We start from the raw sequence: 101122 nt of genomic DNA, 5'->3' as shown, positions 1-101122 counted from the left end.
CGGCCTCGAGCAGACGCTTGGCGGCGCCTGAATCCTTGCCGTCCCCGCCACGCTTCGTTCCGCCGAGCGAGGAGAAGAAGACCGACAAGGCCGATGCCGCGAAAACCGGCGGCGACAAGGCCGACAAGAACCACGATGTGAAGGATACGAAGGAGAACGACCGATGAGATTCCGTTTCGTCCTGTCGGAGACATGGACCAGCATCAAGCGCAACGGTTCCATGATCCTTTCGGTGATGCTCGTCACCTTCATCTCGTTCCTGTTCATCGGCGCATCCGGCCTCATGCAGGCGCAGATCACCAAGGCCAAGGGCGACTGGTACGACAAGGTCGAGGTAGTGGTGTGGCTCTGCCCGGACGGCACCAGCCAGTCGGCCAACTGCGCCACCGGCAAGGCGCCGACCACCGATGAGATCATCGACATCCAGAACACCATCAAGGACGAGCTGCACAGCGACGTCTCCAAGATCACGTACGTGAGCAAGGACCAGTTCTACAAGGACACGTTCGTCAAGCAGTATCCGGGCGGCGTGTATCAGGGCCGTACGCTCACAGCGGACGACATGCAGGCGTCATTGCGCTTGAAGCTTACGAATCCGGAGAAATACCAGCAGGTCTCCGAGGTGCTTTCCGGCAAGAAGGGCGTCGAGGAGGTGCAGGACCAGCGGCAGATCTTCGACCCCGTGTTCGCCGTGCTCAACCGCGGCACCGTGGTGACGGTCGTGCTCGCCGCCGTGATGGTGCTTGTGGCCATCATGCTTACGGGAACCACGATTCGCATGTCCGCCGCGTCGCGCAAGAACGAGACGGAGATTATGCGCCTCGTCGGCGCCTCGAACTGGATCATCCAGCTGCCGTTCATTCTCGAGGGCGTCATCGCCTCGCTGCTTGGGTCCATCCTCTCATGCGTGGCGCTCGGCGGCATCGTGGAGGTGTTCGTCACCGGTTGGCTGGCGAAGACGGTCACGTGGATGCCGTTCGTCAACCTGACGACGGTGCTCATGGTCTCGCCGGCGCTGATCGGCGGCGCCGTGCTCCTGTCCATCGTCGCCTCGCTCATCTCGCTGCGCCGCTACCTCAAGGCCTAGCGAAAGTCAAGCCGGACGTTAGAATCGAACAAAGGGCTTTCAGGCGAATGCAGTACGATGGGGTGCCTGAAGCGTAAGGAGACGATATGACTATGTTGCGTACGAGCACCAAAGCCATCGGCATCATGGCGTGCCTCGGACTGACGCTGTCGATGGCCGTGGTGAACATCGCGGCGCCGGCACCGCAGGCCGCCGCGGCAACGCCGTCGTATAGCCAGCTGGCGCAGAGCAAGGCGAAGAAGCAGTCGCTGCAGAGCAAGCTCAGCGGCGTGAACTCCGCCTTGGCGCAGAAGATCATCGAACTCGACGATCTGACCAACAATCAGATCCCGGCCGCGCAGAAGGCCGCGAACGAGGCCGCCGACGCGGCCGAATCCGCGCAGGAGGAGGCCAACGCCGCGTCCGCCCGCCTCGAGGCCGCGCAGAAGGACAAGTCGGATCTCGAGAAGAAGATCAAGGAGACCGGCGAGGACTACGACGACGCGCACGCCGCCGTCGCCGAACTGGCCCGAGACAGCTTCCACGGCTCCGCGGCCTCCGACACGATGAGCATGGTCACCGGCGCGAAGAACACCGACGACTTCATCAAGTCGATGCAGTCGTCCGCGGCCGTCACCCGCTCCGAGTCGAACGCCGCGAACGACGCCGCCAACGCGCAGAGCACGCAGATGAACCGCAAGGACCGTCTCGCCGCCATCGAAAAGCAGATCACCGAGCTCAAGACGCAGGCCGAGTCCGACGCCGCCGCCGCGCAGAAGGCCGCCGCCAACGCGCAGGCCAAGACCGAGCAGCTCAACGCCCTGCGTGACAAGGGCACCTCGCAGCGCACCTACCTGGAGTCGCAGCAGAGCCAGCTCAAGTCCGCCACGGCCAAGGAAGCCGCGCAGATCGTGCTCCTGCAGTCGCAGATCGACTCCTACAACCGTCAGCTCGCCGCCCAGAAGCCGAGCGCCCAGCAGCAGATCACCGCGAACAGCGGCGCCCAGGGCAGCACGCGTCCGTCCGGCAGCAGCTCCAGCAGCTCGAGCCGTCCCTCCACCAGCACGAACACGAGCCGTCCGTCGAACAGCAACAGCAGTCATTCATCGTCCTCGTCCAGCCGTCCGTCGAACAGCGGCTCGTCGTCGAACAGCAGCTCCAGGCCCTCCGGCATGAACTATTCCGTGCCCGGCAACTGCCCGCAGGGTTCGACCTACTGCTACGGCCACGCCACCGGCAACGTCGGCAACGCCTACCCGTGGAGCCAGTGCACCTGGTGGTCCTACATCCGTCGCGGTCAGCTCAGGCTGCCGGTCGGCTCCTACCTCGGCAACGGCCAGGACTGGGGCAACTCGGCCAGGCGCCTCGGCTACTACGTGAACAACACGCCGCACGTGGGCGCCGTCATGGTGTTCCGTGCCGGCCAGGACGGCCACAGCCCCATCTACGGCCATGTGGCGATCGTCGAACGCATCAACTCCGACGGTTCGGTGTTCGTCTCCGAAGGTGGCTCCATCTGGCAGGGCAACGTCCACTACGACACCCTGTACGATCCCTACGACCACCAGTACGTCCACTACTGATCCAATAGGGTCGTGATGCAGGACGCAAGTCCGCACCAGCGTTCGCCGATGGCGGGAATCCACGCAGGATTCCCGCCATCGTTGCGTTCACGCTACTATGGACCGATAGCACCGACGCAGCCGTAGGGCTCGAAGACGCAGGGAAGACGATACAACAGAGGGAAGGAGGACCGTATGGCGGCAAAGCAGACCAAGCAGGACAAGAGGGAACAGGGCGCCAAGCCGATCGCCGTGAACCGCAGGGCGCGGCACGACTACGAGATCGAGGACAGGCTCGAGGCAGGCATCGTGCTCTCGGGCACGGAGGTGAAGTCGCTGCGCGAGGGGCGCGCATCGCTCGCCGAGGCGTTCGTGAGCATCGACCGCCGGGGTGAGATCTGGCTGGAGAACGCGAACATCCCCGAGTACCTCAACGGCACGTGGACCAACCACGCGCCCAAGCGCAAGCGCAAGCTGCTGCTGCACGCCCAGCAGATCGAGAAGCTCGCCCGCCAGATTCAGGCGAAGGGCTACACCATCGTGCCGCTGAGCCTGTATTTCAAGGACGGCCGTGTGAAGGTCGAGATCGCGCTGGCGCGGGGCAAGCGCGAGTTCGACAAGCGCCAGGCGTTGCGCGAGGCACAGGACAAGCGCGAGGCGCAGCGCGAGATGCGCCTCCGTAACATGCGCCATTAGATTTGGCGTTACCGACCGTTTACTATGGCAGTATGCGAAGACTGAAGATGATGCTTGCGGCCGTCGTGGCCGCGACGATGATGGTGCCGCTCGCGGCGTGCGGCACCAGCGACGCCACCGATTCCGACCCCGACATCGCGCGCAGCTACGACGTCGGCCATATCCAGAAGGACGAGAAGATCGCCGCGATGCTGCCGGAATCCATCACCAAGGACGGCAAGCTCTCCGTCGGCGTCAACGTCACCTATGCGCCTGCCGAATTCCTGGCCTCCGACGGCAAGACGTCCGTCGGCTACGAAATCGATTTGGACAAGGCGCTTGCCAAGGTGTTCGGGCTCGACCTCGACATCGAGAACGCCACCTTCGACACCATCATCCCCTCGGTCGGCTCGAAATACGACCTGGGCATCTCCGGCTTCACCGTGAACAAAGACCGTATGGACGCGGTCGACTTCGTCACCTACGCCAAGGCCGGCCTCACCTTCGCCGTGCGCAAGGGCAACCCCACGCATGCGGACCCGAAGCAGCTGTGCGGCACACGCGTCTCCGTGCAGGTGGGCGTCGTCGCCGAAACCGAGATGTACAAGGCGCAGGACGCCTGCAAGGCCGCCGGCAAGGAACGCATCGAGATCCTGCCGTACCGCAACCAGACCGACGTGACCACGGCGCTGATCGCCGGCCGCGTGGACCTCATGTACGCCGATACGCCAGTCTCCGGCTATGCCGTCGCCCAGACCGACGGCCAGCTGCAGACGCTCGGCGAGAACGAGGGCGTGCAGCCGATGGGCATCGCCGTGCAGAAGGGCGACGAGCGGACCGTGAAGGCGGTGAAGGCGGCGCTCGAGAAGCTCATGGCCGACGGCACATACAAGGCCATCATGAAGACGTGGGGCGTGGAGAACGTCATGATCGACAGGCCCGAGGTCAATCCCAAGGTCGACGCGTAAGGCATCGGCTCCCCTTGGCCATGAGGGGAGCCGACGGGATGGCGCGGTTCGAGTTTGGCTGGTGTCCATAAAAGTTTGGTTGGTAACCTGCTCGTGACATTGCGAACTTACTTTCGGTAATCGGTTAGGAAATGAACTTTCCGAGAGGAAGAAACAATGTCACTCACCACTCGAATCAAGGCCATCGCCGCGGCCACGCTCGCCGCGGCCACGCTGTTCTCCATGGCCGCGTGCGGCACGTCGGACTCCTCGTCCGACTCGTCGTCCGACAGCTCGTCCAAGTCCTCGACGCAGGGCTTCGACACCAGCTCCATCAAGAAGGACGACGAGCTCGCCGCCATGCTGCCCGACTCCATCAAGGGCGACGGCGTGCTCAAGGTCGGCACCGACACCTCGTACGCCCCGGCCGAGTTCCTCGCCGAGGACGGCAAGACGCCCGTCGGGTTCGATGTGGACCTGACCAAGGCGCTGGCCGCCGAGTTCGGCCTCAAGCCCGAGACCACCACCGCCACCTTCGACTCCATCATCCCGTCCGTCGGCTCCAAGTACGACATCGGCATCTCCTCGTTCACCGTCACCAAGGAACGTCTCCAGGCCGTCGACTTCGTCACCTACTTCAAGGCCGGCTCCACGTTCGTCGTGAAGAAGGGCAACCCCTCGAAGATCGACAGTTCCGACCTGTGCGGCAAGAAGGTGGCCGTCCAGACCGGCACCACGCAGGAGGAGGAGATCAACAAGGCCAACGACGCATGCAAGGCCGCCGGCAAGAGCGGCATCGACATCCAGTCGTCCAAGCTGCAGACCGACGTGACCACGGCCGTCGCCTCCGGCAAGGCCGACATCTTCTACGCCGACACCCCCGTCGCCGGCTACGCCATCAAGCAGACCGGCGACACGCTCGAGGCCCTCGGCGAGGACGTCGGCGTGACCCCCGAGGCCATCGCCATCAAGAAGGGCGACACCAAGACCGCCGAGGCCATGCAGAAGGCCGTGCAGAAGCTCATGGACGACGGCACCTACAAGAAGATCCTCGACACGTGGGGAGTCTCCTCCGGCGCCATCGACAAGGCCGAAATCAACCCCGCCGCCGAATAACGCGGCGGCCGACCGGCGGCGAACGCCGTCGGACTCCCGTTTGCCCGAATCCCGGTGATTTTCCGAGCGGATTCGTGAAAACGGAATCATCGTCATCCAAGATGCCACCCATCGGGTAGTGTCTTGGATGACTCCGTTGTATTAGTGGAAAGAGAAGAAAGCCGTAATCATGGCAGCGAAGAACACAGAATCAGACGGGCTGAACATCCCCAACCGGATCAACGCCCTGCCCGTGCGACGCATCGGACCCGTCGTCGCCGGCGTCATCGTGGCGCTCCTTGCGGCCATGCTGGTGTACGGCATGGTCACCAACGAGCGGTTCGAATGGGACGTCGTGTGGAAGTACCTCTTCAATGAGAACGTGCTGGCCGGCATCGGCTGGACGCTGTGGATCACCGTGCTCTCCATGGTCATCGCCACCGTGCTCGCCGTGATCCTCGCCATCATGCGCAAGTCCATCAACCCAGTGCTGCGCGGCGTGAGCTGGTTCTTCATCTGGTTCTTCCGCGGAACCCCTGTGTACACCCAGCTGGTGTTCTGGGGCCTGTTCTCCGTGCTCGTGCCCAAGCTCGGTCTCGGCATTCCGTTCACGTCCATCGAATTCTGGTCCATCGACTCGCAGAACGTCGTCACCGCGTTCCGTGCGGCCGTCATCGGCCTGGCGCTCAACGAAGCCGCCTATCTTTCCGAGATCGTGCGCGCCGGCCTCGAGGCCGTCGACCCCGGCCAGGCCGAGGCCGCCGAGGCGCTCGGCATGCGCCGTTCGCTCATCATGCGCCGCATCATCCTGCCGCAGGCCATGCGCATCATCATCCCGCCGACCGGCAACGAGACCATCGGCATGCTCAAGACCACGTCCCTCGTGCTGGCCGTGCCGTTCACGCTCGACCTGCAGTTCGCCACGAACGCCATCGCCAACCGCATATACAAGCCTATCCCGCTGCTCATCGTGGCCTGCTTCTGGTACCTGCTCATCACCTCCGTGCTGATGGTCATCCAGTCCAGGCTCGAAAAGTACTTCGGCAAGGGCTTCGAGGCCCGCCCGATCGGCACCAAGGGCAAGCAGACGCCGCTGCCCGGCAAGACCGACGGCGAACCCAAGGACGACGTGCACAAGACGAATCAGGCCACCATGGTCGGATTGAACGCGTGAGTGGAGGCAACGAAATGACGACAACGAACATCGCGGTCAAGGCCACGCAGGTGCACAAGGCCTTCGGATCCCTCCACGTGCTCAAGGGCGTGGACCTCACCGTCGAAACCGGCACCGTCACCGTGATTCTCGGCCCCTCCGGCTCCGGCAAGTCCACGCTGCTGCGTCTCATCAACCAGCTCGAGACGCTCACCGGCGGCCGCATCGAGGTCGACGGCGAGATGATCGGCTACAAGGAGGTCACGAGGAACGGCCAGACCGTGCTCCAGACCCTCGACGACAAGGACATCGCACGCCAGCGCGCCAAGCTCGGCATGGTGTTCCAGAAGTTCAACCTGTTCCCGCACATGACCGCCCTCGAAAACGTGATGGAGGCGCCTGTTCACGTGGCGCACATGCCGAAGGACAAGGCGCGCAACGAGGCCATCGAGGAGCTCAACCGCGTGGGCATGGGCGAACGCCTCAACTACTATCCGATGCAGCTTTCCGGCGGCCAGCAGCAGCGCGTGGCCATCGCACGCGCCCTCGCCATGCATCCCGACATCATGCTCTTCGACGAGCCGACCTCGGCGCTCGACCCCGAACTCGTGGGCGAGGTGCTGAACGTCATGCGTTCGCTCGCCCAGGCCGGCATGACCATGATCTGCGTGACCCATGAGATCGGCTTCGCCCGCGAGGTCGCCGACCAGATCGTGTTCATGGACGGCGGCGTGGTCGTGGAGAAGGGCGGCCCTGAAATCATCGACAACCCCAAGGAACCCCGTTTCAAGGACTTCCTCAACCACGTGCTCTAGCCCTCGTGGCCCGCTGCATAGGGCTCCGGCATGCATTTCGCGACACACTCAAGGCCGTTCGGCCGGGAGGCTCCGCCTCCCAAGCCTACGGTCGCGAAACGCATGCCGGAGCCCTTGGTGTCTGCACCACCCAGCAGCGGCCGTCGCGGTCGTGGCAGATGCGGGAAGCCAGAAGCGCGGGCATAGCCGGGGTCGGGAAGAGACGAGATGATTTCGGGCGGGCGCGGGAGCGTGGGGGCGCCTTGTATAGGTTCGGCCAAGGTGGCGTTTTGCTTGGGGCGTATGCAACATTCATTGCATACACTGGTTTTTCATGTGTGGAATCGTAGGATATGCAGGAAACATCGAAACCGCGTGCGGCAAGCCGTTGGAGGTCTGCCTTCAGGGTCTGAAGCGCCTGGAATACCGCGGATATGATTCTGCCGGCGTGGCATTGACGGCACCCGGCATGGATCACGTCGAGGTGCGCAAGAAGGCGGGACGTCTCGCGAACCTCGTCGAGGACATCGAACGCAAGCCCATGCCGCTGGCGACCGTCGGCATCGGCCACACCCGCTGGGCCACCAACGGCGTGCCAAGCGACGTGAACGCCCACCCGCATACCAGCATGGACGGCAAGGTCGCCATCATCCACAACGGCATCATCGAGAACGCATCCCAGCTGCGGCTCGATTTGCAGGCCGAGGGCTACCGCTTCTCGTCAAACACCGACACCGAGGTGGCCGCCAAGCTGCTCGGCAAGATCGTCGACACCATCATCGCCGACGAGGGCAAGCCGAACCTGTTCCGTGCCGTTCGCCGGCTGGCCCGCATGCTCGAGGGCGCGTTCACCATCCTGGCGACCGACTGCCGCCAGCCCGACATCATCGTCGGCGCCCGCCATGACTCGCCGCTGGTCGTCGGCCTCGGCGACGGCGAGAACTTCCTCGGCTCCGACGTGGCCGCGTTCGTCGCCTACACGAAGCGTGCGCTGGAGGTCGACCAGGACCAGGCCGTCTGCGTCTCCGCCGACAAGGTCATCGTCACCGACTTCAACGGCAACGTCGTGGAGAATCCGAAGACCTACACCGTCGACTGGGACGCCTCGGCCGCCGAAAAGGGCGGATGGGATTCGTTCATGGACAAGGAGATCCACGAGGACCCGGCCGCCGTGCAGCGCACGCTGCTCGGACGATTCGACAAGAACGGCGACCTCAACCTCGACGAGGTGCATATCGACGAGCACGACTTCAAGGCCATCGACAAGATCATCGTCATCGCCTGCGGCACGGCCAGCTATGCCGGCCTCGTCGCCAAGTACGCCATCGAGCACTGGGTGCGCATCCCCGTGGAGGTGGAGCTCGCCCACGAGTTCCGCTACCGCGACCCGATTCTGACCCCGCGCACGCTTGTGGTGGCCATCTCGCAGTCCGGCGAGACCATGGACACGCTCATGGCGCTGCGCCACGCCCGCGAGCAGGGCTCGAAGGTGCTGGCCATCTGCAACACGCAGGGCGCCTCCATCCCGCGCGAATCCGACGCCGTGCTCTACACGCACGCCGGCCCCGAGGTGGCCGTGGCCTCCACGAAGGCGTTCGTCGCGCAGATCACCGCCGCCTACGTGCTCGGCCTGTATCTCGCCCAGATCAAGGGCACGATGTTCCGCGACGAGATCCATCAGATCCTCGGCGGCCTCAAGGACATGCCGCGCAAGATCCAGTGGGTGCTCGACACGCAGACCGAAACCATCCGCAAGGCCGCCGAAAGCATGGTGAACGCGAACTCGTTCCTGTTCCTCGGCCGTCATGTGGGCTATCCGGTCGCGCTCGAGGGCGCGCTGAAGCTCAAGGAAATCGCCTACACGTTCACCGAGGGCTTCGCCGCCGGCGAGCTCAAGCACGGCCCGATCGCGCTGGTGGACGAGGGCGAGCCGGTCGTGTTCATCGTGCCGCCGGAACGCGGACGCAATGTGCTGCACGCCAAGGTCATCTCCGGCATCGAGGAGGTCAAGGCCCGCGGCGCCTACATCATCGCCGTGGCCGAGGAGGGCGACAAGGACGTGGAGAACTACGCCGACGTCGTGTTCTGGCGTCCCAAGTGCCCCACGCTCATGAGCCCGCTCGTGGACGTCGTGCCGCTGCAGCTGTTCGCCATGGACATGGCCAAGCTCAAGAACTACGACGTCGACAAGCCGCGCAACCTCGCCAAGTCCGTCACCGTCGAGTAACGGCCGGGCAGCGTTTGTACGTCATCCGCATTTTCCTCGCGCAAGTTGTCGTGAAACGGTCCTGTTTTCGATGATTTGCGCGGGGAGAATGCGGATTTCGAATATTTGGGGGAGTGATCATGCCGCAACGACACCGCTGGGTGACGGACGAGCCGGATATTCCGTTCGACTTCGACGTGCTGTATGAGGACGAGCACATCATCGTCATCGACAAGCCGCATTTCCTGCCCACCACGCCGCGTGGCATGTGGTATCGGTCCACGGCGCTGATACGGCTGCGGGAGCGTCTGGGGGAGCCGCAGATCACGCCTGCACACCGATTGGACCGCGACACCGCCGGCGTGGTGGTGTTCGTGCGCGAGCTCTCCGCCCGTGGCGCCTACCAGATGCTGTTCCAGGAACATCGGACGACGAAGACCTACGAATGCCTGGCTCCGGCGCGGCCGATTGTGCGGCCTCGATACGGTACCGTCGAACGATTGGAGCCGCCGCGCGTGTTTCCGCTGCGGAGGCGCTCGCGCATCGTCAAGGACCGCGGCATCCTGCAGGCATACGAGGAGCCGGGGCGGGTCAACGCGGAGACGACGATCGAACTGGGTGCTTCAGGGGAGTGCGGCATTCGGAATGATGAGGGGACCGGGTGCCGTCATCGCTCGATTCGCGCCTATGCCCTGCATCCGCGTACCGGCAAGACGCATCAGCTGCGCGTGCATATGAACTCGCTGGGCCTGCCCATCCTCGGCGACCCCATGTACCCGCGTGTCATCGACCGCGCCTACGACGATTTCTCGAACCCGCTGCAGCTCGTGGCCCGCACGCTCGAGTTCACCGACCCCTACACCGGGGAGCCTCGCCGATTCGATTCGCGCATGCCGTTGGCGCTCGCCGAATGAACGGTCGGAAAACTCTGGACGTAAAAAGTACTACGTTTAATCGCAATGGTATACTTTTACCAGCGCGATAACCGTGCCCATGGCGGCTGCGAGGCCGCCCGAACGTTCTATCGAAAGGCAATGATGAGCGAAGCACAAGCCAATATCGGTGTTGTAGGTCTTGCGGCGATGGGAGCGAGCCTGGCTCGCAACCTGGCGCACAAGGGCAACACGGTCGCCGTCTACAACCGTCACTACTCCCGTACCGAAACGCTGATTGACAAGCATGGCGACGAGGGCAAGTTCGTTCCCGCGAAGACGCTGGAGGAGTTCGTCGCATCGCTGACCAAGCCGCGTACGGCCATCATCATGGTCAAGGCCGGCGAGCCCACCGACGACATGATCAACGCCCTCGCCGACCTCATGGAGCCGGGCGACATCATCGTCGACTGCGGCAACGCCTACTACAAGGACACCATGCGCCGTGAGAAGGCCATCCGCGCCCGCGGCCTGCACTTCGTCGGCTGCGGCGTCTCCGGCGGCGAGGAAGGCGCCCTCAAGGGCCCGTCCATGATGCCCGGCGGCACCAAGGAATCCTGGAAGACCCTTGGTCCGATCCTCGAGAGCATCTCCGCCAAGGCCGAAGGCGAGCCGTGCGTCACGCACATCGGCTCCGACGGCGCCGGCCACTTCGTGAAAATGGTGCACAACGGCATCGAGTACTCCGACATGCAGCTCATCGCCGAAAGCTACGACCTCATGCGCCGTGGCCTGGGCATGGAGCCGTCCGAGATCGGCGACCTGTTCGAGGAGTGGAACAAGACCGAGCTGAACTCCTACCTCATCGAGATCACCGCCGAAGTGCTCCACCACGTGGACAAGAAGACCGGCAAGCCGTTCATCGACGTGGTGCTCGACCACGCCGGCATGAAGGGCACCGGCACCTGGACCGTGCAGACCGCCCTGTCGCTGGGCGTGCCGGTGACGGGCATCGCCGAGGCCGTGTTCGCCCGCGGCCTGTCCTCCCAGACCGAGCTGCGCGCCGAGGCCGCCAAGCAGGGGCTTGAGGGTCCGTCCGAGGTCGTACCGATGCCGCTTGAGGAGCGTCAGGCGTTCATCAACGACATCCGCGAGGCGCTGTACGCCTCCAAGATCGTGGCCTACGCGCAGGGCTTCAACGAGATCTCCGAGGCAGCCAAGGAGTACGGCTGGGACATCGACCTCGCCGCCGTGGCCCGCATCTGGCGTGGCGGCTGCATCATCCGCGCCCAGTTCCTCAACCGCATCTCCGAGGCGTTCGAATCCGGCGAGGCCAACGTGTCGCTGCTGTTCGCCCCGTACTTCAAGGATGCCGTCGAGACCGTGCAGCGTTCGTGGCGCCGCGTGATCTCCCGCGCCATCAGCTTCGGCATCCCGATGCCGGTGTTCTCCAGCTCCCTGGCCTACTACGACGGCCTGCGCTCCAAGCGCCTGCCCGCCGCCCTGATCCAGGGCCAGCGCGACCTCTTCGGCGCCCACACCTACCAGCGCGTCGACGAGCCCGGCGTCTTCCACACCTTGTGGACTGAGGAAGGCCAGGAGGAGATCAAGCAGTCCTGATGCTGATTTCCGATTGCCGCTGATACGGAAAAAGGAGGTGCATCCCCGACGTGGGGATGCACCTCCTTTGTGTTTGCGACGTTATGCCCAGTCCGTTGCGAACGGCGTCTTACAGGTTCGCGGCGGCGTCCTTGTCGAGCAGCCACAGCGTCTCCTTGTCGCCGCCGGCGAAGGAGCTCGGCACGTGCGGGTTGTTGTATCCGGACAGTGCCTTGCCCACGGCCTCGGCCTTGCGCGGCGTGGAGGCGAACACCCATACGCGGCGGCAGCGGCGGATGAACGGCACGGTGAGGCTGATGCGCATCGGCGGCAGCTTGGGGGAGTCGGTGATGCCGATCACACGGGTCTTCTTGTCGTGGTTGCGCAGCACCGGATGGTTCGGGAACAGCGAGGCGAAATGGCCGTCGGGCCCCACTCCGAACAGGGCGATGTCGAACGCCTGCTTCTTGCCCAGCGCCTTGACGATCTCGTGCTCGTACGCCTTGGCCGCCTTGTTCACGGCGTCGTAGTTCTCCACGTCGGTGGCGTTGGCGCGTTCCTCCTCGGAGCGGGTGTCGGCCGGCATCTCGTGGATATGCGATTCGGGCATCTGTCCGCTTTCCACGAGCTTGCCGAACCATGCCTCGCGGGCCTGCAGCGCGTTGCGGTCGGGGTCGTCGGCGGGAACGAACCGCTCGTCGCCCCACCACAGGTGCACGCGGCTCCAGTCCACGGCGGTCGCCAGCGGGCTTTCGGCCACGGTGCGCAGCATGGCGATGCCGTCGGTGCCGCCGGTAAGCGCCACGTCCACGCGCTGGCGCTTGGCCAGACGGTCCGATATCTTCAGCAGGAACCGCGATGCCAGCGCTTCGCGCAGTACATCGGCGGTCGGGTAGATGATGACTTTCCTATCGATCATTGCCATGATGGTTTCCTCCAAAATCCGCCGCGCCATTGTCATATCGTTCGTCCATTTGGCGGCAGGCATATTCAATCGATGTCAGACTAGCGCACCTTCATTGCGTGCGCGGTGGATTTTCTTGTTCTGTGACACGACATCCACGCGGATGTCATGTGGATTTCAGATTGGATGCGGAACGGACGGACGTCGTCCGTCGCGTCATCCGAATGTGAAAAGGGGCGGCGCCGCGTCGGAATCCGACGTCGCGCCGCCCCTTTTCGTTGATTTGATTCGAATCGTTCGTCCGAGGACTATTCGTGCTCGACGAGCTCCCAGCCGTGCTGGATGACCTCGGCGTAGATCTCGTCGGGGTCGAGGCGGCGCAGCTCCTCGCTCAGGCAGTCGCCGAGCGTGCGGATCGGCACGGTCACGTTCTGCGGCGACTGGCCGGGCTGGGAGATGACGGCCGCGTCCTCGGCGGCGCGCTCGATGCTCAGCACGCCGTCCTCGCGGGTGAAGTACACGCCGGAGATGGCGTTGAGGTCGTCGGAACGCTCGACGGTGACGGGAACGTCATGCAGGCTCCAGGCGAGCCAGGAGGCCAGCAGCTCCAGCGGCAGGTCGTGCGTCGGACCGGTGAGCTTCACTGCGGTGATGGGCAGATGCGGAGGCTGGTCGAGCATGGAGACGAGCAGGGCGCGCCAGATCGTCAGGCGGGTCCACGACATGTCGACGTCCTGCGCGCTGTAGTGGGCGCGCAGCGCGATGAACGCGGCCTCGGGGTTCGGGGCGCGGGTGGCGTCGGTGATACGGCTGCGGGCCATGCGGCCGATGGCGTTGACGGACGGGTTCTCCGGCGCCTTGGTCGGCCACCAGGCCACGACGGGCGCGTCGGGCACCAGCAGCGGGATGACGAGGGTGTCGAGATGGCGGATGAGCTCGTCGGCCGGCTTGAGCACGATGATCTCGCCGGCGCCGGCGTCCGCACCGAAACGAATCTGCGCGTCGAGCGTGGAGCCGTCCTCGGCGTCGGCCGGACGGGCGTGCTTGACGATCACGATGACGCGGCACGGATGCTCGCGGCTTGCGGCGTTGGCCGTCTCCAGCGAGTTCTCCAGCTCCTCGGTGTAGGTCTCCACGAGCAGGGTGAGCACGCGGCTCTGCGCGGCCTCGCCGCGTTCCTCGTGCAGCTCCTCGATCTTGCGGGAGATCGCCGATGTAGTGGTGTTGGGCAGGTCGAAAATCATGGCATCCTCCAATGGTGTCCGTCGCGGGCAAGCATGTCGTCGGCTTCCTTCGGTCCCCAGGTGCCGGCACGGTAGGGGGCGGGCTGGCCGAGCGTGCTCCAGAACTCCTCGATCGGGTCGAGGATCTCCCAGGAGAGCTCGACCTCCTTGGTGGTCGGGAACAGCGGCGGGTCGCCGAGCAGCACGTCGAGGATCAGTCGCTCGTAGGCCTCGGGGGAGGCCTCGGTGAAGGAGCTGCCGTAGCTGAAGTCCATGCTCACGTCGCGCACCTCCATGGCGGTGCCCGGCACCTTCGCGCCGAAGCGCAGGGTCACGCCCTCGTCGGGCTGCACGCGGATGACCACGGCGTTGGCGCCGAGTTCGCGGGTGGCTGTGGTTTCGAACGGCAGGTGCGGGGCGCGCTTGAACTGCACGGCGATCTCGGTCACGCGCTTGCCGAGGCGCTTGCCGGTGCGCAGGTAGAACGGCACGCCGGCCCAGCGGCGGGTGTCGACGTCGAGACGGATGGCGGCATAGGTCTCCGTGGTGGAGTCCGGGCTGATGCCGTGCTCGTCGAGGTAGCCGATGACCTTTTCGGAGCCCTGCCAGCCTTCGGCGTACTGGCCGCGGGCGGTGTGCAGGGAGAGGTCCTTCGGCAGATGCACGGCGGAGAGCACCTTGGTCTTCTCGGCGCGCAGGTCGCTGGCGGCGAAGGAGACCGGCTCCTCCATGGCGGTGAGGGCCATGAGCTGCAGAAGGTGGTTCTGGATCACGTCTCGCGCGGCGCCGATGCCGTCGTAGTAGCCGGCGCGGCCGCCGATGCCAAGGTCCTCGGCCATGGTGATCTGCACGTGGCTCACGTAGTTGGCGTTCCAGACCGGCTCGAACATCATGTTGGCGAAGCGGAGGGCCAGCAGGTTCTGCACGGTCTCCTTGCCGAGGTAGTGGTCGATGCGGAACACGGATTCGGGGCTGAACACCTCGCCGACCACGCGGTCGAGCTCCTTGGCGCTTTCGAGGTCATGGCCGAACGGCTTCTCGATGATCACGCGGCGCCAGGCGCCTTCGGAGGAGTGGGAGAGGCCGGACGCGGCCAGCTGCTTGGAGACGACGGGGAAGTCGCGCGGCGGCACGGCCATGTAGAACGCGTGGTTGCCGCGGGTGCCGCGGTCACGGTCGAGTTCGGAGACGGTGTCGCTCAGGCGGGTGAACGCCTCGGAATCGTGGAATTCGCCCTGTACGAAGCGGATGGAATCGCGCAGGTGTCCCCAGGTGTTTTCGTTGAACGGGGTGCGGCAGTGGGCGCGCACCTGCTCCTCGGCGTAGTTGGCGAACTCCTCGTTGCTCCACGGGCGGCGGCCGAATCCGACCAGACCGAATCCGGCGGGCAGCAGGCCTCGGTTGGCGAGGTCGTAGACGGCGGGCAGCAGCTTGCGCTTCGCAAGATCGCCGGTGACGCCGAAGATCACCAGCGAGCATGGTCCGGCGACGCGTGGCAGGCGCAGGTCGCGCGAATCACGCAACGGATTGGAATACGCTGCCGTATTCCCCACAGTATTCCCCATGTGCAGCTCCTTTGGTGTTGATAGTGCGCATCAGTCTACAGATACGATATCGGTTTGCGTCATCCCTTGCCCGCGTTTTCCTGAAAGGAAAACTTATGACGGGTTATCGAATCCCTTGCGTTTCGGTGCCTCGTCGGTATGCAGACATTATGGTAAGCGCTTACCGTTTTCTTTCATCATAGAGTCCGACGATATGGATGGCAAGCCGATGACGGTGTGATGTGTGGATTGCGGATTATGGATGTGAAGAGGACTTCCCCTTGGTCCGCTGTCGCGGATGGCTCCCCTCGAGGAGGGGAGCCAGGGGGATTGCACGGGGTCCTAGGCGATCTGGCCGTGCTTCTCGTAATTGGTCACGCGCGTGGCGTGGTTCTTCCCGTCGACGAACACGACCTTCGGCTTGTGCGTCCTGGCCTCCTCGGCGTCCATCTGGCAATAGCACATGATGATGGCGGTGTCGCCGGGGTCGAAGAAGTGGGCTGCGGCGCCGTTGAGGCAGATGATGCCGCTGCCGGGCTCTCCGGCGATCGTGTAGGTTTCGAGGCGCTGGCCGTTGTTCACGTTCACGACGGCGACTTTCTCGTATTCGAGGATGCCGGCGGCGTCGAGCAGTTCGGAGTCGACGGTGATGGAGCCGACGTAGTCGAGACGCGCCTCGGTGACGGTGACGCGATGGATCTTGCCCTTGAGCATATTGAGCTGCATGATTGTTTCCTTGATTGAAGTTGTGGAATTGATGGGCTCCCCTCATCCCGCTTCGCGGACGGCTGGTCTCGGTTGCGAGGGGAGCCGAATATGGCGGGGAGCCGAAGGGGGCGAATCGTCCGATGGCCTCAGTGGAAGACCATCGGGGACTCAGTGGAGTTCGGGGTAGAAGAAGTTGTCGATCAGGCGGGTCTTGCCGATGCGTACGGCGATGGCGACGAGCACGGGCTGGTCGAGCGTGGCGACGGGGTGCACGTTCTCGAGGTCCACCACCTCAACATACTCCGGGTCGGCGAGCGGTTCGGTGGCCAGCACCTCGCGCACCTTGGCCTTGATGGCCTCGGCGCTCTTCTCGCCCGACTCGGCCAGCTCGCGGCCGGCCTCCAGCGCCTTGTGCAGGATCGGTGCGGCGGCGCGCTGCTCGGCGTTCAGGTACGTGTTGCGCGAGCTCTTGGCCAGGCCGTCGGCCTCGCGGATGATCGGGCAGCCGATGATCTCGATGTCGAAGTTGAGGTCGCGTACCATGCGCTTGATGACCAGCAGCTGCTGCGCGTCCTTCTGGCCGAAGTAGGCGCGGTTCGGCGTCACGATGTTGAACAGCTTGGCGACCACCGTGCACACGCCGCCGAAGTGCACCGGACGGCTCTTGCCGCACAGCTCCTCGGTGATCGTGGCCATGGTGATGGCGGTGGTGCGGTTCGGGTAGTACATCTCCTCGGGGGACGGGTTGAACAGCAGGTTCGCGCCGGCGCCGGAGACGAGCTTGGAATCGCGGTCGAGGTCGCGCGGGTAGGCCTCGAGGTCCTCGTTCGGTCCGAACTGCACGGGGTTGACGAAGTCGGAGACGACCACACGGTCGTTGTCGGCCACGGCACGCTCGATAAGGCTCCTGTGGCCCTCGTGCAGGAAGCCCATGGTCGGCACGAGGCCGACGGACAGGCCCTGGGCCTTCCAGGCCTTGACCTGCTCGCGCACCTCGGCGATGGTGTGGACGACGGCGAATTCACTGGTTTCAGTCATGATGATTACCTCTTATGGTGTGAATATTGCGTTATATACGTTGATTTCATTACCTCCTCCGACAGGAGGAGGCGGTATGGCGGTCGATGCCGGGCTCGCTACTTGAGTTCGGCGAGGATCTCCTCGTTCATCGCGAAGCCCTCCTTGGCGTTGTCGGGGAAGGCACCGGACTTGACGTCCTTGATGTAGCTGCCGAACGCCTCTCGCATCTGCGTGCCGATCTCGGCATAGTGGCGCACGAACTTCGTCTTCATCTCTCCGTACATGTTGAGCAGATCCTGGTAGACGAGGATCTGGCCGTCGGTCACATCGCCCGCGCCGATGCCGATCGTCGGGATGGAAAGCTCCTCGGTGATCTTCTTGGCGAGCAACGTGGGAATGCCCTCAAGCACCACGGCGAAGGCGCCGGCGTCCTCGATGGCGCGCGCGTCGTCGAGGATCTGCTGCGCTGTCTTGACGTTCTTGCCCTGCACTTTGAAGCCGCCGAACGCGTTCACCGACTGCGGGGTGAGGCCCAGATGCGCCATCACGGGGATGGACGCGGTCACGATGGCCCTGATCTGGTCGTGGAACGCCACGCCGCCCTCGAGCTTGACGGCCTGGGCGCCGCCCTCCTTGACGAGGCGTCCCGCGTTCTCCACGGCCTGGTCCACGGTGTGGTAGGCCATGAACGGCAGGTCCACCACCACGAGCGCGTTCTTCGCGCCGCGCGTCACGCACTTGGCGTGATGGATCATGTCCTCCATCGTCACCGGCAGCGTGGAGTCGTAGCCGAGCATGACCATGCCCAGCGAATCGCCGACGAGGATGCCGTCGATGCCGGATTCGTCAAGCAGCTTGGCCGTCGTGTAGTCGTAGGCGGTGAGCATCGAAAGCTTCTCGCCGCTCTCCTTGGCCGCACGGAACGTTACCGCAGTGTGCTTCATTGTTGGTTATCCTTTCGTTGGTCGCGGTCGGCCGGGCCGATCCACGCCTGTTTTACTTGTTATTCGGTTATGGGTGAAAGTATCGTTCGCAGCCCGTCGTAGTCGCGATTGGGGTTCTTCGCGGCGGCGATGTCGATCAGCGCCTGCGAAAGCGGCCGGTATACGGCCAGCGCATCGTCCGGAAGCGCCTTGAGATGCGCCTCGACGGTGCCGGCGTCCGCACGCTCGACGGGGCCTGTAAGCGCCGCCTTCGCGCCGCGCTCGCAGAAGGAGTCCGCGTTGTGGCGAATCATCGCCGACAACGCCTCGCGGGCGTCGGATTCGCCGAATCCGCACGACCGCAGCGTCTCCACCGCCTGATTCCACAAGGCGATGGGCAGGTTGCTCGCCATGACCGCCGCCGCATGGTAACGCGTCTTGCTGTCGGCCTCCATCGTCCGGTTTGGGTTGCCGAGCGATGCAAGCAGCTGTGACATCGCCTCGGTGACCCGCGCATCGCCCTCCAGTGCGAAGAACGCGCCGGCGAGCTGGTCTCGGCCGTCGGTCGGGAAGCGCTCGCTCACCGCCTGCATCGGATGCATCGAGAACGCGGAGACTCCGGCCTCGTCACTGCCGTCGAACACCCGGGACGACAGGCATCCGCTGCAGTGGCCGATGGCCATGCCGCTGACCGCATCTTCGGGCAGGTCGCGCAGGTCATGCCATACGCCGGCGATGGCGTCGTCCGGCGTGGTGACGATGAGCATGTCGCTCAGTTCCACGGCCGACATCAGCGACGGGAACGCGACGGCGGCCGTCGTCGCGTCAAAATCGGCCGCCTGGCGCGCGGCCGCATTCAACGCGTCCGCCGCGGCCTGCGATGACGTCATCGAACGACTGCAGTAGCCGCTGACGGTGACGGACGCCGACCCGCGAAGATGCGCGCCGAGTGCGCATCCCACCTTGCCCGCGCCGACGAATCCGATCCTCATGACCGGCGTCCCTTTCCTCGCGCGCCCTGCTTCTGAAGACGGGCGTAGATGATGGCCAGGCCCTTGAAGATGAGCTGACGGTCGTAGACGTCGATGGAGTCGGTGGCGTTGTACAGCACGCGTCCGAGACCACCGGTCGCCACGACCTTGAAATCATGGCCGATCTCCTTGCGGAACTGGGCGATCGTGTACTCCACGCCGCCGAGATACTGGTAGTAGATGCCGGCCTGCATGGCCGTCTTCGTGTTCGTCGCCAGGATCGTCTCCGGCTGCTCGATCTCGATTTCCGGCAGCTGGGCCGTATGGCTCCACAGCGAGTTCGCGCTGGTCTCCAGTCCGACGCCGATCACGCCGGCGCTGAACGTGCCGTTCTCGTCCACGTAGTCGTAGGTCGTGGCCGTGCCGAAATCGATGACCAGCACCGGGCCGCCATACAGGTAGTAGGCGCCGGCGCAGTCCGCGATGCGGTCCGCGCCCACGGTCTTCGGGTCGTCCAGCCGCAGATTGATGCCGCAGCGGATGCCCGGCCCGATGATGATGGGATCGAGGTCGAGGAACTTCTTGATGCTCGAACGGAACGCGTACATGACCTTCGGCACCACGGAGGAGATGATGACGTCATCGACCTCCTCGGGGCGGATATGCGACATCGTCATGAACGTCGAAAGCATCATCGCGTATTCGTCGCTCGTGCGACGGGTCTTCGTCGTCAGACGATACGTGCCGATGATGTCGTCGCCGTCGATGAATCCGATGACGATGTTCGTGTTGCCGATGTCCACGGCGATCAGCATGGTCTTCCTCTCTCTTCCCAGTGCCTGTCTCAGGTTCTTCTCTTCGTATGAATTCGTATGATTCCGTGCTTTCGCGCGTCTGTCAGGCCGCCTGCGGCACGCCCGCCTTGCGCAGCGCGGCGAGCCGGCCGAGGATCAGCCTCGCCAGGTCGGTCTTGGGCATCTGGCCGATGCGTTCGATGTCGGCGATGCTGTGGTCGTGCTCCACGTCGTCGGGCGGGGTGAGAATCGTCACCACGTTCGTATCGGTGGCGAATCCGGCGCCGGGGTCGCGCAGGTTGTTGGCCACCAGCATGTCGCAGTGCTTCTCGGCGAGCTTCTTCGCCGCGTTCTCCACCAGATGCTCGGTCTCCATGGCGAACCCGCACAGCACCTGCGAGCCGTCGTCGCGCTTGTGCTCGCCGGCCCATGCGAGGATGTCCGGGTTCGAGACGAGCTCCAGCGTAAGGGTGGTGCGCCCATGCTTCTTGATCTTCTGCGGGCTGGCGGTCTCGGCGCGGAAGTCGCCGACCGCGGCGGCCATCACCGTCACGTCGGTGGCGTCAAAGCGCTCGCTGACGGCGGCGAACATGTCACGTGCGGTCGTCACATCCACCACGTCCACGCCTTCGGGGGCCTCGAGGCTCACGGGGCCGGAGACCAGCGTCACATGCGCGCCCATATCGCGGGCGGCGGCGGCGAGGGCGTAGCCCATCTTGCCGGTGGAATGGTTGGTCAGGTATCGCACCGGGTCGAGCGGCTCCTGCGTGGGGCCGGCGGTCACCAGCACGTTCAGGCCCTTGAGCGGCTGATCGGCGTGGCCATCACCGGTCGCGGCCGGAGCGGGCGTCGTCGCATCGGTGGCGGCGTCGTTTTCGGCGAGCAGCGCGTCGATGGCCTTCTCGATGTCCTCCGGCTCGGCGAGACGTCCCTTGCCGACGTCCTGGCAGGCCAGCAGACCCGACGTGGGGTCGACGAAACGGAAGCCGAGCTCACGGCATTCGGCGATGTTGCGCTGCGTGGCCGGGTTCTCGTACATATGCACGTTCATCGCCGGGCACACCAGCTTCGGGCAGGTGGCGGCGAGCGTCGTGCTCGTCAGATAGTCGTCGGCGATGCCGGACGCGAACTTCGCGATGACGTTCGCCGTGGCCGGCGCGATGACCACGACATCGGCCCACTTGGCGTCCTCGATATGGCTGACGCCCACGCGCGCCTCGCCGAACTCGTCGGTGTAGGTGGCGTATTCGGCGGCCGGGAACATGGCCGTGCGCGTGGCGGTGTGCGTGAGGGAGTCGAAGGTGACGGGGCCCACGAACTTCGTGGCCGAGGCCGTCATCATCACACGGACCTCATGGCCGTGCTTGGTGAGGTTCGATGCCAGCTGGCACGCCTTGAACGCGGCTATGGAGCCGGTGACGCCCAGAAGAATATGACGCGGACGGGTGCCGCTGCTGTGATTGGCGCTCATTACGCTGCCTCCATACGATACGGCGAAATCACCCTACGGTGGGCCGCCAGTTCGTCAGTCTCTGCGGGAAGTCCCCGTCAAAGCCGATACAAGTCTAATGATCGCGGGGCCGATGCCGCCACTTCATGCCAACAATTGCCGATGTAATCTTCCTCACACCCGGCGTCCGCGTCATTCCTGCGATGCGCGACTGCATGTGACCGTGAACAACTTTCCCGCAAACGCTGGCAACCGATGACGCCTTCCAACCGCAACGATATACAGTGATGATTACCTTCCGGCAGAGGCGCTTTCGGAGGGGAAAGTAACATTATTCGGTTTCGTTTATCGGTATTCACAATGATGGTGGCGGATTCGGAATCGGTGAAAGGACGGAAACATGGGCGTTTATGTCATCACAGGCGCGTCAAGCGGCATCGGTGCCAAGACCGCGGAGATTCTGAGGAAGCACGGCCATGAGGTCGTCAACATCGATTTGAAGGACGGCGACATCAGCGCGAACCTCGCCACCAAGGAAGGCCGCCAGTTCGCGCTCAACGCGCTGCACGAGCAGTACCCCGACGGCATCGACGGCATGATCTGCAACGCCGGCGTCGCCGGAGGCCGTGCGCCGATTCCGCTGATCGTATCCCTGAACTACTTCGGCGCCACCGTGATGGCCGAAGGCGTGTTCGACCTGCTGAAGAAGAAGCACGGCAGCTGCACCGTGACCTCCTCCAACTCCATCGCACACGGCGACGCCCGCATGGACGTCGTCGGTATGCTCAACAACAACCCCGACGAGGCGCGCATCGTCAACCTGGTCAAGGACTACGACCCCGCCGGCGGCCACGCCTTCTACGCGGCCACCAAGTACGCGCTCGCCCGCTGGGCCCGTCGCATGAGCGCCCAGTGGGGCGCCTCCGGCGTGCGCCTCAACGCGGTGGCCCCCGGCAACGTGCGCACCGCCATGACCGACAATCTCCTGCCCGAGCAGCGCGTGGCCATGGAGGCCATCCAGGTTCCCACCCACTACGGCGACGAACCGCTCATGGACCCGGAGGAGGTCGCCAACGTGATCGCCTTCGTCGCATCCCCCGAGGCGCGCGGCCTCAACGGCGTGGTGCTCTTCGCCGACGGCGGCACCGACGCCCTGCTGCATTCCGAGAAGGTCTACTAAAGACCGGTCCCGCGCGTTCGCGCATTACGATTCGCTAAGCTTTCCAGACAGGAGCACACACCGTTATGATTATCGACGATTACATCAAGGCGCTGCAGAACAAGGACTACGAGGCGCTTTCCGCCTGCTTCGCCGAACGCAGCCGCATGTTCGACTACTGCCCGTCGCTGGTGGGGCGCGAGAACACGTTCCTCTTTGGCGACAAGGCCATCGACATGTACTTCCACAACCAGTTCGTCATCGGCGGATTCTCCGTGGAGGACCCCCATGTGGTGAACAGCCGCACCGTCAACTTCTACGCCAACTACGCCGGCACCATCATCCACGCGCTGGCGCAGATCGAGAACGTGGACGACGCCGGCAAGATCCAGGAGCTCGTCATCCGCCCCGCATAGCACTCCGAGGGCCGATATGCGTTTCGTGACACACTCAAGGCCGTTCGGCCGGGAGGCTTCGCCTCCCAAGCTTACGGTTGCGAAACGCATATCGGCCCTTTCTCGTTAGGGTGTGCAATTGCAAGACGCACTCCATCCTCCGGTTTTCGTTTAAGGGTTGCATTCCCGTTCGTTGTGGAAACTACAACGGATGGGAATCAGGTGACCATTACGGTTCCTGTTCGTCGCGCCTCATCGAACGAATGGGAACCGAACGTTGGGCGGGATTCCTGTTTGTCGTGAAGTATTTGACGGACGGGAACCGGGTGGTCGTTACGGTTCCTGTTCGTTCATGATTCCGTGCGTTATACTCGTTTAGTAAATTGTTTACTAAACGATATGCATTGGAGCTGCGGCATGGTCACCATCAAGGAAATCGCCAGGAAGGCGGGATACTCCCAGGCCACGGTCTCGCGTCTGCTCAACGGCGACCCGACGCTGTCCATCAAGGAGGAGACGCGACGCCGCATCATCCAGGTGAGCGAGGAACTCGGCTATGCCACGCAATCCAAGCGCATCGCGTTGCCCCGCGAAGTGGCCGTGCTCGACGTCATCGACCCCGGCGACCACTTGCAGGACGCCTACTTCAACGAGCTGCGTGAGGTGCTGCGGTCCAGCGCCGAACGGCACCATATGAACGTGACGTTCATCACCGATGTGGAGCGGCTCATCGCCGAGGGCGGGCATTATGACGGGTTCATCGCCATAGGCGCCGAGGTCGTCGACAACGGCGCCCTGCGCCGTCTGCACGACGTGCTGCCCTATGGCGTGTTCATCGACACGAACCCCGCGCCCAATCTGTTCGACTCCGTCCGGCCGGATCTTTCCCAGACGATTCTTGACGCCTTGGACGAATGCGTCGCCGCCGGCATGACTCGTATCGGCTATATCGGCGGAACCGGCCGCATCATGGGCATGCATGAATATCCCGAGGACCTGCGGTTGCTGGCGTTCCGTAATTGGGCGACACGTTTGGGCCTCGACACCGAGGGACTCGTCTACATCGACGGGCCGTTCAATGTGTCGAGCGGGCAGCGGCTCGGCGAACGCATCGTCGAGGAGCGCCATGGAGCCATGCCCGACGTGTTCATCGTGGCGGCGGACGTCATCGCCGTCGGCGTGCTGCAGGCGTTCAACGCGGCCGGCGTGCTGGTGCCGCGTGACGTGAGCCTCATCAGCATCAACAACCAGCCGATTTCTCAATACACGTCACCGGCATTGAGCACCTACGCCATCGACCAGGGCGAACTTGTGCGCGCCGCCATTGATACGCTCGCCGACGCCATCGCCAGCAAACGCACGGTACGGCATCATATGCTGCTCTCCACCACGCTCGTCGAACGCGGCAGCTTCATACGCGGCGGAAAGTGAGGGTGTTCGGCTCCCCTTGTCGAGGGGAGCCGTCTGCGTAGTCGGCTGAGGAGAGGCTGGCTACGGGGTCGTGCTCAGCCCCCCTCGGATCGCCTGCTACAGCAGCTCGATGGCCACGTCGAGCGTGAGCGGCTTGGCGGCGTCGAGCTGGAACCGGTCGTGCACGGGCGCGCCCCACGAGTCGTCACCGCCGACGCCCATCTGGGCGGCGAGCAGACGTAGGAACGTGTGGCGCGGCGCGGGCAGCTCGTCCTGATGACGCGCCTCCTCGAGCATCAGCGTGGAGTAGGGGAGCAGGCTGGCGCAGAACGTGTCGGAGCCCGACCGGCTCACCTTCATGCCGTGGCCGTACTCATCGGTGACCTCCAACCAACGCACGTCCTCATGGTTGCCGGTCTCCTGCGGCACCAGATACGGCGCCGCGGAATCGGGCGCCGTGGTCTCATAGACGCCCAGCTTGCCGCCGATCTTGCGGTCGAGATACGTCTCGTCCGGTCCAAGGCCGTAGAACCGCAGGTTCGTGTACTGTGCGGGCAGCATCCACTCCAGGCCGAACGCCGGCAGGGTCGGCGCATCCACGCCGCCGGGGTAGGAGGCGGTCAGATGCACGCGGCCGTTGGCGTCCGCCTCGTAGCGCACGGTCACGCGGGTGCGGTTCGGCTCCGCCAGCTCGTATGCGTATTCGGCGGCGATGCCATGCTCCGAGGTCTCGAACCTCGTATCGGCCACACGGGCGTAACGCCCCGCGCCGAACCACTGCGCCCGGTCGAATCCGCTGCCATTGCCACGGTCGTTGTCGGTCAACGGGCGGAACGTGACGATATCCGGTCGACGGATGACCATTTCGCGGCCGCCCCGACGCAACGACACCATGCCGCCCTGCGTGCGAGAAAGCAGCACCTCGAAGTCGGCGCCCCCTGCCGCGCCGGTGCCGGTGCCGTGAATGCCGAGATTCCAGCGGCCGTCGACGACCACGGCCTTGCCGCCGGCCTTCGTTGCGCCCGCGTCCGCGATGCCATCGCCGCCAGTCGTGCCGTCTGACGCCACTGCCGCCGTATGCTGGCCGAACGTCAGCTCATAGCCGGCGTCCGCCCATGGGGTCGCATGGCGCAGTCGCTGGTCGACCTCATACGTCACCTCCACGCTTCCGCCGGCCGCGTTCGCATATTCCGCAGCGTCGGGAAACGCGACGTCGAATCGGCGGGTTTCGCCGGCCGGCACGACGAAATCGTAATCCGCACTCCAGCGCTCGACGCCGTCCACCAGCAGGCGGGCCGTGAACACGGAATCGGAAGTGTCGATAAACAGGTTCCCGTTCGTGATCGTCACGCCCGAATCATCCGGCACAATCTTCACGTTCGCATACAGCTGCCTGACCTCCTGCGCCTTGGGAGAGACGGTGCGGTCGGCGAACACGATGCCGTCGCCGGAGAACTCGTAGTCGTGCGGCCGGTCATCCCAATCGCCGCCGTAGGTGAGACGCTCCGTTCCGTCGCCGAGCCGCTGCCACAGGGCCTGGTCGATATAATCCCAGATGAATCCGCCCTGATAATGCGGATAACGCTCCAAATCCGTGTACAGCTGCATGCCGCCGACGGAATTGCCCATCGCATGCATGTATTCGCAGGAGATATACGGCTTCTTCGGGTCGTTCGCAAGATATTCCTCGATTTCGGCCGGCTTGGCATACATGCGGCTTTCGATGTCGGAGGCCGCATCGAATTCACGGTTCCAATACACGCCCTCGTAATGCACCGGTCGCACGCCGTCGAGTTCATGCACCAGGTCGTGCATGGCCTGGAACACCTCGCCGGCATACGATTCGTTGCCCAGCGACCAGATGACCACGCTCGGATGGTTGAAGTCACGGCGGATCATCGAGTTCACGCGATCGAGGCAGGCTCCTTCCCATTCCGGCTTGCTGCCCGGAACATTGGTCTCGGGCGTCACCTGATCGCCGGGGGCTGACCAGGTGCCATGCGTCTCGATGTTCGTCTCGTCGATGAGATAGATGCCGTATTCGTCGCACAGCTCGTACCAGCGGCTCTGATTCGGATAGTGCGATGTGCGCACGGCGTTGAGATTATGCCGCTTGAGGAAGCGGACGTCCCATAGCATGTCCTCCTCGGTGACGGCGCGGCCACGGCGGGCGTCGAACTCGTGACGGTCCACGCCCTTGAACACGATGCGTTTGCCATTGAGCTTCATGAGGCCGTCTTCGATGGCGAACCGGCGGAATCCGATGCGGGTCCGCGACACTTCGATGATGTCGTCGACCGTATCGTTCAACGGACCGTTGAGCGTGAGGGAAAGCGTATACAACCTCGGATCCTCGGCGCTCCACGGGGCGACCTTGCCCACGCCGTCCCTGATGTGCAGTGTGCCGTCGATGATGTCCGCGGCGGTGAACTCCTGCCTCCGGATGACGGTGCCGTTGCCGTCGAAGATTTCGGCGAGGCCGTCCCCGACCGCTGCGGCGTTGGCGATCCGCGCGGCGACGTCGATCGAGCCCGTCCCGGTCGTGTGGTCGTAGTCGGCGACGGCACGCAGGTCCATGACGTGGGCCTCGGGCCATGCGGTGAGCTCAACGCTGCGGAACAGGCCGTGCAGACGCCAATAGTCCTGATCCTCCAGCCAGCTGGCGCTCGCGTATTCGTAGCAGGCCACCGCCAGCACGTTGCGGCCTTCTCGGATCATGTCGGAGACGTCGAACTCGCTGGGGGTGAAGGAGTCCTCGGCGTAGCCGACGAACGTGCCGTTCAGCCATACGTAGATTGCGGTCTGCGCGCCCTGGAACGTAAGCGTCACCGTGCGGTGCCCGCGGATCGCCGCGGCGGTCTCGGGACCTGTCATGAATTCGCGACGATACAGCGCCACATGGTTATGTTCCGGCACGGCAGGCGCTGTCGGGTTCTCGTGGCCGTCCCACGGGTACTGGATGTTCACGTACTTCGGCGGCAGATATCCGGCCGTCTCCAGATGTCCCGGCACGGCGATGGCGCCGAAGGCCTCGTCATTGAAGTCGACGGCGGCGAAGGCGGGGGAGTCGGCAACGTCGAACCGCTCCGTCGCGGCGTCGATGACGTTCACGTGCCATTCGCCGTCAAGGCTCTGCTTCAGAGTCATCGACTCGTTCGGCAGCGGCGCGTGGTCGAAGAAACGATGGTCGGAGTGGGCGGGCATGCGATTGACCGCAAACACCTGCGGATCGGTGAGCCAGTCGGCCGACGCCTCCGCGGCCTTGCCGATGACGATATGTTGCTGTAATTCGGTGCCGGACTTGGTGGTGGATTCCGTGGTGCTCATGATTTCGCCTTCCTGATGCTCATCGCGTCATTGCCAATGATAATCGCATTAAGTAATGCAATAGGTAAGAGTTAGTAAAACTCTTTACTAAAACCATAGCGTAGATTTCATGATGCTGCAACTGCGGTGCGGGTGTATTGAAGCTTGCGGCGGCTTGGAGATTGATGCTTTGGTGGTGGCGACGTTGTATGTGTGTTGAAATTCTTCGTATTTGACGCGTTGGAATCGCTGATTTCGATTGTTTCCGACACGCCGTTATTTACTGAAATAAGTAATGAATTTTACTTTTTATCAGTAATGAAATACACTTCATGACTGTCGGGTCAACGAATGACCTCCTCGTCACCTTTCCCCACAACAACCAGCATGACGTCATCGCCATGGCCTCCAACGAAAAGAGCAATCATGGAACAGGCAACGCAATCCCAAACGGCCCAATCCAAGTCGACGCAACCCGATTCGCCGCAACCCAAGACCCGAAACATCGGCCGACGCATCTGCTACGCGGTCGGCAACCTCGGTCAGGCCGCGTTCTACAACGCCCTGAGCACCTACTTCGTCGTCTACGTGACCAGCACCATGTTCGCCGGCGTCGACAAGGCGCTCGCCGCCAAGCTCATCGGCATCATCACCGGTCTCATCGTCATCATCCGCATCGCCGAGATCTTCCTCGACCCGCTGCTCGGCAACCTCATCGACAACACCACCACACGGTTCGGCCGCTTCCGCCCATGGCAGGTCATCGGCGGCTGCGTCTCCGCGCTGCTGCTCGCCCTCGTCTACACCGGCCTGTTCGACCTCGTCAACGTGAGCGAGACGTGGTTCATCGTGCTGTTCGTCGTCGTGTTCGTGGTCCTCGACGTGCTTTACTCGCTGCGTGACATCTCCTACTGGGGCATGATCCCCGCCCTGTCCGAGGATTCACACGAGCGCAGCGTCTACGCCGCGCTCGGTTCGTTCACCGGTTCCATCGGCTACAACGGCATCACCGTCGTCGTCATCCCCATCGTCACCTACTTCAGCTACGTGTTCACCGGCTCCCACGCCGAAAGCCAGGCCGGCTGGACCGCCTTCGGCGTCATCGTGGCCCTGCTCGGCATCATCACCGCGCTCACCGTGGCGTTCGGCACCAAGGAGAACGAAAGCGCGCTGCGTTCCAAGGCCCAGAAGAACGGCAGCCCGCTGCAGGCATTCGCCGCGCTCGCCAGGAACGACCAGCTGCTGTGGGTGGCGCTGAGCTACCTGCTGTACGCCATCGCCAACGTGGCCACCACCGGCGTGCTGCTCTACCTGTTCAAATTCGTGCTCGGCCAGCCGGCCGCATTCTCCATCGCCGGCGTCATCCCCATCATCACCGGACTCGTCGCCGCGCCGCTCTACCCGGTCCTCAACCGCTACATTCCGCGCCGCTACCTGTATCTTGCAGGCATGGTGTTCATGATCGCCGGCTACGTCATGTTCATCATCGGCGCACAGAGCCTCACGATGGTCATCATCGCGCTCGTGCTGTTCTACATCCCCGGCACGTTCATCCAGATGACCGCCATCCTCTCGCTCACCGACTCCATCGAATACGGCCAGCTCAAGACAGGCCGCCGCAACGAGGCCGTGACCCTCTCCGTGCGCCCGATGCTCGACAAGATCGCCGGTGCGTTCTCCAACGGCATCGTCGGATTCATCGCCGTGGCCGCCGGCATGGTCGGCACCGCCACCGCGGCCGACATGACCGCCGCCAACATCCGCACCTTCAAGATGTTCGCCTTCTATACGCCGCTCGCGCTCATCGTCGCCAGCCTGCTCGTCTTCATGTTCACCGTGAAGATTGACGAAAAAATGCACGCGCGGATCGTCGAGGAACTCGAAGCCAAGCTCGCCAGCGGCGAGATCGCGGAGGACGACGCCTCGCCGATGAACGACGCCGCATAATCCACCAAAACGCATCGCCGTCCATGAATCCCGCCGATGTTGATGGACGACGATGCAAAACCCACGAAACTGTGTCGTCGTCCACGGGAATCCCGTCGTTTCCGATGGACGACGCCGCAAAACCACGAAAATGCATCGTCGTCCATCATGATTCGGAATTCGATTCCCTGAAAACCGCATGATTCCAACGATGATGATTTCCGATTCATGAATTTCCGATGGACGGCGGTGTATTTTCCCGAAAAATCGCCGTCGTCCATGAAAAACCATCCGATTCTCATGGACGATGCCGCATTTTCGTCGATATGCGCCGCCGTCCATCGACGTGCCGACGACTATCGGTCATGTGTGGTGCAAGTCCCACGCAAAAGACGGCGAAGACAGCGGACGAACCGCGCCGGCGGGGTTGAAACGTGATGTTTCGACACGCCGGCGCGATTGCGTGTGCTACTGTTTGAGCCATGACGTTCATTTCCTGTTGTTGTCGCTAGCCGCCGCCCCGAGGCACGAGGCATCCGCGCATTGGTCGCGCGAATCGTGCGGGCGCTGGTCAGTGACGCATAACTGGAAATAGGACGATTCTTCTTCCTGGAATCCCAAACGAAAATCCTCACGGTCCTGTCATATCCGATTGACGAAAGTTTCCCGTGAAACGGCGAAAACCATACGGATTCGGCAATCTCGAACAGGCTAGCGGATTTATCTATAACGACACCACGGGATTCACGGGAAATCTCAACCGAACGGAAACCGGCATCCGGTATCGTCTCATTCCAGTACCGCATTGCACCAGCGCCGAAGGGGCGGCGGCTGGCCACGAACGCAACGCAACGAACGCAAGCAGTACTTGGAACCCAGCACTTCGAAGGGATATGAGACATGACCATCGCCAACTCCATCACCGAACTCGTCGGTAACACCCCGCTCGTCAAGCTCAACCGCGTGACCGAAGGCATCGACGCCACCATCGCGGTCAAGGTGGAATACATGAACCCCGGCGGCTCATCCAAGGACCGCATAGCCGCGCGCATCATCGACGCGGCCGAGAAATCCGGCCAGCTCAAGCCCGGCGGCACCATCGTCGAGCCCACCAGCGGCAACACCGGCGTCGGCCTCGCGCTCGTCGCCCAGCAGCGCGGCTACCACGCGATTTTCACCCTGCCCGACAAGGTCTCCGAAGACAAGCGCGCAGTGCTGCGTGCCTACGGCGCCGAAGTCATCGTCACGCCCACCGACGCCGGCCCCGGCGACCCAAGGTCGTATTACGACGTCTCCGACCGTCTCGCCCGCGAGATCCCCGGCGCGTTCAAGCCCAACCAGTACGACAACCCCAACGGACCCTTGAGCCACTACTACACCACCGGTCCCGAGATCTGGGAGCAGACCGACCATACGGTCACGCACTACGTGGCCGGCATCGGCACCGGCGGCACCATCTCCGGCGCCGGCAAGTACCTCAAGGAGGTCTCCGACGGCGCCGTGACCGTGGTCGGCTCCGACCCGGAAGGCTCCATCTACTCGGCCTCCAGCCCCGACGAGGTCCACCAGTACAAGATCGAAGGCGTGGGCGAGGACTTCTATCCCAAGGCATACGACCCGAGCGTCGTCGACGAGGTCGTGCAGGTCAACGACGCCGAGGCATTCGAGATGACCCGCCGCCTCGCCGCCGAAGAGGGGCTGCTCGTCGGCGGTTCCTCCGGTATGGCGGTCGTCTCCGCAATCAAGTACGCCAAGGAGCACAAGCTCGGCAAGGACGCGGTCGTCGTGGTGCTGCTGCCCGACTCGGGACGCAGCTACCTCGGCAAGATCTTCAATGACCAGTGGATGATCGACAACGGCTTCGAGGACGTCGTCAGGCGCACCTCCCGTCCCAGCTCCATTCCCGCGACCTCTCCCTCCCAGGACTGACGGTGAAGGAGATTGTATCCCTCGCGCAGGGAGGACGATGTCTGTTCCGCGACCGTAAGCTAACGAAGGTGTCTGCTAGGCTCCGCCAAGCAGACACCGGAGTGGCGGCCGAACGGCCTTGAGTGTGTCGCGGAATGGACATCGTCCGACCGGCACACCTGGCTGACATCACGCAAACCGTAAACAGCAAAATAGATAACCAACCACAACTACAGATATAAAGGAAACATCCCCATGACCATTGACTTCACCGCCACCCAGCTCGCCACCCGCGCCATCCACGCCGGCCAGGAGCCCGACGCCACCACCGGCGCCGTCGTCCCGCCGCTGTACCTGACGTCCACCTACAAGCAGGACGGCGTCGGCAACCTGCGTAAGGGCTACGACTACACGCGTTCCGGCAACCCGACCCGCGACTCGTTCGACACCCAGCTCGCCGCCATCGAGGGCGGCAGGTACGCGCTCGCGTTCTCCTCGGGCCTTGCCGCCATCGACGTGCTGCTGCGCTCCACCCTGAAGCCCGGCGACCGCATCCTGCTCGGCGACGACGTGTACGGCGGCACCTACCGACTGCTGAGCAAGGTGTTCGTGCCGTGGGGCGTCGGCCTCGACGTGGTCGACATCTCGAACGTCGACGCCGTCAAGGAGGCGCTTGCCGCCAACGACTACGCCTACATCTGGGTGGAGACCCCGTCGAACCCGATGCTGCGCATCACCGACGTGGAGGCCGTCTCCGCGCTCGCCCACGAGCACGGCACCAAGGTGGTCGTCGACAACACGTTCGCCTCGCCGGTGCTCCAGCACCCGCTCGAACTCGGCGCCGATCATGTGGTCTACTCCACCACGAAGTACATCGGCGGCCACTCCGACGTGGTCGGCGGCGCCATCGTCACCAACGACGAGGAGACGCGCGACGCCGTGGCCTTCCTGCAGAACTCCGCCGGCGCCGTGCCCGCCCCGTTCGACTCCTGGCTGCAGACCCGAGGCCTCAAGACCCTCGAGCTGCGCGTGAAGCGCCACAGCGCCAACGCGCTCGCCGTGGCCGAGCACCTCGCCGGCCTGCCCGAGGTGGAGAAGGTGCTGTACCCGGGCCTCGAATCGCATCCGGGCCACGACATCGCCGTCCGTCAGATGCACGGCGGCTTCGGCGGCGTGGTCTCCGTGCAGCTCGCCGGCGGTCGTGACGCGGCGCTGAAGTTCGCCGAATCCACCGAGATCTTCACGCTGGCCGAATCGCTCGGCGGCGTGGAATCGCTCATCGAGCACCCGGCCGCCATGACCCACGCCTCCGTGGCCGGCACCACGCTGCAGGTGCCCGACAACCTCATCCGCCTCTCCGTGGGCATCGAGAACGTCGACGACCTGATCGCCGACCTCGACCAGGCCCTCGAACGCGCGAAGTAAGGTCTTGTGGATTCACTCTTTTCAGGGGATGGGAAAGAGTGAATCCGCAGGTGTCCAAAAGCGCACATGCTCAGCCGTTTTGCAGGTTGAGCATGTGCGCTTTGGCGTTTTGCGAACAACGATCCGTTCGCTCTTCGCGGGGTTTGGAAAAGAGTGAACGGGGAGCCCGCTATCCCAGCCGCTATCCCAGCACCTTGGTGCGCCGCAGATTGGCCTCCGATTTGGCGGTGAGCCGCATGAGCGGGCGGCGCAGCACCAGACCAAGCAGCAGCATCGGCAGTATGAACACCGCCAGACGGCCCATGGCAATCCAGTAGTCGTTCCGGTAGACACCGAAGACGGCGGCGCGGAACATGTCGATGGCGTGCGTGGCCGGCAGGAACGGATGCACCGCCTGGAAGAAGTCCGGCAGCACCGCGACCGGGAACGAGCCGCCGGCGCCGGTGATCTGCATCACCATGACGAGCACGCACAACGCCTTGCCGGGCGCGCCGAACGCGGCCGCCATCGTGTAGACGATGAATGCGAACGTCAGCGACGTCGCCCAGCCTCCCAGCATGAACAGCCACGGATCGTCGCACTGCACGCGCAGATACACGAGCTCGCCCAGACACATGACCGTGCTCTGCAGCAGCGCCAGAATCGCATAGATGCCGAAGCGGCCGAGGAACATCTCACCGGGCGTCGGCCGTTCCAGCGCGGCCTTGCGCTCTCCCGACACCTGCACGAGTATGGCCAGCGACAGCAGCAGCGCGCCCATCCACAGTCCCAGCGTCGTATACATCGGCGCCATGGACGAACCGAAGTTGTCGGCCTTGTAGACCGCGTTGCGGTTGAGCCCGACCGGCGAGACCAGCGACGTGGCCAGGGCCTCGGGGTCGTCGCCCAGTATCTTGCGCACGGTCTTCAGGTCGCCGCTGTTCAGCGCCTTGGCGATTTTGCCGTGCAGGTCGCTGAGCCTGTTCGCCGAGGCGCGCAGGGATTTCGCCGTGGCGGCGATGTCGGTATGCGCGCCGGCCATGCTCGCGGCGATGGAATCCGCCGATCCGGAAAGCTCCGACGACATGGTCTCCAGCCGTGAGGTCGCCTCGACCGTCTCCGTGTACGCGTCCGACGCGGCCGACGACATGGCGGCGAGCTTCGTCTTGAGCCCCTTGTCGAAGTCGTCGCTCACCTGCGCCATGGTCTTGCGTGCCTCCTCGGCCTTGGTCTTGGCCTCCTCCCGCTTCCGGTCGCCGTCGGTCAGCCCTTTGTCGATGCCGTCGGCCGCGGAGTTCAGCGAATCGCGCACGGCGGTCTGCTTGGCGATCGCCTCGTCCATATCGCCGAGCAGCGACTGCTGCAGCCGCGTGCCCTCGTCGGTGGTCGGGGTCAGCGCCGCGAGCTTGCCGCGAAGGTCCTGATATGCGGTGACCTGGTCGCCGATCTTCGTGGCCACGGCGCGCAGCTGCTTGGCCGAGTCGGCGCCCTGCGTGCCCACGGCGTCGAACACCTTGTCGAGGCTCGCCTCGGCGGCCTGATAGCTGTTCGCGCTGGCGTCGAGCGCATCGCCGACCGTATCGGCCGAGGAATCCAGGGTGGCGGCGACCGTGGCCACACCCTGCTTCGCCTGGTCGGTGGCCTTGCGCGCGTCCGCCGCGCTGCCGCCCGCCTTGCCCACAAGCCCCGCCGAAGTGGCGACCAGCGTCTGCGCCGAATCCAGCACGTCGCCGTACTGGTCGAGGTTGTCGGCGGCGAGGTCGAATTGCTTGGAGGTACGGTCGATGTTCGCGTTGAGATTGCCGATGAGCGTCTGCGCCGAATCGCTGTCCAGGGACTCCGCGAGCTGTGAGGCGATGGTCAGGCCCGCACTGGAGATGGTCGTGTTGAACGTGTCGTTCACCTGCGCCGTGACCGCGTCGGCGCCCTGTCCGGTCACCTTCGGGGCGAGCGGGTTCTTCTTCTCGTTCGTGTAGTAGGCGATCTTCGCCTGCCGGGTGTCGGCGGAGAACAGCGTCATCATGTCACGGCTGAACGTTTTGGGAATCACCACGGCGGCATAGTATTCGCCGGATTCGGTGCCGTCGACGGCGTCCCGCTCATCGGTGAACACCCAGTCGAGCTGGTCGTTGGCGCGCAGCGCCGAGACGACGTTCTCGCCCACGTTCACCTTCACCGGCACGAGGTCGCTGCGGTAGCCGGCATCGTTGTTCGCCACGGCGACCTTGAGCTCGCCCGTGCTGCCGAACGGATCCCAATTGGCCGCCACATTGAACCACGCGAACAGCGATGGCATGGCCACCAGGCCGATGACCAGGGTCACGGCCGTGACGTTCGACGTGATCCGCCGCACGTCGCCTGCGACGATGCGGCCGACGTTCCTGAACTTCCGTGCGATCGTCGTCGTGATCGCCGTCATGACCGGTGTCTTTCGTGCAGTCATGGCGTCACGCCTCCTTTCGTGCTGTACCGGCAGCCGCCGAATGCTTCGGCGTCCTGCCTCCGCGCTCGCCGGCGTCCAATATGCTCAGCGGATTCAACGGTTTCTTGTGCAGACGCTGTTCGCGGTAGACGTTGCGCAGCTCATCGCCGTCCATGTTCCCCAATCGAATCTGTCGTTGGATGCCGTCGTAGATGAATTCGATGCCGATGAGGAACGTGATGATGGCCACGATCCAGATGACCCAGGCCATCAGGATGCCTATCTTCTCGCCGGTGGTCAGCGAGAACGCCGTCAGCCCTATAGGCAGGATGATGCCGGCGACCAGCGCCCCGCGCTTGAGCCGCGGATACCATCGTTCGAACATCGCCGCCCGTCGCATGATGCCCGCGTGGAACTCCTCGGAATCGCTCAGCGCGCGCAGCATCTGGTCGAGCCGGTACCGGTTCCTCATGGCCACCGGCTTCTCCGCGGCCAGCAGGTCCGTGGCCGCGAACCGCCGGGAGACCATCGTGTTGAGATTGTTGAGATACGGGCGCAACGTCATGCCGACCACGAACGCCACGGCCGCGAACAGCGTCAGCGTCGTGAGATACCGCCAGTAGTGGTCGCCGTAGAACCCGCCGATCGTCTCGCGCAACGCGTTGTTGCCGTGGGTGATCGGCAGGAACGGGTAGATGCGCTGGAACTCCTTCGGCATCATCTCTATCGGATACATGCCCGACGAGCCCGGCACCTGCAGCACGGTCAGCAGCACGGTGAGGCCTCGGCCCACATGGGCGAACGATATGCACATCGCGTAGATGATGGAGACGTACACCACGCCGATGAACATCGTCGTCAGATACAGCGCCGGCACATTCGCCGACTGCACGCCGATGACGAGATTGCCGGTGGTCGTGATGAGCGCCTGCACGCAGGACAATACGGCCAGCAGCAGCCAGCGTCCCAGATACTTCTGGCTCGAGGTCAGTCCGGGGATGCCTTCGTCGTCGACCTCGAGATGCACCATCATCGCCAGCGTGAACGCGCCGATCCACAACGCCAGATTCGTGAACATCGGAGCCACGGCCGAACCATAGGAGTTCAGCGCATACACGGTATGGGTCTCCAGTGCGGTGGGGGAGGCCACGAACGAGGCCACCTCGTCGGACGAGGCGCCGAGCGCCGACCGAAGCCTGTCGAACGTGCCGGCGCTGGACGCGGCGTTCATGTCGGAGCCGATGTCGTTCAACGTGGTGCGGGTCGCGGCCAGGGACTGCTTCGAGCCCTTGAGAGCCTTCGACGTCTTGGCGAGCGTGGTGCTGAGCTGATTGAGCGCCGTATCCGCCTCGTCCACGGCCGGCCCGACCTTGGCGAGCGTTCCCGAAAGCGTGGTCGCGCTCGCGGAGAACGAGCCGAGCGCGCTGTTGAGACCGGAGGTCGTGGTGCCGCCGAGCGTCGACTGGGTGTTCTGCAGTGCGGCGATGGTGTTCTGATTGGCCGCGTCGATGTCGTTGGCGGCGCCGGCGATGGCGGTGGCGCTGTCGCCGACGTTCGTGCCGGCCGTGCGCAGGGCGTCCAGGGCCTTCCGGCTTTCCTGATTGCGCTGCTCCAGCTGGGTGATGAGCGCCTTGCCGGAGTCCGTGCCGGCGAACTCCGAATCCTTCAGCGCGTCGACGATGGCGGCGTTCGCATCCACCGCATCCTGCGCGGAGTCCACCGCGGAATCGGCCCGTTCCTTGGCGCCGAGCACGCTGCCGGACGCCTTGCCGATGAACGAGTTCGCATTCTGCGATCCTGTGGACAGCGCCGCCGAGGCGCTTGCCGATTTCACCGCCAGCCCGGAGCTGAGCGAGGTCAGCCCGTTCTGTGCGTCGCTCAGCGACGCGATGCCCGAGTCCAGCGTGTTCTGTGCCTTCGCGGCCTTGCCGGAGATGCCGTTCAATGCCTTCCGTGCCTCGGCGACCTTCGCGGACCCGTCGTCCACGGCGGCGATGAGCGAATCAAGCTTGGTCTCGGCGTCGTCGATGCCGTCCAGCGCCTTGTTCACGCCGTTCGACGTCTCGCGGTGCGCCGCATCGGCATGGGCCGAGGTCGTGTTCGCGGCCTTGGCCATGGCTTCGGCCGCCGTTTTACTCACCGTGGAGAGGAACTGGCTGTTGATCTGTCGTTCCAATGTGCCGGCGCCGGTGTCGGTGATGCGCGGCGTGATGGGGCTGGTCTTCTCGTTGGCGTAGTAGTCGATCTTCGGCTGATGAAAGTCGCCGGTGGCGATGGTCATGAGGTCGGCCGAGAAATCCCTAGGGATGATGATGGCCGCGTAGCTTCTGCCGGCGCGTACCTCGTCAAGCGCCTGCTCGCGCTCCATGAACGTCCAGTCGAGCTGATGATTGTCGTGCAGCGACGTCTCCACCTGGTCGCCGATGTTCAGCTCGCCCATGGTCTCGTCCTTCGCGCCCCTGTCCTCGTTGACCACGGCCACGCGCAGCGCTCCGGTGTTGTCGTACGGGTTCCAGAACGCGGCGACGTTGAACCAGGAGTACAACGCGGGAATCGTGCAGATGCCCAGCACCGTGATCACGGCCATGGGCACGGCGAGTATGCGGCGGATGTCGCGCGCGAATACCTGGAATACGTGTTTCATTGTCCCTCGGTGAATCTCGTTGATGTCCTGCGGCTTGCGCGACGTATGGTCGTCGCAGCGAAAACTTACGGATATAAGTTATACTACAAGTGTAGTGTAATAATCAATCGTAAGGAAAAATCGATATACAATACATATCGTTTTTCCTACGGGACGGTCCTTCAACAACGGTCAGGAGCATCGACAATGACGAAGACGGCAGTGCGCACGACGAAACCGAACGGCGACCGACGGGTGCGACGCACCCGCGCCCGCCTGGCGGACGCGCTCATCGAGCTCATGCGCACCAAGCCGGTGGAATCCATCACCGTGACCGAGCTGGCCGACCGTGCCGACGTGAACCGCGTGACCTTCTATGCGCACTACAACAACGTGCAGGAGCTGCTCGGCCGGATCGAGGACGATGCCGTGCAACAGTTCCGCGACGTCGTCGAGAACCACGCGCAGGAGATGATCGCGGGGGAGTACCGACCGTTCGCCGTCGCCGCGCTCACCTACATCGACGAGCATGACGGGCTGTTCTCCGTGCTTATGTCGTCCTTCGGCAATGCGTTGTTCAATGACTTTGCCGACAGTATCCGCGACATCTGCAATGATGCGCTCGACCCCGTTTCGGCGGCGTTGGAAGGCGCGGACGACGTGGACATCGAACACGCGCGGATGGTGCGCGACTACCAGTTCGACTACATCCTCGGCGGCGTCATGAACGTGATTCGCGACTGGTTCAGAAACGGGCGGAAGGAATCCATCGAATTCATGGCCGCCATCATCAGCTCCACCACCAGGGCCGCCGGCATCGACTCCCTGCGTGAGAACATCCGTCTTGCCGTGCGCTGACCGGCGCGTCGGGTTTTCGCCGCCCGGCCATAGACTCGGGAGCATGGCAGACATGAACGATGCGCGGGCGGCGCTCAAGCACTACTTCGGCTACGACGGGTTCCGACCCGGTCAGGAGCCGCTGATCGAAGCGATTCTGCAGGGCCGCGACGCACTCGGCGTCATGCCCACCGGCGCCGGCAAATCCATCTGCTACCAGATACCCGCCGTACTGCTCGGCGGTCTCACCGTCGTCGTCTCGCCGCTGGTGTCGCTCATGGCCGACCAGGTCGCCGGACTCGAGGACAACGGCATCCACGCCGTCTACGTCAACTCCACGCAAAGCCTCGAAGAGCAGTCCGCCGCGCTCGCCGAAGCCGCCTCCGGACGATGCGACGCCGTCTACGTGGCGCCCGAACGCCTCGGCACCCAGCAGTTCACGAATTTCGCCGCCCGGAACCGCATCGCCCTGCTTGCCATCGACGAGGCCCACTGCGTCTCCCAATGGGGGCAGGACTTCCGCCCCGCCTACCTCGGCATCGGCGACTTCAGCGCCGGCCTGCCATACCGTCCCGTCATCGCCGCGTTCACCGCGACCGCCACCGAACGCGTGCGCCACGACATCGTGAACCTCGTCGGGCTCCGCAATCCCCAGGTCAGCGTCACCGGCTTCGACCGCACCAACCTGTACTTCGACGTCATCAAGGCCACGCCCACCGCCAAACGCCAATGGATAGAACGATACGTGACCGCCCGGCCCGATGAATCCGGCATCATCTACTGTGCCACGCGCAAGGAGACCGAAGCGCTCGCCGACGACCTGCGCGGCCGCGGCATCGCCGCCGTCTGCTACCACGCGGGGCTGCCGGCCGACGAACGCAGCCGGGCGCAACGCGACTTCGTCAACGACGATGCGCATGTCGTCGTCGCCACCAACGCATTCGGCATGGGCATCGACAAATCCAACGTGCGCTACGTCGTCCACCACAACATGCCCGACAGCATCGAAGCCTACTATCAGGAGGCCGGCCGTGCCGGGCGAGACGGCGAACCCGCCCGATGCACCCTGCTGTGGAGCGACGGCGACATCACCACCCGACGCCGTTTCATCGAGATGGGCAGCGACAACGAACGCCTCAGCGCCGACGAGGCCGAAATCATACGAAACCGCCGACGCGTGCTGCTCGACGGCATGATCGGCTACTGCCGCACCACCGACTGCCTGCATAGATACATCACGTCGTATTTCGGCGAGACCGACGATACGCCATGCTCCGGCTGCTCCAACTGCGACAGCGAGTTCGAGACCGTCGACGTGACGAAGATCGCCGTGGCCGTAAGCCGATGCGTGCATGACGTGCAGGTGCTCCTCGGCCTCGGCGAGAACGGCCGGCCGCGCAATCTCGGCGCCGGCAAGCTCACCCAGATACTGCGCGGCTCCGACGCGCAGGAGATGCACGACTGGCGGCATCTCGACTCCGCGCCCACGTACGGCAGCCTTCGCGACGTGCCGGCGGCGCGCATCCGCGACGTCATATCGCAGATGACGTCGGACGGCTATCTTGCCGTGGAGGACGGCAAATACCAGACCATCACATTCGGAACGCGTGCCGCGCAGACCGTGCGCAACGACTTCCACATGGTCATCAAGCAGGTGGAACGTCCCGCCGGCCGGGACGGCGAATCATCATACGGCGGTTCGTCCGGCCCGTCGCGCGGCACACGCTCCGCCGTTCCCGAGGAGCTTTCCGGAACCGACGCCGAACTGTTCGACCGGTTGCGCGAGCTGCGCACCGAGATCGCGCGCGAGATCGGCAAGCCGCCGTACATCGTGTTCTCCGACAAATCATTGCGCAGCATGTGCGAGCTCAAGCCGACCGATGACGACGAATTCCTCGAGGTCAACGGCGTCGGCCAGCACAAGCTCGAGCTCTACGGCGATCGTTTCCTCCCCGTCATCCGCGACTTCCTCGCTTAGGTATCGCCTATCTGCCTCTCTGCCGATTGCTCTGCCCGGGATGACGGCGCTACGGATGCCTCATGCAATGGCTTCCCTCAGCGAGGGGAGCTGTCGGTGCGGCCGACTGAGGGGGCGTGTGGTCGGATGTTTCAACTCCCCTCAGACCGCCTTTGGCGGCCAGCTCCCCTCAATCATGAGGGGAGCCGAGAATACTGCCAATCCATCAACCCAGACGAAAGGACCATCGTGACATCCGATTCCACTCCGTCCACCACCCGCATCGTCCGTACGGCGACCGCCGCCGACTTCGACGTCATCCAGACGATGTACGCCCGCGCGCGAAAGCTCATGGCCGAAAACGGCAACCCCACGCAATGGGCCGACCGGTTCCCGCTGGAATCCACCGTCCGCGCCGACATCGCCGAAGGGCGCACGCGTCTGCTCGTCGACCACGCCGGAACGGACGACGACGGCAACCCCGGCGCGGAGCGGGCGCTCGCCGTATTCGTGCTGTGCCCCGGCCCCGACCCGTCGTACGCCGAGATCGACGGCGCGTGGCTGGATGACGACGACTACATGGCCGTGCATCGCGTGGCCGCGTCGGGCCTTGGAGGCCATGCCGGCCGCGACTGCCTGAACTGGGCCGTGAAGCACTACGGCAACGTGCGCATGGACACCCACCGCAACAACCACGGCATGCAGCATGTGCTGGAATCCAGCGGTTTCACACGCTGCGGAGTGATCACGCTGGTGCGGCGCGAGGGCGACGCCGAACGACTGGCCTATCAGCGCAACGACCGGCGATAGCGCCGCCGGCCGGCACGTCGCAATTTGGCGACCGTGGTGCCGGCCGTCCGATAACCGGCCATGATGGCCGGCGATAGACGACAACTATGACATGACGGCGACCATGCGGTTGACGATTGACGGTTTTGCGACGACAGTAGATAGCGGTCGCATGCGTTACCGGCATGCGAGTATGCATCCCGTCTTTCAAGGAGGACATCATGGCAGACAAGCCGGTCGTCGAAAGCTTCCAGTTGGATCACACCAAGGTCAAGGCGCCGTACGTGCGCTACATCGACACGGAGACCGGCCCCCACGGCGACGTGATCTCCAACTACGACCTGCGCCTGGTGCAGCCGAACGAGAACGCCATCCCGACCGGCGGCCTGCACACCATCGAGCACACCATCGCCGTGCTGCTGCGCGAGCGCATCCCCGGCTACATCGACTGCTCGCCGTTCGGCTGCCGCACTGGCTTCCATCTGCTCACCTGGGGCGAGCACTCCACCGAGGACGTGGCCAAGGCGCTCAAGGAGTCGCTGGAGTTCATCGCGTACAAGGCCACGTGGGACGACGTGCCCGCCACCACCATCGAGAGCTGCGGCAACTACCGCGACCACAGCCTGTTCACGGCGAAGGAATGGTGCAAGGACATCCTCGCCAAGGGCATCAGCTCCGATCCGTTCGAGCGCAAGGTCGTCTGAGCCGTCGGTCCGTTGAGTCGTAGGACCGCTGAGATGGCTGATGGGTCGTAATGCGGTCCGTAATGGCCGAAATCCGCGATCTGCGGTGCCAAAGGGTCGCTTTCCTCGTTGAAAGCGACCCGAAAGCACCGTGAATCGCGGATTTCGGCCATTTGCGCATGTGATTACAGCGAGTGGCCGAGGACCCGCTTCGTGGGGACGACGATCTCGTTGCTGACGGGCGGCTGCTTGCGGATCGTGGCGAGCAGCGCCTCCCCGGCCTTGCGGCCGATGGTTTCCGGGTCCTGGAGAATCAGGTCGATGCCGTGGCCGACGTATTCCCCCCATTCCCAGTCGTCGAAGCTCAGCAGCCCCATGTCGCGGGGGAAATCCATGCCGAGTTCTCGTGCCGCGGCGAGCACGCGCAGCAGCAGCGGTCCCATCAGCGAGACCACGGCGGTCCGCTCCTGTGCGCTGTTCGCGCTGATGACCCGCAGCGTGTCGGTCAGCCAGGCATTGTCCCCGCCGGCGAGGTCAAGTACCGACAGGCGCAGCCCGAGCCGACGCGCGGCCTCGGTGATGGCGTGCAGTCGCGGGATCTGCGCCGAGGTGCCCACGGTCGTGATGTTCACCACGACGATATGCCGGTATCCCTTGCCTGCCAGCTCCTCGCACATGCGCTGGCTGGCCTCGTAGTTGTCCGACGTCACGTGGATCACCGACGGCGGCGTCGCGTCCACGTATCGGTCGACGAACGCGAGCGGCGTGCGTGCGTTGACGATGGGGTAGTAGTCCTCGAAATTGCTGCGGCTCGGCTGGATGATCAGCCCGTCTACGTTCTGCTGCAGCAGCTTCTCCACGCATTCTCGCTCCTCGTCCGCGCCGTCGTTGGCGTTGAGGAGCATCACGCTGTAGTTCTGCGGCTGCAGCGCCTTGTACATGCCGGTGAACAGCATGGACGCGAAGACGTTCGAGATGTCGCCGACGATGACGCCGATGATGTGTGTGCTGTCCGACCGCATGTTCTTCGCCGCGGCGGACGGCCGATAGTTGAGGTCCTGTATCACCTGCTGGATCTTCTGCTGGGTGGCGACGCTCATCTTGCCGAGATTGCCGTTGAGATAGCGCGACACGGTCGTGACGGAGACTCCCGCCACTTTGGCTACTTCCTTGATGGTGATGGTCTTTCGGCTGTTCATGGTGCTCAATATCGGTCGAAACGGTTGTGGTCATTGGTCATTCTACGGTTCGCTCCTTATCTGCGCCGTCTTTCGCAAACGTGTCGTTATACAGTTTTTAGGAAAACGTTAAAACCATGCTGTAAACCTTAAGACACGCCTCAAATTTCAATGTATATTGACATTATAACTGATTTAGGTGTAACGTTAACCCCACAAGGGAAACGATATACCTTGGGAAATGAAATCATCGAACATCAAGGAGGATGTCGAAGTGAAGTCGGTACTTATCAGCGGCAAGGGACTGATTGACCTGGCTGAACGCCCCGAACCCGAGCATCAGGACGGCAAGGTCGTCGTCCGTCCGCAGTTCATTGGCATCTGCGGTTCCGATCTGCATTACCTGGCCGACGGACAGGTCGGCATGTCCGTCGTCCGCGAGCCCATCGTCCCCGGCCACGAGATCAGCGCCGTGACCGATGAGGACGTCGAGGTCGACGGCAAGGTCATCCCGGCCGGCACCCCGGTCGCCATCCACCCCTCCACGTGGGGCGAGAAGCAGCCCGGCATCGAGGACAAGCCCGAGATCTGGCCGAACGGCCGCTACCTCGGCTCCGCCCAGTACCTGCCGCACGAGCAGGGCGGCATGACCGAGAAGATGGCCGTCCGCCCCGACCAGCTCATCGTCCTGCCGGAAGGCGTCTCGCTCAAGGCCGCCGCCCTGGCCGAGCCGCTGGGTGTGGGCCTGCACGCCATCAACCTCGCCGGCGGAGTGCGCGGCAAGAAGGTCCTCGTCTCCGGCGCCGGCCCCATCGGCCTGCTGGCCGCAGGCGCCGCCCTCACCGAGGGCGCCGCGAGCGTCGCCGTCTCCGACGTGCTCGACCACCCGCTCTCCGTGGCGAAGAAGCTCGGCGCGACCAAGGTCTTCAACGTGGCGCAGGAGTCCCTGCCCGACAACGAGTACGACCTCATCCTCGAATGCTCCGGCGCCGCCCCGGCCATCAGCGCGTCCTTCAAGGCCGCCGCCCCCGGCGCCACCATCATCCAGGTCGGCATGATGGTCAACCGCGACGCCAGCCTCAACATCTCCGCCATCAACGGCAAGGAGATCACCTACATCGGCAGCTTCCGCTTCTTCCAGGAGATCCGCGACGCCGTCGAGGTGCTGGCGAAGAACCCGAACCTCGAAGAGGTCATCACCCAGGTCTTCGACGTCGATGACTACCGCGAGGCGTTCGCCACCGCGGCCGACGCGTCCAAGTCCGCCAAGGTGCTCATCGCCATGTGACGTCTCCGCCGGGGGACGCGCCAAAAGCGCGGTCTCCCGGCCTCCCTCCCGATAATCATCAACCCCGGCCGATCGCCTGTATCACGGCGATCGCCGCAATCATCATCTGATTTCGCGTCGATCATGGAAGACCGACTGCGATTCCGAAGACACGTTTCTAAGGAGAAACCATGCCCAAGTTCGATCGCAACAGCTACAACCTCGAAGGCAAGGTCGCCCTCATCACCGGCGGCGCCCGAGGACTCGGCCGCAACTACTCCATCGCGCTGTCCATGTACGGCGCCGACATCTTCGTCGCCGCCGAGAACGAGGAGGGCTGGGACGAGATCCGCGAGATCGTCGAGGCCAACGGCCGTCAGATCGGCTTCATCAAGCAGGACATCACCAAGCCCGGCGCCGCCGACACCATCGTCGACGCCGTCATCGAGAAGTTCGGCCACCTCGACATCCTCGTGAACAACGCCGGCATCCAGATCCGCAACGACGTGCTCGACTTCAAGGACGAGGACTGGTACAAGGTCATCGACGTGAACCTCAACGGCCTGTACATGCTCTCGCACGCCGCCGCCAAGGTGATGGCCAAGCAGAAGCACGGCAAGATCATCAACATCGGCTCCATGCAGTCCTACCGCGCCGGCAAGCGCATCTTCCCGTACGCGGCCAGCAAGCACGGCGTGCTCGGCCTCACCCGCGCCTACGCCGACGCCCTTGCTCCGTACAACATCCAGGTCAACGGCCTGGCCCCCGGCTACATCATCACCGACATGACCCGCTCCCTGCAGCAGGACCCGGTCCGCGGTCCCGAAATCCGCGAGCACATCCCCTCCGGCGAGTGGGGCGTGCCCGAGCAGCTCATGGGCCCGATGGTGTTCCTGGCCAGCGAGGCTTCCGACTACGTCACCGGCGTGATGCTGCCGGTCGACGGCGGCTACCTGCTGCGCTAGTCGTCGGGCGATGACGACGCGGGCCGGCTGCGGCCGGTCCGCCGAACAAGACTTGCGTCGGGATGGACCCGGCGCGGGAATCGGGAGAGGGCCTGCGGTTTCGGCCGCTCTCCCGTCCACCGGTCGCGGCGACGAAGACGCGACGGTGAACATACGGGTGCCGCACTGGTTTCCTTCCCCTTACCTGTGCGGACCTGCCGGAGGGCATGCCATGGCATGCGTGCCTTACGGGGAATGGGAGGGGAGGAACCCTCCCTATGCAACCAAGAGAGAACCCTGTTGGAAAGGTGAAGTTTCCTATGTCTTCTGCTGAAGTTTCGACTGCCGCCAATGGAGGCGGCGACCCCTCGCTGGTCAAGCGCACGATGGGCGACCTGGTCAAGGCCGCCGTCTCCGGCTGGCTCGGCACCGCGCTCGAGTTCATGGACTTCCAGCTCTACTCGCTGGCGGCGGCTCTGGTGTTCAAGGACATCTTCTTCGGACACGGCTCGCAGGCCGTGGCCATCATGTCGGCAATGGCCGTATACGGCGTGGGCTACATCGCCCGCCCGATCGGCGCCTGGTACTTCGGCCGCCTCGGCGACCGCATCGGCCGCACCAAGGTGCTGTTCATCACCATCGCCATCATGGGTGTGGCCACCACGCTGATCGGCGCGCTGCCCACCTACGACCAGGTCGGCCTCCTCGCCCCGGCACTGCTGGTGATCCTGCGACTCGTGCAGGGCTTCGGCGCCGGCGCCGAGATCGCCGGCTCCTCCGTGCTCCTCGCCGAGTACGCACCGACCAAGCAGCGCGGCATCATCGCCTCGCTGACCGCCCTCGGCACCAACTCCGGCACCCTGTTCGCCGGTCTGGTGTGGGCCATCCTGCTCGGCTGGCTCGGCAACGACGCGGTCGTCGATTGGGGCTGGCGCATCCCGTTCCTCGGCTCCGTCATCGTGATGGGCGTGGCCGTCTTCATCCGAATCCACCTCAAGGAGACCCCGGTCTTCGAGGCCTCCGTGGACGAGATCATCGAGGAGTACGACAAGCCGCTCGACCGCGAGGCCGAGAAGGCCAAGAAGGAGGCCGCCGCCGAGGCCCGCAAGGAGGCCATCGCCGAGCTCGCCAAGACCAAGCGCTCCTGGAAGGCCTTCCTCGTGGCCTCCGCCCTGCGCTTCGGCCAGTCCGGCAACTCCGGCATGGTGCAGACCTACCTCATCACCTTCCTCACCGCCAACCTGCTCGTCTCCAAGACCGTCGCCTCGAACATCGTCGTGTACTCCTCGCTCGTCGCATTCGCCACCGTGCCGCTGATCGGCTGGCTCGGCGACAAGTTCGGCCGCAAGCGCATGTACACCGTGGTCACCGTCATCGACTTCTTCATCATCGTGCCGTGCTTCCTGATGATGCTGAACAACCGCGGCACCGACACGGTCATGGAGCAGACCTCCACCGGTCTGGTCCCGCACTTCTCGAACCCCGACCTGCTGTTCTTCATCGGCTACATCGTGCTGCACAACCTCACGGTCATGGCCCTGGCCTCCCTGGAGAACCTGACCATGGCGGAGTGCTTCGGCTCGGCCCACCGCTACGAGCAGCTGGCCCTCTCCAAGGAGATCCCGAACCTGATCACCGCCGGCTTCGGCCCGCTGATCGCCGCCGCGCTGGTCACCGTGTTCGGCTCCTGGGTCGCCCTCGCCGTGCTGATGTTCTTCTACACCGCGGTCACCTTCGGCGCCAGCGTCGTGATGACCGAGGTCGCCGGCCGCGACCTGACCGTCCGAGAGGATGCGATGTGATATAAGACCTACCCCTGAAATCCCTTGATTGCACGATGCCGGTTCGTTCCCTCCCCGGAGGGCGCGAACCGGCATCGGCGTATATGCGGGACCGTTGTTTGAAGACGTTCGCGGGGTCGCATGACGATTGCCATGCGACCCCGCGGAGCTTACGGCGAGTGTCCGGCTTACAGCGAGTGCCCGGCGATGCGACGGGTCGGCACACTGATCTCCGTCTGCTCCGGGTGGCCCTGCTCGATGATCTGCAGGATGCTTTCGCCGGCGAGGCGGCCGATCTCGTCGATGTCTCGCTGAAGCAGGTCGACGCCGCCGCCGATGAACCGTCCCCAGTTCCAGTCGTCGAAGCTGACGAGGCCGAGGTCCCCGGGGAATTCGAGGCCGGCCGCCTGCAATGCGGTGAGTGTGCGGAACAGCAGCGGTCCCATCAGCGGGAACACGGCCGTGCGCGGGGCGTCCGGACCGGCGTTCTCGCGCAGCCGTTCCGCGAGCCATGCGTCATCATGGCCGCGGACGTCCAGCATGACATGCTCCATGCCCAGCTTCGCCGTGCAGTGCCGGACCGCCTCGAGCCTGGGCAGCTGCGACGACGTCGGCGCCGTGGTTTCGCTCACGGTGACGATGCGGCGGTATCCGCGTTCGTGCAGCTCCCGGCACATGGCCTTGCTCGACGGTGTGTTGTCGGATATGACGTGCGCGGCGTTCTTCGGCGTCGCCTTGACGATGCCGTCGACGATGACCAGCGGCGTATGCGCGTTGACGATGGGGTAGAAGGCCTCCGGGTCGTCCTGCGTGGGCTGGATGATCAGGCCGTCGACGTTCTGGCGTATGAGCTTGTTGATGCACAGGTTCTCGTCGGCCGGGTCGTTGCCGGTGCTGAGCAGCATCAGGCTGTAGTTCCTCGGCTTGATGACCTTCTGGATGCCGCCGAACAGCATCGAGGAGAAGATGTTGGAGATGTCGCCGACGATGACGCCGATGATCTTCGTGGAGTTCGATCGCATGCTCTGCGCGGCCGACGACGGCTGGTAGTGCAGGTCCTCGATGACCTTGCCCACCTTCTCGCGGGTGTCGGCGCTCATGCGGGCCATCTGTCCGTTGAGGTAATTGGACACGGTGGTGACGGAGACCCCCGCCATGCGTGCGACCTCCTTGATGGTGATGGTTTTGCGTCTGGCCATGGTTTCTTCGATCCTGTGGGTGATAGGGGGAATGAAGGGAATTCTACCGCCGCCTTCGACCAAGATGGTTTTTCCGGGCTGCGGCATGTGTCCGCTCACATCGTTGCGATTTCATTTTACTGAAACGATAAACTAATCGCAACACGCCGATAAAACGTTGAAAACATGCGAAAAATACTTTGGTTATAAAAACTTAGTGTATCGTTACATCTAACAGCACAACACATGCAATCAAGGAGGATGCTGTGAAGGTAGTCAAGATTCCCGGCAAGGGCCAGCTCGAGGTCATCGAAGCCCCCGAACCCGTCGCCGACGATACGCACGTGGTCATTCGTCCGAAGTTCATCGGCATCTGCGGTTCCGATCTGCATTACCTGGCCGATGGCTCCTGTGGCCTGTCCGTTATCCGCGAGCCGCTCACCCCGGGCCACGAGATCAGCGCCGTGCTCGACGAGGACGCCGTCATCGACGGCAAGAACGTCCCGGCCGGCACCCCGGTCGCCGTCCATCCCGCCACCTTCGGCGACAAGCTCCCCGGCATCGAGGACAAGCCCGAGATCTGGCCGAACGGCTCCTACTTCGGCTCCGCACAGTACTTCCCCCACACCCACGGCGGCATGACCGAGAAGATGGTCGTCCGTCCCGACCAGCTCCGCGTGCTCCCCGAGGGTCTCTCCCTCGACATGGCCGCACTCGCCGAACCGCTCAGCGTCGGCCTGCACGCCATCCGCCTCGCCGGCGATGTGCGCGGCAAGAAGGTGCTCGTCTCCGGCGCCGGCCCCATCGGCCTGCTCGCCGCCGGCGCGCTCGTCTCGCTCGGCGCCGCCCGCGTGGACGTCTCCGACGTGCTCGACGCCCCGCTTGCGGTCGCCAAGAAGGTCGGTGCGCAGGGCGTCTTCAACGTTGCGCAGGAGTCGCTGCCCGCCAACACCTACGATCTGGTGTTCGAATGCGCCGGCGCCGCCCCCGCCATCAGCGCCGCGTTCAAGGCCGCCGCCCCCGGCGCCACCATCGTCCAGGTCGGCATGCTGCTCGACCGCGACGTGCCGCTGAACCTCTCCGCCATCAACGGCAAGGAGATCACCTACATCGGCAGCTTCCGCTTCTACGACGAGATCGACCAGGCGCTGCAGATCCTCGCCGACACCCCGGCGCTCAAGGAGGTCATCACGCAGGTCTACCCGGTCGACAAGGTCGCCGACGCATTCGCCGTCGCCAGGGACTCCTCGCAGTCCTCCAAGGTGCTCGTCGAATTCTGAGCCGCATAGAGGCCATACATCATGTCGGGGCCTCTCGACGCCGAAAGGCCCCGACATCACACGATTCCCCGAAATACGAACGATACGGACAAAACGATTCCGATACTGCGGCGCGGACAATGCCGCCCGTGCCGATAACCGATTACGTATATATATATGAGGTGAAGCAAACCATGTCGTCTGCTATGACCATCGACGGAACGACCGAGGTCGCCGCCGAAATGACCGCGGTCAACGTCGAACCCGCGGCCGAGAAATCCGATCCCACCCTGGCCGAACGCACCACCGCCGATCTCATCAAGGCCGCCGTCTCCGGCTGGCTCGGCACCGCGCTCGAGTTCATGGACTTCCAGCTGTACTCGCTGGCCGCCGCACTCGTCTTCAAGGACATCTTCTTCGGACACGGCTCCGCCGCCGTGGCCATCATGTCGGCCATGGCCGTGTACGGCGTGGGCTATGTGGCCCGCCCGATCGGCGCCTGGTACTTCGGTCGCCTCGGCGACCGCATCGGCCGCACCAAGGTGCTGTTCATCACCATCGCCATCATGGGCTGCGCCACCACGCTGATCGGCGCGCTGCCGACATTCGACCAGGTGGGACTCCTCGCCCCGGCGCTGCTGGTGGTTCTCCGACTGGCCCAGGGCTTCGGCGCCGGCGCCGAGATCGCCGGCTCCTCCGTGCTCCTCGCCGAATACGCCCCGAAGAAGCATCGCGGCATCGTCTCCGCCTTCACCGCGCTTGGCACCAACTCCGGCACCCTGCTGGCCGGCGCCATCTGGGCCGTGCTGCTGGCATGGCTCGGCAACGACGCCGTGGTCGATTGGGGCTGGCGCATCCCGTTCCTCGGTTCCGTCATCGTGATGGGCGCCGCCGTCTTCATCCGAATGCACCTCAAGGAGACCCCGGTCTATGAGGCCTCGGTGGAGGAGACCATCGCCGAGTACGACAAGCCGCTGAACAAGACCGCCGACGCCGAGGCCGAGAAGGCCCGCAAGGAGGCCGAGAAGAAGGCCGCCGCCGAGATCGCCAAGACCCCGCGCTCCCTCAAGGCGTTCATCGTCGCCTGCATCCTGCGCTTCGGCCAGTGCGGCACCTCCGCCATGGTGCAGACCTACCTCATCACCTTCATGACCGCCAACCTGCTCGTCTCCAAGTCCGTCGCCTCCAGCGTCGTCGTGTATTCCTCGCTCGTCGGATTCGCCACCGTGCCGCTGATCGGCTGGCTCGGCGATGTCTTCGGACGCAAGCGCATGTACATGGTCGTCACCATCATCGATGTGTTCCTGCTGGTGCCCTGCTTCCTGCTCATGGTCAACAACCTCGGCACGCAGACCACCATGGAGCAGACCTCCTCCGGACTCGTCCCGCACTTCTCGAACCCCGACCTGCTGTTCTTCATCGGCTACATCGTGCTGCACAACCTCGCCGTGCTCTCGCTCGCCTCGCTGGAGAACCTGACCATGGCCGAGTGCTTCGGCTCCGCACACCGCTACGAGCAGCTCGCCCTCTCCAAGGAGATCCCGAACCTCATCGCCGGCGGCTTCGGCCCGCTGACCGCAGCCGCGCTGGTCACGGCGTTCGGCGGATCGTGGATCGCGATCGCGGCCATCATGGCGGTCTGCCTCGTGCTCACCTTCCTCGCAGCGGTGGTCATGCCGGAAGTCGCCGGCCGTGACCTCACCACCCGAGAAGACGCGATGTAACCGACGTGCAATCCGGGGTCGCGGGGCCAGGCCGCGACCCCGACCGCAACAATCAAACACAACCGCAACAATCATCCGAACCGTACGACCATCCAAATCCAAGGAGAACGACATGACAGTCACCATCGACAAGGTGCGCGTCATCTGCACGGCGCCCGAAGGCATCAACCTCGTCGTCGTCCGCGTGGAGACCAACCAGCCGGGCCTCTACGGTCTGGGCTGCGCCACCTACGCCTACCGCCACCTCGCGGTGAAGACCGTGGTGGAGGAGTACCTCGACCCGCTGCTGCGCGGCCGCGATGTGGAGAACATCGAGGAGATCTGGCAGCTCATGCACCAGAACGCCTACTGGCGCAACGGACCGATCTCCAACAACGCGATCTCCGGCGTCGACATGGCGCTGTGGGACATCAAGGGCAAGATGGCCGGCATGCCGGTCTACCAGCTCTTCGGCGGCAAGGTCCGCGAAGGCATCCCCGTCTATCGCCACGCCGACGGCCGTGACCTCGAGGAGCTGTGCGACAACATCCAGCAGTTCCAGGAGATGGGCATCACCACCATCCGCTGCCAGTGCGGCGGCTACGGCGGCGAGGACTACGGCAACACCCCGGCCACCGCCCCCGAAGGAGCCCACCCAGGCGTCTACCTCGACTCCAAGAAGTACATCCACGACACGGTCGAGCTGTTCGCCGGCATCCGTGACCGCATCGGCTACGACATGAACCTCGTGCACGACGTGCATGAGCGCATCGCCCCGGTCGAGGCCCTGCAGCTCGCCAAGGCTCTCGAACCCTACGAGCTGTTCTTCCTCGAGGACCCGGTGCCGATCGAGCAGACCGACTGGCTGCGCCGCCTGCGCCAGCAGACCAGCATCCCGATCGCACAGGGCGAGCTGTTCAACAACTCGGCCGAATGGAAGACGCTCATCACCGAGCACCTCATCGACTTCATCCGCGTGCACATCAGCCAGATCGGCGGCATCACCGCCGCCCGCAAGCTGCAGATCTTCGCCGAGCAGTTCGGTGTGCGCACCGCATGGCACGGCCCGGGCGACATGTCGCCGCTGGCCCACGCGGCGAACATCCACATCGACCTGGCCGCGCAGAACTTCGGCGTGCAGGAATGGTCGGGCATCGAGCCGCCGAACTTCGTGATCCAGGAGCTCAAGGGACCGCACGGCGCACTGCTCGACGTGTTCCCCGGACTGCCCGAGTACAAGGACGGCTACGTCTACGCCAACGACAAGCCGGGCCTGGGCGTCGACCTCGACGAGGCCGAGGCCGCCAAGTACCCGTGCGAGAACACGGTGACCACGTGGACGCAGACCCGCCGCCGCGACGGCGCCCTCGTCACCCCGTGACCGGCCGGCGCCCGCCGGACCGTCCATCACGGATCCATAAAACACAGACCCATAACTTAATATCCACCAAGCAAACCAACCGAAACCAAACAACACCTATCCAATAGGAACAATTGAAAGGAGCCAATGATGGCTTTCAACTACCAGGACAAGTTCAACGTCGCCGGCAAGAACTGCATCGTGACGGGCGGCGCCCAGGGCCTCTCCCGCGGCATGGCCGAGGGCCTGCTGGAGAACGGCGCCAAGGTCGTCGTCATGGACGTCCAGAAGGACAAGCTGGAGAAGGTCGTCGAGGAGTACCGCGCCCAGGGCTACGACGCCTACGCCGTCGTCGGCGACCTCTCCAAGAAGGCCGACATCGACCGCATGTTCGACGAGGCCATGGAGATCCTCGACGGCCGTCTCGACGTGCTCATCCCGGCCGCCGGCATCCAGCGCCGCCACCAGCCGTGGGAGTTCCCGGAGGACGAGTGGAAGCTCGTCATCGACATCAACCTCAACCACGTGTGGTTCATGTGCCAGAAGGCCGTCGCCATCATGAAGGACCAGCCCACCGGCGGCAAGATCATCAACATCGGCTCCATGGTCACCTGGTTCGGCGGCACCACCGTCCCGGCCTACACCGCCTCCAAGGGCGCCGTCAGCCAGCTCACCAAGAGCCTCGCCGTGGACTGCGCCCGCTACAACATCTGCGTGAACGCCATCGCCCCCGGCTACATGGACACCGAGATGTGCGCCAACATGACCCAGGAGCGCAAGGACGAGTGCACGGTCCGCATCCCGGCCAACCGCTGGGGCCTGCCCGAGGACCTCAAGGGACCGGTCCTGTTCCTCGCCTCCTCCGCCAGCGACTACGTCAACGGCACCGTCATCCCCGTCGACGGCGGCTACCTGGTGAAGTAAGACCGGGAACATCCCCCATCGGCCCGTGACATACGGGCCGCAACAGCCGAAATCCGCGATTCGCGGTGCGAAAGGGACGTTTTACTCGTCAGAAACGTCCCGAAGGCACCATGGATCGCGGATTTCGGCGTTTTTTGCCGTGCCTTCGGACATGGCCGTGCGGGGTGCGCGATGAGGCGCGTGGGGGAGGGGCTATCTGGCGGCGATGACCGTGCTGACCTCGTCGACGATGTCGTGCATGGCCTTGCGGGCGCGTTCGGCGTCGCCCTTCCACACGGCGTCGGCCACCTCGTCGTGCGCGTCGAGTGCGCTGGCGGACGGCCGGCTCGGATACATGTTGATCTCCACGCGCCCGCGCAGGATGGTCTCCACGATCGGGGCAAGCGAGGCGAACAGCTCGTTGCCGCTGTTGCGCAGCAGCGTCGAATGGAACTCGATGTCGAGCTCGTGGAACGGGTCGAGGTCGCCGGCCTCGCCGTGCCTGCGCATCTCCAACGCCAGCACCGGCATCTTCGCCCGCGTCTCCAACGATGCGCGGTGCGTGGCGCATGCGGCGGCGGCCGGCTCCACGGCGAGACGCAGCTCGGTGAGCGACAGCAGCTCCTGCTTGCGCTGGTTCGAATGCAGCTTCCAGTGAATCACCTGCGGGTTCAACGCGGCCCACGTCTCGGGGCTCTGCGCGACCAGCCCCACACGGCGCCGGATGGTCACGGCGCCGGTGGCCTCCAGGTATCGCGCGGCCTCGCGCGCCACCGTCCTTGAGACGCCGAACCGACGCTGGATGTCCTCGAGCGTCGTGCTTGTACCCACGGGCCATGGTCCGTCGATGATGTCGGTGGCCAGCTGGTCCGCGATGGGCAGATGCATCAGCTTGGCATCGTTGGTTTTCCCATCGTTGGATTTCGGCGTATCAGTCATAATAAAAAGATTACCAATCAACGAAAAGAATGCCAATCCAACTAATGGGCATCACGATAATTTTTAAAAGTACTCTTTTTAAATTGACAAAGATTACGAAATCTGATTATAATAATCCCATCAAATCGCAGTCATATCGTGGCCGCAACGCGGCCGCCGAGCAAAGGAGCAGACGATGACAGTGCACGTCGTGGTTATGGGCGTCGCCGGATGCGGCAAGACCACCATCGCGGAGGCCGTTCGGGACCAGTTGGGCTATGTCTACGCCGAAGGCGACGAGTTCCATCCCAAGGCCAGCGTCGACAAGATGCGCGCCGGCATCCCGCTGACCGACGAGGACCGCTGGCCCTGGCTCGACACCATCAACAAGTGGATGCGCGACCAGTCCGCCGAAGGCAACTCCACCGTCGTCTCCTGTTCGGCGCTCAAGCGCGCCTACCGCGACGTGCTGCGCCGCGACATCCCCGTGTTCTTCGTGCACATGGTCGGCAGCGAGGAGGTCATCGGCAAGCGCATGGCCGCCCGCAAAGGGCACTACATGCCGCCGTCGCTGCTGCCCAGCCAGTTCGCCGATCTCGAACCGCTCGAGGATGACGAGCCGGGCATCAAGGTCTCCATCGAAGGCAGCGTCGACGAGATGGTCGCCCGCGCCATCGAGGCCGTCAAGGCGCACGCCGCCGCCGAGGAGCGCGCCCTGGCCGCATAATCGTCGCGCATGGCTCCCCTCACGGGGGAGGGGAGCCGGCGTCATTCATATGCGGCGCGGACGTCGTTCGGGCGTCCGGGTGCCGTCCAGATGTTGCGTGGGTGTCCTTCTTGCCTGCGTCGTTTTCATCCATGCTCTCGCATCGTTCCTCGCCCATAATCGTTTCTCTGCGGATCCTTCGGATGTCCGGAGCCTTTCGCGCCTCATATCTTCATTTCCTCACCATCCGCACCACACAAGAAAAGAGCACATCATGCAGATCGGAATGATCGGACTCGGCCGCATGGGCGGCAACATGGTCAAGCGCCTTCGCGACGGCGGTCACGAGGTCGTCGGCTTCGACATGGACCCCGACTCCGCCCGCGACGTCGACAGCCTCGAATCGCTCGTCGCCGCGCTTGACGCCCCTCGCGTCGTATGGGTAATGGTGCCGGCCGGCAAGCCCACCGAATCGACCATCGACGGGCTCAGGGAACTGCTCGAGCCGGGCGACATCGTCATCGACGGCGGCAACTCCAAGTACACCGAGGACCGTGCCCACGCCGCATCACTGGCTGAAAAGGATATCAAATTCCTCGACTGCGGCGTCTCCGGCGGCGTGTGGGGCGCCGAACGCGGCTACGCGCTCATGCTCGGCGGCGAGCAGGAGACCTTCGACCACGTCAGGCCCCTGCTGGAGACCCTCAAGCCGGAAGGCGAATACGGTCTGGTGCTGGCCGGCCCAGTCGGCGGCGGCCACTTCGCCAAAATGGTGCACAACGGCATCGAATACGGCATGATGCAGGCGTTCGGCGAAGGCTTCGCCACCATGATGCGCAGCGAATACATCGACGACGCCGCCAAGACCATGGTCTCGTGGCGCGAGGGTTCGGTCGTCGCATCCTGGCTGCTCGATCTGTTCGAGAACGCCACCAAGGACGATCCCGAACTGCGTGACGTGCCGGCCGTCGCCAACGAATCCGGCGAGGCCAAGTGGATGGTCGAGGCGGCGCTCGAGCTTGGCGTGCCGACGCCCGCCACCGGCGCCGCGCTCTACGCCCGCCAGGCGTCGCGCGGCGGTGCGGACGACGTGCTGCGTGTCGTCACCGCCATGCGCGCCCAGTTCGGCGGCCACGTCACCAAGGTCGACGAGATCGCCACCCACTGATCCGACTCATTCTTCGGTTATTTGGTAAATCCGGTCATGCAGAGGTCGTTTGTCGGGCCTCCATGACCGGATTTACCATATTTCGGTTTTTATCGTTTATGGGTCCTAGCGTCGTGCGCGGGTGTCGATCTCCTCGTCGAGGAACGGCTTGATATATGACAATGCCGCGCCAAGGATGTTCTGGCCTTGGGAGCATACGCTGCGGATGATGGCGAACCGGTCGTCGGGGAACGAGGCGATGGCGTCGGTCTTCTTTCGCAGCGCGGCGAAATCGTCGTCCGACATCAGGTAGGCGATGCGACCGCCGATGATGACGTCGTTGCTGAGCACCGTTCGCGCGTTCTTGATGGCGTGGGCCAGGTACGTCAGGTACCTGTCGAGCCGCCGTGCGCAGTCGTCGTCGCCGTCGTGCGCGCGGCTGAAGAATTCGGCGAGGCTGTCGCATCCCGAATCGTCGAGCAATGCCGCCCGCGACGTGTAGACATCCATGCAGCCGCGCTGCCCGCAATAGCATTCCGGCCCGTCGATGGCGAGGGTCATGTGTTCGCAGGTGCCGTTGCGCAGGTTCTCGCCCTCGTTGATCTGTCCGTCGGAGATCACCGCGCAGCCCACATGCTCATCGAGGTAGATGCAGGTGGCGTTGGCTATGGCGTCATCGAGCCAGAGCTCGGCGATGGCCGAGGCATGCGAGTCGTGGATGAGCCGGCAGGGGTGGGGGATGCGTTCGCTCAGGCGGCTGAGCGTCAGACCCGTGTTGCCGAGGATCATGCCGAAGGTCAGGTGGCTGCCGTCCGGCGAGACGATGCCCTGCACGGCGAACGCGACGCCGAGAATGGATGATTCGTCCACGCTGAGTTTCGCGGCGATTGCCTCGATGAAATCGTTGACGTGACCGGCGACGGCCTCGTAGTATTCGTCGCCGTTGTCGTAGTCGATCATATGGGTTCGGCCTGCAAGGCGCTCGCCATAGAGGTCGTATGCCTGCAGGGCGACGGATGAGCCGAGGATCTCCACGCCGATGGCGATGCGGGCGGTCTGGTCGAACGAGTAGATCTGCGCGCGGCGGCCGCCGTTGGAGTCGAGAAAGCCCGACCGTTTGATGAGTCCGGAATCCTCCAGGTCGTTGAGGTTCTGCGTGATGGTGGGTGGGCTGATCGGCAGGGCCTGGGCGAGGTCCTGCCGTGAGGCGTGGCGATGGCGATAGATGTATCCGAGTACGAGACGGCGCTTCTGCTCCTTGATTGCTGTGGTCGTTGCGATTTCCATGCCGTCGAACCTCCTTGCATGATGTTCTTTAGTGTAGTGTGCGACACGCGGTGTGAGCGGTTGCCGGGTTTCTTCAAAACGTATGTTTTTCAAGCCTTTTACAATTATAAGGACCACTTTAATAAAAGTGGATTGACAAAGCGGGGTGTCGTGCGTATTCTTTAATCAACCACTTAATGAAAAGTGGTCAACTAAAGTGAAGCGCAGTGATTTCGCCGATTCGGACGCAAACGTCCTGCCCGGCGTACGACAAACGCGGTGCATCGGTGCACGGCATGGTTTTCAAGGAGGTGGACGATGACGTTCCCAATGACTGCGGCGTCCTCGACATTGGACAAGGAGCGGGGATGAGCAAGCTATCAAACAGCACGCGCAGACTGATCGGCGGGTTCCTCGCCATCGCGGTGTTCATGACGGGCGACGGCTTCGAGCTGACGTTCCTCTCGAAGTACATGGTCGACCACGGATTCGCGGCCACGCAGGCGTCTCTGCTGATCACCCTGTACGGCCTGTTCGCCGCGGCCGCCGCATGGACCAGCGGCGTGCTCGCCGAGATGTTCGGCGCCAAACGGCTCATGCTGATCGGCGCCACATGGTGGATCGTCATACAGATCGTCTTCCTCGGCGTGGCGCTTCCCTCGGGAAGCTACCCGTTCATCCTGGCGGTCTACGCGGTGCGAGGCGTCGGATACCCGCTGTTCATCTACTCGTTCGTCGTGCTCATGGCCGAGACGGTCGATCCGGCGAAGCTCTCCAGCGCCATGGGATGGTTCTGGACCTCCTTCTCCATGGGCATCGGCGTGTTCGGCGCCTACCTGCCCAGCTACATCATCCCCGTGCTCGGCGAGTACAAGACCTTCTGGTGCGCCATGCCGTTCGCCATCGTCGGCACGATCATGTGCATCCTGCTGGTGCCGAACACCAAGGGCAGGGCCTCCGAAGGGCTCGACCGCGCCGAGCAGATCCGGGAACTCACCAAGGGCGCGACCATCCTGGTGAAGAACCGCCAGGTCGCCTTCGCCGCCATCGTGCGCGTCATCAACAACCTCGTGCTCTACGGCTTCCCGGTCATCATGCCGCTGTACCTCTCCACGAAGAACAACGGCGGTGGCGGCTGGTTCCCCACCGAGACGTGGATGCGCTTCTGGGGCTTCGTGTTCGTCGTCACCCTGTTCGCCAACGTGTTCTGGGGCTGGTTCGGCGACCGCTTCGGCTGGATGATGCCCGTGCGCTGGTTCGGCTGCCTGCTGCTCACCGTCTCCACCCTGTTCGTCTACTACGTGCCGCAGTTCTTCGGCGCCAACGCACCGCTCATGTGGATCGGCTTCTTCCTCGTCGGCGTCGGCACCTGCGCATTCGTGCCGCTGACGGCGGTGGTGACCACGCTCGCCCCCGGCGAGCAGGGTGCGGCGCTCTCCGCCTACAACCTCGCCGCCGGACTCACCACGTTCGCCGGCCCGCTGATCGCCACAATCGTCATGCCGATCGCCGGCTTCGGCGGAGTGTGCTGGGCCTACGCGATCCTGTACGCCTTCGCGTTCGTCCTGACGTTCTTCATCCGCCCCAAGCAGCCCGGCTTCGACATCAAGGGACGTCGCCTGAGCGAGGAGGAGCGCATCGCCGAGGTCGAATCCATCACCGGCGACATCGCCGAGGTGCGCGAGGCCGAGGCAAGCCTGACCAAACAAGCCTGACCGATGCGAGTCGGTCATGACGGGGGAGACCCCGAACGGCAAATGTAACCAATCAACCCAATCAACCAACCCAACCAACAACCACAAATACAAAGGAGTAACCATGGGTATCATCGAGAAGATGCGGCTGGACGGCAAGAACATCTACGTCACCGGCGGTGCGCGAGGCATCGGCAAGTCCGTGGCCACGGCCTTCATGGAGGCGGGCGCCAACGTGGCGATCGTCGATGTGGACATCGACGAGGCCACGAAGACCGCGGCCGAGCTCGACGCCGCGCACGAGGGCAGGTCGTTCGCCATCAAGTGCGACGTGACCGAGCCCGAACAGGTCGACGCCATGGTCGCCAAGGTGGTCGACGAGTTCGGAGGCCTCGACGTCGCCTTCAACAACGCCGGCATCTGCATGAACATCCCCGCCGAGGAGATGACCCCCGCGCAGTGGGCCAAGGTCATCAACATCAACCTCACCGGCATCTTCCTCACCGCCCAGGCCGCCGGCAAGGTCATGCTCAGGCAGGGCCACGGCTCCATCATCAACACCGCGTCGATGAGCGCGCACATCGTCAACGTGCCGCAGCCGCAGTGCTCCTACAACGCCTCCAAGGCCGGCGTCATCCAGCTGACCAAGTCGCTGGCCATCGAATGGGCCAAGCGCGGCGTTCGCGTCAACTGCATCTCCCCGGGCTACATCGGCACCGACCTGACCCTGAGCTCCGAATCCCTCAAGCCGCTCATCGCCCAGTGGAACGCCATGGCCCCGATGGGACGCCTCGGCAAGCCCGAGGAGCTGCAGTCCATCTGCGTCTACCTCGCCGGCGACACCTCCACGTTCACCACCGGCTCCGACTTCGTGGTCGACGGCGCCTTCACCGCCTTCTGATCCGTGGCCTGACGCTCTGCCGCAGCGCCCGTCATATCGAATGGATCCTGTCTCTCAGCGTGTTCGATATGACGGGGCGGGCGGCCTGCGCAGTCCCATCCCGTCATCCTGAACGAAGGACATGGGCCAAGGCCGGGGATCATTCCCACACCACATCCGATTCCCGGCACCGGCCGTCATGACCCCGTTCAGGATGATTTCTTTTTGCAACGGCGCAGGCGCGCCCCTACAAGGTACGCGATGCGTCGCCAACGGCATAAAGACATCGCGACAATTTCGATTTCCAACCCTACGAGACAATCGAGGACACAATGAAGTATCTTCTCGGCACCGACATCGGCACCTCCGGCACCAAGACCGTCCTTATGAACACCGAAGGCGAGCTCATCGCCCAGGACCTGCAGGAATACGACGTGCTCACCCCCAAGCCCCTGTGGGCCGAACAGTGGCCCGACGTGTGGTACCGCGGCGCCGTCGACTCCATCAGGAACACCGTGGCCAAGTCCGGCGTCGCCGCCTCCGACATCAAGGGCATCGCCATCTCCGGCCTTTACGGAGGCTCCGGCATCCCGCTCGACGAGAACATGGAGCCCGTCCGCCCCTGCATGATCTGGATGGACCGTCGCGCCAACGAGGAGACGCAGTGGGTGCTCGACAACATCGGCGAGGAGAAGCTGCTGCGCATCACCCAGAACGGCGCCGACCCGTACTACGGCTACACGAAGATCCTGTGGATGAAGAACCACGAGCCGGAGAACTGGGCGAAGACCAGGCTGTTCCTGCCTCCGAACGACTACGTGATCTACAAAATGACCGGCGAAGTGGCCATCGACTACTCCTCGGCCGGCAACATCGGCGGCATCTTCGACATGAACACGCGCACCTGGTCGAAGGAGCTGCTCGACGACATGGGCATTCCGGCCTCGATGATGCCGCAGCGCATCGTCGAATCGACCGACATCGTCGGCGGCCTCAAGGAGGACATCGCCGCCGAACTCGGGCTCGAACCCGGCATGCCGGTCATCGCCTCCGGCATCGACTGCGGCGCCGCCAACATCGGCCTCGGCGTGTTCGAGCCCGGCGTGTACGCGGCGGCCATCGGCACCTCGATGTGCGCGGCGCTGATCTCCGACAAGCCGGTCAAGGGCAAGGGCCTGATCGTGTGGCCGTACCTGTACGACGCCAGGAGGCTCTCCTACAACTTCGCCGGCGGCGCCACGGCAGGCGCCATCGTCAAATGGTTCCGCGACACCCTGTGCCAGTGGGAGAAGGAGGAGCAGGACCGCACCGGCGTGAGCGTGTACGACCAGCTCAACGAGGCCGCCGAAAAGGTGCCGGCCGGCAGCGAGGGGCTCGTCGTGCTGCCGTACTTCATGGGCGAGCGCAGCCCCATCTGGGATTCCGACGCCAAGGGCACCATCGTGGGCCTGTCGCTGGCGCACACCAAGGCGCATCTCTACCGCGCGTTCCTCGAGGCCGTGGCCTACTCGCTGCGTGACGCCATGGAGGCCACATCCGACGATCTGGGCGACTACATCCTGCTGGCCGGCGGCGTGACCAAGTCGAAGCTGTGGCGCCAGATCTTCGCCGACGTGACCGGCTACCCGGTCGTCTGCCCGAAGGAGGACGTCGAGGCGAACATGGGCGACGTGATGCTCGCCGGCATCGGCACCGGTCTGCTCACCTACGAGCAGACCAAGCGGTGGCAGGTGCTCGACAAGCCCGTCAAACCCTCGGTCGAAGGCCACAGGCGTTACAGCAGGTACTTCGCCGTGTACAAGTCCGTCTACGAGCACCTCAAGGGCGACATGAAGGAGCTCTCCGAACTCCAGTAGCGGGCCTTGTCGGTTCCCGATATGACAATGGGCGGTTCCGCGGAATTCCGGCGGAACCGCCCATTGTCAATTTGGTCAGACCGGTCGTTTACGACCCTTTTCCGACCCCTTTGCAATCGGTTTTACCAAGTATCGGCAGGAAAACTACTCCTTGGTCTCGGTCTTGGTCTCGGCGGCGGCCATGGCCTCGTCGATCGCCTTGCGGGCCTTCTTCTGCGCCTGCTTGCCAAGCACGGAGTTGCGGCGGCTGAAGCCGAAGTACACGGCAAGGCCGATGGCCAGCCAGATGGCGAAACGCACCCACGTCTCCCAGTTCAGGCCGGCGATGAACACCAGGCAGAAGATGATGGAGAGGATCGGCGTGAACGGCACGCCCGGCGCCTTGAAGCCGCGGTGGGCGTTCGGCTGGGTCTTGCGCATCCACAGCACGCCGGCGGAGACGATCATGAACGCGGAAAGCGTGCCGATGTTCACCAGCTCGAACAGGATGTTGATGTTGATGAAGCCGCCTGCGATGGCGGTGAGGATGCCGAAGAACCACGTGCCCTTGAACGGCGTGAGGTACTTCTTGTGCACCTCGCCGAACAGCTTCGGGAACAGGCCGTCGCGCGCCATCGCGTAGCAGATGCGGGACTGGCCGTACAGCTGCACGAGCATCACCGTGGTCATGCCCACGAGCGCGCCGATGTTCACGATCACCGCCAGCCAGTTGAGTCCCGTGGCCAGGATCACGCCGGCGACGGGCGCGTCGATGAACTTCGCGAAGTCCATGTAGGGCACCACGCCGGTCATCACCAGCGTCATGATGATGTAGATGACGGTCGAGATGGCCAGCGAGATGAGGATGCCCCGCGGCAGCGTCTTGTTCGGGTTGACGGTCTCCTCGGCCGACGACGAGACGGCGTCGAAGCCGATGAAGCTGAAGAACACGATGGACGCGGCCGGGATGATGCCGTACGGCTGGGTGGAACCGGGCTGGAACGTGTAGATGCCGTACGGGGAGAACGGCTTCCAGTTGGCCGGGTTGATGTAGCGGATGGTGCAGATGATGAACAGCACGATGATGGCCAGCTTGATGATGACCATGATGTCGTTGACGCGCTTGGTCTGGTTGATGCCGACGGACAGCACCCACGTGATGAGCAGCACCACGACGAATCCCGGAAGGTTGAAGTACGTGGTCACGCCCGGCGTGGTGCCGTATGCGGCCGTGAGCTCCACGGGCAGATGGAATCCGAACCCTTCAAGCAGCTTGTTGAAATAGCCCGCCCATCCCGCGGAGACGGTCGCCGCCTGCAATGCGTATTCGAGAATGAGGTTCCATCCGATGACGAACGCGATGAGCTCGCCGAACGCCAGATACGCGTACGAGTAGGCGGAACCGGAGACCGGGGCCATCGACGCGAACTCCGCGTAGCACAGTCCGGCGAAACCGCAGCAGATGGCGGCGAGCAGGAACGAGACCGCCAGCGCCGGGCCCGCGGTGAGCGCTCCCTTGCCGGTCAGCACGAAGATGCCGGTGCCGATGATCGCGCCGATGCCGAGCATCGTCAGATCGAACGTCTTCATCGTGCGCTTCAACGGCGTGGCCTCGGCCACTATCTTCGACACGTCTTTTTTGCGTAATAGGCTATTCATGAATTCCTTCTTGGGATGGAAACTCTCCTGCAACCGTCAACATCTTACGGGAGCAATCGTTACGAACGAATTGTTTTGAACGTGCAATGTCCGCATGGTAAGACATCTGTTTGATTTTGTCAGTCCCAACGGTATATGAACGCGACGATAATCGTGAATGAACCATGTGCGAACCACGGGACTGCGAAGCGGCCGGACGTCGGCCCCGGGCGATGTCCCGGGCCGACGGTGAATGCCGACGGCCGTGGATGCTCCGTCATCGGCGTTCCCGGGCCTCCCTAGAATACAGGAAGAGCCACAACGATGGGAGCCAATCATGGGACTGATGGATCTGTTCGCCCGCAAGAAGACCATAGACACCCGAAAGCGCCGGCTGTCGTTCATTCTCGACGACGCCGGCCTGACCTACGAGGACGGCAAGACCGGCCTCGAACCGACGACCATCACCATCGACGAGAAACGCGTTGCCGTCATCGGACTCAACGGCGCCGGCAAATCCACGCTGCTCGAACTCATCGACGGCTCGCGCAAGGCCACCACCGGCACGGTGAGCGTGGTCCGGAGCATCCTCGACGACGACGGCGAACCCGTGACGGGGGAGGACACCGCGTTCGACCCCGCACGCAAGTCCGACGCCAAGGCGTTGAAGGACGTCATCGGCATCGTACGGCGCGAGGAGATTCCCCAGCGCTACTACATGGCCGAGAACATCGCCGAAGCCGTCGCCGAGCCGTTGAAGAAAAGCAGCTTGCCCGAAGGCATGCGGCACGAGACCGTCGGAGCGCTCTTCGCGCACTTCGGACTGACGCCGTACGCGCGCAACAAGGCCGCCAGCCTCGACAGCGAGAAACGCCACCTGCTCGCCATCGTCGGCGCGCTCGCCATCAACCCCGCCGCCATCGTGGCCGACGAGCCCACCAAGGGCCTCGACGAAAACGCCACGCGCACCGTGGCCCGCGCCCTGTTCGGCTACGACAAGCAGGTGGTCTTCGCCACCCACGACCTGAGCCTCGTGACCAACCCCGACTACGCCATCGACCGCGTGATCGTGCTCGACGAGCACCGCGTGGCGTTCGACGGCCCGGCCAAGGAGGCCGTCGACTTCTACAACGACCTCATCGCGAGGAAATATGCGGAAATGACGAAAAAGTGAGCCTCGTCACGATTCCGTCGCATAGCGGCGGCACAATAGGGCACATGACTTTGAGTGCAGCGCCCGAATGGGCTTTCTCTTCAGCAGACGGCGAAACCAACTATCGCAACGCGTGCGAGCAGTACCCGGCGCAGTGCATCGTGGACCTGGCGGTCCTGCGCGACAACATGCGCCATCTGGTCTCCGTATGCGGCGGCCCCGAATCCGGCACCGCCGTCATGGGCGTGGTCAAGGCCGATGCCTACGGCCACGGACTCATCCCGGCCGCGCTGGCCGCGCTCGCCGGCGGGGCCACATGGCTCGGCACCGCGCAGTCGCACGAGGCGCTGCTGCTGCGCAAGGCCGGCATCGGACCGGACCGCTGCCACATTCTCACATGGGTGTACAACGGCGTGAACGTGCCGTTCGGCGAGCTCATCAAGAACGACATCGACATCTCCATCGGTTCCATGGCCGGCATCGACCTGGCTGCGGCCGCCGCCCGCGCCGTGGGCAAGACCGCCCGCGTGCACGTGAAGGTGGACTCCGGCTTCGGTCGCAACGGCTTCACCGAGGAATCCTTCGACGAGGCGCTGAAGAAGTTCGTGGCCTACGCGCATGAAGGCGTGTTCCACATCGTGGGCCAGTGGAGCCACCTCGCCGTGGCCGACTCTCCCGACGTCCCCGAGTTCGTGGCGTCCACCGACCGGCAGATCGAGCACTTCAACGCGTTCACCGCGCGCATGGAGAAGGCCGGCATCGCGCCGGAGATCCGCCATCTGGCCAACACCGCCGCCACACTGAACCGCCCGGAGATCCACTTCGAGCTCACCCGTCCGGGCATCGGCCTGTACGGCTACGAGCCCGACCCGGCCATGGGCACGCCCTCCACATGGCGGCTCAAGCCCGCCATGACGCTGCAGGCGCAGCTCGGCACCGTCAAGCACATCGAGGCCGGCCACGGCATCTCCTACGGCCGCACGTACCTGACGCCCGATGACACCTCCACCGCCATCGTGCCGATCGGCTACGCGGACGGCATCCACCGCTCCGCCTCCGGATTCGACATGGAAGGCGCCAAGCATGTGCAGAAGGACGGCGGACCCGTGCGCGTGATGACCAGCGAGGGCCCGAAGCTCTACCGCGTCTCCGGCCGCGTGTGCATGGACCAGTTCATGGTCGACCTGCACGGCTCCTGCTCCGCCGACGAGCTCGACGTGCACGAGGGCGACACCGTGGTGCTGTTCGGCCCCGGCCGCGGCGAACAGTTCGCCGAGCCCACCGCCGACGACTGGGCCCGCGCCGCCGGCACCATCAGCTACGAGATCTTCACCTGCCTGCGCAACCGCATCCCGAGGCTGTACCTCCACGCCGCCGATGTGCTGCCGCCCGAGGACCTCGCCAAACTCGACCCCGCAACGCTGCTGTAGCCGGACGCCCCGTCACATGGGCGGTACGGCCTGTGTGGCGGGGCTGATTAGACGGTGCTGATCAATCGTTGGAATCGCAACGTTTCCTCAGGTTCGTCACATGGGTCGGGCTCCTGTGTGCCGACGCGGCCCGTGCGGCGTTCGCCGACCGCCACACGACGCCGGCAATCACCCCGGTTGGGTAGACTAAAGCGTTATGCCGGGTTTGATTCTGAAGGAAGACATTGAGAAGGTGCGTGCAGCCGCCGATCTGTACGACATCGTTTCCGCCGACGTCACATTGAAGGCGTCGGGCTCCGGCACGTTCATGGGCCTGTGCCCGTTCCACGACGAAAAGACGCCGAGCTTCTCCGTGCGTCCCGCACTCGGCTCATGGCACTGCTTCGGCTGTGGTCTGGGCGGTGACATCTTCAAATACGTCGAACAGTCCGAAAACGTCGGATTCGCCGACGCCGTCGAGATCCTCGCCGACAAATACCACATCGAGCTGCATTACGACTCCAAGCAGCCTCAGCAGCGTCAGGGTTCCAAGCGCTCCCGCCTGCTGGAGATCAACGACGAGGCGCAGCGCTTCTTCGTCTCGCAGATCATGAGCCGCGAGGCGTTGGCCGCGCGCAAGCTCCTCGCCGGCCGAAACTTCTCCCAGGCCGACTGCGAGCGCTTCGGCTGCGGATACGCGCCGCAGGGCTGGGACAATCTCGTCCGTCACCTGGCGTCGAAGGGCTATACGCAGCAGGAGATGATGGACGCCGGCCTGGCGCGTCAGGGCCAGCGCGGCGTCTACGACTATTTCCGCGGCCGCGTGACGTGGCCGATTCGCGACGCGACCGGCCGCACGCTCGGCTTCGGCGCCCGCAAGTTGTATGACGACGACACGATTCAGGCGAAGTACATCAACACGCCCGACACCACGCTGTATCACAAGAACCAGGTGCTGTACGGCCTCGACATCGCCAAAGCGAACATCGTGAAGAAGCGTCAGGTCGTCATCGTCGAAGGCTATACCGATGTGATGGCCTGTCATCTCGCCGGCGTCGACACGGCCGTGGCGACCTGCGGCACGGCGTTCGGCAACGAGCATGCGAAGATCGTGCGTCGTCTGATCTCCGACGACAAGCTCGGCGGCCTGCAGCTCATCGGTCCGGGAAAGAACCGGACGTCGCGCGTCGTGTTCACGTTCGACGGCGACGCCGCCGGCCAGAAGGCCGCGCTGCACGCGTTCGGCCTGGACGGCGCGTTCCTTTCGCAGACGTTCGTGGCCGTGGCCGACGACAATCTCGACCCGTGCGACCTGCGCATCCAGCGGGGCGACACCGCCGTGCGCACGCTGATCGACAACGCGTATCCGCTGTATGATTTCGTCATCAACACGGCGATCGACCAGTTCGACACGCAGTATGCGACCGGGCAGATGGGCGCGGTGAAGGCCGTGGCGCCGGTCATCGCGCAGATCCGCGATCGTTCGCTGGTCGACCTGTATGCGCGCAAGGCCGCGCGCCGCATCGGCATCGAGCTCGATGTGATGGCGCGTGAGGTGCAGAACGCTCGGCGTCAGCTGCGGGTCCGCGACGAAGACGCCTATGCGCCGCGCGGCCAGCGCCAATACGGCGGTTTCAACAACGCCGATAGGGGAGCGCGCGGGGAACGTGGGGAGAACCCGTATGCGAATCCGGCCCGTCGACGTGCGCTTGAACGGCAGGATGCGCTGACCCAGGGGTACTATCGCATCGATGATGCGGTGTTCATCTGCGAGCAGCAGTTCATGGGCATTCTCATTCAGGTGCCGCGTTCGGTCAACCCGTCGATGTTCGCTCAGCTGACGGAGGAGAGCTTCACGACGCCGGTGTTCCGCTCGATGTATCAGGCGCTGGAGGCGGCCGGCGGACTGCCGTCGAACGATACGCCGCAGGGATTGTGGATGCACAATCTGTCCAAGGCCGCTGGGCCGCTGCTCGAGGGCGTGGTGAACGAGCTGGCCGTGATGCCGCTGCCGCTGCCGAGCGCGGAGAAGGACTCGCAGCAGGTGACGGACGAGATGGCACAGTCGTCGTCGGCTGTCTCGGCGCCGCTGCGTCCGGCCACCGATGCGGAGAAGCAGTATGCCTCCGAACTGCTGGTGCGGCTGCTCGACATGGGCTACATGCGGCTCATCGCGCGTAACAAGCGGCGGATGAACCAGCTGCCCGAAGGCGAGGAGAAGTTCCGCCTGCTCGGGGAGATAACCAGGCTCGAGGCCAGTCGCAAGAACCTTCAGGCCGAGATCTTCGGCAACACCGTGGGATGACGGGCGGCGCCCGCCGTGGTCAGATCGACGGCGCCTTCACGATGGAGACGGGCAGAACGAGCTGCCGGCTCGCCGTGTATGGGTCGTTGCCGCCACTGCCGGATTCCTTGGCGCGGATCTGCTCCAGCAGGTTCTTCGCGGATTCCTGGCCGAGGATCCGCGGGTCCTGTTCCAGCAGGTATACGCCGTCCCTCACATGCTGCGACCATCGCCAGTCGTCGAAGCTGACGAGGCCGATGTCGTCGGGAAAGGTGATGCCGAGGTTGCGCAATGCCGTGAGGATGTCGAACAACGTGGGCCCCATGAGCGAGACCAGCGCCGTCCTGCCGTTGAGATGACGCAGCGTGGTGTCTATCTCCCGCTGCAGCCATGCGGCGTCCTGGCCTTCCGCGCCGATGGTGACCATGAGCACGTGCCGTTCCTCGGCCGCCTGCTTCAATCCTTCGACGCGAGGGGTCTGCGCGGAAAGGTCGCTGCGCAGCCGACGGACCACCACGAGGTTGTCGTACCCCATGTCGGCGAGCCTGCCGACGAGGTCGTGGCAGGCCTCCCGGTTGTTCGAGACGATGCTGGTGACGGAATCCGGCTGGTTCGGTGGCCTGCGGTCGACCATGACGAGCGGCACGCGGGCGCTGGTCACGTCCTCATAGGAGCGGAAGTCGGTGGAGTTGGGCTGGATGATCAGTCCGTCGGCCTCCTGGGCGAGCAGTCGTTCGATCTCGTCGTGCTCCTCGCGTACGGAGTTGTTCGAGTTCATCAGCATGACGTCGTACCCGGCGGGCTGCAGTTCGGTGTAGATGCCGCTGAACAGCAGCGATGAGAAGACGTTGGAGATATCGGAGACGATGACGCCGACCACATGGGTGGACTGCTGTCGCATCCTGCGCGCCGAGGCGCTGGGACGGTAGTCGAGACGGGTGATGGTGTCTTGGACGCGGTTCCTGGTCGCCTGGCTCATCTTGCCGTAGTTGCCGTTGATGAACCGGGAGACCGTGGTCACGGATACCTGGGCCTCGCGTGCGATGTCCGCGATGGTTACCTTGGCCATGTCGACGTCCTTTCCTGCATTGCCCCGTTGACTTGCGCCCCACCAGTGTAAATCCGATTTCACGGACGGCGCGCGCCGTTCCCGCGATTGTGCGCGGATTGTCGCGCAACACGCCGATGGTGGCGTGTTTTCACGGTTGGGTATATCTTAGGGATATCGATACACCCAAGTAAACACAACGAAGTTATATTTCGATGGGATATCGATAACCTAAGGGAAGACATCATAGGAAACAGTGAAACCGGCATGGATGCGGCCATGAGATGCCGCATCCACACCGGTCTCTCCGGCGAACCGGCCGGAATCGAATCGTTAAGGAGTGACGCATGGAAGAGTTCTCCATCGACAGCTTTGCGCTTACCGACAAGGTCGTGCTGATCACGGGCGGGGCCAGCGGCCTCGGACGCTTCTACACGCAGGCCGTGAGCAAGGTCGGCGCCGACGTGTTCATCGTCTCGTATGACCGCACCGGCTGGGAGGACGTACGCGCCGAGGTGGAGGCCAACGGCCGTAGGGTCGCGTTCCTGCAGCAGGACATCACCGAGCCCGGCGCCGCGAAGAAGATCGTCGACGCCGCGATCGCGGAATACGGCCGCATCGACGTGCTCATCAACAACGCGGGCATGCAGCGCCGCCACGATATCGTGGACTTCCCCGACGACGACTGGCGTGCGGTCATCGAACTCAACCTCAACGCGTTGTACTACCTCTCTCACGAGGTCGCCAAGGTCATGATCGACCGGAAGGGCGGCAAGATCGTGAACATCGGCTCCATGCAGTCCTACCGCGCCGGCAAGTTCATCTTCCCCTACACGGCGAGCAAGCACGGCGTGATGGGTCTGACCCGCGCCTACGCCGACGCCCTTGCTCCGTACAACATCCAGGTCAACGGTCTGGCCCCCGGCTACATCAACACCCCGATGACCAAGGCGCTGCAGGAGGACCCCGTGCGCAGCGTGGAGATCCGCGAGCACATCCCCGCCGGACACTGGGGCGAGCCGCGCGAGCTCATGGGGGCGATGGTGTTCCTGTGCTCGTCGGCGTCGAACTACATCACCGGAGCCATGATCCCCGTCGACGGCGGCTACCTGCTGCGCTGACGTCCGGCCGACCAATCATTTCAGATTTCCCCGTAATCAAAGGAGATTATGATGGCAAAATCCGATGTTCCGGAAACCGCGCCCATGAGCGAGGCGGAATACGCCGACCAGCTCAAGCGCGCCACCCTGGCCTCGAGCCTCGGCAGCGCCCTCGAATACTTCGACTTCGCGCTGTACGGCCTGTGCACCGCGCTGATCTTCAACACGTTGTTCTTCCCGCAGGACAATCCCGCCATGGCGACCGTGGCCTCCTTCGCCACCTTCGGCGTGGGCTTCATCGCAAGACCGTTCGGCGGACTCATCTTCGGCCGTCTCGGCGACATCATCGGCCGCAAGTGGGTGCTGGTCGTCACCATCATCCTCATGGGCGGCGCCTCCACCGCCATCGGCTTCCTGCCCACCTACGATTCGGTCGGCATGCTGGCCCCGATTCTGCTGGTCATCGCGCGACTGGTGCAGGGCTTCGGCGCCGGCGCCGAACAGACCGGCTCCTCGGTGCTGATGGCCGAGTATGCGCCGGTCAAGCAGCGTGGATTCTTCGCCGCACTGCCGTACATCGGCATCCAGGCCGGCAGCCTTATGGCGTCCGTCGCCTTCTTCCTGCTGACCCTCATGCCCGAGAAGCAGCTGCTGGCGTGGGGCTGGCGCATCCCGTTCCTCGCCTCGTTCCTGCTGATCCTGCTGGCCCTGTTCATTCGAATGCATCTTCGTGAATCGCCGACCTTCGTGGAGCTCAAGGCCAACGACCAGGTGGCCGAGCATCCGCTCAAGGAGCTATTCTCCACCGGCATGCCCGGCCTTGTCGCCGCGTTCGGCATGCGCATGGCCGAAAACGGCGGAAGCTACATGCTGCAGACGCTGTCGATGTCCTACGTCGTGGCCGTTGCCGGCAGCAACGCCGACAGGGGCGTGCTGTCCTGGGGCGTCGCGTTGGGTGCGCTGGTGGGCCTGTTCACGGTGCCGTTCTCCGGCGCCCTGTCCGACAGGTTCGGCCGTCGCGTGATCTACCGCGCCGGTTCGGTGTTCTTGCTGCTGTTCGCCTTCCCCGCATGGTGGCTGCTCTCCCTCGGCAACCACTACATCGCCGTCGCGGTGGTGACGCTGGGTGTCGGCTTCGGCGTCAACTTCATGCTCGGCCCGCAGTGCGCCATGTTCCCCGAACTGTTCGGCGCCCGCCACCGCTATCTCGGCGTGGCCATGGCCCGCGAGCTCTCCGCAGTGGTCGCCGGCGGCCTGGCCGGTGTGCTCGGCTCCTACATCATCGCGGTGAGCAACGCGAACTGGATGCTGATGGGCGTGTACATGACCGTGCTCGCGGCCGTCACCACACTGTCGACCTTCATGGTGCCCGAGACCGCCGGTCGGGACCTCACCCGTCTCGAGGACGCCGTCAGGCTTCCGGAAAACGAGCGCGGCGATGTCACGACCCGCGTTCCGGGGGTCGCCGACACGCTCGGCTACCAGTCCGTGGCGGCGTCGAACTGACCTCTCCGGCCGGTTCCTCTGCGCATCCACCCTATATATCCGTCGAATCCCGACATACACCCAAAGGAAACACGATATGACAACCGCAACCGCAACGAACGAAACCGGACACAAGCTGCGCGTGGTCGTGGCCGTCCCGCTGAAGGAGGAGCTCTGCAAACTGGTCGAGACCCTCGAACCCCGCGTCGAGATGGTGCGCGACCAGTCCCTGCTCAAGCCCATGCGTTGCGCCGCCGACTGGTCGGGCGATCCCGAATACCATCGCACCGAGGAGCAGCAGAAGGCATTCGACGAACTGGTGGACTCCGCCGAAGTGCTGTTCGGCATCCCCGACGTCGAACCCGCCGCGCTCGCCCGCACGGTCCGTGCCAACCCGGACCTGAAATGGGTGATGACGACGGCCGCCGGCGGCGGCAGCCAGGTCAAGGACGCGGGTCTCGCCCGCGAGGAGTTCGACCGCATCATCTTCACCACCAGTGCCGGAGTCCACGGTGGACCTCTCGCCGAGTTCGCGGTGTTCGGTCTGCTGGCGGGCGCCAAGAACCTGCCGAAACTGCTCGCCGACAAGCAGGCCAAGAACTGGCCGGGGCGCTGGGAGATGCGACAGGTCGATGAAATGACCGTGCTGGTGATGGGACTGGGCGGCATCGGCTCCGAGTGCGTGCGGCGTCTCAACGCGCTGGGTGCACGGGTGATCGGCGTCGCCGAGGGCAGCCCTCGGATTGACGGCGTCGACAAGGTGGTGACCGCCGCCGAACTGCCGCAGGTCGTGGGCGAGGCCGACGCCATCATCAACACGCTGCCGGGCACCGACCAGACGTTCCATATGCTGGGCAAGGACGTGTTCGCCAACATGAAGCCGGGCACCATCATCTCCAGCGTGGGCCGCGGCACGGTGATCGACGAATCCGAACTGCTCAAGGCCCTCGATGACGGGCGCGTGGCCTTCGCGGCCATGGACGTGTTCGAGCATGAGCCGCTCCCCGCCGACTCTCCGTTCTGGACCCATCCGCAGGTCGTGGTCAGCCCGCACACCGCTGCGTTGAGCAGCAAGGAGGAGGAGCGTATCGCCCGTCGCTTCGCGCAGGATGCCACCGCCTTCCTGGACGGCAAGCCCCTGCGCGCCGTCGTGAACACGGTGGAATTCTACTAGGCGATAGGGCCCGTGAAACGGGCGAATCGTAGATGTCGGCCCGGCGCCGGACCATGCATGACCCGCATGATCCGGCGCCGGGCCGGTTTCGTCATGATCGGCCGTACGCCGTCGCCGGTTCGGCGCGGTCATGCCAGTATGCGGCGATATGCCTCCACCAGCTGCGGCAGACGCATACGGGCGTTCGCCGGGCTGGTCGACGGCAGGGGAGTCATCGGTATGTCGATGCCGGCGGCGGCCAGCTGCGGCGCGCACAGGCGACGATAGAGCTGCGCCGCCTTGCCTCCGGTCGTGAACACATGGGTGATGCGCGAGGCGCGGATGATGGGCGCCAGGTCGTTCGGCACCGCATTGCGGATCGACGAATCGCTCGCTCCCGCGATGTCGCAGGAGGCGATGACGTCCCACAGGGCGAAACGATGCCGCAGGGCGAAGTCGCGTCGGGCCTCGGCGGTCGGTTCCGGCACCGGCTCGTCGAACAATGCGGCCATCACCGGCCAGAACCGGTTCTGCGGATGCATGTAGTAGAACGCCGCCTCACGCGATTTCGGACTTGGCATCGACCCGAGGACAAGCATGCGCGAATCCGCGTCCCACACCGGTCCGAACCCATGCTCCACATGCTGCAATTCCCGCGATTCCATGGTCTTCAGCATAATCCCAATTCACTCTTAGTACCTGAGCAGTACCCGAAACGGTTGGGCGGAAAACGAAAAGCCCTTGGAACCGTAATGATTCCAAGGGCTGAGGCGTGACCCCGGCCGGGCTCGAACCGGCGACCTTGAGATTAGAAGTCACATGCTCTATCCAGCTGAGCTACGGGGCCAAAGACAACGAAACGACATTGTAGCAACTCGCCCGCCGTTCCGCCACGTCGAACCGCCGACGTTGACGGGGCTCCGACGCCGAAGCGGATCGCCGCCAATGGAGGATTGAGGATTGCCGGAGTCGAACACCGGTCGGGTCGAACGCGGCATCGCTGGGACGGGCCAAGCCGCACGGTAGTCTGGAAATCGGATGTGCGGCGAGACGGTCGACCCGAACGAAACGGAGTAAACCATGCGACTGGCGATGATATCGAACATCGATTTCGACCACGACGACGATGACGATCTGTTCGTCATGTTCCACGGGTATGGCAACGACGAGCAGGAGATGGTGCGCATCATCGACGCCATCGAACCGGACGCCGACTACATCTCCGTGCAAGCGCCGATTCACCGCACGTATCTCGGCGGCCACGCATGGTACGACAGCGCCGGCTGGGACAACGCGCGCATCCAGGCGCAATGCTCGGCCATCGGCGACCGACTCGTCACCCTGCTTGACGCCAGCGGATTGCTCGGCCGTCGCATCGTGCTCGTCGGATTCTCGCAGGGCGGGTATCTCTCATACCGTCTGCTCGCCGACCATCCGGATGTGTTCGATGCCGCCGTACTGCTCGCGCCGTCGTTCCATGATGACGTCGTCACCGTGCCCGATCTCGCCGACGACGCCCGCCCCGATGTCTTCCTTGGCTACGGCACCCTCGACCGGCAGATTCCCGACGGGCAGAAGGCCGCCATGCGCGAGGCACTCGCACGGTTCACGCACGGCGAGGAGCATTCCTACGACGGCATGCGTCACGACGTATGCGAACGCGAGTTCGCCGACATCCGGGCCTTCCTCTCGCGGTGAAACGAATCCTCCCGACTTACTATGAGCGGGAGAACGAAAGGCGGCGGTGATGGCGGACGACTGGCGGACGCGCGTGTATGGCGGCCGAGGCGGCGGCTCGTCATTTGGAGGCGGCTCGTCGTTCGGCGCCGGTTACGGTGATATCTCCGGCTACGACGCCGACGACGATTTCGGCTACGACGGAGGCTACGGCTACGACGATGCCGCCGAAGGCGAAGGCGCCGCATACGGCCATCAGGACGAGGCCATTCCCGAGCATGTGCTGCGTGTACTCGGCGGATCGGCCTTCTACCGCGCCTACGACGTCATCTCCGGCGGACGGATGCATGCGCTGGCCTGCACCGTCGGCCGAGACTCCACCACCACGCTGACCGCCTTGGTCTCCAGCTCCTCGGGAAGCGCGTCCTATCGTGTGCGAGCGACACTGGACGAATCCCACGGCCGCGTGCTCGACTCCTCGTGCTCATGTCCCGCCTATGGTCGCTACGGTTCCGCATGCAAGCACATCATCGCGCTCATCATGCAATACAACGATTCGCCCGAATCCTTCGATCAGGACGCACCGGGCGGCACGGAGGCGGGCGGCATGACGTTGCGCCGCCGCAGAACGTCCCGAATGCTGCAGTCGTTCATGCAGCAGGAGGAGATGCGTCGGCGTCAGGAGGCACAGGAACGGCAGGTCGACCTTCTCAAGCAGGTCAGCGCGCTCGCCGATTCGGACGACGCCGTCGGTGCCGCCGGCCGAAAAGGCGCCGTCGGAATCGCCACGCTCGAACAGCATATGCCGGTGGGCAGTGTTGCGCTCCGGCCCGGCATCGGCAAATCGGAGCGTGGCAATGGATGGCTGATGCGGCTGCATATCATCGTGCCGAGCCGTGGCATCGCATACGTCGTCAAGGACATTGACGCCCTGCTGCGCGCCATCCAATGGCGGCAGTACGTGGTCTACGGCAAGAAACTCGCGTTCACGCATACGCTGGACGCCTTCGACGAACGTTCACGCGCCGTCATCGGCATATTGCGCAGGGCGGCGGATATCCGCGCCGGCATCGAATCCGTCGGCGGCGCGTCCGTCGGCCGCCGCGGCGGATATCGCGGCGGCTACCGAAGCCGTAAGCCGCAGTCCTCCGAGATGCTGCTCACCGACGCCGAAATCGCGGATCTGCTCGATCTGTACGTGGATTCGGGGCAGACCATCGATTACGCGCCCGCAGGGTATTATGCGGCGGCCATGGATGCATCCGTCGTGGACGGCGACCCCGATATGGGATTGTCGGTCGAACGCATCGACGGCTCCGACGGTGTCGGCACCGATGACGGCGGCTCCGCCGCGTCCGGTGCCGTCGTCGGCCACGGTGGCGGCTATGTTATACGGCATCGCATGAACGCGGAGGCGTTGATAATCGGCCAGCAGAGCAGTTTCGTCATCGTCCGCGCGTCGGCGGACGACATCGACGGCGGGATTCCGGTGATCCACCGGTGCAGCCGTCGGTTCGTGGAGAATCGTCGCGTCATCGACGTGCTATGCGACGACAACGACGCCGATGGACTCTATCTCGGTCCCGACGACGTGGATATATTCGCCGCGACGGTGCTGCCCTACGTCACGCCCGTACGAGGCGACGCGGCGGATCCGGCCGACACCGACGGCGCCGCGAACGCCGTCGCGCCGCAGGATTCGTCGCGAGATGAAGGCCACGGCAATGGCATCCCCATGCGTCTGCCGGACGAGCTGGCGCGGCGCAGACGCCTGCCATGCCGCATCGAAATCTATCTTGACCGCGACCTGCATGGCGTCAGCTGCGAGATGAAGGCCCGCTACGGCGACGACCGGTTCGACGTGTTCGCCGGCATCGGCCCGCATGACGCGATGCGCGACCGCGACGCCGAACGCCTTGCCGTCGAGGCGGCATTGCACTACTTCCCCCGGCCGGAAGGTCTCATCGCCCGCATTCCCGAATCCGACGACGACGCCATATGGCGGCTGCTCACCGAAGGGCTGCCCGTGCTGCGCGACCTCGGCGACGTGTTCTCCACACCCGCGTTCGACGGCCTGACCGCCGTAAGCCATCCGGTCATCAGGGTCGGTCTGTCGCTGAAATCCGATCTGGTGGAGATATCGCCGATCGCCGACGAAATCGATCCCAAGGATGTGCCCGCGCTGCTCGCCGGATACCGACGCCGCCGCAAATATCATCGCCTGTCGAACGGTGCGTTCGTGAACCTGCATGATGTGAACACGGCGGCCATCGACGACATCGCCGCCGACCTGGGACTCAAGCCCGAGGAACTGGCGGCAGGCGTCGCGGTGCCGTCATACGAGGCCTATTATCTCGACCATCAGGTCGCCGACGACGACAAGGACGAACGATTCCGCGACTACGTGAACGATCTGAAGGTCATCGACCCGGCCTCGTACGCCGTGCCGCAATCGTTGGCCGCGACGCTTCGCCCGTATCAGGTCGAGGGATTCCGTTGGCTCAGCGCCGTATGCGACAAGGGCTTCGGCGGCATCCTCGCCGACGAGATGGGCCTGGGCAAGACCGTGCAGCTGCTGTCGCTGCTCGTCGCCCGACGCGACGAATTCCGCACCGTCGGGCCGAACCTCATCGTCTGTCCGGCGTCGCTGGTCTACAACTGGGCCGCCGAATGCGCGAAGTTCGCGCCGGAGCTGTCGGTCGAGGTCGTGGCCGGAACGAAGGCCGAACGGCGGCGGATGCTCGAAACGGCGCGCGGCGGTGGGAAGTCCGGCGATTCCTCCGTCCCCGACGTGCTCATCACGTCATACGACCTGCTGCGCCGCGACATCGCCGACTACGACGGCATCGAATGCTGCTGCATGGTGTTGGACGAGGCCCAGTATGTGAAGAACCACGCGACCAAATCGTCGAAGGCCGTGCGCGCGATCGCAGCCCGTCACCGGTTCGCGCTCACCGGCACGCCGATAGAGAACCGGCTCGCCGAACTGTGGAGCATCTTCGACTTCCTCATGCCCGGCATGTTCGGCTCGTACGCGCACTTCCGCGAGCGCTTCGAAATGCCCGTATTGAGCGGTGACGAGAAGGCGCAGGCCAGGCTTCAGGCGTTCGTCGGCCCGTTCATCCTGCGCCGCCGCAAGGCCGACGTGCTGAAGGACCTGCCGGAGAAGATAGAGAACGTCATCACCGTGCGGCTGGAGGGCGAGCAGCGGCGACTGTATGCGGCGCTCGAGCAACGTCTGCGCGCCACATTGAACAAGCAGAAGGACGTGGACTTCAATGCGGGCCGGATTCAGGTGCTTGCCCAGCTGACCAGGCTGCGCCAGGCCTGCTGCGATCCACGGCTGCTGTACGCGAACTACGGCTCCGACCTGCCACAGGACGACGGCTCGGCGGACGTGGCGTCGAAGGATGCGACGGCCGTGGCGGCGGGCGGCGCCGTGAAGGCCGCGAAATCCGCGAGGCCGCCGAAATCCGCCAAGCTCGATGCCATCGAGGAGCTTGTGCTCTCGTGCCGCGACGCCGGACGCAAGATGCTCATCTTCTCCCAGTTCACGAGCTATCTGGATCTGATAGCCGAACGATTGCGCCGCGACGACGTCGCCTACGACATCATCACCGGCGCCACGCCGAAGAAGCGACGGCTCGAACTCGTGGACGCCTTCAACGCCGACGCCACCCCCGTGTTCCTTATCTCGCTCAAGGCAGGCAACACGGGGCTCAACCTCACCGGCGCCTGTGTGGTCGTGCACGCCGACCCATGGTGGAACGCCGCCGCACAGGACCAGGCCACCGACCGTGCCCATCGCATCGGACAGACGCAGGACGTGAACGTGTATCAGATCGTGGCCAAGGACACCATTGAGGAACGCATCCTGAACCTGCAGCATGGCAAGACCGACCTCGCCTCACGGTTCGTGGACGCCGCGTCGTCGTCGGGCAACGCCATATCCGCCCTCACCCGCGACGATCTGCTCGCCCTGCTGCACTAGTCGGGTGCCGGACGGGTTCTGTCTGGGCTGGTCTCATTCCGTCGTGGCGTTGGGCCTGGCGTGGTCGTAGGCGTAGTTGCCGTGGCCGAGATCCCAGTAGGTCAGCACCAATCCGCGTCCGGTCCTCTCCCCGGTCTGGCGAAGAATGTATTCCTCGTGGGATGATTCCACGCTGATGCCGATCTCCTCGCCTAGGGCGTCGGTGAACGTGAAATCGGCGTATTCGGTCTCATCGTCGTCGTCATCGGTCTCCGTATGATGCGCGAAGCTGCTGAACGTCACCGGCTTCGTGACGGGTCCCTGCTGCAACGTGCCGAACACGCCGGACAATCCCGAAAGGCCGATGGCCAGAAAGACCACGATGCCGATGCAGTGCCGTACGATGTTGCGGCGCAGCAGGCGCGAGCGCACCTGCCGCGGTTCGTGCCGGTATATGTCGTCGTGGGCCAGGCTGGGCCCCTGCACCAGCATGTGGATGATCATCCAGACCGCGAAGACCAGCGCGCTGACGAACACCACCGCATCCTGCATCACACGCTCTACGCCGAACGGCGACATCGTTCCCAACTGATATCCGGTAAGGGCCACCAGACCGAAGAAGAACAGCATCGTCGGCGGATTGAGCAGCACCGCATACCGGCGCTTCGCGTCGTACCATGCGGCATCGTCGTCGGCGTTGCCGTTGCCGCCGTCCGTCCCCTGCGCCGCCGGCGCCATATACGGCATGGTCGTCGCACCGTATGGCATGGACGACATATGCGAGGTCCGCCATTCGTGTTCCTGGGACGTCGCCATGCGTCGTACGACGGTGTAGTGCTTGTCGGCATCGTCGTTCCTATTGTTGCTGGCGTTGCCGCTGCCGGCGCTCCTGTTGGCGTTGTCTCCCCGTCGCTCTTCGACCACGTCATAGGGATTGGGCTGCGGATACCCGGGGTCCGGCTCGATGAGGTCGATGATGTCGGTGTCTTCGATCCATCGCAGGATGATATGCGTGCCCGGCGTCTTCATGAGGCGTTCGATGCGGCCGTAGACCGGCAGTTCGGCGAATTTGAGGGTGTCGCCGCGTTCGAGCCGGATCGTGTATTCGAAACGGGTCGTCGGGTCGCCGTCCGAATCCGTCGAATGGATCTCGTTGAACATCCATATGATGCCCCGTGCCGTGGTGACTCCCCGCCTGAGGAGTCTGATGTTCCTGACGGTGTAGTAGATGCAGATCGCGACCACCACGATGAGGCCGAGCATCCATACGATATCGGCGAGGGTCATCTGTCCGCCGATTCCGGAGGAGACCAGCCATGTGAAGCGGATGACGGTGTAGGCGAGCAGCGACAGCATCGCCACGATCAACATGATGGTTCGGTTCCGTAGCGTCCTCATACGGCAGGCTTCCTCTTCGTTGACGATGATTCCCTCCTTGCATTATGCCCCCGAAGCTCGGGGAGGGGTCATCGCATCGACGAGAGTTATGCCGTTGTTCACCGGTGGGGCATGTCGCCGTGCCGTGCGGACGGCTCCGCCGCGCGTTGCCGTCGGCAGGCCGTCCGCGGCCGCCGGAGCGCGGCCTCGCGGTATCATCGTGGGGTGAAGAAAGCGGTTGAAGAAGTGAAGCAGACCCCGCACGGCGTGGCGGCCACCATCGCGTCGGCGCTCGTATACGGCATGTTCCCCCTGTATTGGGCGGCGCTCGACAGCGTGTCCTCCATGAACGTGATGCTCTACCGCATCGTCACCGCGGCCGTGGTCATGGTGCTGTTCATGCTGGTCACCGGCCGCTGGGGCGGGCTCGTGGCCCATGTGAAGGCCATGTGGCGCACGCGTCGCGTGTTCTGGATGTCCGTGCTCGCCGCCGTGCTCGTCACCATCGACTGGGTCGTCTACATCTATCTCGTCTCCATCGGCCACACGTCCGAGGCCAGCGCCGCCGGCTTCCTCATCCCGCTCGTCAACATGATGCTCGCACTGCTTCTCCTGCGCGAGAGGACCAGCGCGCTCGGCATCGCGTCCATGCTCATCGCGCTCATCGGCGGCATCCTCTACGTCATCGACACCGGCAGGTTCCCCGGTCTCGCCCTCGCCATGGTGTTCAGCTACAGCGGATACTGTCTCATCAAACGCTTCGTGCCGCTCGACGCCTTCGAATCGCTGACGTTCGAGACCGGCGTGCTCACGCCGGTGGCGTTCATCGCCCTGGCCGTGCAGCCGAGGTTCGGCGTGCCCGCCGACGCCCCATGGCATGTGTGGGCGCTGCTCGCCGGATGCGGCGTGCTCACCGCCGTGCCGTTGGTGCTCACCTCGTACGGCGTCAAGCACGCGACGTTCCTCATGCTGAGCTTCACCCAGTACATCACGCCCACCATCCAGCTGCTGCTCGGCATCGTCGTGCTCGGCGAGCAGGTGCCCGCCCACCGGTTCATATCGTTCGGCGTGATCTGGCTGGCCCTGGCCGTATACTCCGTCGACCTCGTGCGGCAGCATCGCAGCCGCCTCGAACTGGGAAGAAAATAGGCCGTCGCATCGCCTTCCTTCGGCTGCCGGCCTTCTGCGCCGCTTTTGCAGAAGGCCTGCAAAAGCGGCAAAAGCCGCAATCCACTTCGGAAAACCGCCATTGGAACGACCTAATGTGCGCTGACGCACAATAATCGCGAAGGAATTGTGCAACGAATGGAAAACCGTTGCATCCGTAATGCCCGCCTCCTAGATTGACAATCGCAACAAGGAAAACCAATCAAGGAGGTTCATCATGAAGTTCGCAAAGGCATTCCAGGAGGGTCTCGCGATGGCCAGCTTCTCCAGCATGGATTACGTCAACAAGGACATGCTCGAGACCATGCGCTACGTCGCCCGTCAGATCGAAGAGGACAAGTGATCCGTCGCCGGTCATGATGCCCGCAGGCATCGGCTGGCATGAGTCATTCGGTCTTCTCTGATTCGAGGACCAGACCTTATCGATCGGAGATACGGCCAACGGCGTCCGTATATCTTCCTCTTTTTTCGTTTCTTCTTTTCTATGTTCCTTACGTTATTTACTTCAGCGTGCTCAGACGATACGTCTGCCATACGTCGCTGAGCTTCTGCCCGTTGGAGACCCGCTTCCACACGTTGAGCGCGGCCCCCGCCGCCTTGCCGCTGGCCGCACGCGCCGCCGCCGTGGGCGTGGCATGCACGGAACCGTCCTCAAGTTCGAGCCTGCCGTCGTTCGTCACCGTGGCATACCATTCCTGCCCCAGGCGCGGACGTTTCCACACCAGCTTCTCGCCGGGGACGAGCAGTCCTGCGTCGATCACCTGCATGATGGTGATGCGCCGCGAGCCCTGCGAAACCCGTCGGGCCCCTCGGGACAGCGTCTCCTCGCTCACCGACGTCAGATCCACGTCGTCGGCGTCGAAACGAATCCGCCAGTATTCGGCAAGCAGCTGCACGATCTCGTTCTGACGGCGCTCCAGCACATCGGGCGTCATGCCCGTCACCGATGTGAGTTCGGCGGTCAGCGGGAACCGACGGGAACGGGGAGCCTCGGTGATGCGCTCCATACGCGGCGTGAAGCTGTCGACGTCGGCCAGCTGCTGTTCGTTTGCCGCCGACAGCACCATGTTGCCGATGCGGTCCGTCCAATGGTCGCGCGTCGCCTCCGGCCAGGTGACGAACGACGAGTTCGGGCCGATCCTCTCCGGCAGGATTCGCACCACGTTGACGCTGCGAGGACGGACCACGGGCGAGCCGTTCCTCACGTCGTTGGCGCGCAGCAGCAGCACCTTCTTCATCGTGTCGTTCATCTGCATCTCGCCGCGCAGACGGGCCAGAGCGGTCTTGCGGTCCTCGTCGCTCACGCTGAACCCGGTCGACTTCTTCAGCTTGCGGCCATGGTCGAGGTCCTTGAGGATCTGCACCACACGCTGGCGACGCTGCGACGACGACGCCTTGCCGAGATTGTCGACGCCGGTCACGCGTTCCAGCGCGCGCAGCACCTTCACCAGCTGCTCCTGGTCCTTCTCCTCGAACGTGATGGTCTGCGGAACGCGCGAATGCCGCGCGGAATGCCGTCCGCCTTGCGGGCCTGCGTTCGCGCCCGCGTCGTTCCTCGCGGACGTCGCCGCCGTATCCGCGTCGTTCGTCGCGCTCGCCGAGCCGTTCGCTCCGAGCACGCCGACCCGCCCGATGTTGACCAACGCCCAGATCGCCACCGACTTCCATTCCGTCGTCGGGAAGTCGTCAAGCCGCACCAGCCATTCCGACACCTCCTGCGGCAGGTCATACGCGTGCGGCTGGCCGAGGATGTTCCACGCCGTCGCATACGGCACGAGGATGTTGTTGATGAACTCCACGGCCGTGTTCTTCTCCAGATACGCGTCGAATGCCTTCGACTGGAAGCCGTCGAGGATCATGCGGTGCGACTTCTTCGGCGAAATGCCCAGCAGCAGGTCGTTGAAGAACGTCTCGACGTTGTCTCCCAACGGATCGACAGCATTGTCCCAACGCCTGCCGTAGTAGTCGCGGTCCGCGATGTCGATCGCCGAGATCGCCTTCGCCTTAAGCACATCCGACGGCGTCAGCGGCATGCCTCGCATGTTCATCACATCGAAGATGCGGTGCGCGCCGGCCAGGTCGTTCGTCGTCACGATGATCATGAGCACGTTGCTCACCAGATACGAGGCGAAATACCGGCGCTCGTCGTCGGTCAGCGACGACAGCGCATCATACGCCGCCTTCGTGTTCTGCATGATGTTGCGCTGCGCGTTCGACTCCAGGTCGGTGTCGCGAAGATCGAACAGGCCCTCCAGATTGCCCTCCTGCACATAGTCGCGGAAGAACTCCGCGTCACGCTCGCGCAGGGTCAGCCTCGGTTCGGCCGCACGGCCGAACAGACGGTTGCCCTCCTCGAGAATCAGCGCATTGAGATTGTCGGACAGATCATGGTCCTTCTCCATGGCCCGCAGGATGGCGATGATGATGGTCAGCGACGTAAGGCGCTGCTGGCCGTCGATCACCTGGAACAGCCGGTTGTTCGGGTCGCCGTCGCCCACCAGAATCAGCGAACCGAGGAAATACGGATGGTCGGGATGTTCAGAGGCGTCGCGCAGGTCGTCGACTAGCTGCAGCATATGCTCGACCCGCCACGAATACGCGCGCTGGAAGGCCGGGATGACGAACTGATAATCCGTGGAAAACACCTTGCCGAGCGGCTTCTCGCTCGCATTGATCGCCATGCCGTCCCCTTCGTGAAACTACGCCGATGTATCCCTGCCACTATAACGCGTGCACAGCGGGCGATGCATTACCGGAACGACGCGTGTTCGTGAGATATCGTATGGAACATACGGCACAAAGGAGCGGACTCATGGAGCATCAGACCAGAACGGCGATCGAACTGCGATACTCCGGCAACGCGGCGCGCTCGCGGTCGTTGAACATCAGGTCGCTGGCGGCGTCGCTCAGCGGATTCACCGACGCCGTGGGCGAATACCGCAACATCGTGCTGCCGCTGATGAACCTCGACGCCGTCGCCGACTCCATGCGGCCGAGGAGAGGGGCGTTCGTCGCGTCGCTGGTGCTGCTCGGCGAGCCGGTCGCCATCGCGCGGGCCGCCGCGCCCGACGCCGGTGGCGGGTCCGGGCGCGGCATGGCCGATGTGACCGACGTGACGGACATCGCCGTCGGATTCATCGAGACCATCGGCATCTTCAAGGCGCGCGTGCTCACCACCGGGGACCCGATGCCGAACTCGTCGGAGCGTGCGGTCATGACGGAGGACGGCGTGGAGGTGACGTTCGCGGAGCAGGCCACGCCCGTCGTCGTGGACCATGAGGCCTATGTGGCGTCGAAATCCATTCGCCTCGCGAAGTACCTCGGCCGCGCGTTCGGCTCGTTCGCCAGCATCGACGTGGACATGGTGACGGTCTGCGCGCCCGATTCCGGCGGATCGCTGGACATCCCGTCCGGCGTGGCCCGTGCCCTGCGCGACGTGGACGACCTGGTCGAGGTGCACAAGCCGCTTATCGAGACCCGTCAGCTGCAGATCGACACCATCCAGTTCAGCTCCGACAAATGGCGGTTCAAGGACGGCGACCAGAAGTTCTATGCGCGCATCGCCGACCGGCGGTTCCTCGCGCAATGGGACCGCGGCGAGATCTCGTTCAAGAACGGCGACCGGCTCAACGCGGTCGTCCGCACCGAGCGCTCGTCGATCGGCGGCACGCTCACGTTGGGCGAGCGGTCGATTCTCAAGGTGAGCAATCCTCACGCCGTGCTCTTCCAGCCCTCCATCGACGACCTGATGGTGTAGCCGCTTCTCCACACGCTCCGGTACGCTTATGGACGTTTGTTTTCACTGCAAGCCGGCGGATTCCGGCTTGAATTCCCGTTGAAAGGCTGCTGTGCCGAAGCATATTGATATTGACGACGTTGACGATGTGACGACCGATTTTGATGACCGCTCGGATGATATGGACCATCCGGACGATATGGATGATATGGGAGGCAAGACGGACGACGACGCGCCCGCCGCCGTCTCGTTCGCCGAATTGGGCGTGCCGAAGCCGCTGGTGCGTGTGCTCGCCGCCGACGGCAAGACCACGGCGTTCCCCATCCAGGCCGATACCCTGGCCGATTCCCTCGCCGGCCGTGACCTGCTCGGCCGCGGCAAGACCGGGTCGGGCAAGACGCTTGCGTTCTCCATCCCCCTGGTCGCCCGTCTTGGCGGCGAACGCTCGTCCGGCGCCGCCGCCATGCGTGACTTCAGGCGCATCCGTAACCGCGGGGGAGCCGCGTCGGATGCGCGGCTGCCGCATCCGCGCGGCCTGGTGCTCGCCCCCACGCGCGAACTCGTCAACCAGATCGACGAGGTGATTCGTCCGCTGGCCGATGCCTACGGGTTGACGACCGTCACCATCTACGGCGGCGTGAAGCAGAGCCGACAGGTGACGGCGTTGCGCAACGGAGCCGATATCGTCGTGGCCTGCCCCGGACGTCTCGAGGACCTGCTTGGCCAGGGCCTGCTGTCGTTGGAATCCGTGCGCATCGCCGTGCTCGACGAGGCCGACGAGATGGCCGACATGGGCTTCCTCCCCGCAGTGACCCGACTGCTGGGCAAGATCGATCCGCACAGCCAGCACATGCTGTTCTCCGCCACGCTCGACCACGGTGTAGACGGGCTGGTGAAGCGCTTCCTGAAGAACGCGCGCGTGCACGCCGTGGATTCCGCCGAATCGCATGTGGACGAGATGACGCATCACGTGTTCGTCGTCACGCAGGGCAACAAGCATGAGCTGGTGCGCCAGCTGGCCTCGGGCATGGGCAAGCGCATCCTGTTCACCCGCACCAAGTACCAGGCGAAGAAGATGGCCGCCAAACTGGTGAAGGCCGGCATTCCCGCCGTCGACCTGCAGGGCAATCTTTCGCAGAACCAGCGCGACCGCCATCTCGCCGCGTTCAGCAACGGCGACGTACGCGTGCTCGTGGCCACCGACGTGGCCGCGCGCGGCGTGGACATCAGCGGCGTGGAGCTCGTGGTGCAGGTCGAGCCGCCGGCCGACCCCAAGTCGTTCCTGCATCGTTCCGGCCGCACCGCTCGCGCCGGCCATTCCGGCGACGTGGTCACGCTCGTGCTGCCCGGTCAGGAGAAGGAGGTGCGGCAGATGATGCGCCGCGCCGGCCTGCGCATCGCCTCCGTGGAGGTCACGCCCACCTCGCCCGAGGTGGAGGAGCTGGTCGGCGAGCATGCCCCGCTCGTCAATGGCTGGGAGCTGCCCAAGCCGGCGCCGCAGAAGCCTGCGGGAACCGGACGCCGTTCACGCTCTCGGAACAGGGGAGCGGCTGCCGCCGAATCCCGTGATGAATCGGAATCCCGTCGTGACTCCGGCAAGCGTGATTCCGCAAGGCGCGGCATCGACAACCGTGGCGGCGGCAAACGCGGCGCCGTGGCGCGCAACGGCGAGGAACGCCGACGCGGCAAGAACGGCGGCTCCTCCGCGCGCGGCGGTTCGCAGCAGCGCGGCGGCAACGCCAAGTCGGGTGGATTCCACCGTCATCGCAAGAAGGCCGCCCCCTTCCGCATGGCCGGCGGCAAGAAGCGGTAATCGTCTACTTCCGCCTTCCATCCCGCACGAACAGCGACAGCACGAACGCCACGCAGGACACCACGGTCGAGACGACGAACACCGCATCCACGCCATGCGCCAGGCCGGCCTCCCCCGAGCCGGCCACCGATGCGGGCAGCGTGTTCGTCGTCATCACCGTGAAATACAAGGCGATGACGATGGCGGCCATGGTCTGCCGCAGCGTGTTGTTCATCGCCGTGCCATGGGGGATGAGCGGGCCGGTCAGCTGGTTCAGCGCCGTGGTGGTCAGCGGCATGAGGCAGAACGCCACACCGGCCATCATCAACGTGAAGAACACGGCCGGATACCACGCCGGCGTGTCCGCGTGCATGCGCGACAGCGCGAACGCCGCCACGGCCACGACGGCGATGGCCGGCGGGGCAAGACGCCGGATGCCCACCTTGTCGAACAGACGTCCGGCGATGGGGTTGAACACGCCCTCGGCCACGCCGCCGCCCATGAGCAGCAGGCCGGACTGCAGGGCCGTCATACCCAGCGAATTCTGGATGAACATCGGCAGGATGTTCATCGACGTGATGAACGTGACGAACACCAGAACGACCACGGCCATCGACAGGCTGAACATCGGACGGGCGAACACGCGGAAGTTCAGCATCGGCTGCTTCAGGCGCAACTGCCGAAGAATGAACGCCGCCAACGACACCGCGCCCACGGCGATCGAGCCCAGCGTCTCCGGCGCCGTCCAGCCGTCCTGGCCGGCGAGGCTGAATCCCAGCAGCACACCGCCGAATCCCATCGTCGACAGAACGACCGACGCGATGTCGATGCTCGGGTCGGTCTGCCTGGTGACGTTGCGCACCGTCGGAACGGCGGCCGCCAGCACGGCGACTGCGATGACGATAAGCGGCACGAACAGGAACCGCCACGGCAGGAAGTCGATGATCAGGCCGGAAAGCGTCGGCCCGAGCGCCGGCGCGAACGCGATCACCAGGCCGAACCAGCCCATCGCCGTGCCGCGCTTCTCCGGCGGGAACGTAAGGAACAGCACCGTCTGCAGCAGCGGCATAAGGATGCCCGCGCCAGTGGCCTGCAGAATGCGGCCCAGCAGCAGCACGGCGAATCCGGGCGCCGCCGTGCATACGACCGTGCCGAACAGGAACATGCCGATCGCATAGAAGAACAGCTGCCGTGTGGTGAACCTCTGGATCAGGAACGCGGTGATCGGGATCATGATGCCGTTGGTGAGCATGAATCCGGTGCTCAGCCATTGCGCCGTGTTGCTGGTGATGTCGAATTCGCGCATGAGATGCGGCAGCGCCGACGTCATCAGCGTCTGGTTGAGGATGGCGGTGAAGCTGCCGACCATCATGATGACGATGGGTATGTAGCTCATGCCGTGCGTTTCGTTCGTGGTGTTCTTGGTCGATGCCGTGTCCGCCGTCATGGACGCGGCGTGCTGTGATTCTTCCGACACAGTGTCCCCTCGGTGTTCTTGTTGTTGTCAGCCATTCATCGTGGTGCGCCGGCGGGCGGATGCGGCCGAAGCCGGTCGCCGTGCGCCGGACGGGATGCCGAACCAAGCCGATTACGGACGGCCGCGTTCATCCGCGCGGTCGTAGCCCCTGCAAGAATTCAAATCTCCGACCGACATACTACCAACATCGTCGTAGCTCCGTCCTCATACGACGAAAAGGAACCGTGGAACGCGTTCGGTTCCCATTCGTTGTCGGGTCGTAAACGAACGGGAACCATGGAGGGCGTTCGGTTCCTGTCCGTTGTGGTTTTACGAACGAAGAGGAACCGTGGAACGTGTCCGGTTCCTGTTGGTTGTGTTTCCGCGAACAAACGGGAACCGCAGGGAAAGCCCGGCTCCCATCCGTCGTAAATTCCCCAACGAATGGGAACCATTACAGGGTATTCGGTTCCTGTTTGTCGTCGTTTGCGGCCCGACGGATATCCGCTTGGAGATTCGCCACAATATGGTTTTAGAGGAATGTTGACGAACGTGGATTTTCGTTGAGATTCCGGCGATATTGAAGGTGTTATCAACAATGGTGATATCCACTATTCGAGATTGGGGCGTGATGCGGTCGCGTTTGTCGGCGACGGGCGCTTCAATCGGAACCGACAATTGAACACGCATCTTCAGGGCAGGGTGAAATTCCCGATCGGCGGTATAGTCCGCGAGCATGCAGGTGCGAACCGCCATCCGGCCGGCAACGGCCGTCGGCGTTCGCGTTGAACATGTGGGAGCGAAAGCGCTCGTGAACCGGTGGGACTCCGGTACCGACAGTCATAGTCTGGATGGAAGAAGAATGCGACGGCGTCGGCACGGTCGACGCATCGGCGCGGCCGAACGGCCGTTGGGCCGATGCGAGGCCGGTATATGTTCGTGCATATCCGCACTGTCCATCGCCATCGTCATAACGCAGCCCTGAATTCCAACGGAATTCGGGGATTTTTGTTATCGGCGGCGAGAACATCGCAACGGATGTGCGACGAGACCCGACGAATGCGCCGTCGCCACGTGAAACCCTGGACATGCTCTATCGCGGTGAAAGGGGAGACGTGGACGATAGGGATTACATGTCCGTGGCGCTGAGCCACGCGAAAAAGGGCGCGGGAAAGGTCAATCCCAACCCCATGGTCGGTGCGGTCATCGTACGTGACGGCCGCATCATCGCCGTCGGCCATCACGATCACTTCGGCGGATGGCATGCCGAACGCGCCGCACTCGAGGCGGCGAAGCGCGACGGTGTCGACGTGCGCGGCGCCACCATCTACGTCACGTTGGAGCCCTGCTGCCATCAGGGCAAGCAGCCGCCGTGCTCGCAGGCACTCATCGACGCCGGGATCGCGCGCGTGGTCGTCGGCTCGGCCGACCCGAATCCGCTCGTCGCCGGCAAGGGCATCCGCCAGCTGCGCGAGGCCGGCATCGAGGTCACCGAAGACGTGCTGCGTGACGAATGCGACGCGCTCAACGAGATCTTCATGCACTACATCGTTTCCCACAAACCGTTCGTGCTGCTCAAGTACGCCATGACCGCCGACGGCAAGATCGCCACGCGGACCGGCGCCTCGCGGTGGATCACCGGCGAGGCGGCCCGCCATCGCGTGCACGAGGACCGCGGCAGGTTCGCCGCCATCATGGTCGGCGTCGGCACCGTGATCGCCGACGACCCACAGCTCACCTGCCGACTTGGCGACGGCGATGCCGGCGACGGCCGCGAGACCACCGGCCACAATCCCCTCCGCATCGTCTGCGACAGCCGCCTGCGCACGCCGCTCGACTCGGCCCTCGTGCGCACCGCGCACGACGTGCCGACCATCATCGCCACCTGCGTGCCGTGGAACGAGCCGGCCGCGAAACCCTACGCCGACGCCGGCTGCGAGGTGCTCACCATTGACGCCGACGCCGCCGGGCACGTCGACGTGAACGCGTTGGCCACCGTGCTCGGCTCGCGCGGCATCGACAGCGTGATCGTCGAAGGCGGCGCGTCGCTGGCATGGGCTGCACTGCGCGCGCGCATCGTCACGAAAATCGACGCCTATGTGGCGCCGAAGATCTTCGGCGGGGCAAGCGCGCCGACGCCGGTCGGCGGCGACGGCGTCGAAACGCCCGCCGACTGCTTCCGCCTGACGAACACGACGGTCGAAACGTTGGGCGACGACCTGCTCATCGAAGGCCTCGTCCGATACGACAACGACGACAACGACGGCAGCGAGCCGTCCGACGCCGATGACAGTGCCGAAGAGGGGGAAGACCATGTTCACGGGAATCGTTGAGGACCTCGGCGTCGTGGAGTCGGTGGTCCAGGGCGCGGATTTCGCCAAGCTCACCGTATCGTCGGATGTCGTGGTCGACGACCACACGCGCATCGGCGACAGCATCGCCGTCAACGGCGTATGCCTCACCGTCACGGCGTTGCACGGCACGTCGTTCACCGCCGACGTGATGCACGAGACGCTGCGCCGTTCGAGTCTCGGCGGCCTGCGCCGCGGCAGCCGTGTGGACGTGGAACGCGCCATGCCGGCCGACGGACGGTTCGACGGCCACATCGTCTCCGGCCACATCGACGGCACCGGCGTCATCGAATCGATACGCCCCGACGGCATCGCCACCGTATACACGATTCGCGCGCCGCGCGAGCTCATGCGGTTCATCGCCGAAAAGGGATCCATCGCCATCGAGGGCATCAGCCTGACGGTCACCTTCGCCGACGAGCGCACGTTCGGCGTGGCCATCATCCCGCATACGGCCGCGAACACCGTGCTGCCCGAACGCAAGGTCGGAGACGTGGTGAACCTCGAAACCGACCCCATCGCCAAATACGTGGCCCGGCTGCTCGGCATGGGCGGCGGCACGGCGGCCGGCGATGCCGGATCGGCCGCTTCCGGCGGCGGCTCCCATCCCGCGACCATCACCGAATCATTCCTCGCCCAACACGGGTTCTAGAGCAAAGGAAAACCATCATGACCGACATCAACAAGGGCACCGAATCCACCGCGCTCGACCCCGTCGCTCAGGCGGTGCGCGACATCGCCGCCGGCCGCATCGTCGTCGTGGCCGACGACGAGGGCCGCGAGAACGAGGGCGACCTCATCTGCGCGGCACGCTTCGCCACGCCGAAGAACATCGCGTTCATGGCCACGCACGGCCGCGGCCTCATCTGCACGCCGATGACCGCCGAACTGGCGCGGCGTCTCGACCTGCCGCCCATGTGCGCCGACAACACCGACAACCACCACACCGCGTTCACCGTCTCCATCGACCATGTGACCACGTCCACCGGCATCAGCGCCCGCGACCGTTCCGTGACCGCCATGGCCTGCATCGACCCGGACGCCAAGCCCGCCGACTTCCGCAGGCCCGGCCACATGTTCCCGCTGGTCGCCCGCCCGGGCGGCGTGCTCGAACGCAACGGCCACACCGAGGCCACCGTGGACCTGGCTCGCCTCGCCGGACTCGAGCCGTGCGGCCTGTGCTGCGAGATGATGAAGGCCGACGGCACCATGATGCGCCGCGGCGACCTCAAGGCGTTCGCCGAGGAGCATGGCCTGACCTACATCACCATCGCCCAGCTCCAGCAGTACCGCCGCGCGCACGAGTTCCCGCACACGGTCCGCCGCGTGGCCCAGGTGACGCTGCCCACCGAGCATGGCCGCTTCACCATGTTCGGCTACGAATCCGAGGACGGCGGCGAACACGTGGCGCTGGTCATGGGCGACGACATCCTCGCCGCCGCGACGGGCGGTGCCGGTACGGTCACGGAACCGGTGCTCTGCCGCATCCATTCGCAGTGCCTGACCGGCGACGTGTTCGGCTCCGAACGCTGCGACTGCGGCCCCCAGCTGCACGAAGCCATGCGTCGCATCGCCGAACGAGGCCGCGGCGTGCTGCTCTACCTCAGCCAGGAGGGCCGTGGCATCGGCCTGCTCAACAAACTGCGCACGTACGAGCTGCAGGAGCAGGGCTTCGACACGCTCGACGCCAACCTCGAGCTCGGATTCCCCGCCGACGCCCGCGAATACGAGACCGCCGCCGCGATCCTCGACGACCTCGGCATCGGCTCCATCGACCTCATGACCAACAACCCCGACAAGATCAGCCAGCTCAAGGCCGCCGGCATCGCCATCGACTCCCGCGTGCCGCTGATCATCGCGCCGAACGAATTCGACGCGAACTACCTGTCCACCAAACAACACCGCATGGGGCACCTGCTCGGCGCCCTGAACACCACCGCAAAGGAGAACTGACATGACCGTATTCGAAGGACAGCTCGTCGCCGGCGCTACGCCGGCCGCCGGAACCGACGCCAAGCCGATTCGCGTGGGCATCGTCGTCGCCCGATTCAACGAGTTCATCACGTCGAAACTGCTCTCCGGCGCACAGGACGGACTGCGTCGCCACGGCGTCGACGACGAGAACATCGACGTGGCGTGGGTGCCCGGCTCGTTCGAGATCCCCATCGCCGCCAAGCGCATGACCGCCACCGGCCGCTACGACGCCGTGATCTGCCTCGGCGCCATCATCCGCGGCAGCACCTCCCACTACGACCTCGTGTGCAACGAGACCGCCAAGGGCATCGCGCAGGTGTCGCTCGGCACCGACACCCCGGTGCTGTTCGGCGTCATCACCACCGAGAACATCGAGCAGGCCATCGAACGCGCCGGCACCAAGGCCGGCAACAAGGGCTTCGACTGCGCGCTCGGCGCCATCGAGATGATCAACGTGCTGCGCGCCATCGACGCCGGCGAGTGATTGCCCGACGGAGGATGGCCCGTGCCGTCGAATGATTCCGTTGCAGGCCATCCGCGTCATCTCTCGGCAAACCGGCCGTCCATCCGTTACAGTGGAGGAACGGATGGACGGCCGGTTCGCCGTTCATAGAAGGGAATCATCATGGGATTGTTCGATAGTCTTCGCGACCTTGCCTCGGGCGTGCTCGGCGACGCGGCCGGCAACGTACTCGGCGACGCCGCCAACGGGGTGCAAGGCGCCATCGGCGACGCGCTCGGCGGCCAGACGTTCGACCTCGGCTCGATCACCGACCTGCCGGCCGTGATCGGCGAGCACTTCAACGCCGACCAGCTCGGCGAGATCCAGAACGTCGTCGGCGACACGCTGAACGCCGACCAGCTGGGCGAACTGCAGACGCTGGCCACGGAGAACATCCCCGCCGACCAGATCGCCGACGTCGCCGGCATGATCCAGGAGCAGGGCGCCGGCCTCGCCGAAGGCGCCGGCCAGGCCGTGAGCGATGCTGCGGGCGGGGTCGACCTGGGCGCCATCGCCGAACAGGTGGGCCTGCCCGTCGACATCGTCGGCCAGATCTCCGGCCTGCTTGGCCGCTGACCGTTTGCTCACATGGCTCCCGCTGGCGGCCGTAATCCGGCGCAAAAACCCGTTTCCGGTAATTTACGGTGCTTTATGGTCGTTTTTTCGCCGAAAAACGACCATAAAGCACCGTAAATCGCGGATTTCGGGATTGACGGACCGTATGTCAGCCGTGTAACGCCTTCAGCGCCGCGTCGGCGATATCGGCGGCGGTGAGCCGGTAGCGCTTGCATAGCGCGTCCAACGGAATACGGTCCGTGACCTCCTTACGCGCTCCGAAGTTCAGCACGCGCATCGGGGAATCTCCGTAATACGAGGCGATCTTGCCGCCCCAGCCGCCTTCCAGCTGGCCGTCCTCGACGGTGACCACCACCGTGTGCCGTTCGCGCAGCACGTCCAACGTGGCCGTGTCGATCGTCGAATACTGATGCGGGTCGATGACCGTGGCCCGCACGCCGGCGTCGTCCAACGACGCGGCGGCCTTCTCGGCCAACGGATACGCATTGCCAAGACCAAGAATCGCCACCTGCGAGCCGGCCCTCGTGACCGTATACCGCGCCCACGGGTCGCCGGCGACCGACGCCGCCGCGATGTCGTCGACCGACACCTCGCCGGCCCCGCGCGACCTGCCGGCCGTTCCGCCGGCCGCGGCGGCAGCATCGCCGGCCTTCCCGTTATCGGCCTTCGTCATAGCGCCGTCATCGGTCTGCGCAACATCGGACTGCGCAACATCGGACTGCGCAACATCGGACTGCGCAACATCGGACTGCGCGCCGGCGGATTCCGCAGTGGTCGCAACGAACCGCGGATACTCTCCGCCGCGCTCGCCGGCGAGCACCGCCTCGCCCGGCATACGGATCGCCACCGGCCGCCGCGCGTCGCCGGTCGCCCACGCCAGCATCCGCAGCATCTCCTCGCCGCTCGTCGGCGCCAGACACGTCAATCCCGGCACATTGCCGAACATCACCACGTCGCCGGCGCCCGAATGCGTGTTGTCGGTGCCGGAGATGCCGCCCGAGAACACCAGCAGCGTGCCCGGCACGTTGTTCAGCGCGAACTCCTGATGAATCTCGTCGTAGGCGCGCTGGAAGAACGTGGCGCTCGTCGCCAGCACCGGCGTGCCGCCCGCCCGGGCGATGCCCGCCGCGAACGTCACCGCATGCTCCTCGGTGATGCCGGTGTCGATGTAATGCCGTCCGGCCGCCGCACGCCACTGACGTGTGATGCCGTTCGAGCCGGGCGTCGCCGGCGAGATGACCACCAGGCCGGGCTCCGCGTCGAATCGTGCGGCCAGCGCATCCATCGCCATGCCGCCGTACGTCTTCCTCGCATTCGGCCTCGCCGGCGCGGCCTCGGCCGCCGGAACGGGGTTATGCCAGTGATTGCTCTCCACGCGCCCCTCCTCGGCGGCGTCGAGCCCCTTGCCCTTCAACGTATGGATATGCACGACCGTCGCGTGGTCGCAGTCCTTCACATCTTCGAACGCCTGCACGAGGGCGGACGTATCGTTGCCGTCCGCCACATACCGGTAGTCCAATCCCATATCACGGAACAGATTGTGCGGCGACGTTCCGTTCGTCGCACGCAATTCCGCCAATCCCGCATACATGCCGCCATGGTTCTCGGCGATCGACATCTCGTTGTCGTTGAACACGATGATGAGATTGCCGTTCAGCTCCGCGGCCTCGTTCAGTCCCTCGAACGCCACCGCGCTCGACAGCGACCCGTCGCCGATCACCGCGATCACGTTGTTCCTTCCGCCCATGAGGTCACGCGCCTTCGCCATGCCGCACGCCAGCGAGACCGACGTGCCCGTATGCCCCAGCACGAACGAATCGTGTTCGCTTTCGTCGGGATTCGTGAATCCCGTCGCCGAACCGAACAGCGTCTCGTCGGTGAAGGCGAGGCGGCGGCCGGTCAGCATCTTATGCACATAGCTTTGGTGGGAGACGTCGAAGACGATGCGGTCGCGCGGCGAATCGAACACATAGTGCAGGGCGATGGTCGCCTCGACCATGCCGAGGTTGGAGCCGATATGACCGCCCTTCGCCGCGCAATACCGCAGCAGCGCGGCACGGATCTCGTCGGCGAGAGCAGGCAACTGCACCACGTACAGACGCTTCAGATCGTCAGGTCCGTCGATATGTGCCAGAAGATCGCTCATCGTGCTCCTTTGCGATAGTCATCCTCGCTGCGGGAAGGTTCCAACCGCGAAATCATAGCGGATAACACGTCGGAATGATCCGGGTTGCCGTGAATACCCCCAACATCTTCGTATAGATTCGTGCGACGCGCGTGTCCGTTCGTGTCGTCGCATGACTTCGCCGCACAATAGGACCGGCGGCCGGCCGTGTCCGTGCCGCCGTAATCGAAAGGAGAGCCGATGAGGGCCGTATACGCAAGCAACGTGAACCATGACGATCCGATGTCCGTACTGGCCGTGGGGGAGCGGCCCGAACCGCAGCCGCGCGAATACTGGTCCACGATATCCGTGAAATCCGCCACCGTGAACCACCACGACCTGTGGTCGCTGCAGGGCGTCGGCCTCTCCGACAAGCAGACGCCGATGATCCTCGGCACCGACGCCGCCGGCGTCCTCGACGACGACATCCCCGTGCGCAAGGGGCTCAAGGCCGGCGCGGAGGTCGTGCTCTACACGTTCGTCGGCACCGACGGCAACGGCGTGGCCCCCGGCGAGCGCCGCACCATCCTCTCCGAGAAGTACGCCGGCACCATGGCCGAAAAGACCTCCGTGCCCAGCGCCAACGTGTTCGCCAAGCCCGCAAACCTCACCATGGACGAGGCCGCGGCGCTCGGCACCAGCTGGCTGACCGCCTACTCGCTCGTGTTCTCCGCAGCCGGCGTCAAGCCCGGCGACACCATCCTCGTGCAGGGCGCGGGCGGCGGCGTCTCCACCGCCGCCATCATGCTCGCCCATGCGGCCGGACTCGAGGTGTTCGCAACCTCCCGCAGCGAGGAGAAGCGCGCCAAGGCGCTCGAAATCGGTGCCGACGCCGTGTTCGGGCCGGGAGAGCGTCTGCCGCGCAAGGTCGACGCCGTCATCGAATCCGTGGGCGCGGCCACATGGTCGCATTCCGTCAAGTCCGTGCGCCCCGGCGGCACCATCGCCGTCTGCGGCGCCACCACCGGCGACCAGCCCGGCGCCGAACTGACGCGCGTGTTCTTCCAGGACATCCGCGTACAGGGCGTCACCATGGGCACGCGCGACGACTTCGCCCGACTGCTACGATTCGTCGAACACGCCGACATCCATCCCGTCATCGACTCCACGTATGCGCTCGCCGACGCGCACGTCGCGTTCCGCAAGGTCCTCGACGGCGACGTCTTCGGCAAGGTCGTCCTCCACGTGTGATTCGCATTATCTGATCGGCGTCTACAACCCGCGTTTATATCGTCGTCGGTAAAACGTTGCGGTTGCAGGCGCCGTGGGTGTTTATCGGAACGCATCCCGGGACGGTTCCCGCCGACATTCCGGCCGCTAGGCTGGAAACGGTCGGAAAAGTGCAATACCCTTGGGATTCAGTATGGAACAGCGTATGCCCGTCGGCCGGTGCGAAGCACGGCGGCGGGCCCGGCGGGGAGGTAGCGACCGATGGCCGAAGAACACGATGCAGTCGAGAACGATGCGATAGTCCTTTCCAACGTCACCAAAACGGTGCTGACGGCCGACGGGCCGAAATCCCTGCTCAAGGACGTCACCCTGCATTTCGAACAGGGCGGCATCTACGGTGTCATCGGTCTTGGCGGCGCAGGCAAAAGCACGCTGCTCAAACTCATCGACGGCCGTCTGACGCCCACATCCGGCGTCGTCACCGTGCTTGGCGAGAATCTTGCGAAACTCGGCAAGCCCGCGCTCGCCCGATTCCGCACGCAGATCTCGCGGGCCGGCGTGTTCCCCGCCTTCGACGAGGAACGCACCGTGCTCGAATCCGTGGCCATCGCCGCCGGAGAGGCCGAAGACGCCGACCGTCCCGATGAGGCCGCCCGCGCCAAGGCCCTGCGTCTGCTGCGCGAGGTGAGCCTGCGCTCGCAGAGGGACGCCCATCCCTCGCAGCTTTCCGGCGGCGAACTGCAGCGTGCCGCCGTGGCCCGCGCGTTCGCGTCAAGCCCGAAGATCCTGCTGTTCGACGAGGTCACCGCCGCCCAGGACCATATCGAAGGCCGTGAGATTCTTCGCCTCATCCAGCAGTTCGCCCGTGAATCCGGCGCCACGGTGGTGCTCGCCACCCACGAGATCGCCACGGTGAAGGAGATCTGCGACCATATCGTCGTGCTCGACCGTGGCCTCGTGGTGGAGGAGGGCAGCACGTTCTCCGTGCTCGCCGACCCGCAGACCGACCAGACCCGCGTGTTCATGGAGGCGGTCTCCAGCCTTGGCAAGGTCGACGCGCTGCTCGCCGGCCACGACCCCGTGGTCGATCTACGGCCCGGCCAGAAGCTCATCCGTCTGCGCTACGTGCACGAGGATGTCTCGGAGCCCCTGGTGTCGCTGATCACCCGCAAGTTCGGCATCGACGTGAACATCATGCTTGCCGACGTGCAGATCGTGGGCAAGTACCCGATCGGCGGCATCGTGGGCGTGTTCGAGGGTCCCGAGCGCAACATCCGCGACGCCGTCGCGTTCCTGCGCTCCAAGAAGGTGCGGGTCGAGGTGCTCGCCGAGAACTGAGCCGGGGCCGTTCGGCGTTCGCCGGGGCCGTCGTCATCGCCGGGCGGATGCGTTTCCCCGGGGAACCGATGGCGTTGCCGTCTCCGCACGTCGCGGCCGGTGTTTTCCCCGCTGTTGCGTACAGTTGTATCTGTTCGGATCAACGGAGGTTAATGATGGCTGAAAACGCACCGCTCGTAGCCGTGGTAATGGGTTCTTCCAGCGACTGGGAGACGATGAAGCACGCATGCGAGATGCTCGACAAGTTCGCAGTACCGTATTCCAAGCAGGTGGTCTCCGCCCACCGCACGCCGGAGCTCATGGCCGACTTCGCCCATTCCGCGCGTAGCAAGGGCATCCACGTGATCATCGCCGGCGCCGGCGGCGCCGCCCACCTTCCCGGCATGGTCGCCGCGCAGACCACGCTGCCCGTGATCGGCGTGCCGGTGCGCTCCCACGCCCTCTCCGGCTGGGATTCGCTGCTGTCCATCGTGCAGATGCCCGGCGGCATCCCCGTCGCCACCACCGCCGTCGGCAACTCCGGCGCCACGAACGCCGGCCTGCTGGCCGTGCAGATCCTCTCGACCACCGACGAGCGTCTGGCCAAGGAGCTGCAGGAGTACCGCGACGAACTGAAGAAGAAGGTAGAGGAGTCCAATGCCCAGCTTGTCTGAGGAAACCAACGGCGCCGTCAAGATGCTGCAGCCCGGTGCCACCATCGGCATCGTCGGCGGCGGCCAGCTCGGCCGCATGATGGCCATCGTGGCCAAGTACCGCGGCTTCCGCATCGGTGTGCTCGATCCGACCCCCGACTGCCCGACCGCGCAGGTGGCCGACTTCCAGGTCGTCGGCGAATACGACGACAAGACCGCCATCCACGACCTAGCCGAGAAGTCCGACGTGCTCACCTACGAGTTCGAGAACGTCGACGCCGACTCCATCGACGAGGTGCGCCACTTGGTCGCCGCCCCGCAGGGCACTGACCTGCTGCGCGTGACCCAGGACCGCATCAACGAGAAGACGTTCATCAACAAGCACGGCATCGAAACCGCCCCGTGGCGCGAGGTCAACGACTTCGACGAGCTCGAGGCCGCCATCGACGACCTGCACTACCCGTGCGTTCTGAAGACCCGCTCCGGCGGCTACGACGGCCACGGCCAGCACGTGCTGAAGAACGACGCCGACCTCGAGAAGATCCGCGCCCGCGGCGACCGCGGCGGCGGCTTCCCGCCGAGCATCCTCGAAGGCTTCGTCGACTTCGCGTTCGAGGCGTCGATCCTGGTCTCCGGCAACGGCGAACAGTACGTGACGTTCCCGATGGTGCGCAACGACCATCGCAACAACATCCTGCACATCACCGTAGCCCCGGCCGAGGTGAGCGACGAGCTGCACGAGCAGGCCCGCGACCTCGCGCTGCGTCTGGCCAAGGGCTTCGAGCTGGCGGGCACGCTCGCCATCGAGCTGTTCATCACCAAGGACGGCCGCGTGGTCGTCAACGAGCTGGCGCCGCGTCCGCACAACTCCGGCCACTACACCATCGAGGCGTGCTCCATCGACCAGTTCGACGCGCACATCCGCGGCATCGCCGGATGGCCGCTGCCCGAGCCGAAGCTGCTCAGCCCCGCCGTCATGGTGAACGTGCTCGGCCAGCATGTGGCGCCCAGCCGCGCGCTCATCGGCGAGCATCCCGAATGGAACGTGCACGACTACGGCAAGGCGCAGGTGCGCCACAACCGCAAGATGGGCCACATCACCGTGCTCACCGACGACACCGCCCGCACCGTGGCCGACCTCGAGGCCACCGGCGTCTGGGACGACCTGAAGTAGTTCGTCTCCGGCCGCTCGCCGTTCGCCCCGGTTCCTTCCCGTCGTCATCATGCGACGAGCAGGAACCGGGGCGTTGCTTTGCATCCTGTTGGTTGGTCTGTGCCAAACAAACAGGAACCGTGGCGGCTTCTTGGTTCCCGTCCGTTGCGTATCGGCCAACGAACCGGAATCGTTCCGGCTCTCCGGTTCCCATCCGTTGCATACGGTGCGATGAATCGGAACCGGGGCGTTGCTTTGCATCCTGTCGGTTATGCGGTGCCAACAAACAGGAACCGTGGCGTGTCTTCGGTTCCCGTCCGTTGGATGGCGCTGAACGAATCGGAACGGCCTCGTATTTTTGCAACCTACCGTTATTCGGCGTCGGTTATAACGGATACATGCGTTATAACCGACGCATATGGTTCCGTAACGTCGGTTATAACGCACCGGTGCGTGAAACCCTCCGCATAATG

Annotated in this window: 76 protein-coding genes, 1 tRNA gene and 1 riboswitch; of the genes, 53 read left to right on the top strand and 24 right to left on the bottom strand. The window is 64.4% G+C overall.

What is annotated here, in order from left to right; translation table 11 throughout:
• Window positions 1–163: 163 nt before the first annotated feature.
• The 10 genes from ftsX (at window position 164) to gndA (ending at window position 11990) form a co-directional block, all read left to right on the top strand.
• Complete coding sequence (gene ftsX / locus GFD18_RS01210; RefSeq protein WP_100509962.1) at window positions 164–1087, top strand: permease-like cell division protein FtsX; 924 nt, start codon at window positions 164–166, stop codon at window positions 1085–1087.
• 86 nt (window positions 1088–1173) lie between these two features.
• Complete coding sequence (locus GFD18_RS01205) at window positions 1174–2649, top strand: CHAP domain-containing protein (RefSeq protein WP_225432810.1); 1476 nt, start codon at window positions 1174–1176, stop codon at window positions 2647–2649.
• Between the two features lie 174 nt (window positions 2650–2823).
• A complete protein-coding gene (smpB, locus tag GFD18_RS01200) occupies window positions 2824–3324 on the top strand; it encodes an SsrA-binding protein SmpB (RefSeq protein WP_163200124.1) in 501 nt (166 codons plus the stop codon).
• Between the two features lie 32 nt (window positions 3325–3356).
• A complete protein-coding gene (locus tag GFD18_RS01195) occupies window positions 3357–4271 on the top strand; it encodes an ABC transporter substrate-binding protein (protein WP_225432812.1) in 915 nt (304 codons plus the stop codon).
• 156 nt (window positions 4272–4427) lie between these two features.
• A complete protein-coding gene (locus tag GFD18_RS01190) occupies window positions 4428–5366 on the top strand; it encodes an ABC transporter substrate-binding protein (protein ID WP_163200123.1) in 939 nt (312 codons plus the stop codon).
• Between the two features lie 169 nt (window positions 5367–5535).
• Window positions 5536–6519 carry an amino acid ABC transporter permease gene (locus tag GFD18_RS01185; protein ID WP_163200122.1) on the top strand — a complete coding sequence of 328 codons (984 nt, stop codon included), beginning with the start codon at window positions 5536–5538 and terminating at the stop codon, window positions 6517–6519.
• Between the two features lie 14 nt (window positions 6520–6533).
• Window positions 6534–7313: an amino acid ABC transporter ATP-binding protein gene (locus GFD18_RS01180; RefSeq protein WP_163200121.1), complete on the top strand. Its 780-nt coding sequence runs from the start codon at window positions 6534–6536 to the stop codon at window positions 7311–7313.
• A gap of 313 nt (window positions 7314–7626) precedes the next feature.
• On the top strand, window positions 7627–9519 hold the full coding sequence (glmS, locus tag GFD18_RS01175; protein ID WP_163200120.1) for a glutamine--fructose-6-phosphate transaminase (isomerizing): 1893 nt from the start codon (window positions 7627–7629) through the stop codon (window positions 9517–9519).
• Window positions 9520–9638: 119 nt separating this feature from the next.
• Entirely contained in the window at window positions 9639–10412 is a 774-nt protein-coding gene (locus GFD18_RS01170) for a pseudouridine synthase (RefSeq protein WP_163200119.1), read from the top strand.
• 123 nt (window positions 10413–10535) lie between these two features.
• Window positions 10536–11990 carry an NADP-dependent phosphogluconate dehydrogenase gene (gene gndA, locus GFD18_RS01165; RefSeq protein ID WP_163200118.1) on the top strand — a complete coding sequence of 485 codons (1455 nt, stop codon included), beginning with the start codon at window positions 10536–10538 and terminating at the stop codon, window positions 11988–11990.
• Between the two features lie 109 nt (window positions 11991–12099).
• Here gndA and pgl read toward each other — a convergent pair whose 3' ends face one another.
• The 9 genes from pgl to coaBC all read right to left on the bottom strand — a co-directional run bounded on the left by pgl (window position 12100) and on the right by coaBC (window position 21527).
• Window positions 12100–12888: a 6-phosphogluconolactonase gene (pgl, locus tag GFD18_RS01160; protein WP_163200191.1), complete on the bottom strand. Its 789-nt coding sequence runs from the start codon at window positions 12886–12888 to the stop codon at window positions 12100–12102.
• A 293-nt stretch (window positions 12889–13181) separates the two neighbouring features.
• Window positions 13182–14117 (bottom strand): glucose-6-phosphate dehydrogenase assembly protein OpcA, encoded by a 936-nt coding sequence (locus tag GFD18_RS01155; RefSeq protein ID WP_163200117.1) that lies wholly within the window; start codon window positions 14115–14117, stop codon window positions 13182–13184.
• Entirely contained in the window at window positions 14114–15661 is a 1548-nt protein-coding gene (gene zwf / locus GFD18_RS01150; protein ID WP_163200116.1) for a glucose-6-phosphate dehydrogenase, read from the bottom strand. Before zwf ends, GFD18_RS01155 begins: the two co-directional genes overlap by 4 nt.
• Window positions 15662–15982: 321 nt before the next feature.
• Window positions 15983–16366 carry an aspartate 1-decarboxylase gene (gene panD / locus GFD18_RS01145; RefSeq protein ID WP_163200115.1) on the bottom strand — a complete coding sequence of 128 codons (384 nt, stop codon included), beginning with the start codon at window positions 16364–16366 and terminating at the stop codon, window positions 15983–15985.
• A gap of 150 nt (window positions 16367–16516) precedes the next feature.
• Window positions 16517–17386, bottom strand: a complete 870-nt coding sequence (gene panC, locus GFD18_RS01140) for a pantoate--beta-alanine ligase (protein ID WP_100509952.1) — start codon at window positions 17384–17386, stop codon at window positions 16517–16519.
• Between the two features lie 98 nt (window positions 17387–17484).
• Window positions 17485–18312, bottom strand: a complete 828-nt coding sequence (gene panB, locus GFD18_RS01135) for a 3-methyl-2-oxobutanoate hydroxymethyltransferase (RefSeq protein ID WP_163200114.1) — start codon at window positions 18310–18312, stop codon at window positions 17485–17487.
• Window positions 18313–18371: 59 nt separating this feature from the next.
• On the bottom strand, window positions 18372–19283 hold the full coding sequence (locus GFD18_RS01130; RefSeq protein ID WP_163200113.1) for a Rossmann-like and DUF2520 domain-containing protein: 912 nt from the start codon (window positions 19281–19283) through the stop codon (window positions 18372–18374).
• The gene (locus tag GFD18_RS01125) at window positions 19280–20077 is read right to left on the bottom strand and encodes a type III pantothenate kinase (protein WP_163200112.1); all 798 of its coding nucleotides are present in this window, start codon (window positions 20075–20077) and stop codon (window positions 19280–19282) included. Before GFD18_RS01125 ends, GFD18_RS01130 begins: the two co-directional genes overlap by 4 nt.
• A gap of 82 nt (window positions 20078–20159) precedes the next feature.
• On the bottom strand, window positions 20160–21527 hold the full coding sequence (coaBC, locus tag GFD18_RS01120) for a bifunctional phosphopantothenoylcysteine decarboxylase/phosphopantothenate--cysteine ligase CoaBC (protein ID WP_163200111.1): 1368 nt from the start codon (window positions 21525–21527) through the stop codon (window positions 20160–20162).
• Window positions 21528–21906: 379 nt separating this feature from the next.
• On the opposite strand from coaBC, the gene GFD18_RS01115 reads away from it, so the two are divergent.
• The 3 genes from GFD18_RS01115 to GFD18_RS01105 all read left to right on the top strand — a co-directional run bounded on the left by GFD18_RS01115 (window position 21907) and on the right by GFD18_RS01105 (window position 24491).
• Window positions 21907–22686 carry an SDR family oxidoreductase gene (locus tag GFD18_RS01115; protein WP_163200110.1) on the top strand — a complete coding sequence of 260 codons (780 nt, stop codon included), beginning with the start codon at window positions 21907–21909 and terminating at the stop codon, window positions 22684–22686.
• Between the two features lie 65 nt (window positions 22687–22751).
• The gene (locus GFD18_RS01110; RefSeq protein WP_163200109.1) at window positions 22752–23081 is read left to right on the top strand and encodes a hypothetical protein; all 330 of its coding nucleotides are present in this window, start codon (window positions 22752–22754) and stop codon (window positions 23079–23081) included.
• Between the two features lie 396 nt (window positions 23082–23477).
• Window positions 23478–24491, top strand: coding sequence for a LacI family DNA-binding transcriptional regulator (locus GFD18_RS01105; RefSeq protein ID WP_163200108.1), 1014 nt, complete (start codon window positions 23478–23480; stop codon window positions 24489–24491).
• Window positions 24492–24587: 96 nt separating this feature from the next.
• Here GFD18_RS01105 and GFD18_RS01100 read toward each other — a convergent pair whose 3' ends face one another.
• Window positions 24588–27797, bottom strand: coding sequence for a glycoside hydrolase family 2 TIM barrel-domain containing protein (locus tag GFD18_RS01100; RefSeq protein WP_163200107.1), 3210 nt, complete (start codon window positions 27795–27797; stop codon window positions 24588–24590).
• A gap of 405 nt (window positions 27798–28202) precedes the next feature.
• Here GFD18_RS01100 and GFD18_RS01095 point away from each other — a divergent pair, with 405 nt between their 5' ends.
• The 3 genes from GFD18_RS01095 (at window position 28203) to GFD18_RS01085 (ending at window position 33035) form a co-directional block, all read left to right on the top strand.
• A complete protein-coding gene (locus tag GFD18_RS01095) occupies window positions 28203–29723 on the top strand; it encodes a glycoside-pentoside-hexuronide (GPH):cation symporter (protein ID WP_163200106.1) in 1521 nt (506 codons plus the stop codon).
• A gap of 879 nt (window positions 29724–30602) precedes the next feature.
• The gene (locus GFD18_RS01090) at window positions 30603–31631 is read left to right on the top strand and encodes a pyridoxal-phosphate dependent enzyme (protein ID WP_163200105.1); all 1029 of its coding nucleotides are present in this window, start codon (window positions 30603–30605) and stop codon (window positions 31629–31631) included.
• 234 nt (window positions 31632–31865) lie between these two features.
• Window positions 31866–33035 carry a cystathionine gamma-synthase gene (locus GFD18_RS01085; RefSeq protein ID WP_163200104.1) on the top strand — a complete coding sequence of 390 codons (1170 nt, stop codon included), beginning with the start codon at window positions 31866–31868 and terminating at the stop codon, window positions 33033–33035.
• Window positions 33036–33216: 181 nt separating this feature from the next.
• Here the strand turns inward: GFD18_RS01085 and GFD18_RS01080 are convergent, their stop codons facing one another.
• Together GFD18_RS01080 and GFD18_RS01075 are read right to left on the bottom strand one after the other, a co-directional pair.
• Entirely contained in the window at window positions 33217–35457 is a 2241-nt protein-coding gene (locus tag GFD18_RS01080; RefSeq protein ID WP_163200103.1) for a YhgE/Pip domain-containing protein, read from the bottom strand.
• 4 nt (window positions 35458–35461) lie between these two features.
• Complete coding sequence (locus GFD18_RS01075; RefSeq protein WP_163200102.1) at window positions 35462–38080, bottom strand: YhgE/Pip domain-containing protein; 2619 nt, start codon at window positions 38078–38080, stop codon at window positions 35462–35464.
• 186 nt (window positions 38081–38266) lie between these two features.
• Between GFD18_RS01075 and GFD18_RS01070 the strand changes: the two genes are divergently transcribed.
• The 4 genes from GFD18_RS01070 to GFD18_RS01055 all read left to right on the top strand — a co-directional run bounded on the left by GFD18_RS01070 (window position 38267) and on the right by GFD18_RS01055 (window position 42346).
• On the top strand, window positions 38267–38917 hold the full coding sequence (locus GFD18_RS01070) for a TetR/AcrR family transcriptional regulator (RefSeq protein WP_100509938.1): 651 nt from the start codon (window positions 38267–38269) through the stop codon (window positions 38915–38917).
• 43 nt (window positions 38918–38960) lie between these two features.
• A complete protein-coding gene (gene recQ, locus GFD18_RS01065; protein ID WP_163200101.1) occupies window positions 38961–40874 on the top strand; it encodes a DNA helicase RecQ in 1914 nt (637 codons plus the stop codon).
• 306 nt (window positions 40875–41180) lie between these two features.
• A complete protein-coding gene (locus tag GFD18_RS01060) occupies window positions 41181–41663 on the top strand; it encodes an N-acetyltransferase (protein WP_191997265.1) in 483 nt (160 codons plus the stop codon).
• 200 nt (window positions 41664–41863) lie between these two features.
• Window positions 41864–42346 (top strand): S-ribosylhomocysteine lyase, encoded by a 483-nt coding sequence (locus tag GFD18_RS01055; protein ID WP_225432814.1) that lies wholly within the window; start codon window positions 41864–41866, stop codon window positions 42344–42346.
• A 164-nt stretch (window positions 42347–42510) separates the two neighbouring features.
• Here GFD18_RS01055 and GFD18_RS01050 read toward each other — a convergent pair whose 3' ends face one another.
• On the bottom strand, window positions 42511–43524 hold the full coding sequence (locus tag GFD18_RS01050; RefSeq protein WP_100509936.1) for a LacI family DNA-binding transcriptional regulator: 1014 nt from the start codon (window positions 43522–43524) through the stop codon (window positions 42511–42513).
• Window positions 43525–43777: 253 nt separating this feature from the next.
• Between GFD18_RS01050 and GFD18_RS01045 the strand changes: the two genes are divergently transcribed.
• The 3 genes from GFD18_RS01045 (at window position 43778) to GFD18_RS01035 (ending at window position 47516) form a co-directional block, all read left to right on the top strand.
• Window positions 43778–44791: a zinc-binding dehydrogenase gene (locus tag GFD18_RS01045; RefSeq protein ID WP_100510432.1), complete on the top strand. Its 1014-nt coding sequence runs from the start codon at window positions 43778–43780 to the stop codon at window positions 44789–44791.
• Window positions 44792–44961: 170 nt separating this feature from the next.
• Window positions 44962–45735 (top strand): SDR family oxidoreductase, encoded by a 774-nt coding sequence (locus GFD18_RS01040; RefSeq protein WP_100509935.1) that lies wholly within the window; start codon window positions 44962–44964, stop codon window positions 45733–45735.
• A gap of 299 nt (window positions 45736–46034) precedes the next feature.
• On the top strand, window positions 46035–47516 hold the full coding sequence (locus GFD18_RS01035; protein ID WP_163200099.1) for an MFS transporter: 1482 nt from the start codon (window positions 46035–46037) through the stop codon (window positions 47514–47516).
• Between the two features lie 167 nt (window positions 47517–47683).
• On the opposite strand, the gene GFD18_RS01030 is transcribed toward GFD18_RS01035, so the two are convergent.
• Window positions 47684–48781, bottom strand: coding sequence for a LacI family DNA-binding transcriptional regulator (locus tag GFD18_RS01030; protein ID WP_100509933.1), 1098 nt, complete (start codon window positions 48779–48781; stop codon window positions 47684–47686).
• Window positions 48782–48939: 158 nt separating this feature from the next.
• Between GFD18_RS01030 and GFD18_RS11320 the strand changes: the two genes are divergently transcribed.
• From GFD18_RS11320 to GFD18_RS01010, 4 genes are all read left to right on the top strand, one after another.
• The gene (locus GFD18_RS11320) at window positions 48940–49953 is read left to right on the top strand and encodes a zinc-binding dehydrogenase (RefSeq protein ID WP_100509932.1); all 1014 of its coding nucleotides are present in this window, start codon (window positions 48940–48942) and stop codon (window positions 49951–49953) included.
• A 173-nt stretch (window positions 49954–50126) separates the two neighbouring features.
• The gene (locus tag GFD18_RS01020) at window positions 50127–51656 is read left to right on the top strand and encodes an MFS transporter (RefSeq protein WP_225432816.1); all 1530 of its coding nucleotides are present in this window, start codon (window positions 50127–50129) and stop codon (window positions 51654–51656) included.
• A gap of 112 nt (window positions 51657–51768) precedes the next feature.
• Window positions 51769–53016 (top strand): enolase C-terminal domain-like protein, encoded by a 1248-nt coding sequence (locus GFD18_RS01015; protein ID WP_100509931.1) that lies wholly within the window; start codon window positions 51769–51771, stop codon window positions 53014–53016.
• Window positions 53017–53142: 126 nt separating this feature from the next.
• Entirely contained in the window at window positions 53143–53919 is a 777-nt protein-coding gene (locus GFD18_RS01010) for an SDR family NAD(P)-dependent oxidoreductase (protein WP_207759977.1), read from the top strand.
• Window positions 53920–54111: 192 nt separating this feature from the next.
• On the opposite strand, the gene GFD18_RS01005 is transcribed toward GFD18_RS01010, so the two are convergent.
• Entirely contained in the window at window positions 54112–54837 is a 726-nt protein-coding gene (locus GFD18_RS01005) for a FadR/GntR family transcriptional regulator (protein WP_100509929.1), read from the bottom strand.
• 175 nt (window positions 54838–55012) lie between these two features.
• Between GFD18_RS01005 and GFD18_RS01000 the strand changes: the two genes are divergently transcribed.
• Window positions 55013–55543, top strand: a complete 531-nt coding sequence (locus GFD18_RS01000; protein WP_100509928.1) for a gluconokinase — start codon at window positions 55013–55015, stop codon at window positions 55541–55543.
• A gap of 253 nt (window positions 55544–55796) precedes the next feature.
• A complete protein-coding gene (gene gnd, locus GFD18_RS00995) occupies window positions 55797–56690 on the top strand; it encodes a phosphogluconate dehydrogenase (NAD(+)-dependent, decarboxylating) (RefSeq protein WP_100509927.1) in 894 nt (297 codons plus the stop codon).
• Between the two features lie 105 nt (window positions 56691–56795).
• On the opposite strand, the gene GFD18_RS00990 is transcribed toward gnd, so the two are convergent.
• Entirely contained in the window at window positions 56796–57956 is a 1161-nt protein-coding gene (locus GFD18_RS00990; protein WP_100509926.1) for an ROK family transcriptional regulator, read from the bottom strand.
• Window positions 57957–58303: 347 nt separating this feature from the next.
• On the opposite strand from GFD18_RS00990, the gene GFD18_RS00985 reads away from it, so the two are divergent.
• The 3 genes from GFD18_RS00985 (at window position 58304) to GFD18_RS00975 (ending at window position 62365) form a co-directional block, all read left to right on the top strand.
• A complete protein-coding gene (locus tag GFD18_RS00985) occupies window positions 58304–59650 on the top strand; it encodes an MFS transporter (protein ID WP_100509925.1) in 1347 nt (448 codons plus the stop codon).
• Window positions 59651–59753: 103 nt separating this feature from the next.
• Entirely contained in the window at window positions 59754–60530 is a 777-nt protein-coding gene (locus GFD18_RS00980; RefSeq protein WP_100509924.1) for an SDR family oxidoreductase, read from the top strand.
• Between the two features lie 311 nt (window positions 60531–60841).
• Window positions 60842–62365 carry an FGGY-family carbohydrate kinase gene (locus GFD18_RS00975; protein WP_100509923.1) on the top strand — a complete coding sequence of 508 codons (1524 nt, stop codon included), beginning with the start codon at window positions 60842–60844 and terminating at the stop codon, window positions 62363–62365.
• 144 nt (window positions 62366–62509) lie between these two features.
• On the opposite strand, the gene GFD18_RS00970 is transcribed toward GFD18_RS00975, so the two are convergent.
• A complete protein-coding gene (locus tag GFD18_RS00970) occupies window positions 62510–64003 on the bottom strand; it encodes an APC family permease (RefSeq protein ID WP_100510430.1) in 1494 nt (497 codons plus the stop codon).
• Between the two features lie 316 nt (window positions 64004–64319).
• On the opposite strand from GFD18_RS00970, the gene GFD18_RS00965 reads away from it, so the two are divergent.
• The 3 genes from GFD18_RS00965 (at window position 64320) to dnaG (ending at window position 68849) form a co-directional block, all read left to right on the top strand.
• Window positions 64320–65156: an ATP-binding cassette domain-containing protein gene (locus GFD18_RS00965; RefSeq protein WP_100509922.1), complete on the top strand. Its 837-nt coding sequence runs from the start codon at window positions 64320–64322 to the stop codon at window positions 65154–65156.
• A 44-nt stretch (window positions 65157–65200) separates the two neighbouring features.
• Window positions 65201–66565 carry an alanine racemase gene (gene alr, locus GFD18_RS00960; RefSeq protein ID WP_100509921.1) on the top strand — a complete coding sequence of 455 codons (1365 nt, stop codon included), beginning with the start codon at window positions 65201–65203 and terminating at the stop codon, window positions 66563–66565.
• 196 nt (window positions 66566–66761) lie between these two features.
• Window positions 66762–68849, top strand: a complete 2088-nt coding sequence (gene dnaG, locus GFD18_RS00955; RefSeq protein WP_100509920.1) for a DNA primase — start codon at window positions 66762–66764, stop codon at window positions 68847–68849.
• A gap of 19 nt (window positions 68850–68868) precedes the next feature.
• Here dnaG and GFD18_RS00950 read toward each other — a convergent pair whose 3' ends face one another.
• Window positions 68869–69897, bottom strand: coding sequence for a LacI family DNA-binding transcriptional regulator (locus GFD18_RS00950; RefSeq protein WP_100509919.1), 1029 nt, complete (start codon window positions 69895–69897; stop codon window positions 68869–68871).
• A gap of 326 nt (window positions 69898–70223) precedes the next feature.
• Between GFD18_RS00950 and GFD18_RS00945 the strand changes: the two genes are divergently transcribed.
• From GFD18_RS00945 to GFD18_RS00935, 3 genes are all read left to right on the top strand, one after another.
• Window positions 70224–70997 (top strand): SDR family NAD(P)-dependent oxidoreductase, encoded by a 774-nt coding sequence (locus tag GFD18_RS00945; RefSeq protein ID WP_100509918.1) that lies wholly within the window; start codon window positions 70224–70226, stop codon window positions 70995–70997.
• A 48-nt stretch (window positions 70998–71045) separates the two neighbouring features.
• Window positions 71046–72482 carry an MFS transporter gene (locus tag GFD18_RS00940; protein ID WP_207759976.1) on the top strand — a complete coding sequence of 479 codons (1437 nt, stop codon included), beginning with the start codon at window positions 71046–71048 and terminating at the stop codon, window positions 72480–72482.
• A gap of 76 nt (window positions 72483–72558) precedes the next feature.
• A complete protein-coding gene (locus GFD18_RS00935) occupies window positions 72559–73635 on the top strand; it encodes a D-2-hydroxyacid dehydrogenase (RefSeq protein ID WP_100509916.1) in 1077 nt (358 codons plus the stop codon).
• A gap of 128 nt (window positions 73636–73763) precedes the next feature.
• On the opposite strand, the gene GFD18_RS00930 is transcribed toward GFD18_RS00935, so the two are convergent.
• Together GFD18_RS00930 and GFD18_RS00925 are read right to left on the bottom strand one after the other, a co-directional pair.
• Window positions 73764–74279 carry a DNA-deoxyinosine glycosylase gene (locus tag GFD18_RS00930; protein WP_100510429.1) on the bottom strand — a complete coding sequence of 172 codons (516 nt, stop codon included), beginning with the start codon at window positions 74277–74279 and terminating at the stop codon, window positions 73764–73766.
• Window positions 74280–74387: 108 nt separating this feature from the next.
• Window positions 74388–74461 (bottom strand) — tRNA-Arg (locus tag GFD18_RS00925).
• A gap of 233 nt (window positions 74462–74694) precedes the next feature.
• Between GFD18_RS00925 and GFD18_RS00920 the strand changes: the two genes are divergently transcribed.
• Together GFD18_RS00920 and GFD18_RS00915 are read left to right on the top strand one after the other, a co-directional pair.
• Window positions 74695–75312, top strand: coding sequence for an alpha/beta hydrolase (locus GFD18_RS00920; protein ID WP_225432817.1), 618 nt, complete (start codon window positions 74695–74697; stop codon window positions 75310–75312).
• A gap of 49 nt (window positions 75313–75361) precedes the next feature.
• Window positions 75362–79282, top strand: a complete 3921-nt coding sequence (locus GFD18_RS00915) for a DEAD/DEAH box helicase (RefSeq protein WP_225432819.1) — start codon at window positions 75362–75364, stop codon at window positions 79280–79282.
• Between the two features lie 33 nt (window positions 79283–79315).
• On the opposite strand, the gene GFD18_RS00910 is transcribed toward GFD18_RS00915, so the two are convergent.
• The gene (locus GFD18_RS00910; RefSeq protein ID WP_133119498.1) at window positions 79316–80632 is read right to left on the bottom strand and encodes a hypothetical protein; all 1317 of its coding nucleotides are present in this window, start codon (window positions 80630–80632) and stop codon (window positions 79316–79318) included.
• Window positions 80633–80884: 252 nt separating this feature from the next.
• On the opposite strand from GFD18_RS00910, the gene GFD18_RS00905 reads away from it, so the two are divergent.
• The gene (locus GFD18_RS00905) at window positions 80885–81787 is read left to right on the top strand and encodes an EamA family transporter (RefSeq protein ID WP_163200097.1); all 903 of its coding nucleotides are present in this window, start codon (window positions 80885–80887) and stop codon (window positions 81785–81787) included.
• A 235-nt stretch (window positions 81788–82022) separates the two neighbouring features.
• Window positions 82023–82148 carry a hypothetical protein gene (locus tag GFD18_RS11240; RefSeq protein ID WP_263863963.1) on the top strand — a complete coding sequence of 42 codons (126 nt, stop codon included), beginning with the start codon at window positions 82023–82025 and terminating at the stop codon, window positions 82146–82148.
• Between the two features lie 157 nt (window positions 82149–82305).
• Here GFD18_RS11240 and GFD18_RS00900 read toward each other — a convergent pair whose 3' ends face one another.
• Window positions 82306–84486, bottom strand: a complete 2181-nt coding sequence (locus GFD18_RS00900; RefSeq protein ID WP_100509913.1) for a GmrSD restriction endonuclease domain-containing protein — start codon at window positions 84484–84486, stop codon at window positions 82306–82308.
• A 131-nt stretch (window positions 84487–84617) separates the two neighbouring features.
• On the opposite strand from GFD18_RS00900, the gene GFD18_RS00895 reads away from it, so the two are divergent.
• Window positions 84618–85562, top strand: a complete 945-nt coding sequence (locus tag GFD18_RS00895; RefSeq protein ID WP_163200096.1) for a hypothetical protein — start codon at window positions 84618–84620, stop codon at window positions 85560–85562.
• A 160-nt stretch (window positions 85563–85722) separates the two neighbouring features.
• Window positions 85723–87354, top strand: a complete 1632-nt coding sequence (locus tag GFD18_RS00890) for a DEAD/DEAH box helicase (RefSeq protein WP_163200190.1) — start codon at window positions 85723–85725, stop codon at window positions 87352–87354.
• A gap of 4 nt (window positions 87355–87358) precedes the next feature.
• Here the strand turns inward: GFD18_RS00890 and GFD18_RS00885 are convergent, their stop codons facing one another.
• Window positions 87359–88810 carry an MDR family MFS transporter gene (locus GFD18_RS00885; RefSeq protein ID WP_204313999.1) on the bottom strand — a complete coding sequence of 484 codons (1452 nt, stop codon included), beginning with the start codon at window positions 88808–88810 and terminating at the stop codon, window positions 87359–87361.
• Window positions 88811–89473: 663 nt separating this feature from the next.
• A riboswitch (FMN riboswitch) is annotated at window positions 89474–89657 on the top strand.
• Window positions 89658–89904: 247 nt separating this feature from the next.
• Between GFD18_RS00885 and ribD the strand changes: the two genes are divergently transcribed.
• The 5 genes from ribD to GFD18_RS11010 all read left to right on the top strand — a co-directional run bounded on the left by ribD (window position 89905) and on the right by GFD18_RS11010 (window position 94192).
• Entirely contained in the window at window positions 89905–91122 is a 1218-nt protein-coding gene (gene ribD, locus GFD18_RS00880) for a bifunctional diaminohydroxyphosphoribosylaminopyrimidine deaminase/5-amino-6-(5-phosphoribosylamino)uracil reductase RibD (protein WP_100509911.1), read from the top strand.
• Entirely contained in the window at window positions 91103–91792 is a 690-nt protein-coding gene (locus GFD18_RS00875) for a riboflavin synthase (RefSeq protein ID WP_100509910.1), read from the top strand. The genes ribD and GFD18_RS00875 overlap by 20 nt, the downstream gene beginning before the upstream one ends.
• A 17-nt stretch (window positions 91793–91809) precedes the next feature.
• A complete protein-coding gene (locus GFD18_RS00870) occupies window positions 91810–93093 on the top strand; it encodes a bifunctional 3,4-dihydroxy-2-butanone-4-phosphate synthase/GTP cyclohydrolase II (RefSeq protein ID WP_163200095.1) in 1284 nt (427 codons plus the stop codon).
• Between the two features lies 1 nt (window position 93094).
• Window positions 93095–93598 carry a 6,7-dimethyl-8-ribityllumazine synthase gene (ribH, locus tag GFD18_RS00865; RefSeq protein WP_163200094.1) on the top strand — a complete coding sequence of 168 codons (504 nt, stop codon included), beginning with the start codon at window positions 93095–93097 and terminating at the stop codon, window positions 93596–93598.
• Between the two features lie 141 nt (window positions 93599–93739).
• On the top strand, window positions 93740–94192 hold the full coding sequence (locus GFD18_RS11010) for a hypothetical protein (protein ID WP_225432820.1): 453 nt from the start codon (window positions 93740–93742) through the stop codon (window positions 94190–94192).
• A gap of 148 nt (window positions 94193–94340) precedes the next feature.
• On the opposite strand, the gene GFD18_RS00850 is transcribed toward GFD18_RS11010, so the two are convergent.
• The gene (locus GFD18_RS00850) at window positions 94341–96338 is read right to left on the bottom strand and encodes a 1-deoxy-D-xylulose-5-phosphate synthase (protein ID WP_163200093.1); all 1998 of its coding nucleotides are present in this window, start codon (window positions 96336–96338) and stop codon (window positions 94341–94343) included.
• A gap of 219 nt (window positions 96339–96557) precedes the next feature.
• Here GFD18_RS00850 and GFD18_RS00845 point away from each other — a divergent pair, with 219 nt between their 5' ends.
• The 4 genes from GFD18_RS00845 (at window position 96558) to purK (ending at window position 100670) form a co-directional block, all read left to right on the top strand.
• Window positions 96558–97547, top strand: coding sequence for a zinc-binding dehydrogenase (locus GFD18_RS00845; protein ID WP_163200092.1), 990 nt, complete (start codon window positions 96558–96560; stop codon window positions 97545–97547).
• A gap of 240 nt (window positions 97548–97787) precedes the next feature.
• Window positions 97788–98864, top strand: a complete 1077-nt coding sequence (locus GFD18_RS00840; RefSeq protein WP_163200091.1) for an ATP-binding cassette domain-containing protein — start codon at window positions 97788–97790, stop codon at window positions 98862–98864.
• A gap of 155 nt (window positions 98865–99019) precedes the next feature.
• Window positions 99020–99517 carry a 5-(carboxyamino)imidazole ribonucleotide mutase gene (purE, locus tag GFD18_RS00835; RefSeq protein WP_163200090.1) on the top strand — a complete coding sequence of 166 codons (498 nt, stop codon included), beginning with the start codon at window positions 99020–99022 and terminating at the stop codon, window positions 99515–99517.
• Window positions 99501–100670 (top strand): 5-(carboxyamino)imidazole ribonucleotide synthase, encoded by a 1170-nt coding sequence (gene purK, locus GFD18_RS00830; RefSeq protein ID WP_163200089.1) that lies wholly within the window; start codon window positions 99501–99503, stop codon window positions 100668–100670. The genes purE and purK overlap by 17 nt, the downstream gene beginning before the upstream one ends.
• Window positions 100671–101122: the final 452 nt, after the last annotated feature.

Source organism: Bifidobacterium saimiriisciurei (assembly GCF_010667655.1).
Lineage (GTDB): Bacteria > Actinomycetota > Actinomycetes > Actinomycetales > Bifidobacteriaceae > Galliscardovia > Galliscardovia saimiriisciurei.
The sequence above is the reverse complement of the archived record's forward strand: the minus strand, read 5'-3'. Positions and strand labels throughout refer to the sequence as shown.

What these genes read in the sequence shown, in the direction of transcription:
- ftsX (WP_100509962.1), top strand. Translation starts at nt 164, where the DNA reads ATGAGATTCCGTTTCGTCCTGTCGGAGACATGGACCAGCATCAAGCGC.
- GFD18_RS01205 (WP_225432810.1), top strand. Translation starts at nt 1,174, where the DNA reads ATGACTATGTTGCGTACGAGCACCAAAGCCATCGGCATCATGGCGTGC.
- smpB (WP_163200124.1), top strand. Translation starts at nt 2,824, where the DNA reads ATGGCGGCAAAGCAGACCAAGCAGGACAAGAGGGAACAGGGCGCCAAG.
- GFD18_RS01195 (WP_225432812.1), top strand. Translation starts at nt 3,357, where the DNA reads ATGCGAAGACTGAAGATGATGCTTGCGGCCGTCGTGGCCGCGACGATG.
- GFD18_RS01190 (WP_163200123.1), top strand. Translation starts at nt 4,428, where the DNA reads ATGTCACTCACCACTCGAATCAAGGCCATCGCCGCGGCCACGCTCGCC.
- GFD18_RS01185 (WP_163200122.1), top strand. Translation starts at nt 5,536, where the DNA reads ATGGCAGCGAAGAACACAGAATCAGACGGGCTGAACATCCCCAACCGG.
- GFD18_RS01180 (WP_163200121.1), top strand. Translation starts at nt 6,534, where the DNA reads ATGACGACAACGAACATCGCGGTCAAGGCCACGCAGGTGCACAAGGCC.
- glmS (WP_163200120.1), top strand. Translation starts at nt 7,627, where the DNA reads ATGTGTGGAATCGTAGGATATGCAGGAAACATCGAAACCGCGTGCGGC.
- GFD18_RS01170 (WP_163200119.1), top strand. Translation starts at nt 9,639, where the DNA reads ATGCCGCAACGACACCGCTGGGTGACGGACGAGCCGGATATTCCGTTC.
- gndA (WP_163200118.1), top strand. Translation starts at nt 10,536, where the DNA reads ATGAGCGAAGCACAAGCCAATATCGGTGTTGTAGGTCTTGCGGCGATG.
- pgl (WP_163200191.1), bottom strand. Translation starts at nt 12,888, where the DNA reads ATGATCGATAGGAAAGTCATCATCTACCCGACCGCCGATGTACTGCGC.
- GFD18_RS01155 (WP_163200117.1), bottom strand. Translation starts at nt 14,117, where the DNA reads ATGATTTTCGACCTGCCCAACACCACTACATCGGCGATCTCCCGCAAG.
- zwf (WP_163200116.1), bottom strand. Translation starts at nt 15,661, where the DNA reads ATGGGGAATACTGTGGGGAATACGGCAGCGTATTCCAATCCGTTGCGT.
- panD (WP_163200115.1), bottom strand. Translation starts at nt 16,366, where the DNA reads ATGCAGCTCAATATGCTCAAGGGCAAGATCCATCGCGTCACCGTCACC.
- panC (WP_100509952.1), bottom strand. Translation starts at nt 17,386, where the DNA reads ATGACTGAAACCAGTGAATTCGCCGTCGTCCACACCATCGCCGAGGTG.
- panB (WP_163200114.1), bottom strand. Translation starts at nt 18,312, where the DNA reads ATGAAGCACACTGCGGTAACGTTCCGTGCGGCCAAGGAGAGCGGCGAG.
- GFD18_RS01130 (WP_163200113.1), bottom strand. Translation starts at nt 19,283, where the DNA reads ATGAGGATCGGATTCGTCGGCGCGGGCAAGGTGGGATGCGCACTCGGC.
- GFD18_RS01125 (WP_163200112.1), bottom strand. Translation starts at nt 20,077, where the DNA reads ATGCTGATCGCCGTGGACATCGGCAACACGAACATCGTCATCGGATTC.
- coaBC (WP_163200111.1), bottom strand. Translation starts at nt 21,527, where the DNA reads ATGAGCGCCAATCACAGCAGCGGCACCCGTCCGCGTCATATTCTTCTG.
- GFD18_RS01115 (WP_163200110.1), top strand. Translation starts at nt 21,907, where the DNA reads ATGGGCGTTTATGTCATCACAGGCGCGTCAAGCGGCATCGGTGCCAAG.
- GFD18_RS01110 (WP_163200109.1), top strand. Translation starts at nt 22,752, where the DNA reads ATGATTATCGACGATTACATCAAGGCGCTGCAGAACAAGGACTACGAG.
- GFD18_RS01105 (WP_163200108.1), top strand. Translation starts at nt 23,478, where the DNA reads ATGGTCACCATCAAGGAAATCGCCAGGAAGGCGGGATACTCCCAGGCC.
- GFD18_RS01100 (WP_163200107.1), bottom strand. Translation starts at nt 27,797, where the DNA reads ATGAGCACCACGGAATCCACCACCAAGTCCGGCACCGAATTACAGCAA.
- GFD18_RS01095 (WP_163200106.1), top strand. Translation starts at nt 28,203, where the DNA reads ATGGAACAGGCAACGCAATCCCAAACGGCCCAATCCAAGTCGACGCAA.
- GFD18_RS01090 (WP_163200105.1), top strand. Translation starts at nt 30,603, where the DNA reads ATGACCATCGCCAACTCCATCACCGAACTCGTCGGTAACACCCCGCTC.
- GFD18_RS01085 (WP_163200104.1), top strand. Translation starts at nt 31,866, where the DNA reads ATGACCATTGACTTCACCGCCACCCAGCTCGCCACCCGCGCCATCCAC.
- GFD18_RS01080 (WP_163200103.1), bottom strand. Translation starts at nt 35,457, where the DNA reads ATGACTGCACGAAAGACACCGGTCATGACGGCGATCACGACGACGATC.
- GFD18_RS01075 (WP_163200102.1), bottom strand. Translation starts at nt 38,080, where the DNA reads ATGAAACACGTATTCCAGGTATTCGCGCGCGACATCCGCCGCATACTC.
- GFD18_RS01070 (WP_100509938.1), top strand. Translation starts at nt 38,267, where the DNA reads ATGACGAAGACGGCAGTGCGCACGACGAAACCGAACGGCGACCGACGG.
- recQ (WP_163200101.1), top strand. Translation starts at nt 38,961, where the DNA reads ATGGCAGACATGAACGATGCGCGGGCGGCGCTCAAGCACTACTTCGGC.
- GFD18_RS01060 (WP_191997265.1), top strand. Translation starts at nt 41,181, where the DNA reads ATGTACGCCCGCGCGCGAAAGCTCATGGCCGAAAACGGCAACCCCACG.
- GFD18_RS01055 (WP_225432814.1), top strand. Translation starts at nt 41,864, where the DNA reads ATGGCAGACAAGCCGGTCGTCGAAAGCTTCCAGTTGGATCACACCAAG.
- GFD18_RS01050 (WP_100509936.1), bottom strand. Translation starts at nt 43,524, where the DNA reads ATGAACAGCCGAAAGACCATCACCATCAAGGAAGTAGCCAAAGTGGCG.
- GFD18_RS01040 (WP_100509935.1), top strand. Translation starts at nt 44,962, where the DNA reads ATGCCCAAGTTCGATCGCAACAGCTACAACCTCGAAGGCAAGGTCGCC.
- GFD18_RS01035 (WP_163200099.1), top strand. Translation starts at nt 46,035, where the DNA reads ATGTCTTCTGCTGAAGTTTCGACTGCCGCCAATGGAGGCGGCGACCCC.
- GFD18_RS01030 (WP_100509933.1), bottom strand. Translation starts at nt 48,781, where the DNA reads ATGCCGCAGCCCGGAAAAACCATCTTGGTCGAAGGCGGCGGTAGAATT.
- GFD18_RS01020 (WP_225432816.1), top strand. Translation starts at nt 50,127, where the DNA reads ATGTCGTCTGCTATGACCATCGACGGAACGACCGAGGTCGCCGCCGAA.
- GFD18_RS01015 (WP_100509931.1), top strand. Translation starts at nt 51,769, where the DNA reads ATGACAGTCACCATCGACAAGGTGCGCGTCATCTGCACGGCGCCCGAA.
- GFD18_RS01010 (WP_207759977.1), top strand. Translation starts at nt 53,143, where the DNA reads ATGATGGCTTTCAACTACCAGGACAAGTTCAACGTCGCCGGCAAGAAC.
- GFD18_RS01005 (WP_100509929.1), bottom strand. Translation starts at nt 54,837, where the DNA reads ATGACTGATACGCCGAAATCCAACGATGGGAAAACCAACGATGCCAAG.
- GFD18_RS01000 (WP_100509928.1), top strand. Translation starts at nt 55,013, where the DNA reads ATGACAGTGCACGTCGTGGTTATGGGCGTCGCCGGATGCGGCAAGACC.
- gnd (WP_100509927.1), top strand. Translation starts at nt 55,797, where the DNA reads ATGCAGATCGGAATGATCGGACTCGGCCGCATGGGCGGCAACATGGTC.
- GFD18_RS00990 (WP_100509926.1), bottom strand. Translation starts at nt 57,956, where the DNA reads ATGGAAATCGCAACGACCACAGCAATCAAGGAGCAGAAGCGCCGTCTC.
- GFD18_RS00985 (WP_100509925.1), top strand. Translation starts at nt 58,304, where the DNA reads ATGAGCAAGCTATCAAACAGCACGCGCAGACTGATCGGCGGGTTCCTC.
- GFD18_RS00980 (WP_100509924.1), top strand. Translation starts at nt 59,754, where the DNA reads ATGGGTATCATCGAGAAGATGCGGCTGGACGGCAAGAACATCTACGTC.
- GFD18_RS00975 (WP_100509923.1), top strand. Translation starts at nt 60,842, where the DNA reads ATGAAGTATCTTCTCGGCACCGACATCGGCACCTCCGGCACCAAGACC.
- GFD18_RS00970 (WP_100510430.1), bottom strand. Translation starts at nt 64,003, where the DNA reads ATGAATAGCCTATTACGCAAAAAAGACGTGTCGAAGATAGTGGCCGAG.
- GFD18_RS00965 (WP_100509922.1), top strand. Translation starts at nt 64,320, where the DNA reads ATGGGACTGATGGATCTGTTCGCCCGCAAGAAGACCATAGACACCCGA.
- alr (WP_100509921.1), top strand. Translation starts at nt 65,201, where the DNA reads ATGACTTTGAGTGCAGCGCCCGAATGGGCTTTCTCTTCAGCAGACGGC.
- dnaG (WP_100509920.1), top strand. Translation starts at nt 66,762, where the DNA reads ATGCCGGGTTTGATTCTGAAGGAAGACATTGAGAAGGTGCGTGCAGCC.
- GFD18_RS00950 (WP_100509919.1), bottom strand. Translation starts at nt 69,897, where the DNA reads ATGGCCAAGGTAACCATCGCGGACATCGCACGCGAGGCCCAGGTATCC.
- GFD18_RS00945 (WP_100509918.1), top strand. Translation starts at nt 70,224, where the DNA reads ATGGAAGAGTTCTCCATCGACAGCTTTGCGCTTACCGACAAGGTCGTG.
- GFD18_RS00940 (WP_207759976.1), top strand. Translation starts at nt 71,046, where the DNA reads ATGATGGCAAAATCCGATGTTCCGGAAACCGCGCCCATGAGCGAGGCG.
- GFD18_RS00935 (WP_100509916.1), top strand. Translation starts at nt 72,559, where the DNA reads ATGACAACCGCAACCGCAACGAACGAAACCGGACACAAGCTGCGCGTG.
- GFD18_RS00930 (WP_100510429.1), bottom strand. Translation starts at nt 74,279, where the DNA reads ATGGAATCGCGGGAATTGCAGCATGTGGAGCATGGGTTCGGACCGGTG.
- GFD18_RS00920 (WP_225432817.1), top strand. Translation starts at nt 74,695, where the DNA reads ATGCGACTGGCGATGATATCGAACATCGATTTCGACCACGACGACGAT.
- GFD18_RS00915 (WP_225432819.1), top strand. Translation starts at nt 75,362, where the DNA reads ATGGCGGACGACTGGCGGACGCGCGTGTATGGCGGCCGAGGCGGCGGC.
- GFD18_RS00910 (WP_133119498.1), bottom strand. Translation starts at nt 80,632, where the DNA reads ATGTTGATCGTGGCGATGCTGTCGCTGCTCGCCTACACCGTCATCCGC.
- GFD18_RS11240 (WP_263863963.1), top strand. Translation starts at nt 82,023, where the DNA reads ATGAAGTTCGCAAAGGCATTCCAGGAGGGTCTCGCGATGGCCAGCTTC.
- GFD18_RS00900 (WP_100509913.1), bottom strand. Translation starts at nt 84,486, where the DNA reads ATGGCGATCAATGCGAGCGAGAAGCCGCTCGGCAAGGTGTTTTCCACG.
- GFD18_RS00895 (WP_163200096.1), top strand. Translation starts at nt 84,618, where the DNA reads ATGGAGCATCAGACCAGAACGGCGATCGAACTGCGATACTCCGGCAAC.
- GFD18_RS00890 (WP_163200190.1), top strand. Translation starts at nt 85,723, where the DNA reads ATGGACCATCCGGACGATATGGATGATATGGGAGGCAAGACGGACGAC.
- GFD18_RS00875 (WP_100509910.1), top strand. Translation starts at nt 91,103, where the DNA reads ATGTTCACGGGAATCGTTGAGGACCTCGGCGTCGTGGAGTCGGTGGTC.
- GFD18_RS00870 (WP_163200095.1), top strand. Translation starts at nt 91,810, where the DNA reads ATGACCGACATCAACAAGGGCACCGAATCCACCGCGCTCGACCCCGTC.
- ribH (WP_163200094.1), top strand. Translation starts at nt 93,095, where the DNA reads ATGACCGTATTCGAAGGACAGCTCGTCGCCGGCGCTACGCCGGCCGCC.
- GFD18_RS11010 (WP_225432820.1), top strand. Translation starts at nt 93,740, where the DNA reads ATGGGATTGTTCGATAGTCTTCGCGACCTTGCCTCGGGCGTGCTCGGC.
- GFD18_RS00850 (WP_163200093.1), bottom strand. Translation starts at nt 96,338, where the DNA reads ATGAGCGATCTTCTGGCACATATCGACGGACCTGACGATCTGAAGCGT.
- GFD18_RS00845 (WP_163200092.1), top strand. Translation starts at nt 96,558, where the DNA reads ATGAGGGCCGTATACGCAAGCAACGTGAACCATGACGATCCGATGTCC.
- GFD18_RS00840 (WP_163200091.1), top strand. Translation starts at nt 97,788, where the DNA reads ATGGCCGAAGAACACGATGCAGTCGAGAACGATGCGATAGTCCTTTCC.
- purE (WP_163200090.1), top strand. Translation starts at nt 99,020, where the DNA reads ATGGCTGAAAACGCACCGCTCGTAGCCGTGGTAATGGGTTCTTCCAGC.
- purK (WP_163200089.1), top strand. Translation starts at nt 99,501, where the DNA reads ATGCCCAGCTTGTCTGAGGAAACCAACGGCGCCGTCAAGATGCTGCAG.